At 46.7% G+C, this 115343-nt stretch carries 79 protein-coding genes, 2 pseudogenes and 1 other annotated feature (2 of these 82 running past the window's edge); of the genes and pseudogenes, 23 read left to right on the top strand and 58 right to left on the bottom strand.

The window, feature by feature from the left end:
* Nucleotides 1–756 carry the 5' portion of a TIGR00375 family protein gene (locus tag MHB72_RS13295; protein WP_216920141.1) on the bottom strand. The gene continues 408 nt to the left of window position 1, outside the view, so 756 of the gene's 1164 nt are visible here — the first part of the coding sequence; it begins with the start codon at nt 754–756; the stop codon falls past the left edge of the window.
* The gene (locus MHB72_RS13300) at nt 753–1310 is read right to left on the bottom strand and encodes an NUDIX hydrolase (protein WP_026579348.1); all 558 of its coding nucleotides are present in this window, start codon (nt 1308–1310) and stop codon (nt 753–755) included. Before MHB72_RS13300 ends, MHB72_RS13295 begins: the two co-directional genes overlap by 4 nt.
* A 76-nt stretch (nt 1311–1386) precedes the next feature.
* Here MHB72_RS13300 and mciZ point away from each other — a divergent pair.
* The 4 genes and pseudogenes from mciZ to MHB72_RS13320 all read left to right on the top strand — a co-directional run.
* Nucleotides 1387–1503: pseudogene (gene mciZ, locus MHB72_RS13305) on the top strand (Z-ring formation inhibitor MciZ); the annotation flags it as partial.
* A 100-nt stretch (nt 1504–1603) separates the two neighbouring features.
* Nucleotides 1604–2209, top strand: a complete 606-nt coding sequence (locus MHB72_RS13310) for a TetR/AcrR family transcriptional regulator (RefSeq protein WP_026579347.1) — start codon at nt 1604–1606, stop codon at nt 2207–2209.
* A 5-nt stretch (nt 2210–2214) separates the two neighbouring features.
* Entirely contained in the window at nt 2215–2562 is a 348-nt protein-coding gene (locus MHB72_RS13315) for a DoxX family protein (RefSeq protein ID WP_216920139.1), read from the top strand.
* 73 nt (nt 2563–2635) lie between these two features.
* Complete coding sequence (locus MHB72_RS13320; protein WP_095291539.1) at nt 2636–3556, top strand: aldo/keto reductase; 921 nt, start codon at nt 2636–2638, stop codon at nt 3554–3556.
* A 41-nt stretch (nt 3557–3597) separates the two neighbouring features.
* On the opposite strand, the gene MHB72_RS13325 is transcribed toward MHB72_RS13320, so the two are convergent.
* Complete coding sequence (locus MHB72_RS13325) at nt 3598–3831, bottom strand: YqkE family protein (RefSeq protein WP_023855942.1); 234 nt, start codon at nt 3829–3831, stop codon at nt 3598–3600.
* A 156-nt stretch (nt 3832–3987) separates the two neighbouring features.
* Between MHB72_RS13325 and MHB72_RS13330 the strand changes: the two genes are divergently transcribed.
* Nucleotides 3988–4917: an alpha/beta hydrolase gene (locus MHB72_RS13330; protein WP_023855943.1), complete on the top strand. Its 930-nt coding sequence runs from the start codon at nt 3988–3990 to the stop codon at nt 4915–4917.
* 22 nt (nt 4918–4939) lie between these two features.
* On the opposite strand, the gene MHB72_RS13335 is transcribed toward MHB72_RS13330, so the two are convergent.
* Together MHB72_RS13335 and MHB72_RS13340 are read right to left on the bottom strand one after the other, a co-directional pair.
* A complete protein-coding gene (locus MHB72_RS13335) occupies nt 4940–5179 on the bottom strand; it encodes a YqkC family protein (RefSeq protein ID WP_003183211.1) in 240 nt (79 codons plus the stop codon).
* Nucleotides 5180–5192: 13 nt separating this feature from the next.
* Complete coding sequence (locus MHB72_RS13340; RefSeq protein WP_020452052.1) at nt 5193–5516, bottom strand: iron-sulfur cluster biosynthesis family protein; 324 nt, start codon at nt 5514–5516, stop codon at nt 5193–5195.
* Nucleotides 5517–5625: 109 nt separating this feature from the next.
* Between MHB72_RS13340 and MHB72_RS13345 the strand changes: the two genes are divergently transcribed.
* A complete protein-coding gene (locus tag MHB72_RS13345) occupies nt 5626–5823 on the top strand; it encodes a CDGSH iron-sulfur domain-containing protein (RefSeq protein ID WP_043054379.1) in 198 nt (65 codons plus the stop codon).
* Nucleotides 5824–5837: 14 nt separating this feature from the next.
* Here MHB72_RS13345 and MHB72_RS13350 read toward each other — a convergent pair whose 3' ends face one another.
* Nucleotides 5838–6809 (bottom strand): bifunctional GNAT family N-acetyltransferase/GrpB family protein, encoded by a 972-nt coding sequence (locus MHB72_RS13350; RefSeq protein WP_216920137.1) that lies wholly within the window; start codon nt 6807–6809, stop codon nt 5838–5840.
* Nucleotides 6806–7180 (bottom strand): antibiotic biosynthesis monooxygenase family protein, encoded by a 375-nt coding sequence (locus MHB72_RS13355; protein ID WP_223254782.1) that lies wholly within the window; start codon nt 7178–7180, stop codon nt 6806–6808. The genes MHB72_RS13350 and MHB72_RS13355 overlap by 4 nt, the downstream gene beginning before the upstream one ends.
* A 556-nt stretch (nt 7181–7736) precedes the next feature.
* On the opposite strand from MHB72_RS13355, the gene MHB72_RS13360 reads away from it, so the two are divergent.
* Nucleotides 7737–8363 carry an esterase/lipase family protein gene (locus tag MHB72_RS13360; RefSeq protein WP_043054382.1) on the top strand — a complete coding sequence of 209 codons (627 nt, stop codon included), beginning with the start codon at nt 7737–7739 and terminating at the stop codon, nt 8361–8363.
* Nucleotides 8364–8512: 149 nt separating this feature from the next.
* Here MHB72_RS13360 and MHB72_RS13365 read toward each other — a convergent pair whose 3' ends face one another.
* Nucleotides 8513–8725 carry a hypothetical protein gene (locus tag MHB72_RS13365; RefSeq protein WP_216920135.1) on the bottom strand — a complete coding sequence of 71 codons (213 nt, stop codon included), beginning with the start codon at nt 8723–8725 and terminating at the stop codon, nt 8513–8515.
* Nucleotides 8726–8995: 270 nt separating this feature from the next.
* On the opposite strand from MHB72_RS13365, the gene nikA reads away from it, so the two are divergent.
* From nikA to MHB72_RS13395, 6 genes are read left to right on the top strand one after another with little or no spacing between them, the layout of a single operon-like run.
* Complete coding sequence (gene nikA / locus MHB72_RS13370) at nt 8996–10525, top strand: nickel ABC transporter substrate-binding protein (protein ID WP_026579342.1); 1530 nt, start codon at nt 8996–8998, stop codon at nt 10523–10525.
* Nucleotides 10522–11463: a nickel ABC transporter permease gene (gene nikB / locus MHB72_RS13375; RefSeq protein WP_020452058.1), complete on the top strand. Its 942-nt coding sequence runs from the start codon at nt 10522–10524 to the stop codon at nt 11461–11463. The genes nikA and nikB overlap by 4 nt, the downstream gene beginning before the upstream one ends.
* Nucleotides 11460–12290 carry a nickel transporter permease gene (gene nikC / locus MHB72_RS13380; RefSeq protein WP_020452059.1) on the top strand — a complete coding sequence of 277 codons (831 nt, stop codon included), beginning with the start codon at nt 11460–11462 and terminating at the stop codon, nt 12288–12290. Before nikB ends, nikC begins: the two co-directional genes overlap by 4 nt.
* Nucleotide 12291: 1 nt before the next feature.
* Nucleotides 12292–13131, top strand: a complete 840-nt coding sequence (locus tag MHB72_RS13385) for an ATP-binding cassette domain-containing protein (protein ID WP_075754062.1) — start codon at nt 12292–12294, stop codon at nt 13129–13131.
* Nucleotides 13131–13916 carry an ABC transporter ATP-binding protein gene (locus tag MHB72_RS13390; protein ID WP_020452061.1) on the top strand — a complete coding sequence of 262 codons (786 nt, stop codon included), beginning with the start codon at nt 13131–13133 and terminating at the stop codon, nt 13914–13916. Before MHB72_RS13385 ends, MHB72_RS13390 begins: the two co-directional genes overlap by 1 nt.
* A gap of 16 nt (nt 13917–13932) precedes the next feature.
* Nucleotides 13933–15261: an MATE family efflux transporter gene (locus MHB72_RS13395; RefSeq protein ID WP_075754060.1), complete on the top strand. Its 1329-nt coding sequence runs from the start codon at nt 13933–13935 to the stop codon at nt 15259–15261.
* 50 nt (nt 15262–15311) lie between these two features.
* On the opposite strand, the gene MHB72_RS13400 is transcribed toward MHB72_RS13395, so the two are convergent.
* The 3 genes from MHB72_RS13400 to MHB72_RS13410 form a co-directional block, all read right to left on the bottom strand.
* Nucleotides 15312–15953 carry a FusB/FusC family EF-G-binding protein gene (locus MHB72_RS13400; protein WP_020452063.1) on the bottom strand — a complete coding sequence of 214 codons (642 nt, stop codon included), beginning with the start codon at nt 15951–15953 and terminating at the stop codon, nt 15312–15314.
* 211 nt (nt 15954–16164) lie between these two features.
* Nucleotides 16165–16503 carry a YolD-like family protein gene (locus MHB72_RS13405; RefSeq protein ID WP_020452064.1) on the bottom strand — a complete coding sequence of 113 codons (339 nt, stop codon included), beginning with the start codon at nt 16501–16503 and terminating at the stop codon, nt 16165–16167.
* Nucleotides 16504–16518: 15 nt separating this feature from the next.
* Complete coding sequence (locus MHB72_RS13410; protein WP_195258087.1) at nt 16519–17781, bottom strand: Y-family DNA polymerase; 1263 nt, start codon at nt 17779–17781, stop codon at nt 16519–16521.
* Nucleotides 17782–18056: 275 nt separating this feature from the next.
* Here MHB72_RS13410 and MHB72_RS13415 point away from each other — a divergent pair, with 275 nt between their 5' ends.
* The gene (locus tag MHB72_RS13415) at nt 18057–18269 is read left to right on the top strand and encodes a YqzH family protein (protein WP_023855954.1); all 213 of its coding nucleotides are present in this window, start codon (nt 18057–18059) and stop codon (nt 18267–18269) included.
* An 84-nt stretch (nt 18270–18353) separates the two neighbouring features.
* Nucleotides 18354–19593 (top strand): annotated as a pseudogene (locus MHB72_RS13420) (MDR family MFS transporter).
* Nucleotides 19594–19644: 51 nt separating this feature from the next.
* On the opposite strand, the gene MHB72_RS13425 reads toward MHB72_RS13420, so the two are convergent.
* The 19 genes from MHB72_RS13425 to MHB72_RS13515 all read right to left on the bottom strand — a co-directional run bounded on the left by MHB72_RS13425 (nt 19645) and on the right by MHB72_RS13515 (nt 77468).
* Nucleotides 19645–20028, bottom strand: a complete 384-nt coding sequence (locus MHB72_RS13425; protein ID WP_095291531.1) for a VOC family protein — start codon at nt 20026–20028, stop codon at nt 19645–19647.
* 14 nt (nt 20029–20042) lie between these two features.
* Nucleotides 20043–21002 carry a type I pantothenate kinase gene (coaA, locus tag MHB72_RS13430; RefSeq protein WP_145625240.1) on the bottom strand — a complete coding sequence of 320 codons (960 nt, stop codon included), beginning with the start codon at nt 21000–21002 and terminating at the stop codon, nt 20043–20045.
* A 243-nt stretch (nt 21003–21245) separates the two neighbouring features.
* On the bottom strand, nt 21246–22211 hold the full coding sequence (locus MHB72_RS13435) for an ABC transporter permease (RefSeq protein ID WP_095291528.1): 966 nt from the start codon (nt 22209–22211) through the stop codon (nt 21246–21248).
* Nucleotides 22189–22851, bottom strand: a complete 663-nt coding sequence (locus tag MHB72_RS13440) for an ATP-binding cassette domain-containing protein (protein ID WP_023855958.1) — start codon at nt 22849–22851, stop codon at nt 22189–22191. The genes MHB72_RS13435 and MHB72_RS13440 overlap by 23 nt, the downstream gene beginning before the upstream one ends.
* 115 nt (nt 22852–22966) lie before the next feature.
* Nucleotides 22967–23455 (bottom strand): hypothetical protein, encoded by a 489-nt coding sequence (locus MHB72_RS13445; protein WP_023855959.1) that lies wholly within the window; start codon nt 23453–23455, stop codon nt 22967–22969.
* A gap of 491 nt (nt 23456–23946) precedes the next feature.
* Nucleotides 23947–24558: a bacitracin resistance undecaprenyl-diphosphatase BcrC gene (bcrC, locus tag MHB72_RS13450; protein ID WP_023855960.1), complete on the bottom strand. Its 612-nt coding sequence runs from the start codon at nt 24556–24558 to the stop codon at nt 23947–23949.
* A gap of 121 nt (nt 24559–24679) precedes the next feature.
* Complete coding sequence (locus MHB72_RS13455) at nt 24680–25414, bottom strand: ABC transporter permease (protein ID WP_216920130.1); 735 nt, start codon at nt 25412–25414, stop codon at nt 24680–24682.
* Nucleotides 25407–26327 carry a bacitracin resistance ABC transporter ATP-binding subunit BcrA gene (gene bcrA / locus MHB72_RS13460; RefSeq protein WP_216920128.1) on the bottom strand — a complete coding sequence of 307 codons (921 nt, stop codon included), beginning with the start codon at nt 26325–26327 and terminating at the stop codon, nt 25407–25409. The genes MHB72_RS13455 and bcrA overlap by 8 nt, the downstream gene beginning before the upstream one ends.
* A 79-nt stretch (nt 26328–26406) precedes the next feature.
* The gene (locus MHB72_RS13465) at nt 26407–27441 is read right to left on the bottom strand and encodes a sensor histidine kinase (protein ID WP_216920125.1); all 1035 of its coding nucleotides are present in this window, start codon (nt 27439–27441) and stop codon (nt 26407–26409) included.
* Entirely contained in the window at nt 27428–28144 is a 717-nt protein-coding gene (locus MHB72_RS13470) for a response regulator transcription factor (protein WP_020452076.1), read from the bottom strand. The genes MHB72_RS13465 and MHB72_RS13470 overlap by 14 nt, the downstream gene beginning before the upstream one ends.
* Before the next feature lie 158 nt (nt 28145–28302).
* Nucleotides 28303–47385 (bottom strand): bacitracin non-ribosomal peptide synthetase BacC, encoded by a 19083-nt coding sequence (gene bacC, locus MHB72_RS13475; RefSeq protein WP_216920123.1) that lies wholly within the window; start codon nt 47383–47385, stop codon nt 28303–28305.
* A 113-nt stretch (nt 47386–47498) separates the two neighbouring features.
* Entirely contained in the window at nt 47499–55316 is a 7818-nt protein-coding gene (gene bacB / locus MHB72_RS13480) for a bacitracin non-ribosomal peptide synthetase BacB (protein ID WP_216920121.1), read from the bottom strand.
* 117 nt (nt 55317–55433) lie between these two features.
* Nucleotides 55434–71198 carry a bacitracin non-ribosomal peptide synthetase BacA gene (gene bacA, locus MHB72_RS13485; protein WP_216920118.1) on the bottom strand — a complete coding sequence of 5255 codons (15765 nt, stop codon included), beginning with the start codon at nt 71196–71198 and terminating at the stop codon, nt 55434–55436.
* Nucleotides 71199–71533: 335 nt separating this feature from the next.
* Nucleotides 71534–72238, bottom strand: coding sequence for a thioesterase II family protein (locus tag MHB72_RS13490; protein ID WP_025811196.1), 705 nt, complete (start codon nt 72236–72238; stop codon nt 71534–71536).
* A gap of 46 nt (nt 72239–72284) precedes the next feature.
* Complete coding sequence (locus MHB72_RS13495; protein WP_095291177.1) at nt 72285–73550, bottom strand: MFS transporter; 1266 nt, start codon at nt 73548–73550, stop codon at nt 72285–72287.
* Between the two features lie 459 nt (nt 73551–74009).
* Complete coding sequence (locus MHB72_RS13500) at nt 74010–74519, bottom strand: DUF3189 family protein (protein WP_023855132.1); 510 nt, start codon at nt 74517–74519, stop codon at nt 74010–74012.
* A gap of 53 nt (nt 74520–74572) precedes the next feature.
* Nucleotides 74573–75295, bottom strand: a complete 723-nt coding sequence (locus MHB72_RS13505; RefSeq protein ID WP_195536635.1) for a poly-gamma-glutamate hydrolase family protein — start codon at nt 75293–75295, stop codon at nt 74573–74575.
* A gap of 427 nt (nt 75296–75722) precedes the next feature.
* On the bottom strand, nt 75723–76505 hold the full coding sequence (locus MHB72_RS13510) for an SDR family NAD(P)-dependent oxidoreductase (RefSeq protein WP_025811193.1): 783 nt from the start codon (nt 76503–76505) through the stop codon (nt 75723–75725).
* A 9-nt stretch (nt 76506–76514) separates the two neighbouring features.
* Nucleotides 76515–77468, bottom strand: a complete 954-nt coding sequence (locus MHB72_RS13515) for an MBL fold metallo-hydrolase (protein ID WP_023855135.1) — start codon at nt 77466–77468, stop codon at nt 76515–76517.
* Nucleotides 77469–77613: 145 nt separating this feature from the next.
* Nucleotides 77614–77815 (top strand) — a binding site (T-box leader).
* Nucleotides 77816–77859: 44 nt separating this feature from the next.
* Here MHB72_RS13515 and proC point away from each other — a divergent pair.
* On the top strand, nt 77860–78681 hold the full coding sequence (gene proC / locus MHB72_RS13520; RefSeq protein WP_023855136.1) for a pyrroline-5-carboxylate reductase: 822 nt from the start codon (nt 77860–77862) through the stop codon (nt 78679–78681).
* Between the two features lie 63 nt (nt 78682–78744).
* Here proC and MHB72_RS13525 read toward each other — a convergent pair whose 3' ends face one another.
* On the bottom strand, nt 78745–80349 hold the full coding sequence (locus MHB72_RS13525) for a M20/M25/M40 family metallo-hydrolase (RefSeq protein WP_216920116.1): 1605 nt from the start codon (nt 80347–80349) through the stop codon (nt 78745–78747).
* A gap of 136 nt (nt 80350–80485) precedes the next feature.
* Here MHB72_RS13525 and namA point away from each other — a divergent pair, with 136 nt between their 5' ends.
* Together namA and MHB72_RS13535 are read left to right on the top strand one after the other, a co-directional pair.
* On the top strand, nt 80486–81556 hold the full coding sequence (gene namA, locus MHB72_RS13530) for an NADPH dehydrogenase NamA (RefSeq protein WP_095323518.1): 1071 nt from the start codon (nt 80486–80488) through the stop codon (nt 81554–81556).
* Nucleotides 81557–81675: 119 nt separating this feature from the next.
* Nucleotides 81676–82437, top strand: a complete 762-nt coding sequence (locus tag MHB72_RS13535) for an alpha/beta fold hydrolase (RefSeq protein ID WP_216920114.1) — start codon at nt 81676–81678, stop codon at nt 82435–82437.
* A gap of 35 nt (nt 82438–82472) precedes the next feature.
* Here MHB72_RS13535 and rpmG read toward each other — a convergent pair whose 3' ends face one another.
* Together rpmG and rnz are read right to left on the bottom strand one after the other, a co-directional pair.
* Entirely contained in the window at nt 82473–82622 is a 150-nt protein-coding gene (gene rpmG / locus MHB72_RS13540; RefSeq protein WP_003183271.1) for a 50S ribosomal protein L33, read from the bottom strand.
* Nucleotides 82623–82738: 116 nt separating this feature from the next.
* A complete protein-coding gene (rnz, locus tag MHB72_RS13545) occupies nt 82739–83662 on the bottom strand; it encodes a ribonuclease Z (RefSeq protein WP_020452090.1) in 924 nt (307 codons plus the stop codon).
* A gap of 232 nt (nt 83663–83894) precedes the next feature.
* On the opposite strand from rnz, the gene zwf reads away from it, so the two are divergent.
* Nucleotides 83895–85358, top strand: coding sequence for a glucose-6-phosphate dehydrogenase (zwf, locus tag MHB72_RS13550; RefSeq protein WP_031304722.1), 1464 nt, complete (start codon nt 83895–83897; stop codon nt 85356–85358).
* 37 nt (nt 85359–85395) lie between these two features.
* Here the strand turns inward: zwf and MHB72_RS13555 are convergent, their stop codons facing one another.
* From MHB72_RS13555 to MHB72_RS13610, 12 genes are all read right to left on the bottom strand, one after another.
* Nucleotides 85396–87360 carry a TRAP transporter permease gene (locus tag MHB72_RS13555; RefSeq protein WP_023855141.1) on the bottom strand — a complete coding sequence of 655 codons (1965 nt, stop codon included), beginning with the start codon at nt 87358–87360 and terminating at the stop codon, nt 85396–85398.
* Nucleotides 87353–87871: a DUF1850 domain-containing protein gene (locus MHB72_RS13560; RefSeq protein ID WP_026579332.1), complete on the bottom strand. Its 519-nt coding sequence runs from the start codon at nt 87869–87871 to the stop codon at nt 87353–87355. The genes MHB72_RS13555 and MHB72_RS13560 overlap by 8 nt, the downstream gene beginning before the upstream one ends.
* Nucleotides 87872–87972: 101 nt before the next feature.
* The gene (locus MHB72_RS13565) at nt 87973–88962 is read right to left on the bottom strand and encodes a TAXI family TRAP transporter solute-binding subunit (protein WP_216920112.1); all 990 of its coding nucleotides are present in this window, start codon (nt 88960–88962) and stop codon (nt 87973–87975) included.
* A gap of 245 nt (nt 88963–89207) precedes the next feature.
* Complete coding sequence (locus MHB72_RS13570) at nt 89208–89921, bottom strand: GntR family transcriptional regulator (RefSeq protein WP_020452095.1); 714 nt, start codon at nt 89919–89921, stop codon at nt 89208–89210.
* Between the two features lie 119 nt (nt 89922–90040).
* Complete coding sequence (locus MHB72_RS13575) at nt 90041–91456, bottom strand: glycoside hydrolase family 1 protein (protein WP_216920110.1); 1416 nt, start codon at nt 91454–91456, stop codon at nt 90041–90043.
* Between the two features lie 15 nt (nt 91457–91471).
* On the bottom strand, nt 91472–92788 hold the full coding sequence (celB, locus tag MHB72_RS13580; RefSeq protein WP_216920108.1) for a PTS cellobiose transporter subunit IIC: 1317 nt from the start codon (nt 92786–92788) through the stop codon (nt 91472–91474).
* 39 nt (nt 92789–92827) lie between these two features.
* Nucleotides 92828–93160 (bottom strand): PTS lactose/cellobiose transporter subunit IIA, encoded by a 333-nt coding sequence (locus tag MHB72_RS13585; RefSeq protein WP_025811183.1) that lies wholly within the window; start codon nt 93158–93160, stop codon nt 92828–92830.
* A 5-nt stretch (nt 93161–93165) separates the two neighbouring features.
* Nucleotides 93166–93474: a PTS sugar transporter subunit IIB gene (locus MHB72_RS13590; protein ID WP_065643274.1), complete on the bottom strand. Its 309-nt coding sequence runs from the start codon at nt 93472–93474 to the stop codon at nt 93166–93168.
* Between the two features lie 147 nt (nt 93475–93621).
* A complete protein-coding gene (locus MHB72_RS13595) occupies nt 93622–95283 on the bottom strand; it encodes an alkaline phosphatase (RefSeq protein ID WP_216920106.1) in 1662 nt (553 codons plus the stop codon).
* Nucleotides 95284–95422: 139 nt separating this feature from the next.
* On the bottom strand, nt 95423–96208 hold the full coding sequence (locus tag MHB72_RS13600; RefSeq protein ID WP_216920104.1) for an SDR family oxidoreductase: 786 nt from the start codon (nt 96206–96208) through the stop codon (nt 95423–95425).
* A gap of 115 nt (nt 96209–96323) precedes the next feature.
* Nucleotides 96324–97733: an NADP-dependent phosphogluconate dehydrogenase gene (gene gndA / locus MHB72_RS13605; protein ID WP_216920102.1), complete on the bottom strand. Its 1410-nt coding sequence runs from the start codon at nt 97731–97733 to the stop codon at nt 96324–96326.
* A gap of 86 nt (nt 97734–97819) precedes the next feature.
* Nucleotides 97820–99076, bottom strand: a complete 1257-nt coding sequence (locus MHB72_RS13610) for a DNA polymerase IV (protein ID WP_020452103.1) — start codon at nt 99074–99076, stop codon at nt 97820–97822.
* 80 nt (nt 99077–99156) lie between these two features.
* On the opposite strand from MHB72_RS13610, the gene MHB72_RS13615 reads away from it, so the two are divergent.
* On the top strand, nt 99157–99444 hold the full coding sequence (locus MHB72_RS13615; RefSeq protein ID WP_020452104.1) for a hypothetical protein: 288 nt from the start codon (nt 99157–99159) through the stop codon (nt 99442–99444).
* Between the two features lie 90 nt (nt 99445–99534).
* Entirely contained in the window at nt 99535–100320 is a 786-nt protein-coding gene (locus tag MHB72_RS13620) for a membrane protein insertase YidC (RefSeq protein ID WP_229078641.1), read from the top strand.
* Between the two features lie 133 nt (nt 100321–100453).
* Here the strand turns inward: MHB72_RS13620 and MHB72_RS13625 are convergent, their stop codons facing one another.
* On the bottom strand, nt 100454–101572 hold the full coding sequence (locus tag MHB72_RS13625; protein WP_025811181.1) for a tripeptidase T: 1119 nt from the start codon (nt 101570–101572) through the stop codon (nt 100454–100456).
* A 19-nt stretch (nt 101573–101591) separates the two neighbouring features.
* A complete protein-coding gene (locus MHB72_RS13630; RefSeq protein WP_025811180.1) occupies nt 101592–103121 on the bottom strand; it encodes an acyl-CoA carboxylase subunit beta in 1530 nt (509 codons plus the stop codon).
* 90 nt (nt 103122–103211) lie between these two features.
* Here MHB72_RS13630 and prli42 point away from each other — a divergent pair, with 90 nt between their 5' ends.
* On the top strand, nt 103212–103313 hold the full coding sequence (gene prli42 / locus MHB72_RS13635) for a stressosome-associated protein Prli42 (RefSeq protein ID WP_230368212.1): 102 nt from the start codon (nt 103212–103214) through the stop codon (nt 103311–103313).
* A gap of 141 nt (nt 103314–103454) precedes the next feature.
* Here prli42 and MHB72_RS13640 read toward each other — a convergent pair whose 3' ends face one another.
* The 5 genes from MHB72_RS13640 to MHB72_RS13660 form a co-directional block, all read right to left on the bottom strand.
* Entirely contained in the window at nt 103455–104414 is a 960-nt protein-coding gene (locus MHB72_RS13640; protein WP_020452108.1) for an aromatic acid exporter family protein, read from the bottom strand.
* Between the two features lie 72 nt (nt 104415–104486).
* Nucleotides 104487–105209: an amino acid ABC transporter ATP-binding protein gene (locus MHB72_RS13645; protein WP_041817247.1), complete on the bottom strand. Its 723-nt coding sequence runs from the start codon at nt 105207–105209 to the stop codon at nt 104487–104489.
* Complete coding sequence (locus MHB72_RS13650; protein WP_020452110.1) at nt 105202–105864, bottom strand: amino acid ABC transporter permease; 663 nt, start codon at nt 105862–105864, stop codon at nt 105202–105204. Before MHB72_RS13650 ends, MHB72_RS13645 begins: the two co-directional genes overlap by 8 nt.
* A gap of 86 nt (nt 105865–105950) precedes the next feature.
* Nucleotides 105951–106718, bottom strand: a complete 768-nt coding sequence (locus MHB72_RS13655; RefSeq protein WP_216920100.1) for a transporter substrate-binding domain-containing protein — start codon at nt 106716–106718, stop codon at nt 105951–105953.
* Between the two features lie 228 nt (nt 106719–106946).
* Complete coding sequence (locus tag MHB72_RS13660) at nt 106947–107384, bottom strand: BrxA/BrxB family bacilliredoxin (protein WP_003183325.1); 438 nt, start codon at nt 107382–107384, stop codon at nt 106947–106949.
* A gap of 184 nt (nt 107385–107568) precedes the next feature.
* On the opposite strand from MHB72_RS13660, the gene MHB72_RS13665 reads away from it, so the two are divergent.
* On the top strand, nt 107569–108471 hold the full coding sequence (locus MHB72_RS13665; RefSeq protein WP_020452112.1) for a YegS/Rv2252/BmrU family lipid kinase: 903 nt from the start codon (nt 107569–107571) through the stop codon (nt 108469–108471).
* A gap of 25 nt (nt 108472–108496) precedes the next feature.
* On the opposite strand, the gene MHB72_RS13670 is transcribed toward MHB72_RS13665, so the two are convergent.
* The 6 genes in view from MHB72_RS13670 to bcd are tightly spaced (at most 38 nt apart) and all read right to left on the bottom strand, a layout consistent with a single transcriptional unit that may run on beyond the window.
* Complete coding sequence (locus tag MHB72_RS13670) at nt 108497–109777, bottom strand: dihydrolipoamide acetyltransferase family protein (protein WP_025811177.1); 1281 nt, start codon at nt 109775–109777, stop codon at nt 108497–108499.
* Between the two features lie 23 nt (nt 109778–109800).
* Nucleotides 109801–110784, bottom strand: coding sequence for an alpha-ketoacid dehydrogenase subunit beta (locus tag MHB72_RS13675; RefSeq protein ID WP_020452114.1), 984 nt, complete (start codon nt 110782–110784; stop codon nt 109801–109803).
* Nucleotides 110785–110796: 12 nt separating this feature from the next.
* Complete coding sequence (locus MHB72_RS13680; protein WP_216920097.1) at nt 110797–111789, bottom strand: thiamine pyrophosphate-dependent dehydrogenase E1 component subunit alpha; 993 nt, start codon at nt 111787–111789, stop codon at nt 110797–110799.
* A gap of 22 nt (nt 111790–111811) precedes the next feature.
* Nucleotides 111812–113233, bottom strand: a complete 1422-nt coding sequence (gene lpdA / locus MHB72_RS13685) for a dihydrolipoyl dehydrogenase (protein ID WP_145624024.1) — start codon at nt 113231–113233, stop codon at nt 111812–111814.
* On the bottom strand, nt 113223–114329 hold the full coding sequence (gene buk, locus MHB72_RS13690) for a butyrate kinase (RefSeq protein ID WP_216920094.1): 1107 nt from the start codon (nt 114327–114329) through the stop codon (nt 113223–113225). Before buk ends, lpdA begins: the two co-directional genes overlap by 11 nt.
* A gap of 38 nt (nt 114330–114367) precedes the next feature.
* Nucleotides 114368–115343: the 3' portion of a branched-chain amino acid dehydrogenase gene (gene bcd, locus MHB72_RS13695; RefSeq protein ID WP_020452118.1), read on the bottom strand. Its footprint extends 119 nt past the window's final position; only the last 976 of its 1095 coding nucleotides appear in the window; its start codon lies off the right edge, out of view; its stop codon occupies nt 114368–114370.

Genomic DNA, 115343 nt, shown 5'->3' on the forward strand with positions numbered 1-115343 from the left:
ATTGGCGGCAATGCAGCGCCCTTCTTGTCCTCTTAAAGCAAGTGAAAACTCTTGAAAGCTGGCATGTTTAATGTGTAGCTTATTATACTCCCTGCCGATTTTCCCAAGAGAATGGGCGTCCGAATTGGTCAAAAATGCATAGGGATTCAGTTCTGATACGTGTGAAGCCATATCTGTGTCGCTGCTCAGCCCAAGTTCAACCGCATCAATCATCTTCGGGTCAAGCACCTCTTGCAGCGAAAATTTGACTCCTTTGCCATACAGGCTCTTATGCGGCGTAAAAATGTGCGCGGGAATGAACAAGCCGCCGAGCTCTTTCACCTTCCGCTGAAGGCCGATGCCTGTCTCATAGATGCGCTGGGAGCTCAGATGGATATTCGTCACCCTTTCCGAGAGCCAGGCGGAAAACTGCTTCATTGCGGAGATCGACGGCATAAATGCCAGCACATGAATCGGGCCCCGGCATCTGTCATCATTGATTTCCAATTCAGACCCGCACAGAAGCACGGTATCTTTATATTTGATTCCGCCGTCTTCAAGCTCTGTATAACGGCCTGAAGACACCCCTTTTTCAATTTCCGCCAGCACCTCCGGTGAATGACAATCTATAATGCCGATCAGTTCCATTCCTTTATGCTCGCTTGCTTCAATCAAAATTTCGTCGAGCGTAAGCGTTCTGGCAGCCGTTATCTTAACGGGCCGGCCTGATTCCGTCCGCCCGATATGGATATGCATGTCTGCGAATATTTCTTTCATTTTTTTGCTTGCAGGGCCTTTCTCAGCTCCAGATACTGCACGGCATAAGCCGTTTTCGCATCATAGATGTCCTGAGTTTCCATCAGTTTCAGCGCACCTGTAAGCGGCACCTCCATTACTTCTACAAATTCGTCTTCATCAAGTTCGCGCTTTTCTTCAAGCGGTGTCAGCTCTTCGGCAAGATACAGGTGCACCAATTCGTCCGCAAAGCCCGGCGATGTGTAAAAAGCGGTGATTTTCTCCAGCTTTGCCGCCGTGTATCCCGTCTCTTCCTCAAGCTCCCGCAGCGCGGTATATTCAGGTTTCTCTCCTTTTTCAAGCTTGCCTGCCGGTATTTCAACGATCGTCCGTTCAAGCGCTTTTCTGTACTGCTTCACCAAAATGATGTTTCCTTTATCAGTCAAAGCAAGCACCGCAACAGCGCCCGGATGCTTCACGATTTCGCGCTTTCCCGTTTTACCATTCGGCAGTTCGACGTCTTCAAGATAAAGATCGATCACCTTGCCCGAAAAAAGTTTTTCTTTAGATATGGTTTTCTCCTCTAAATGCTTCAGTTTGATCATCTCCTAAGTTCTGCTCTGGCTTTTGATCCCATACATTTTATCATACACCATGGAAGGGGGACGCGCCATGAAGGTCTACCGGCTGAACAACCGCATCGTCATGTCGGGGAAAGCATGGGAAATCCGCGCCAAGCTGAAGGAATACGGACGAATGTATCACTATGTGAAAGACTGGCTTTCTGAAAAAGAAAATCGAATGATTTTGATTGACATCAAGAAGGATCGCATGAAATAATACTTTTTAGTAACGTTACTTGAAAGTATTATTTTGGAGGCGGATGAATGTGGGAAATGAAAAAGGACGCAAAGGCAAAGAAAGCCGGAAGCGGCTGCTCACAGTTGCTGCAAACGAATTTGCAAACCGGGGATTCCATGAGACGAAAGTAAGTACGATTGTCAAAAGAGCGGGGCTGACTCAGCCGTCTTTCTACTTATACTTTCCAAGCAAAGACGCCATCTATAACGAGCTGATCAATGGCTTTCACGCGAACTTAAAAAATCTGATCGAATCGTTTCGTTTAGAAGAAGGAATCGAGAAAAAACACGTATCAAAACGGGTAACGGCTGCTGTAGAGGCTGTATTTCGTTTTTTGGCAGAGGACCCGGATTTGACCCGCATCGGTTTTTTTCTCAGCCCGGAAGCATATGAAATGAAAAAAGATTTAACACTGGCCTTGAAAGAAAACTTGAAAGCAGAGCAGGAGCTTGGCTACTTCCGGTCCGGCCTGGAAATGGAGACCGTTGCCGAATGCCTGACAGGCATGATTGAGCACCTTGCCGATATCTATTTGCTTGACGGATCAAAAGCCCCCTCAAGTCTCGCAAAACAAATCACTGATCTTTTGATCCACGGGATGCTCGTTAATCCGCAACATCCAGAAACGGAGTGAACATGGTGGCATTTATTTTCGTAAAAGCAGGATTGGCGGCATTTATGCTGACCGGAGGCGTAATCAAGGCGATGCACGTTCCTTTTCAAGTGGAACATTGGCGCCATTATCAATACCCGCTGTGGTTTCTTTCAGTAACAGGATTTCTTGAAATCGCCGGAGCGCTCGGCATGATCGCCGGGATTTGGAATGTGCATCTGGCTTTCGGCTCGGGACTGTTGTTCTCCCTGCTTATGACAGGCGCCATTCATGCCCACCTATTCCGGGCGCGGCAGCCTTTTTTTACGGCCATCCCTGCCGCGGTTTGTTTGATTTGCGCCCTAAGCGTGATCATCTTCGAGCTGTACTTCTGATCCCGATGCCGATGGGTTGAAAACTTCGCTCCTTTGTATTACGTTCAAAGTAAGAAAAAAAGGAGTGAAGCTTATGAAAAAAAGGACGCTCGGACATTCCGATTTACAGGTGAGTGAAGTCGGCCTCGGCTGCATGTCTCTCGGAACAGACAAAAAGCACGCACTGTCAATTTTGGATGAAGCTTTGGCGCTTGGCATCAATTATTTGGATACTGCCGACTTGTACGATTTTGGACGCAACGAAGAGATTGTCGGTGAAGCAATCAAATCAAGGCGCCAAGACGTGATCCTTGCGACAAAAGCAGGAAACCGCTGGGAGGAAGGAAAACCGGGCTGGTTCTGGGATCCCCGGAAAGCGTACATAAAAGAAGCCGTCAAGCACAGCTTAAAGCGGCTGCAAACCGACTACATCGATCTTTATCAGCTGCACGGCGGCACAATTGAAGACAATATCGACGAAACGATCGAAGCTTTTGAAGAATTAAAACAGGAAGGCGTCATTCGCCATTACGGCATTTCTTCAATTCGGCCGAACGTCATTAAGGAATACATCAAAAAATCAAACATCGTCACGGTCATGATGCAATACAGCTTGTTGGACAGACGGCCTGAGGAATGGCTTTCTCTCCTTGAAGAACATGGAATCAGCGTGATTGCAAGAGGACCTTTGGCAAAAGGGATTCTGACAGAAAAACCTCTGTCAGATGCAAACGCCGCGATCAAGAAAAACGGCTATTTATCGTATTCCTACGATGAACTCGTTAAAACAAAAGCGGACATTGAAAAAACGGCGCCTGATTTATCCGCGACCGAAACCGCGATGAAGTATATTCTCGCCCAGCCGGCTGTCGGAGCGGTCATCCCCGGAGCGAGCAAAATCTCCCAGCTTCGGGAAAACGTTGAATCTGTCGGCGGACGCGGTCTGACAGAACAGGAAATCAAAGCACTCCGCTTTTATACAAAACGCGGCGTGTACACTGCACATCGCGAATAAAGCAATAAGAAAGCCCCGTCTCTTGATCAGACGGGGCTTTCTTACTTATACTTCTTCCAGTCGTCAATTCCGCTTTCGTTGAGGAGCTCTTCAAAGCTTTTATTTTTTTCCCTTTCTTGTCTTTCCTTGATGAGCCGCTCTTTCTCACGCTCTTTTCTTTTTTCGTCCTCCTCTTTCAATTCGCTCTTCATTTGCTGAAGTTTATCTTTCAAATCGTCGGCGAGCGCATCTTTCAGCAGCTGCCGGGCATTTGGGTCTTGTTTTTTCTTTCCCATATCCTGTCCTCCGTTCTCCCTGTTTGTGATGATAGTTTATCAGGAATCTAAAAGTTCAGGCAAGCCGTCACTCGGAGAGCCGTCTCTCTCGGCAAATGCCAATCGTTGTGTGGTATGATAAAGTGAGAAGCATTTAAGAAAGGAAGAATACATCAGATGTTGATTTGGCTGGCTGCTATCGGGGCGGTTTTGCTGTTTATTGCCGCGCTCGGAATCTATTTTACGAATCAAATCATGTACATTAAAAAACGGACAGACGAATACATTATCGAGCGGGAAACGGCTGACGGCCATTATGACGAAAAAGCTTTTGCCGCTCTCCCGAAAGAAGAAATCAACCTCCCTTCTTCTTACGGCTACAATATTAAAGGATACTACGTCCATCCGCACAAAACGAAAAACACCGTGATTATCTGCCACGGGGTGACGATGAATCTGTTGAATTCGATCAAATATATGAATCTGTTTCTTGATCTCGGCTGGAACGCCGTCATATATGACCACCGGAGGCACGGCACAAGCGGCGGAAAAACAACGAGCTACGGATATTATGAAAAAAACGATTTGAAAACGGTTGTCCATTGGCTTCGGGAAAAACATGGCGAACACGCGCTGATCGGCATTCACGGCGAATCGATGGGCGCTGTCACGACGCTTCTTTACGCGGGAATGGACGATGCCGACGCTGATTTTTACGTGGCCGACTGTCCGTTTGCCACATTTGAGGATCAGCTCGTTTACCGGCTGAAAGAAGATTTTCATCTTCCGGGAGCTTTCATTTTGCCGCTTGCCAGCCTCTTTTTGAGATGGCGGGACGGCTACCGCATCGGTGATGTCTCCCCTTTATCCGTCGTCGGGAAGATCAAAAAACCGGTGCTGTTCATTCACAGCAAACAAGACGACTATATCCCGCCTGAATCGAGCGAAATGCTTTACGAGAAGAAGCCGGGGGAGAAAAGGCTTTATATCGCTGAAAAAGGTGCGCACGCGATGAGCTATACCCAAAACAGAACCAGCTACAAAAACACGGTGCGGGACTTTCTTCAAGAGATCACAAATCGGCGTAAAGAAGGCGAACGAGCATAAGTCTCGTCCGCCTTCTTTTGTGCTACAAAATATCCGTAATGTCGCTCATATGATCGCCGATCCAAGAGATGGCCGTCTCAATTGTATCGAATTCCTTTGTTTCAAAAGTCATTTCATCCTGAAGAAGCCAGACATCCTTTTTGACGGACTCTGTCCCTCCGATTGACCAATGAAGGAGTGTATACGGATGATTTTGATGTAAAAAGGACGCCCATGTTTTATTTTGAGCGGTTTGTTTTAAAGATTTTACCTTTTGATTCAAATCGAACGCCACCCTATTTCACTAAAATACTCATTCTGGGAGAAAGCACCTGTGCCGGACTTTTCAGCATCAAGGCACCCGCTTTCTCATAATAGTCGATGGTCATCGCTTCATCAAAAAAGACTTTTTGCGATGACTGAATATAAATCGGAAGCCCGTTTGTCTCAAGGGGCTCGCAACTTCCCGATAATTCGTCCGTCAGCCACAGAACCGGCACGCCGCTGACCGCGCATCCGCAGCCCTCGGAATCATAGCGAAGCTGGATCTTTTTATCAGGATAAGGCTCTGTTGCCCGTTGAATGGCTTGTTTTGCCTGTGCAGTGATTTCAAGCTGCATGATATCATCCTTCTCTATTTCGTTTACGGACATTGTACCACAGGAGCGGGAAAAAGCGCATCGTTTCCGACTGTCAGGCATAAATATGAAGGGATTCGGAGGTGGAATGATGCCCAAAAAAGTGCAGATTAAAGTGATGGACAACGGCGGTTTCCGGGTCACGGGAGACGTCGAACTGATCGATATGGAAGGAAACCCGTTCCCTGAAAAACCCGCTTTTTCGCTCTGCAGATGCGGAAAATCGCTGAAAATGCCTTACTGTGACGGAAGCCACAAAGGAACGTTTGACTCTTGTGTCAGAGCCTGAAACAGGAGGGGGCTTTACCTGTCCTCCCCTGCCTTTTCCCATTGTTCAGCCAAGCGCTCAGTCTCTTTTATCCAGCCGTTTTTGCCGTCAACATAGCCCGCCATGTCAAGCGGAAACATCTCCGCCAGCTTCATCTTCAGAGCAGCATATTCTTCGGCCCGCTCCGGATGCGAGATTAAATAATCCCGAAACGCGAGATGCCGCCTGATATCGGGATGCCCGCTTTCATACAGATGGACATGGTGTGTACGCTTCCGTCCTCCTTTTTGAAAGAACCTTCTCCCCGGAATTCCGTTTTCCCCCTTCGATTCATAGCCGAGCATTTTCATCCCCTTTTCGAAGCGGGCTGCGGAGCCGAGATCGTTTACTTCGATCAGGATATCAATGACAGGCTTGGCGCTCATCCCCGGAATTGACGTGCTTCCAATGTGGTGAATATGCAAGACTTCATTCTGGAAAAGCGCTTCAAGCTGCTTTTTTTCTTTGAAAAATTCGCCCTTCCACTCCTCTTGATAGGAGACGACTTTAACCTTTCTCGGCGCATTCAGCGTCAGTCTTGAAAGAACAATTCCTTTTTCAGGTTCATACTGCTCAATCTCGGAAAATCCCAATTTCTGATATAGCGCTTTTGCCGGTTCATTCTCCGCTCCCGTCGTCACTTCAAACGCTTCGGCTTCCTTCTCCATCAACAGATAACGAAGCAATGCCATCGCAATCCCTTTTCGAAAATGGACGGGAAGAACGGCCAGCCTGCAGATCGTCAGCTTTTCGGCTGTATGTATAAAGGAAGCGATTCCGGCTAATTCTCCTCCCTCAAACCAGCCGATGAAAGTTTCACGGGAATCCATCACATCAAAAGCTGTTTCATTCAGCTGCGGAATGCCCTGAAATTGAATAATCTCCGCTTCTTTTTCATAAGCCGGCCTTTGAACATTTACAATGCAGCGGGCCGTGTGCGGGTCTTTATGATTTAACAATTGAATCATTGCATTTCCTCCCCGCCGGTGCCATCTGACGGGGGCCGGCCGGGCCGCTCCGAAATCCTTGCGGCTTCAACTTTTGCAACCCGCACGGCAAAGTCAGAATACCATTTTGTTCGGCCTTTTTCCTTCGCCTGCCGGTGTTCGCTGTGAAACTTCCATTTTTCAATCGCCTCAAGGCTTTCCCAATAGGAAACCGTTATTCCTTTTCCGTTCATGTCCCTTGCGCTTTCTGCTCCTAAAAAGCCTGGCTGTGCTGCGGCAAGCTTTAGCATGTTCGCAGCCGTCTCTTTGTAGCCATGATCCCCGTTCGTTCTGACCGATGTGAAAATCACTGCGTAATACGGCGGCTCCGGCGTTTTTGAAATCATGTTCATCCCCCTTTGGTAAACAGGACTTGATCCTGATCCGGTCTGTCATCATTCGAAACGTCTTTTTTTTACGAAAATCCCGTTTTCCGCTGATAAGCAATCAACACTTTGTTGATATGCAGCGGACCGCTTTGCAGTCGGAAAAAAACTGCACATGAGAGCACAGGCACATTGTTTTCAATGCCCATGTTTTCATCAAAATCTAACCTCTCCTTTCAACATTATACCTGACCATCGGCACAAATGTTCTGCAACTAAGCAATGGATATGCTTCCTTATTATACCGTTTCCCGCTCCCAATTTACCATTTTAATACGTCAGTAGATGAATGGGAGTAAATTCTTAGTTCTAATTCAACAGCACAAATCGATTTGCCATCTCCCTGAAAAGCTTCACTCACCTTGCCCCATAGGATACCGGCGCGCCCAGCGGCAAAAAACCGTTTCATATACTGCTCTTTTTCCGAGTGTAAAAAATAGATAATTTTACACTTCGTTTTCATATGTTCGTTTTATAGAATTGTCGTTGTTGTGAACTTATTACTTTTTTAGGAGGAGAAACAATGCGTCGCCATTCATTTTTATCTATTCTATTGATTTGCATGCTGTCTGTTGTGTCCGTATTTTCATGCCGGCCTTCAACAGCTTCCGCCGCTTCCCACAATCCGGTCGTCATGGTTCACGGCATCGGCGGAGCCAATTATAACTTCATCGGCATTAAATCGTATTTACAATCTCAAGGCTGGACAAGCAGTGAGCTTTACGCCATCAACTTTATCGATAAAACAGGAAATAATAAAATTAATGCGCCGACATTATCCGAATACATCAAGCATGTGCTGAATCAAACAGGAGCATCAAAAGTCGATATTGTCGCCCACAGCATGGGCGGAGCCAATACGCTCTATTATATTAAAAATCTGGACGGAGCAGATAAAGTCGGACATGTCGTTACCCTTGGGGGTGCTAACCGGCTGGTTACAAACACGGCGCCTCAGGGAATCGCTCCGAATGACAAAATCTCATACACTTCGATTTACAGCACAAGCGACTATATCGTCTTAAACAGCCTCTCCAAACTTGATGGTGCAAACAATGTGCAAATCTCAGGCGTAAGCCATGTCGGCCTTTTATTCAGCAGCAAAGTGAATGCCTTGATTAAAGACGGTTTGACCGTCAACGGGAAGTAAAAGTGAAGGAACCTTGAAGAGCTAAATCTATTCAAGGCTCCTCCTCATTTATCGGGACTGTCTTCCCGCCCGGCAAAAATAAAAAGGACTCTAAATAAACGCCATTTCCGATCGTTCATTCAGTGTCCGTCAACCCCGTCGATATATGATTATTCCACAATGATTTCAAAGACTCTTTGTTCGAGATTGTATTTAGCGTCTCGGAATGTAAATTTATAATCATCTGCGTCGGCATCAGGTGAAAGCCAAGCTCCGTATTTTCTGATCGTCTGGACGATGCTTTCGAGTTCAGCAGGAGTGAAGTCACCTATGTCTGTGCCTTCGGTTTCAGCGGTATGGCGTATTTTTACTGTAATCATCATCGCTTTATGGCTCCTTTCACTTGCTGTTTGAACATCTTATTAACAGCATATTTTTTTCCCCTGTAAATCGTTCCATTAACTCCCTTGTTTCAAATTATTCGGGCTTTCTTTTTTGCAGACCTATTTTATATGGAAAAGCTGGCCGGGCTCCGAAAAATTTGTCCCCGCACTTTAGTCAAACACGAACAAACATTCCTTTACAACAAAGGAAATATCCCCTATGATAATGAAGATAAATCGAAATCATTACTACTTGGGGGGTATTAACCGATGGCTTACATAGCAAAACGCATGATCATACCGATTGTTTTTCTCTTCATTCTCGCTTCCTGCTCCGCCGGAGGCGCTGACTCAGCGAAAGGTGATGAGAAGAAACTCACCTTTCTTTTCAATATTCCAAGTCAAACCCTTGACCCGAATCTCGATGTCAATTATACGGCTGTCCGCGCCGGCATCAGCGAAACGCTCGTCAAAATCAGCGCTGACCTTTCCATCGAACCTTGGCTTGCCAAGGATTGGGAAAGTAAAGACGGACAAACATGGGTCTTCACCCTTAAAGACAATCTGACGTTTCAAAATGGCAAAAAAGCGGATGCCAAAGCGGTAAAAGCGTCTTTAGAACGGACGATACGCGAGAGCAAAGCGATGAATAACGCCTTAAAAATTAAAGAAATCAAAGCTGCAGGACAAACATTGACGATTACAACAAAGGAGCCTTTTCCCGAATTCCCTTCAGAATTGGTTCATCCAAACACATCGATCATTGACGTCAGCGCAGCAAACATTTCTCAACAGCCCGTTGGGACGGGCCCTTTTCAAGTTTCCTCTTTTGAGGCCGGCCATAAAATAGAGTTAGAACGGTATGACGATTATTGGGACGGCAAACCGAAGCTGAAGCACGTCACATTTTCGTTTAATGAAGACGCAAACGCCCGCGTCATGGCTCTCCAATCAAAAGATGCCGACATTATTTACAGACCGAGCGTGGAGGATATTGACCAAATTCAAAAAGATTCATCGATTACCGTTGATTCGGTGCCGAGCTTGCGCGTTCACCAGATTCTCTACAATACAAAGAAGGATCATTTCGCTGACCGTCACCTGCGCCGCGCCTTCGACGCATTACTGGACCGCAAAGAAATCGCTGAAAGCATTTTGAACGGGCATGCTCAGCCGGCAGACGGACCTTTCTTAGCGGATTTCCCGTTTTCCGCCGGTACGGTTCAAAAGCCGAGCGGACTGGAAGCGGCAAAAGCTGAGCTGAAAAAAGCCGGCTACGAGCTTGAAAACGGCAAAGCCGTGAAGGACGGACAAGCCTTATCTTTTACACTGCTAACCTATCAGTCTCGTCCGGAATTGCCTTTAATCGCACAAATTCTTGAATCAAATGCGAAGGAACTGGGCATTTCGATTAAGATTCAACAAGTCGAAAATATCGATGAGTATTTGGCGAAGAACGATGATTGGGATTTGGCGACATACAGCTCGATGACCGCGCCCAGAGGCGATGCCGGCTATTTGCTGAACACCGCCTATATGCCGAATGGCGCTTTAAACTACAGCGGCATCGAAAATCAAACCTTGATCAAATGGATTGAGGAATTCAACCGCACAATCGACAAAGAGAAGCGAGACCGCCTTGCTAAAAAAGCAGCTGAATTGATCGAGAAGGAGACATTGAACTCTTTTATCGTCACTCCCGAAAACATCACGGCATACCGAGACGGTGTATTAAATTGGGAAACGAGCAAAAGTGAGTATTATATGCTGACGAAAGATTTGGATGTGAAAACGAAATGAAGCAGATCGCTAAGCGGCTGTTTGAACTGGTTCTATTCTTATTCCTGCTTTCGTTTATCAGCTTTGTATTTATGAAAGCGGCTCCCGGTGATCCGGTGAAACAGATGCTTCGCGTAGATGATGTAGCGGTAACAGACGAGCAGATCGAGGCATTCAAAGAGGAGCTCGGTTTGGACAAACCGGTTTATATTCAATATTGGAACTGGTTTAAACGCTTTTTCCAATTTGATTTGGGAAAATCCTATACAACACACGAACCCGTCATCGACGAGCTCAGCCGGAAATTCCCGGCGACATTGCTTCTGACCGGCGCATCGCTTCTCGTCATGCTGCTGATCGCCGTGCCGGTCGGAACGCTTTCCGCTTTATACCGGGATCGGTGGATCGATCATCTCGGCCGCTTGCTCGCTTTAGTGGGAGCCGCGCTCCCAAGCTTTTGGCTCGGATTGATACTGATCGATCTCTTCTCCGTCAGGCTGAATTGGCTGCCGTCGATGGGAGCCGGAACGTTTAAACATTTGATTCTCCCCTCTCTCACGCTCGGGATCGCGATGTCGGGCGTTTATGTCCGCCTTGTACGGTCAAGCTTGATCGAAAGCCTTGGTCAGGATTTCATCAGATCAGCCAGGGCGCGCGGTATCAGCGAGGCGAGAATTTTCTTCTTTCACGCGTTTCGCCACTGTCTTGTCCCTGTCATCACGATATTCGGGGTCAGCCTCGGCAGCCTGCTCGGCGGCACGGTGATTATTGAAGTCCTGTTTGCATATCCCGGCGTCGGCAAGCTTGTCGTTGACGCCATCGTTCAGCGTGATTATCCGATCATTCAGGGGTACATTCTTTTCATGGGGATCACGGTTGTCCTGATCAATCTTTTGGTCGACCTCTCCTATCGGTACCTCAATCCGGAAATTCGCTTAAAGGAGGCTGGACGCCGATGAGAAAAAACGTCAAACTTATATTCCGAACCAAAACAGGACTGTGGTTCGTGCTGCTGTTTTCCGCGGCGCTGTTCACCGTCCCCTTCTTTTTGCCGTTCGATCCGCTCCGCACAGATATGGCCAACCGTCTCCAGCCGATCAGCTTGCAGCACTGGCTCGGGACAGACCATTTGGGCAGAGATATATTTTCCCGAATGATCGCCGGTGCGAAAGCGACGGTCGGCACCGCCTTGGCCGCGATTCTGATCTCCGTTTTCATAGGCGTTCCCGTCGGGCTTGTCTCCGGCTTTTTCGGCGGACGGCTGGATCGGATGATCATGAGAATCGTTGACGCGGTCATGGCGTTTCCGGACTATATTGTCGCGATTGTTTTAAGCGGTTTGCTTGGCCCTGGTCTGATGAACTTAATATTAGCCGTTGTCGCTGTCAAATGGGTCGGCTATGCAAGGCTGGTCCGCAGCACGGTGTTTTCGGAAAAACAAAAAGATTACATCGCCTTGGCCGAGCTGACGGGCTTAGGCTCCGGGGCGATTTTAAAAAAGCACTTGCTGCCCCATGTTCTCGGCAACGTTTCCGTACTTGCGACACTTGATATCGGAAAAACGGTGTTAATGATTGCTGCCCTGTCCTATATCGGACTGGGTGCTCAGCCTCCATACCCGGAATGGGGCGCCATGCTGAATGACGGAAAACATTACTTTTTGCATGCGCCTCAGCTTATGGTGATTCCCGGTCTTGCGATCATGTTCATCGTTCTGTTGTCCAACCTGTACGGTGATCGTTTAAGGGACAGGTTTGACGTTAAACACAAGAAAGGAGTTTCTTAGCATGCCGATGTTATCCATTGAGGGCTTATCAATCAGCTCCCGACAGCACACCATTGTCAAAAATGCCTCCTTCTCGATCCATGAAGGGGAATGGTTCGCGCTGCTCGGGGAAAGCGGCAGCGGAAAAAGCCTGACCGCTTCGGCCATAGCCGGGCTGCTTCCGGACGGACTAACGGTGTCCGGCGGAGATGTGATATTTGAGGGCCGCCAGATGCTTCAAGCCGGCCGCAAAGCGCTCCGACGCATGCGCGGAAAGGATATCGCCTGTATTTTTCAGGACTGTCACGGAGCATTCACCCCTTTTATACGGATCGGCAAACAAATTGACGAAATGGTCAAAACGCATACCGATTGGTCTAAAAACAAGCGAAGAGAAGCGATTCTCCGCGCTTTTCGGGAGGTTTCTCTGCCGGAAAACAGAGTATATGAAAGCTACCCGTTTCAATTGAGCGGCGGGCAGCTCCAAAGGGCCGCGATCGCTCAAGCGATGGTGCTCCGCCCGAAGCTTCTCATCGCAGACGAACCGACAACGGCTTTAGACAGCATCACGGCCGCGGACGTCTTGCAACAGCTCACCGTGATGCGCGCCAAAACAAACTGCGCCATCCTTTTTATCACTCATGACCTCCGGCTTGTCAAAAGGTACGCCGATCAAACCGCTGTCATGCAAAACGGAGAAATCGTCGAAAGCGGCTTAACCGCTGATTTAATCAGACAACCGGTACATGAATGTACAAGACGTTTATTCGCAGCCGTCCCGCCGCTGAAAAATCCTCCGCCGAGGCTGACAGCCGCGCCTGAAACAAAGGAAGCGGCGCTGGCGGGAACAGGAGGTGCGTGATGACCCATTCAGCAGAAACCGTTCTTTTTGTCAGCAATCTGACAAAACATTACGCTTGCGGCCACAAAGCGGTTGACAATGTATCGTTCTCCATTCGAAAAGGCGAATGCCTCGGGCTCGCCGGCGAGAGCGGCAGCGGGAAAAGCACCCTCGCGCGCTGCCTTCTCCTGCTCGAAAAAATCGATCACGGAGAGATTCGGCTTCATCAACATCCGCTTCCCGGCATAAACAAAAAAGAGACCCGAAGACTGCGCCGAAAGCTGCAGGCTGTTTTTCAAAATCCGGCCGCATCATTGAATCCAAAGCTCAATATTATCGATTCAGTTATGGAGCCGCTTGATGTTTCCAAACAAGACATACCGCCATTTTTAAAGGACTTCCAAGGCAGCCGCCGTCTGACGGCTGAGCGTCTGTTCTCAATGGTCGGCCTTCCCTCGAGCCTCCTTGACCGCTATCCGCATGAATTAAGCGGCGGGCAGCTCCAAAGGGCCTTAATCGCCAGAGCCATCAGCACTCACCCGTCTTTAATCATCTTTGATGAGCCTACGGCAAGCCTGGATGTCACCAGTCAGGCGAAGATCCTCGACCTCCTCAAAGATTTGCAGGATGATATGGGGCTTTCCTATTTGTTTATTTCCCATGATCTGGCCGCTGTCCACTTTATGAGCCATCGCATCATGGTCATGAAAGACGGGCAGATTGCCGATCAATTTAAAAAAGAAGAGCTTTTTTCTGCCGAAAGGCACCCATATGCCAAAAAGCTGCTTCAGGTGTTTGAATCCTAAGGGGGGGTCATAAGAGATGAATCACAGACATTATCTAGCACTCGCCGTTCCGCTGATCATTTCAACGATCACCACTCCTTTGCTGGGGGCGGTCGATACGGCGGTAGCCGGGCAGCTTTCCTCCCCTGCTTACATCGGCGGTGTTGCAGTCGGAACGATGATTTTTAATACGATGTATTGGCTCCTCGGCTTTTTGCGGGTGAGCACATCGGGGTTCGCTGCTCAGTCGCTCGGCTCCCAAAACAGATCAGAGAGCGTTTTGGCTCTTGCCCGGCCTGTTTGCATCGCGTTTTTTGCCGGACTGATGTTCATTCTCTTGCAAAAACCGCTTGAATACGCAGCGCTGACGCTGATACAGCCTGACCGCCATACCGCTGAATTCGCCTCGCAGTATTTTTCGCTGAGGATTTGGGGCGCTCCATTTGCTTTAATCAGCTATTGCATTCTCGGCTGGCTGATGGGAATGTCCCTTATCAAAGTGACATTGCTTTTGCAGATTTCGATGAACGTCTTGAATATCGTGCTTGACATCGTTTTTGTCTACGTCTTTCACATGGAAGTATACGGCATCGCTCTAGCCACTTTGATTGCGGAAGTGACGGGCTGCCTGATCGGCTGCTGGCTTGTGAAAACGAATGCCGCCATGCGGTTTAAGCTGCCGTCCGTCAAGGTTTTGTTCGACCCGAAACCGTTTAAAAAAATGATGGTTGTCAACCGCGATCTATTGATTCGGACATTGTGCCTTTTAACGGTTTTTAATTTGTTTACGGCTAAAGGAGCCGGCTTCGGCGCTGAAGTTTTGGCCGCAAATGCGATCTTAATTCAAATTCATTATATGATGGCTTATGTGTTTGACGGATTTGCCAATGCATCGAGCATTTTTGCCGGGAAAGCCGTTGGAAGAATGGATCGGGAACTTTATTCCCGTACGCTTTCCCTTTCGATCCAGTGGTCGCTGATCTCGGCCGCGCTGCTTTCAGTCGGCTACTTTCTTTTGAAAGGTGTAATCCTTCCCTTGTTTACACCGCTTGAAAGCGTTTTGGAAGCAGCGAAAACCTACGATATTTGGATCGCTCTCTTTCCTTTGGCCGCAAGTTTCGGACTCGTTTTTTACGGGATTTTTACAGGAGCGACTGAAATAGGCCCGGTCAGAAATTCAATGTTCTTGGCTGTTCTCGTCTTCCTGGCCGCCTTTTTTACCGCTGTGCCCGCTTTCGGAAACCATGGGCTGTGGCTCGCTTTTCTTTTATTCAGCCTTGGACGTTCCGTATTCTTATGTATGGCTGTTCCCGGGCTGACCACCCGTCTCTTCGGAGAGCGAAGTGCTGCGAAAGAGGCAGGCTAAAAGCCAAATCATAAAACCCCCCGGCTAAAGCTTAGCCGGGGGGTTCTCGTTTATTCTTTCGTTAATTGTGCGACGAAATGGTTCAGATGATCCAGCGTCATCACATTTTGATTGCATGTTTCACTGTCACAGCAAATATAATTGCCTCTGTCTGTATAGGTTTCTTTCCCGCTTTTCACCCGGGCCATGAACAGTCCGATCTCTTCGGTCCTGTTGCATATCGCGCAGATTCCTTTTTTATTGCTGGATTTGATGGTGCCGTGTATTCCGGTCAGCTTTCCGCCGGCATCCACAATCATGTACTTTCTGCCTGATCCTGCATCATTCCATCCCAGGTAGGAATATCCGCTGAAATCCATCTGTTCAAAATCGGGCGTCTTTAACTTCTTCACTTTAGAAAATAGCTTTTTAGCGGTTTTTACTGTTATACGCTGAAATGGAATGACATGAGGCTTTAATTCGGCTAAAAAGCGCATCGCTTCACCGCTGTCTTCCACTTCTGCCATCTTCTGCAGCAAAGACTTTTGATCGCTGCTGAGATCAGGAAACAGGTTGAACACTTGATCGAGCGCATTGCATTTCAAAGCGTCAAGTACGTTTTCGTCATTGATGTTCGCATGTCCCTGAACAAGGCTGTCCGTTTGAAACTTAATAAAATTATATTGGTCATTTCTGATAAAAGGTGTCTTCATTTCTGCCAGCTCCTTATTTATGGATCTATATTTAAAAATAAGGTGCAAAGCCGGATGATCAGAAATGATACCTTGCTTTTTTTAGGCGATTTGTTTATAACCCCGCCTCATGCAAAGTATCGCCTTTCAAGATAACAGGCTTTGCATGAGACGCTACAGTCGGCAAATGAATGTCATTTACCATTTTATCCACCTCCGAATACTGATTCTATTATAAACGACAATCGTATTCAATCTCAATGATATCCTCCATCTTTAAAATGCATATTTCATCCGCCCGGCTTACGATCCGCAGCTCCCTTTTCAGGGCGTCGGCATAGTGAATCCGGCCGGCCAGTGTTTTCACTTCCCCCTGCCGATAATAGGCAAATTGCAACATTCTGTTTTCTGCCATCGCTTCACAAATGATTTCATTAAATTCTTCATATTTTTGTTCATCCAGGATCGGTTTTTTGAGTTTTTGAAGGCTTTCATGATATTCCCTGAGCAATTCCACGTGCTCAGGCAGCATCATGGAAACCCATTTGATACTGCCTCTGTCGCGAAGCATAAATGATTCTCCTTTCTATGCCTGATGGCCTCCGACCAATTTTGACCGCAGCCGGGCCGTCCCGGCGTTTGTATAGGAAACAGCCCGCAAAAGCGCTGTTGATCCGTGCCGTTCTCTGATGCCGTCCATCACGTACCCGAGCTGCCGCTTCTTTTCCTGATCGGGACGAAAAAGATCAAGCTGCATATTGGTGTCGTCTTGAATATTGGAAAAAGAGACGGAAATTTTCCGAACCGTTTTGCCGGCATAAAACCGCTCGAACAATGCCAGACATGTATGGTAGAGATCAAGGGTGACATTTGAAGGGCTTTCCATTGTTTTTGAACGGTAAAACCCGCCGCCAAGCTCATCGCGGCTGTATTCGACGCCAAGACTGACGGTCCGGCCGGCCTGGCGGTGGGCGCGCGCCCTTTTGGCTACTTCTTCACACATTTCAAGAATGACATGCTTGACTTCCTCCGGATTCGGATAATCGCGAAGCAAAATCTGGCTTTTTCCATAGCTGACCTGCCCCTCCAAGAGCGGCGCTCCGATCGCTGAAAGGTCGATGCCCCAAGCGTGATAATAGAGCTGGTTTCCCATCACCCCGAATGTTTTCTCAAGCCGCTTGAGATCATAGTGAGCCAGCTGACCGACTGTAAAAATCCCCATCCGGTTTAACGTCTTTTCCAGCCTGGAGCCGATTCCCCACATGCGGCGCAGCGGAGACAGCGGCCACAGCTTCGTTTTCACGTCTTCGTAGCCCCAAACGGCCACTCCGTCTGCTGATTTTTTCGCTTCAAGGTCAAGGCACAGCTTTGCCATCAGCAGATTCGGTCCGATTCCGACAGCACAGGGAAGGCCAAACTCCCTTTCCATATCATCTTGAATTTTCATCGCAATCGTTCGGGCGTCTCCCCACATGCTCTCAACACCGTCCACCTGAATAAAGCTTTCATCCACGCTGTACGTATGAATGGCATCAGGCGGCACATAGCGGCAGAACAGCCGGGTGAGCTCTGTAGAAACACGGACAAACAGCCCCATCTTTGGATTGACCAGCTTGATGCGCGGATCATCCGGCAGCTGATAAAGCCTTGTTCCCGTTTGCACGCCGAACTCTCTTTTCAGAGCCGGAGAAGCAGCGAGAACGATGCTCCCCTGCCGCTCCGTGTTTCCGACAACCGCCAGCAGGCAAGTCATCGGATCAAGTCCGAGCAGGACTGCGGCACAGCTTGCATAAAAGCTCCGCATATCAACGCACAAAACCGAACGCGACGGATATTGACCGTAATCCATCTCTCTCCCTCCAAAAAGAACTGATGTTCGCACAATTAGTGTATGAATACTATACTCCGAATATACGTTCGATTTCCAGGCGTAATTTTATCCAAAGAAAATCCTGGCTGAAAGCAACAAAAAACACCTTCTTTGGAAAGAAGGTGACATGGCGGATCATTCCAGTTCGGAATGCTGCCGCATCCGGTTTAATGGCTCAAATTGAAAGCTCCCTTGAGAACCTCGTTTTTTCCTAGTAAGATAAAAGAAAAAGCGCTCCTAAAGGAGAAAGACAAATGGATGAGAAACTGATTGAAAAAATGCTCGGACAGGCGCTGAAGCAGTACGGACGCAATGTTGCAACCGATCCGCTCAGCCCCGGCGAAAAAGAAATCCTGAAGCTGGCTTTGCAGGAAAGGCGGATCGAGGAACCGAATGAGGGGCTGCATGCCCATATCGAAGATGTCATCTATGATTATGTCACAAATCAAGGCTTGTTCTCCTTTTGATCACCCAGCATATAGAAATTCCTCTATTCACCGCCATTTGTTTCATGTATGATAAACAAATAAAAACGTAACGGAGAGTTTATCATGAAACAAAAATGGCAGAACATCCACCCGCTCAGCTGGACCATTATTGTCGGAACCATTTTCGGACGTATGGGCACAGCCATGAGCATCCCTTTTTTAGCAATTTATTTGACACAAGTGAAAGGCGCCTCTTCCGGCTTTGCCGGCGCCGTTATTGCAGCGAGCTCTCTGATCGGAATTGCGGCAAGCTTTTACGGCGGGTACTTATCAGACAGGTTCGGCCGGAAAACCATCATGCTCGTTTCGATTTTCGGCTGGACATTCGTGTTCGCCGGTTTCGCGCTCGCCGATCATGTCTGGACATTCTTTGTCATGAATGCCTTAAACGGATTATGCCGCGCTTTGTTTGAACCGACTTCAAGAGCGCTGCTTTCAGACGTATCCAAACCCGAAACGCGCCTTTTCGTCTTTAATCTCCGCTATACCGCGATCAACCTCGGCGTCGTCTTTGGTCCGCTTTTAGGCCTGTACCTCGGATCTTCGAAAACGACGCTGCCGTTTTTCATTGCGGCTTTCATTTATTTTATTTATGCGGCGGTGCTGGTCATTCAGTTTAAACACCACACCGTACCGGCAACTGAGCGGAATAAGCGTATAAAAGTGCGGGACGCGCTGGAGGTGACAAAAAAAGACCGGGTATTTACGATTACACTAATCGGTTCGATTCTTTGTTTATTCGGGTATTCCCACTTCACATCCACGCTCGCACAATACATGGCGGCCAGCCCGTTTCATCGAAGACGGGACGAAAGTGTTCGGTATGATGCTGACGCTGAATGCCTTGGCCGTGCTTGTCGTACAGTACCCGATCGTACATATCGCCAAACGGTTTTCACCGATTTTATCGCTGATTGCCGGAAATGTGCTGATTAGCGGAAGCCTGTTCAGCCTCTCGTTTTTCCACGATCTATGGTCCATCGTCTTGATCATTATCGTGTTTACGATCGGGGAAGTGCTTCTCTTTTCGATGATGGATTTACTGGTCGACCGGATTGCCCGGCCTGAGCTGAAAGGCACTTACTTCGGGGCTATAGGCTTCACCCAGCTGGGAAGCGTGATCGGCCCTTGGGCGGGGGGAATGCTGCTGGACGCCTTTGGAGCGGAAAAGCCGTTTTTCACTTTTGCAATCCTGTCTGCTGTCACTATTTGCGGCGTTCCTTTCCTGGTGGCAGCCTTCCGGAAGCTCAAAATAGATGAAGCAAAAGTCAAATTAAGTTCGAAAAAAACGATGCAGCATTAATTGAAAACAGGCCGGCTCGGTCAAAGGCCGGCCTTCCGGCGGACGCCCGCCTCAAGGCGCCGCAAGTTCGACTTTAATGCGGTCGGGATCTTCGGTATACAAGGCATAATGCCCGCTTCCGCCGGCAAACGGATGTCTGTCTTCGTATAAAATGCGGCATCCCCGCTCCCTCAGTTTCATTGTCATTTCGTCGACCTGTTCTTTGGATGCCGCGTAAAAAGCAAGATGGTTTAAGCCGATGCGGCACCTGTGATAACCCGCTTTGACAAACTGCTCTTTCGCCTGCACAAGCACGAGATAGGCGCCGTTTGCTTTCCAGCTGATCCCGTCTTCCCATTGTTGAAAAACTTCATAGTCAAGCTCTCCGAGAAACCAGCCCCAAAAGCGCTTCGACGCTTCCAAATCTGAAACATACAGTTCAATATGATGGATCATGCAAGCCTCCTCTTCTACACCCGTCTGACGAGAATCTCTTCCACCTTGTGGCCTTCGCCTTTTCTCAAGATTAAATCAGACCGGAATTTTGTAGGCAGAATGTTCTCATACAAATTCGGACGGTTGACGGTCTCCCATATTGACTTTGCCATATGGTCCGCTTCTTCGTCCGCAAGGTCTTTGAATTTATGGAAATAAGAACTCGGATCTTGAAATGCCGTCTCTCTGAGCATGCGAAAGCGTTCAAGATACCATTTGATAATGAGGTCTTCTTCGGCATCCACATAAATCGAGAAGTCAAAAAAATCGGAAACGAAAACCCGCGGTTTTGTCCGGTCGTCTTCGATCGTCGGTGTCTGCAGCACATTGACGCCTTCGATGATGACGATATCCGCTTGTTCAACCGTTTCGTAAACCCCTTCCAATCTGTCGTACGTTAAATGGGAATAAACGGGTGCGTGAACGATTTCCTTGCCGGATTTTAAATCGTTTAAAAACTCAAGCAATGCTTTGACATCATAGCTTTCCGGAAACCCCTTCCGCGACATCATCTGTTTTTCTGTCAGCACCGCATTGGGGTAAAGAAAACCGTCGGTTGTGATCAGACTGACTTTCAGCCGTTCCTGCAAACGCGAGAGCACCGTCTGAATGATGCGGGCCGTCGTGCTTTTTCCAACCGCGACGCTTCCGGCAATCCCGATGATGAACGGAATTTTGGCCGCGTGAGGATGGTTCAAAAAACCGTTCACCCGGGTGTTCCGTTCATATTGAGTTGTCCGGTGTAAATAAAGCAGCCTCGCCAGCGGAACATAAACGGTTTCGACTTCTTCCAAAGACAGATAGTCATTTAAACCTTCAAGCCTTTTTACTTCCTCTTCGGTCATTTCTACCGCCATATGCCCGCCAAGATTTGCCCAGGCATCGCGGGTATGACTCGTATATAACGTGTGCAAATTCAAATCCTGATTCGCCATTATACTCACCTGCCCTCTGTTCAAAAGCTGTTTACTAAAAAGTGCATGAATTCCTGAGACCGCTTTATTATTATATAGAATTTTTCGAATATTTACGAGGAACAAGGTTTCAATCAAAACAACCGCCTCATCCAGAGACGGCAGATTCTGTTGTTCCAACTATTTGACACTCGCCTGCCAAACCTGAGCCAACGGGCATCCGTCGCTTGCAAAAAAAAGAGCGCAAGTGCCTGCGCTCTTTTTTCAAACGACATATTTGCTTTGCCTGTGCGCCATATAATAAGTAACCGCAGACAGCAAGCCGATGGATGCGGCTAAAATGATGACGACCGGAATCATGTCCACCTTCACCGGTGTAAACAGTTTAAAGCCGCCGCTGAAACTGAAAACCGCATGCCCGAGATTAGACAGCAGGTTTTTCAAATCGAATCTCCCCAAAGCAGGGATAAGCAGGCTGTAAACGATATACAGCAAAGCAGGCGTAATAAAGCTTCTGAAGAGGACGCCCAAATAAAATCCGACCGTCGAAAAAATGAAGCTGACCGCCAGAACGACAACGAGCTGAAGCGGGATATTGCTTTTTGAAACAGCGGGTATTGTGAACTCGCCGACCGGTATGGCCCTTGAAGCCAGGGAATAAAAGACGAAGCTTGACACATATGCCGTACATACAACGGCGATCACGGCGGCAGCCATCACCATGTAAACCGAACACTGTTTGGCCAGCAGAACGGATTTCCAATCATGGCTGACAGCTTTCACTTTCACCGTCTTGAACCTGATGTCGTAAGAGGAGATATAGATGGCATACAGCGTAAAAGCCAAGGGAAAAATGATGAAGCCCATCAGCTCAAGCGTCATGATAACCGACTGCTTGGGCTCCAGATGATGGAGGGACAAGACGAAATTCTCATAGTCAAACCTTAAAATATTTTCGACGATCTCTCCGTCGCCATCCTCGCTTTTCAGCTCCCCTTCCTTCACCTTGACGGGCGACGCCAGCGCCTGTTTAATATCGATGCCGAGTTCTTTATATTCGTCTTCAGTCTTTTTAAACTGCTGATAGCTGTCAATTGTATTTTTATAATGTACATATATGTATCCGGATGAAATGAATAATAGAGGAAGCAATAACATGACGAGCATTTTAGAATATGATTGAAATGCAAGCTCTTTTTTGAAAATATTATAAATATTCTTTATAGACATCGCCCAATTCTGCTCCATTCGTTTTAAAATTGTCTATGTGGATAGCTGAACCGTCTTTCAACACGTATAATTGATCGACGATTGAAGAATAAAACTCAAACTGATGGCCGGCGGCAACAATCGTCATCCTGCTCGACCAGTCATTGATCAGCGCCTGAAGCTCCATCATGGACCGGTAGTCAAGCCCGTTTGATATCTCATCCAAAAACAAATATGACGGTTTGTTTAATGCAGCGATCATTAAGGCCAGCTTTTTCTTTTGTCCGTATGAATAGGTCTTAACCTTTTTTTTCAGCAGCGCCCGGCCGAGGAACTTTTGCGATAATTGTTCCAGCTCTTCTTTGCCGGCAGGTTTATTGATCAACAGTTTAATATTTTGATATCCGCTCAGATGATCGTAAAACGGGGAATCGTCATAGATAACGTGCACTTTGCTCCTGACGGCTTCAAGCGGCTCTCCGTCGTACAGAATGCCGCCTTCGAAATGTTCCAGCTTGAGCAGGCATTTCAAGAGCGTCGTTTTCCCGGCGCCGTTTTCCCCCATCAGGAAGGTGACTTTGTTTTTTTCGATATTCATGTTGAGACGGTTGAATACCTTTTTGCTTCCATAAGATTTCGTCAGGTCATCGATTTTGATCAATTTAAAAAATCCTTTCTTGCATCAGGATGGTGTTGCAACATTCTCCATTATACAACGCTGCCATTAATTTCAAAATAGTCTTTTAGCAGCGTTGTATGAAATGGCTTACGGCAAATTAATCGTTTCCGTATTTTCCTTTTTTATTGACCCACCTTCTGTCTGTAAAGGTTGAGCTGGCGAATTCAACATCTCCCCACGGTGTAACGGTCCCGAAGCTCAGCGTTTTTTTCGCTCTCCATTTGTGAAGCCCTGAAGACTTGTAATACCTTTTAATCCCTTTTGCTCTCACGACATTCGGAAAGACGTAGCCGACATCCTGCGATCCGCTGCTTTTCGATACTTTTTTGCCGTTGTAGTACCAGTCGATATAATCTTTCGACCAGGCGAGGAAGCTTCCTCTTTTAATTGTGAGCCTTTTTCCTGCATATGCCGTCACACCGCTTTGGACAGATGCCTGTTCAGGAAGTGACTGCACGTATTCTGTCTTGGCTTCAAGCAGTTCTTTTTGCTCACTTGTCAGCTGCCCGTCCCCAGCAGCCGCAGCGAATGAGGATGGAACCAGGAGCGCCGCAGACAAAGAAAACCCTAAAATCGCTTTTTTCATTTCGTTTCCCTCCGTATTTTTGATAATTCGTATGTACGTCTTCAGCTGCCATCCATAAGCTACTGCCGCATCCAAAACAATTTAAGGTCCGAGTTCTCTCATTTTAATGGATGAAAAAATAGATTTCTAGCAGAATGGACCATTTTATCATTACCTATTGGAAATTATCACCTCCTATGTATTTGATATTATACCATATTTTTACTTATATTCAATTCCTATTATTTGGAATTTTCGTCATGAATAGCCCGCATCTTTTATAATGGGGATGAAAAAAGGAGGAAGAAGAGGAACCTATATACCTGGAAAGCGATTCTACAGCTGTTATTCGTACAAAAAAACAAAGCACCCGACAGTCCGTCTACCTTCATGGAGACGGTCATATACTCTTGCTGTCGGGAACCGCCTTCGATTTGGAGGATGAAGAAGCCGATCGTTTATTTGTGAGTGCACATAGCAAAGGCTGCCTAAATCCAAGGCAGCCTCATCCTTTAAAAGTTCTTCGATTTATCGTTCGATTTGCTTTTGGAAGGAACAATCCGGTGTTCTACCTTTTCATAAAGGGACAGCATTTGATGAATAAATGACAGCTTCGGTGCTGTCCAGAATACAAACAGAGCTGACAACACGCCAAGAAGGGCTCCCGCCGCAACATCGAGCGGATAGTGAACGCCCGACCAAATGCGGGAAATGCCTACGGCAAACGCAAGCACAAGCCACAGCCAGCCCGTCTTTTTGTGAAACAGGAAGATTAAAAAGCCGATTGAAAAAAACAAAATCGTATGGTCGCTCGGAAACGAATTGTCAATTTCATGCTCTATCAGCTTGTTGACATTCGGAAGCGTGGCAAACGGTTGATAGTTGGAATGCAGAAAGCCCATGATTTTCCCAAGAATTTCGGCAATCACAAATGCGATGACTGCATAAATGACCATCAATCTGTTTTTTGTCGTCCGGGTCAGCCAATAAACGACAAGACCCAACGCGAGGAAGTACATCATATATTCGGCCAGAAAGTAAACGACCGGATTCAGCATCGAATACTCTTTTCCCAAATCATTAATGAAACGAAAAGCATCAATATTTAATTCTGAAAAAGACATGTTCCATTCTCCTTTTTTATACTTTTATCCTAAATATATCCATAAAAATTGTGCAATAAGCCTTTATCGGGATTAGGAATGTACAAACATGTGTTGCACATTCCCTTAGACTCCTCCTGCATCAATGAATATCGATTTTTTTAAAGTAAACGATTGTCGCGGCTAATCCAAGAATGGTTGTGGCGGCAACACTGATAAAAGAATATTCGGGCGGATATTCCGGAAAGAACGTACCCGAAGCGATCACCCATACCGCCGACCAGGGGAGTAAAGCGCTGTACTCCGTGCCGTATACCATAATGCTGACCATTGATATAATGATTGTAAAGATAATGGTGGGCACGTAGTTTTTAAACAGCAGTGTCACAAATATAATTGGACTGACCAGGAAGAAAAGAAGTGCCCCGCCTATCATAAATTGTTTAAACCCATCTATTAAAACCGCCGAACTGAGCCCTTCAAACTGGCCGATCAGCCCAAACAGCAGCGTCAGCACCCAGGCAATCAACGTCAGCATCATGATCCAAATGAGGAGCAGAACCAATTTGCTGACAATCAGGCTGATTCTTGAAACAGGAATCGTCAATAGATTCTTTAGCGTGCTTTCAGCGTATTCCCGATTGAATAAATATGATGTAATCACGCCATACAACGGGACTCCGATCAAAAGCACAATATACAGGTTGGTATCGGAAAAGGTCTCACTGAAGCGAATCGGTACATCAGGGTACTTGGCTTTTTTAGCCAAAGACGATATAAAACAGATAAAAGGGGCTGCCGCCGCTCCCAGGATACTGACAAGAAACATCTGTGACCGCTTAAGCTTCAGCAATTCGGTATATAGCAAATTAGCCAATCGTCCCGCCCCCAATCAACTTCACGAAATAGTCTTCAAGACTGTCTTCGCTCATCGCAATCTTCAATACGTCTATTCCGTTTTCGACAAACAATTTATTGAGCTTTCCCTGCTGGCCCAAATGGGAGTATACCCGGATGATCCCGTCCTGGTGAACTTCGTAGTCATGAATATCAAAATGCTGTTCCATCAGAACGACCGCTTTATTTTGATCGGATAATTGAAATTCCAGATATTTGCGGTTTCTTTTTTTGAGATGGTCAAACGGAATTTCTTCAAGCAGTTTTCCTTCATGAATGATCCCGACATGATCGACGAGCTGTTCGATTTCAGACAAAATGTGGCTTGATATAAAGATGGTGATGTTTCTTTCTTTGGCGAGAGAATGAATGAGTCTTCTCATTTCTTTGATCCCGATCGGGTCCAAGCCGTTTGTCGGCTCGTCCAGTATCAACAGCTCCGGATAGTGAAGCAAGGCTCTTGCAATTCCCAGCCTTTGTTTCATACCCAAGGAAAACTTGCCGACGAGCTTTTTCGTTTCATGCTGCAGGCCCACGATCTCCAATACTTCATCGATCGCATTTTTTTTATGGATACCTATGATTTTCGCATTGATCAGCAGGTTTTCCCTTGCCGTCAAGTTCGCGTAAAAGCCGGGCACTTCCACGATAGATCCGATTCTTCTTAAAATTTCTTTTTTATTCTTGAAAAAATTCTCTCCGAAAATTTCTATCTGCCCGCTGGTCGGTTTGATCAGACCCAGCAGCATTCTGATCGTCGTCGTTTTGCCGGCGCCGTTCCGTCCCAAAAAGCCGTATATATCTCCTTGTTTCACATTGATATTGAGATGGTCTACAGACTTTTGCGGCCCGTACATTTTCGTGAGATCGGTCGTTTTAATAATTGTGCTCAAAGTTGATCCACTCTCTTTCACTAGCCTTATAACTACATCATAAACAGAAGGATTTAACTTCTTCTTAACCAATTCTTAATTAATTCTTAAATGATTGGAGATGGTTTTGTTTAGGCAGCGAAAAACCAAACGTCGTTTTTTCCCACGGGACGCTCTGTGCCCATATGCGTCCGCGGTTTTTTTCGACGAGCGATTTGGCGATGGCAAGCCCCAGGCCGCTCCCGTCATCAAGGCTTCTCGACCGGTCTCTGCGGTACATTCTATCAAACACGTTTTCAATCTCGTTTTCCGGAATCCCCGGACCTTGATCCCAGATGAGAAGCTGATATTCATGCTCTGATTCCGTCAGTTCGATTCCAAGTACTTTTCCCGCTTTTCCATAGTGAATCCCGTTTCTCACGATGTTTTCGATCACGCGAATCAAGCTGAGCCGATCTGCGATAACAGAGCATTTCTTTTCCGGGATCTGCACATTCAAATCAATGTCATGTTTTTTCAGTTCCGGCAAAAAGTCGATCAGCGTTTCCCTAGCGACTTCGGCAAGGTCAAAAAACTCTGTTTTCAACTGGACTTCATTCGCGTCCAATTTCGCCATGTTGAATATTTCATCGATCAATTGCTTGAGGCTGTTGGATTTTTTAGAAAGGATATTGAGATATTCCTGTTTCTCTTCTTCCGAAGACGCGACCCTGTCTTTTAATGCATCAACATAGCCAATAATTGATGTGAGCGGCGTTCGGATATCGTGGGAAATATTAGACAGCAGCCGTTTTCTGGCCGCTTCCGATTTTGCGGCGTTGATTTGAACTTTTTCAAGCTGCTCTATCAATTCGTTAATGGAAAAAATGATTTCATTAAACGGCTGATCGCCTTTCGCCAGCAATCTTCTTCTTAAATTTCCATCCGCCACGCGCTTCAGCTCGGTTTCGATCAGCTTTAAGCGATCGATGAAGCGAAGCCTCATCGTAAACAGCAGTGCGGTAACGGCAAACAGAAAAATAAACAACATTGTGCTGAAAACCCCAAAGGAAGCCGTTTTCATATAGATGAACAAAAGTGCTGCAATCGCCGCACATTGTAAAATGAGAAGCAGCAGCTTTTTATCGGTCAGCATCTTTCTCACCTACAAACTTATAGCCAATTCCCCAAACAGTTTGAATAAATTGTGGATCGGAAGGGTCCGGCTCTATTTTTTTTCTCAGCCTTCTGATATGCACCATGACCGTATTGTCATCTTCTATGTATTGATCGCTCCATGCGTTTCGAAACAGCTGCGTTTTCGTAAATACCTGCCCCGGATTTGAGGCGAAAAACTTCAGCAGTTCAAACTCCTTCGCCGTCAGAGAGATCTCCTGTCCGCCTGCGGTGACCGTATATGTTTTCAAATCGATGGTCAATCCTTTAAATTGAATCAGCGATTGTTCATCGGAGCGGCTTTCGCTTCCGAGGACCAAAAAGCGCCTCAGCATGGCTTTGATCCGCGCAAGCACTTCGTTTACGCTGAAGGGCTTTGTTATATAATCGTCGGCGCCGATGGACAGTCCTAAAATTTTATCGCCTTCAAGGTCTTTGGCGGTCAGCATCAGGATCGGAACATTCGTATGATTCCTCATCCTTCTGCAGACCTCGATGCCGTCGATTTTCGGCATCATCACATCCAATATCACGAGGTGGTAATGGTTTTGTTCAAACAGCCTTAACGCATCTTCTCCGTCAACTGCCACGTCAACCTCATAACACTCTCTTTTTAAATAGGTTTTCAATAAATCTCTGATTTCTTTTTCATCATCCGCTATGAGCACTCGAATGGCTTCCACTTGGTTCACCCGCTTTTATTTTGTCTTGATAGATGTTCGCACCGCAGCACCCGCTGCTGCTTGTTTTTTGAAATATTTCCTCTCTTTTCTTTGCCTTTCATTATAACAGAGAGTTGATGAGGCAAACAAAAGGCACCCTGAAAAGGATGCCGTTTTGTTCATATTTTGACAGTCTTATTGATGATATCATGGATCAATCTTGCATTTCTTTCAAGAATGTCAGGATGGGACTTGGAGATCATTTGCATATGGGTTCCGGCTCCTTGAACGACTGTAAAGGTTTTGGTTGCCGCTTTTTCCCACATCATCATATTTTCATCCCGCTGATTGTCGCTTGACTTGATATAGCTGATATGTCCGTCAATTGCGCCGGTTGTGACTGTGTTTTGTATATATACATAAGACTTCATCACCAGGTCCACTAAATAGTCGCTCAATAATTTCTCTGCATCGCGGTATTTCTCAAGTTCAAATGTTTTGGATATCTCTTCTCTGTATTCCTCCTCTGTGAACTGATGGTTCTCGGCTTTTGTCCGATATTTTGAATCGATGATGATCAAATCCTCAACTTCATATCCTTGCCGGTTTAATTCTTTCGCCACATCAAATGCCAGGATTCCGCCGGATGAATAGCCAATTAATGTGTACGGCCCTTCACCTTGAATGTTTTTAATGATATCCGCGTATTTTCGAATCCTGTTTGCGGACGGAATGAAGTTGAAGCTGTACACCGAATGCTGCTTTAGATGCTTGGCCAAGCCCATGTAGGCAATGCCCATCGACGCGGCCGGCGGGAAGCAGAACAGGTTTTTGCCGCCTTCTTCCGCTCTGGTCAGCTGCATGCAATCATCTGTGTAGTCTTTCAGCAGGTCTTGTGCATGCTTCAGAAAATCAGACAGCTCTTTAATGGTCGGCTTGGAGAAAATATCCTTAAACGGAACTCTGAAGCCAAGCTCTGCATATAGCCTAGAGACAAATGACATGACGTTTAAAGAATTCGCCCCGATATCAAATAAGTTGGCGTTGATGCCGATCTGTTCGATATTCAGGATGTCTTCCCAAATGGCGGCCATTTTTTCTTCCAGCTCATGTCTTGGAGGCTCGTATTCCAGTAAAGCGCCCGCGCTTCGATCTGGCTCTGGAAGGGCCTTCAAATCGACTTTTCCGTTTGGTGTCAGCGGCAGCTCATCAAGCTTCAGCAAATAGGACGGCACCATATATTCCGGAAGCTCCTTCGCCAAAAACGCTTTGATGTCTTCCTGTGTGATGTCTCTTTCGGAAACGACATATGCGCAAAGAACTTGATTGTCGCTTTGATCTGTTTTGGCGGCAACCGCCGCTTCTTTTATATCACTGTGCCTTAACAATTGATGCTCGATTTCGCCAAGTTCGATGCGGTAGCCCCGTATCTTGACTTGATGATCGATCCGGCCCAGATACTCGATATCTCCATCCGGCCTCATCTTCGCAAGATCTCCTGTTCGATACATTCTTTCACCCGGTAAAAACGGATTTGGCAGGAATTTTTCAGACGTCAGCTCCGGTTTGTTCAAATAGCCTTTTGCGACTCCGTCTCCGCTGATATACAGCTCTCCGGCAATTCCGACCGGCTGCACTTCCTGACGTTCATCCAAAATATAGAGCTGGACATTGGAGGCCGGCTTGCCGATCGGGACAGAAACTTGCCGGTCCCGTCCGGCATCATATTGATAGATCATGCAGCCGACAACCGTTTCAGTCGGACCGTATTCATTGTAGATTTCAATGTTGTGATGAAATCTCTCCGTGATTTCTTTGGCCAATTCCGTTTTTAAATCTTCCCCGCCGACGATCAGACGTTTGATGCTTGATTGGCTTTGATCCATGTCTTTGACAAGGCTTAAATGAGACGGGGTTAATTTGACAATCCCGGCTTTTTTGTCTCTGAATACTTTTCGAATCAGCGGTTCCCCGTCTCCGCTATGCTGATAAACAATCACCCGATTGCCTGAGATTAATGGCGTAAATATCGATGTCACCGTTAAATCAAAGGCAATGGATGAGTAGAGGGCAAAATCGAGCTGTTCGCCTTGGACATATACACGGGCAGCCCAGGTAATATAGTTGACCAGCCCTCTTTGCCTGATCATGACCCCTTTCGGTTTGCCTGTAGAACCTGACGTGTAGATGATATATGCAAGGCTGTCGGCGTTACCCGCCTGTTCCAGATTGTCAGCCGGAAAACCGCTGAAATCTCCGGTTAATTCGACGGCTTCCTGATGAAGTGTGCCCAAGTCCTGCTTGTGATCCACAAGGATGATGGCCGCGCCGCTGTCTTCAAGCATATACTTGATCCTTTCTTCCGGATAATCGGGATCAATCGGCAAATAGGCTCCTCCGGCTTTCAAAATCCCCATGATTCCGACCACCATTTCCGGTGAGCGTTCTGCCATGATGGCGACAATCGTATCCTCTTTGACTCCTTTGTCCCTGAGGTATCTGGCAAGCTGATTTGATTTTTCATTGAGCTCACGGTACGTCTGTTTGTCATTTCCTGAGACAACCGCAGCAAGCTCAGGGGTTTTTTCGGCTTGTTCCTCAAACAGCCGGTGAATCGTCTGATTCGGATATTCCGCTTTCGTGTCATTCCATTCGTACAACAGCCTGTTTCTTTCAGCTTCCGAAAGGACTGTGATGTCGTTTAATGACTGATCTTCATTTTGGACGACCTGTTCCATCACTTGTTGAAGGTGTCCTTTGATACCGGCAATGATGTGGTCATGATAGATATTTCCGTCATAAGTCAATTTGATGACCAAACGTTCGCCCGGGACGGCCACAATATTAAATCCGTAATTTGTTTGTTCTTCGGCGTGAATTTCTTCAAAGATAAAACCAGCACCGCGTTTGCCGCTTGTCTCAAATGCACTCTGATCAACTGCGTAATTTTCGAAAATCAGGATATGATCCAGCAGCTCTCTTTTTAATTCACTGAGCGACTGTACTTCCGACAGATTCATGTCATGATATGTCCTGCCTTCCAAAGCCTGTTCCTGAACGCTTTTGATGAGTTCCTTAAAGCTTTGGCTTTTTTCCAGTCTAATTCTCGTCGGTACAGTGTTGATGAATAATCCGACCATTTTTTCGATTCCGGCTACTTGTGCATCCCTGCCGGAAATGACTGTACCGAATACGACATCATCCGTTTGATTGTACCTTGCCAAAAGCATTCCCCAAATGCATTGTAAAACAGTATGGAGGGTGACATTGTTACGGCTGGCAAGCTCTGTGATCCGGCCGGTTAATTGTTGCGGGAATTCTATGACGGCCTCTTTTCTCTTATATTTCGCATGTCCGGAAGAACTCGCCAAAACCGAAATCGGCGATTTTTCGGTAAAGCCTGATAAATAGTTTTTCCAGTACGCTTTTGGAGCTTCTTTATCCTGTTGCTTTAGCCACCCGATATAATCGCTGTACGGTCTTGCCTCTTCAAGCCGTTGTTTTTGCCCGGTTTCTTTCATATGATACATTTGGAACAGCTCTCCCATAATGATTCCCCGGGACCAGCCGTCAAGCAGAATATGGTGGTTTGTCCATATGAACGTATAACTGTCATCCTCGGTTCTCATCAGCGCTGCTCTGATCAATGGTTCGCTGTTTAAGCGAAAACCTTTCTCCCGATCTGCTTTGCGATACGCTTGAATCACTTGCTCCCGTTCCGCCGGACTCTGCTTTCGCAAGTCATGATAGTCAAGATTGATCTTTCTGTCCTTGATGATCACATTCCTTGGTTCATCCGTTATTTCATACTCAATAGAGGCCCTTAGAATCTCGTGTCTTTCCATGATGTCATTGAACGTTTCTGCAAATAGACGCTCATCGATCAAACCTTTCATATCGATGGCCATTTGTTCAAAGTACGCCTGTGATTCCTTGTCTTCGAGTGCGTGGAACAGCATGCCCCTTTGCATGTTGGCAAGCGGATAGATTTTTTCGATTTCCATCCCTTTATATTTCAGTTTGATTTCCTCAAGCTGATCTAAGCTGATGCCTTTGTCTCCGTAATCAGACGGCGTTTTTTCCGTCTCTTCTCGTTCCGCGCAGTGGCGAATGACCGCTTTCAAGGCTTCTTTATATTTTTGAGCAAAAGTTTTGACGACGTCTTCACTGTATGCTCTTGTGTTATAGGTCGTTTGAATGGCCAGTTTTCCTCTGAAGACCACCGCATTGATTTCGAGTGGATTTTCTCTAGTGATGCCCTTTCCGGCTGCTTCTCCCGGCGACAGATGTGATGAAGAAAATTCTCCGCTGTTGATGTCTTCGTCAAGCTGTCCCAGGTAATTGAACAAGATTGGTGATGTTGCGCCTTTTGCGATCTCACTGTCCCAGGTGAGATACTTTAAAATTCCGTAGCCGATGCCTTTGTTCGGCACGTTTCGCAAGTGCTCTTTCACCATTTTAATCGTTCTTGACATGTCTGTTTCTTGTCCCAAATCGATGAATACCGGGTATTTCGAGGTAAACCAGCCGACTGTTCTGCTGATATCGATGCCATCTGCCACCTGTTCTCTTCCATGCCCCTCCAGCGTGATTCTTAATTTATTTTGCCCGGTCATATCTCTTACCGCCACCAGAAGCGCTGCGATCAGAAGATCGTTGATTTCGGTACGGTAAGCTTGGTTTGTTTCTCTTAAAAGCCGCGTTGTCTCCTCTTTTTCGAGTTCCGTGCTGAATGTTTTGCTGTCCTCAACTTTGAAGACACCTGCATCTTCATTCATTTCCAGGAATTTGACGTCTTCACAAACGGCCTTCAGCCAATACTGTTTTTCACTAAGCAGTTTTTCAGTTTTTGAATATTCCGTGATGTGATGTGCATATTCCTGGTAGGAAGCTGTTTTTGGATAGAACTTGACTTTTTCCCCATTTGATAACTGACTGTACCCCAGCGCCAAATCTTCAAATAATATTCTCCAGGAGATACCGTCGACCACAAGGTGATGGATGATGATCAGCAGGTGATCCCCATTATTCGTTTTGAAGAGCGCCAGTTTAACCAGAGGGCCGGTTTTAATATCGATGCTTTGTTGAAGCTCCGTTGCCAATTGGTACACTTTCTGAGGCTGGTCGTTTTCGCTCGAGACGTCATAGACAAATAGGTCAAACAGCTTTTTGCCCGGTCCCCGGTTGTACTGAATGATCTTTCCGCCTTCTTCTCTAAACACCGTCCGGAGTGCATCGTGATGTTGGATGATTTCTCTGAATACACGTTTGACGATGCTCTCGTCGAATCCGTTTTTCCTATAAAGCATAACCGCATGGTTGTAATGGTTTCTGTCCGTTTTGTTCAACGAGAAATACTCTTGTTGAATCGGGGTCAAGAGAACCTCGCCCTCTACCGTTTCATATGATGCTGATTTGTTGGTTTCGGCCTTGACATATCGGCTCAAAGACTTGATTTGCGGATTTGCAAACAGATCTTTCATTTCTAGCGACAGGCCTTCTCTTGATAATCTTGAGATCATTTGCAGCGCTTTGATGGAATCGCCGCCTGCTGCAAAAAAGTGATGAGTGATCCCGATCTTGTCAATGCCAAGCACATCTTCCCATATTTGAACAAGCTTTTCTTCCGTCTCGTTCCGGGGCGGTTCGTATTCCGTCTCTTTTCCCGGCTGCGGTTCAGGCAATGCGGTTGTATCGATCTTTCCGTTGGCTGAAAGCGGCATCTTCTCAATTTGGACAAATGAAGACGGAATCATATATTCTGGAAGCTCACGCATCAGATACGTCCTGATGTCCTCGAACGGTAATTCGGCGTCTGCTGTGAAATAGGCGCACAGCTGTTTTGCACCTTTATGGTCTTCCCTTGCAGCAATAAAGGCTTCCTTGATATCATCATGAGCCAACAGCCTGTTTTTGATTTCTTCCGGTTCTATTCTGTAGCCCCTTACCTTTACTTGGCTGTCCATCCGGCCTGCAAGTTCGATATTTCCATCGCTCAACCTTCTGGCAAGATCTCCAGTTCTGTACATTTTTGTATGCGGTGCAAACGGATTTTCGACGAATTTTTCTTTCGTGATATCCGGTTTGTTTACATAGCCGCCTGTCACTCCGGCGCCTGCGATGCAGAGCTCGCCGTACACACCTTCCGGAAGCAGCTTCATGTTTTCATCAAGCACATATGCATTCGTATTATGAATCGGAGTGCCGATAACCGGATATTCTTTGAAAGAATGGAGGTGTTCCGGGTCGATCACTTTAAAGACTGAGCCGATTGTCGTTTCCGTCGGGCCATAATGATTCATGACTACATGATCGGGATATTGGTTGTAAAATGTCTCAACATCCCTTGTATTGATCATCTCCCCGCCCAAGACGACCAGCCTGAGAGTGGCGCAAGGTTTTTCGGCGGAAAAGCCCGGATCATTGACAAAAATGTTAAACAGAGACGGCGTCAGTTTGATATAGGTGATGCCGTTTTCTTTGATATACTTTAAAGCCCGGTGCGCATTTGTATAACATTCTTTTCGTGCGATATGCAGTTCGCTTCCGCTTAAAAGAGCCGAAAAGATGCTCGTATAGCCCAAATCGAACGCATATGAGGACACAAGCATGGCTTTGTCGTTTTCTGTAAGACCCGCTTCCTTCATAAACCATGTTGTATAGTTCACCACATTCCCGTGTCTGACAAATACGCCTTTCGGCTTTCCGGTGGAGCCTGATGTGTATATCATATATGCATTCTGATCGGCTGCACCCGATGCAGACAGGTTTGACGCAGCCTTCGCATCAATCAAACCGTCGGCAACATTGACGATTTCTCCAGCGAACGCGACGTTTTCTTTGACAGAGCCTTTGACAAGCAATATTGCAGCTCTGCTGTCACTTAAAATCTCATTCGTCCGTTTGGCCAATTGCTCCGGCTCGATCGGCACGTAAGCCGCTCCGGCTTTCAATACCGCCAGCATGGAAATGATCATCTCAAGCGATGGTTCAATCATGATCGCTACAGGTGCACCGGCGCTTGCTCCTTTGTCTCTCAAAAGCCTTGCCAATTGATTTGCTTTTTCGTTCAGTTCCCTGTACGTCAGCTTTTCATCCGCAAAGACCACCGCTGTTTGCTCCGGCGTTTTGCCAGCCTGATGCTCAAACAGCTGATGAACCGTTTGATTTTTAGGGTAATCTGTTTGTTGTCCTTGATTCTGATCCCGAAGCACTCTCATTTCTTCATCTGACAGCATGTTCACGTCGCTCAACGGCATTTGCGGATCGTTTGCCGCTTCCTTTAAAATATTGATCAAATGGCCCGCCATTCTTTCAATCGTGGACCGCTTAAACAATTTTGTACTGTAGTTGAAAACACATTGAATGCCTTCATTTGCCTCAGCGGCTGTCAGCGTCAAATCAAATTTTGAGATGTTCACCTCGGTTTGGAGTGGCTGGAATATCAAGCCGTCGATGTCCGCTTCATCGCCGTCGAAGTTTTGCAGAACAAGCATGGTATCAAACAGCGGGTGTCTGCTCATATCCCGTTTGACATCAAGTTTTTCAACCAGTTCATCAAATGGATAGTCTTGATTTTCATAAGCTTTCAGCGCCGTTTCTTTAACCTCTTTTAAATAGTCGGCAAATGGCATGTCTCCTTTTGGATAGTTCCTCATCGCCAGCGTGTTGATAAACAGTCCGATGACATGTTTCAAATCGCTGTGATGCCTTCCCGCGATCGGTGAGCCGACAACGATATCCTCCTGGCCTGTATACTTCGCCAAGAGCGTTGTGTATCCCGCCAAAAGCAACATATACATCGTCGCGCCGTTCTCTTTCGCCAGTTTGTTCAGCATGGCGGACGTTTCGCCGTCTATTTCAAACTGAACGATATCTCCTTCAATCGAACGCTTTTGCGGACGTTTTTCATCCGCCGGCAAATTCAGCACCGGCACTTCACCTTGAAAAACGTTGAGCCAGTAGTCTTCCTGGCGTTTAATCTCATCTTTTTGATAAAAAAGTTTTTGCCATTCTGAAAAGTCTTTGTACTGAATCGTTAACGGCTGCAATGTTTTCCCCTCATACAACTCGGCCAGTTCTCTTGTGAAAATGGCCATGGATACCCCGTCTGAAATGATATGGTGCATGTCGAACATCAGTACATGTTCATCGCCACTCGCTTTTAATACTTCCACTCTTAAAAGCGGCGCTTTTTCCAAAGCAAACGGCTTGATGAACGCTTTGATTTTTTCTTCCAGCCGGTCCTGTCCGAGTCGTCCGTACTTCACTTTAAAATCGACTTCTTTTTCGATTTTTTGTACAGGCTCGCCGTCAACCATCACAAAGGCCGTTCTCAAGGATTCATGCCTTTCTATCAACTGCCGAAAAGCGTCCTCGAACCGGTCGACATCAAAATCTCCTGCAATTTTCATGGCGAAAGGCATGTTGTAAGAGAGGCCGCCTGGTTCGATTTGATGAAGGATATACAGCCTTCTTTGTGCGGATGACAATGCGTAATACTCTTTCTCTTCCGCTTGTGTGATGGACGCATAAGGGCTTTCTTTCATGGATTCGATAAAATCACCGATGTCTTTGATTGTCGGTGTTTCGAATATTTGTCTTAAAGGGACTTCAATCTTCATTTCTTTATGCAATTTTGCAGTCAATGCCGCAGCTTTTAAGGAATGGCCGCCAAGTTCAAAGAAATTGTGGCTGATTCCGATGTTTTCGATCCCTAAAACGTTCTCCCAGATTGAGACAAGCTTTTCCTCTGTGCGGTTCCTCGGTGCTTCGTACGTCGCTTCACTGATTGTGCCGCTAGGTTCAGGGAGCGCTTTTCTGTCGATTTTGCCGTTTGCCGTAAGCGGCAATTGATCGAGCTTGACAAAGTATGACGGCACCATGTAATCCGGCAGTTCCTTTAACAAGCATTTTCTGACGTCTGCAACGCCGGCCGTTTTGTCCGCGACGATATATGCGCATAGGTATTTTCCGCCGGCTTGATCTTCCCGCGCCATAACTGCCGCCGCGTCAATGCCTTCTATTTTCAGCAATTGGTTTTCGATTTCGCTCAGTTCGATTCTGAATCCGCGGATTTTGACTTGGTGGTCGATTCTTCCTAAATATTCGATTTGGCCATCAGGTAAAAATCTTGCGAGATCCCCCGTCCTGTACATGTTTTCTCCTGGAACAAACGGGTTTGGAACAAATTTTCCAAGCGTGAGGTCAGGTCTGTTTAAGTATCCGCGGGCAAGGCCTTCCCCGCCCAGACAAAGTTCACCGGGTGTGCCCAACGGCAGCAGCTGCTGGTTGTGATTTAAAATATAAGCCTTGTGATTGCTGATCGGCCGGCCGATGACGACTTTTTCGTCATCTTTTTGCAGCTCGCCCCGCGTTGAGCAAACGCTGTTTTCCGTCGGTCCGTATTCATTAAACAATTTGACGTCCGGCAGCTTTTCAAAATGCTGCCGGATCAGACTTTCATTGAAGCCTTCCCCTGCGACCGTGATAAATCTTAAATCCTCTAAAGGCTGCTCAATCGTGTCGAGCAGGCTTAGATAAAAGCTCGGAACGGCCAGCAAGTTTGTCGCTTTATGCGTTCGCAACGCACCGATGATCTCACGCGGATTCATCCGCAAATCTCTAATTAAAACCAGCTTCGCCCCAGATATAAGCGTCGTGAAAATATCTTCAACAGAACTGTCAAATGAAAAGGACGGCACTTGAAGTGTGGCATCGTCTGTACTGTAGCCATACGATTGTTTCCTCCAATAAAGCGTATTAACAATTGATTGATGGTTGACCATGACACCCTTCGGCTTTCCGGTCGAACCTGAGGTATAGATGACATAAGCCATGTCAGAAGAACCGCTCGTGTGCTCTAAGTTCTCTGTGGCTTTGTCTTTTGTCAGCCCTTTTTCGTTCATATCGATACAGGTGAGATCAACGTCAATCTGTTTGTCCGCCTTTTTCAGCAGGATGCTGATGCCGCTGTCTTCGATCATGTATCTGATCCGGTCTTCCGGATATTCGGGATCGATCGGCAAGTATGCGCCTCCGGCCTTCAGCACCGCCAGCATTCCGACGATCATCTCCACAGAACGCTCCGCCATAACGCCGACGATCATGTCAGGTTTTACGCCTTTTTCCCTTAACAGTCCCGCCAGCTGATTTGACCTTTCATTCAGTGCTTTGTACGAGAGCTTCTCCTTTTCAAATACGACCGCAGTATGCCCAGGCGTCCGTTCCGCCTGTTCTTCAAATAATTGATGGATCGTTTTATTCCTTGGATAATCTGCGTTTGTCCGGTTGAACTCATATAGAAGCGTCTTTCTTTCTTCCTCCGCCAGCATGTCAATCTCTGCGATTTTCCGGTTCTCATTTGCCGTCACTTGCTCAGCGACCCTTTTGATATGACCTTCGATATTGTTGATGATATCCCTGTCATAGACATTGCCGTCATATGTCAAAACAAGGGTGAGCTCTTCGCCAGGAGTCACCGACATGCTAAAGCTGTAATTGCTTTGTTCCGCAGCGCTGATCTCATTCACCTTAAAGCCTGTCTTCATTTGACTCTCTTCAAAGTCCTGTTCATCAGTTTCATAGTTCTCAAATACGAGAATATGATCGATCAGATCTTTCTTTAAGCTGCTCAAAGCCTGGACTTCAGCGAGATTCATATAGTTGTAGCGGTTGCTTTGAATCGCATCTTCCTGAACCTTTTGCAAACATTCGTTAAAACGCGCCTGCTCATTGAATCTGATTCTTGTCGGGATGGTGTTGATAAACAGGCCGATCATGTCTTCGATTCCGTCTACGTTTGCTTCCCTGCCCGATACGACCGTTCCAAACACGACATCATCGATCTTATTATATTTCGTAAGCATCAAGCCCCAAATCGTTTGAATCACCGTATGAAGCGTAACGCTGTTTTTAGCAGCGAGCGCCTTCAATTGTTTTGTCAGCTGTTTTGACAAATGGATGACCTTCTCCCGGCGGTCATACAGGCTGCTTTTTTTGCGTTTTGTTAATGTAGGCAGCTGTGCCTGTTCCTCATACCCTTTCAAATATTCGCGCCAATATTGACGGCCCTCTTCCTGATCCTGTCTTTCAAGCCACTTAATATAATCGCTGTACGGCTTCGTCTCCTTTAATGGACTGGCTTTGCCGTTCATCCGGTTTTCGTAGATGACAAACAGCTCACGCATGATGATGCCAAGGCACCAGCCATCGAGTAAAATATGGTGATGGCTCCAGACAAGCCGGTACGAGCGCTCCGCCGTTTTCAGCAAGTAAGCCCTCATTAACACATCTCTGCTTAAATCAAAGCCTTTTTTTCGATCTTCATTGATCAATCTCTCAATGAACATTTCCTGTTGTTGTGCGGAACTTTTCGCGATATTGAAATAGGTGAAGTCGATGCTGCGGTTTTCGATGATGATCTGCCTCGGTTCTTCAACAATTTCATATTCATAAGAGGCCCTTAAGATTTCATGCCGTTTCATGATGTCATTAAAGCTTGCCTCAAGAATCGCCGGATCGACATATCCTTCAATATCCATGACCGTCTGCTGAAAATATGCATCTGAGGTATGATCCTCGATGGCATGAAACAGCATACCTTTTTGCATGTTAGCGAGCGGATAGATTTTTTCAATGGCTCTTTTGTATTTTCCTTTGATTTCTTCAAGTTCGGCTAAACTGATATTTGTATCTCCATAGTCGGACGGCGTTCTTTCGCTTTCCGTCTGTTGCGTGCAGTGCTTAATGATTTGTTCCAGGCGTTCTTTTAATTGATGATTCAGCCGGCTGATCGTATCTTTTTCGTATTCCATTTGATTAAAGGTGGTATGAATCACCAGCTCATGATTGATTACGATGGCGTTGATCTCGATAGAATGGCTTCTCGCAATTTTTCCGCCGATGCTTTCCCCTTCGGAGAAGCTGGAGCCGGAAAATTCGCCGCGGTTCATGTCGGCATCGATCTCGCCTAAATAGTTAAATGAAATCCGGGCTCTTTCTTCGTTGATGAAATCCGAGTCTTCGGCCATATACTTTAATATCCCGTAGCCGATTCCTTTATTCGGTATTTTTCTGACCGTTTCTTTGACGATTTTGATCTGTTGGGAGAGATCTTTTTCTTCTCCTGCATCAAGAAGCACCGGATACATCGTCGTAAACCAGCCGATTGTTCTCGTGATGTCAACGCCTTCTAAAATATCTTCCCTGCCGTGGCCTTCCATCATGACCTTCAGTTTGTTTTCCCCTGTGATGTCCCTTGCTCCGGTCAGTAATGCCGTTAACAAAATATCGTTGATTTCGGTGTTGTAGGCTCTGTTCGTGTTTCGCAAAAGGTCCGCTGTTGCCTCTTTGCCGAGCTTGATGCTCAAAGTCGTACTGTTTTCATATACATCTTCCTTTAATATGTTCTTAGGCGGAATAAATCGGACACGAGCCTTGGCAATGTTCCGCCAATACTCGGCTTCCTTCGATAATGTTCGGCTGTGGGCGTATGCTTTTAACCTGCGGGCGAATTCTTGATAGGAATCCGTTTTGTAGCCGATCTCGAGCGTTTGCCCCTTTAATGCCTGACTGTACAATGTTTCGAAGTCCTCAAACAGTATTCTCCACGATACACCGTCGACGACAAGGTGATGGATTACAATGAGCAGGTGGTCGCCCTCATCAGCCCGGAAGATGCTGAGATGAACAAGTTTTCCTTTTCTGATCGATGTTTGTTTTTGAATGCTTGTCGCCAGCTCATACACCTTTTCCGCTTGACGATCAAGCCCTCTTACATCATAAACATCCAGGTCGAACAGATCTTCCCGGAAGCTTCTGTTGTACTGAATGAAGTCCCCGCCTTTTTCTTCATAGATCATCCTTAACGCGTCGTGCTGCTCCATTATTTTATTGAAAGTCTTTTTGACACAGCTTTCGTCAAATCCGCCCTTTCTGAAAAGCACAAATGACTGGTTAAAGTGATCCAGCTCTTCTTTGTTATTAGCAAAATACCATTTTTGGATCGGAGTGAGTTCTGCATGTCCCGTGACGATTGTATTGGCATTTTGCCTCTGTGATTGTTTTTTAACATACTTGGAAAGATCCTTGATTCTCGGATTGGCGAACAGATCCTTCATTTCAAGCTTCAGACCAAGCCTTGACAGCCTTGAGACGATTTGCAACGCCTTGATCGAATCTCCTCCTGCTGCAAAGAAGTGGTGGCTGATACCGATGTCTCCGGCACCGAGAACATCCCTCCAGATGTCAACGAGCTTAGCTTCTGTGTCATTCCGCGGCGCTTCGTATTCCGCTCCTGTGGCGACGTGTCTGTCAGGTGCAGGAAGGGCTTTTCGATCGAATTTATCGTTTGATGTGAGCGGCAGCTTATCAAGTCTGACAAAATAAGCCGGAATCATATAGTGAGGCAGCTCTTTTTCGAGCCATTCGCTGATCTCGGTTGACGTCCAATCTTCATTGGAGACGATATAAGCGCACAAATAATGGCTGTTGTCGTTGTCATTCCTCGCTATAACCGCCGCTTCATCGATTTTGTCAAGCTTGAGCAATTGATTCTCGATTTCCCCCAGTTCAATCCGGTATCCACGAATTTTCACCTGATGATCGATTCTTCCTAAAAACTCGAGATGTCCATCAGGCAGCCATCTGGCCAGATCACCCGTCCGGTACAATCTTTCCCCTGATACAAACGGATGTGAAATAAACTTTTCGGCTGTCAGTTCCGGCCGGTTTAAATACCCGCGTGCAAGGCTGATACCGGCGACGCACAGCTCTCCAACAACGCCTGTCGGCACAGGCTTCTGGTTTTGATCCAATACATATACGTTTGTATTGGCAATCGGACTGCCGATATGAGGACGCCCGGATCCTCCGTAAACCCCCGCCGTTGCACAGACCGTCGTTTCCGTCGGTCCGTAGGCATTGATAAACAGCCGATTTCCGGACCATCTTTTTGCCAGTTCTTCGCTGCAAGCAGAGCCCGCGGAAACGATCACTTTGAGGTTTTCCAATCTGAATTCATCCAACACATTCAGAACGGTCGGCGGCAAAGTCGCATGAGTGATGTCATGATGCCTTAAAAAGCTTGTTAACGGCTGCCCCGGCATCATTTCCTCCTGCCGGCCCAAAACCAAAGCCGCCCCGGCTGCCAGCGCCGGAAAGATTTCAAATGCTGACGCATCAAATGATAGCGAAGCAAATTGAATCACTCTGCTGTCCGTATTTAAATGCATCCATTTGATAACCGCTGAAACGAGATTGCTCAGCCCTTTTTGTTCGATTAAGACGCCCTTCGGTTTTCCTGTGGACCCTGAAGTATAGATGATGTAAGCCAGATCCCCGCTGCGGCTGACAGGCTCCAATCGGCCCGCATCCTGTGCGGCAATTTGTTTGTCGTGAATATCAATGTTGATCATGCCGGCCTCTTTGATAAAGGCCCGTTTTTTGATGAGCGCCTCTTCCGACAGGAGAAACTTTGTTTGGCTGTCGCCGAGGATGTATTTGATCCTGTCTTCAGGATATGCCGGATCAAGCGGCAGGTACGCGCCTCCAGCCTTCAAAATTCCCAGAAGGCCGATGATCATCTCGGGAGAGCGGTCCACCATGATGCCGACCGCTGTGTCCGGTTTAACCCCTTTGTCTCTTAAAAACCGGGCCAGCTGATTTGACCTCTCATGCAATTGTCGATATGTCAGCTTTTGATCTTCAAACACGACCGCTGTTTGGTCAGGTGATGTCTCCGCCCGCTCCGCAAACAGTCGGCAAATGGTTTTGTCTGTTGGAGCATCAGTTTTCGTATCATTAAATCGATATAACAATGTGTTTTTTTCGTCTTCTGACATGACCTCTATTTGATCCAGCCGTTTGTCCGGCATATTGGAAATATCTTCTAAAACACGGACGAAATGCGCCGCCATCCTTTCGACTGTTTCTCTTTTAAACAGCTTCGTACAATATTCCAAATCAAATTCTACCTTCGAGTCTTTTTCGATTGCCGATAAAGTGAGGTCAAATTTTGCAATATGGACGTCGCTTTCAAACGGTTCAAATGTGAGCCCTTCTATTTCAGCATCCGCTTTTTCCAGGTTTTGCAGGACAAACATCGTATCAAACAGCGGATTTCTGCTCATGTCGCGTTCAAGGTTAAGCTGTTCGACAAGATCGTCAAATTGATAATCTTGGTTTTCATACGCCTTCAGTGCCGTCTCTTTTACATCTTGCAAAAATTCAGCGAATGTCTTGTCGCCTTTCGGATGATTTCTCATCGCCAGCGTATTGACAAACATCCCGATTACATGTTTCAGCTCGTGATGTTTTCTTCCATGAATCGGCGTTCCGATAATCAAATCTTCCTGTCCGCTATATGTTCGAAGCAAAACCGTATACGCCGCCAGAAGAAGCATATACATGGTGGCTCCGTTGTCTTTGGCGATCCCCTTGAGCTTCTTCGTCAATTCGCCGTCGATTGCAAAACCGATTCTATCGCCTTCAACACTGTGCATTTGCGGCCTTGGGTAATCCGTCGGCATGTTGAGGACCGGAATCTCGTCTTTGAAAATATTAAGCCAGTATTCTTTTTGCCTTTTCATCTCATCTTTTTGATAAAAATCCCTTTGCCATTCTGAATAGTCTTTATATTGGAGGCTGAGCGGCTTCAGTTCTTTTCCGCCGTACAAATCGCAAATTTCTTTTGTCAAAACTCCCATCGATGCGCCGTCTGAAATGATATGGTGCATATCAAACAGAATGATATGTTCCTCGTCATCAACCTTGACCACCTCTGTTCTAAAAAGCGGGGCCTTTTTTAAATCAAACGGTCTGACAAATTGTTTGATGATCTCCTGAATGGATAGAGACTCCTCTATTTCGCTGCATTTGATGCTGAAATCTACCTCTTTTTCAATCTTTTGAACAGGCTCTCCATCCGCCATCGAGAAGGACGTTCTAAGCGCTTCATGTCTTTGAATGATAATTCGCAATGCGTTCTCAAACCGGCGTATATCGAAGGAGCCCTTGACTTTCATGGTAAAAGGGATGTTGTAGGACAATCCGCTTCCTTCGATTTGACCTAGAATGTACAGTCTTTTTTGTGCGGATGAAAGACGATAGTATTCTTTCTCTTCCACTTTTTTAATAGATGAATAAACACTATCTTTTGTCGATCTGATATATTCTCCCAATCCTTTGATTGTCGGCGTTTTAAAGATTTGCCCAAGAGGGATTTCCGCTTTGAACTCCTTGCGGATTCTTGCCGCCATCGCAGCCGCTTTGAGAGAATGTCCTCCCATCTCGAAGAAATGATCGTTGATACCCGATTTTTCCACCTTTAAAATATCCCGCCAAATCGCCGCCAGCTTTTCTTCCGTTTCATTTCGCGGCGCTTCATACTCACTTTCCGCCCCCGCCGTTCTGTCCGGCTCAGGCAAGGCTTTTCTGTCCACTTTCCCGTTTTTGGTGAGCGGCAGCTTGTCCATGTTCACGAAATAGGCGGGAATCATGTATTCCGGGAGCTTTTCACCTAAAAACCCTTTCAGCTCATCAAGGGAAATCTCACGCTTTGTCGTGATATAAGCGCAAATGTACGGGCGGTTCTCTCCGTCTTCTCTGACGGTAACGATCGTCTCATTGATGTCTTCATGCAGCTCCAGCCGGCTTTCGATTTCGCCAAGCTCGATCCTGAAGCCGCGGATTTTCACCTGATGGTCGATCCGGCCGATGAATTCGATGTTGCCGTCTGGCAGCCATTTCGCCAAATCGCCCGTTTTATACAGCCTTTCTCCCGGCATAAACGGATGCGGGATGAATTTTTCCGCCGTCAGCTCCTCGCGGTTTAAATATCCTTTGCTTAACCCGTCGCCCGCGATGCACAGCTCTCCGGGAACCCCGATCGGCAGGAGCTTCCCGTCTTCATCCATGATCAGTGCCGTCGTATTCGCCAGCGGGCTGCCGATCGGGATTGTATCGGCTTTTTCATCTAGTACATTGATGAAGTAATACGTCGCATACACCGTGCTTTCCGTCGGGCCGTAAACATGAATCAATTTATCCCGGCCGACATGATTCAGTACTTTTCTCACATGCGGTATCGACGCTCTTTCCCCGCCAAAAAGGATTTTCCGCAGCTTGGCGAGGCAGCCGATGTTGATGTCGGCGAGCGTATTAAACAGCGCCGTCGTAATGAACATCACGCTGACTTGTTCTTTTTTGATCACTCCGGCCAGCTCATGTGTATTCAAAACCGTCTCTTTTTCGATCAGAACGAGTGACGCTCCGTTTAAGAGAGCGCCGAAGATGTCGAACACTGATCCGTCAAACGAATAGTTGGACAGCTGGAGAATGGCGTCATCTTCTGTGATGTCGATATAATTGGTTCCGCGAACGACCCGTACCGCGCTGTAGTGAGGAGTGACGACACCTTTTGGCGTTCCCGTGGAACCTGATGTGTAGATGATATAGGCGGTATCGCCGGAATTATTGATTGGGTTGAGCCGGACTTTACTGAATCCGTCCGCTGCTCCTTTATCCAGATGAATGATGTCAGCCTCACAATCGATTCCCTCTGCCGCTGTTCCTTGCGCAAGCAGCACCCCGGCTTTCGTGTCTTCGAGCATGAAGGCGATTCTGTCTTTAGGCGTTTCAGGGTCAATTGGCAGATATGCGCCGCCCGCTTTTAAAATCCCGATGATGCCGATGATCATCTCGAAGGAGCGGTCCGCGATGATCGCGGCAACCGAGCCTCTCCCGATCCCTTTTTCCCTGAGAAGTCTCGCGGTTTGGTTTGCTTTTTCACTCAGCTCTTTGTAGGTCATGCGCCGGGTGCCGAACACAAGCGCCGTATGGTCAGGCCTCTTCATGGCCTGTTCCTCAAAAAGCTCATGAAGCGTCTTGTCTTTCGGGTAAGTTGTTTTTGTATCGTTGAATGTCTGCAAAATCCTCATTTTTTCTTCTTCTGACACGAGGTTGATGTCTCGCAATGGTTTGCTTTCATCTTCCGCCACTTGTTCTGCGACGGTGATGATATGCTTTTCTAATGTTTCGATGATGGTGTCGTCATATACATTTTCATCATAGATGAAGAGCAGCTTTAATTGATCGTCAAGAGCCGCGGAAATGCTGAAATGATAATTGGTCTGTTCTTCCCCGCTGACATTCACCATTTCAAAACCTACATCATTTTTTTCTTCAAACGCTTTTTGGTCAACGGCATAGTTTTCAAAGACCATGACATGGTCGATCAAATCATTTTTCAACTCGCTTAGCGCTTGAACCTCCGCTAAATTCATGTAATTGTAGCGGCTGCTTTCCAAAGCGTCGGCTTGGGTTTGGCGAAGAACATCTTTAAAAAGCTTGTCTTTGCCCAGCCTGATTCTGGTCGGGATGGTGTTGATGAAGACGCCGACCATTGTTTCTATACCTTCCACTTCGGCATCTCTGCCGGAAACAACGGTTCCGAACACCACATCCTCGCTGTTGTTGTATTTCGCCAAAATCACGCCCCAAATGCTTTGCAGCACGGTATTGATCGTTACATGATTCTGGTTGGCCAATTTGATCAGGCGATTTGTCAATTCTTTGGAACATTCAATCGTTTTCTCTCTTCTTTTAAAACCCGTCTCAGAAGGTGTGCGAAGCTTTGGAAGCGAATTTTTTTGATCATAGCCGCTCAAATAGCGCTCCCAATAGCTCTGAGCTTCTTCTTTATCCTGATCCTCCAGCCATTTGATATAATCGCTGTACGGCCTCGGGTCTTCCAATTGATGATTTTGGCCTTTCCGCTTCATGTCATATATCGTCAACAGCTCATCCAGGATGATGCCAAGGCACCATCCGTCAAGCAAAATGTGATGATACGTCCAGACAAATTGATACGAATCGTCAGACGTTCTGATGAGACAAGCTCTCATCAACGTATCTTTGGCTAAGTCAAAACCCTTTTGTCTATCTTCTGCCAAATATCTCTCCAAAACGCCGTCTTGATCATGCCGGCCTCGTATATCAAGATAGTCAAACTTCATGTGCCGATCTTTAATAATGACGTGCAGCGGCTCATCCAATCTGTGATGAAATGATGCTCTTAGGATCTCATGCCTTTTCATGACTTCATTTAGGCTTTCTTCAAACATCCGCTCATCCACATCACCTTTTAATTCAATGATGAAGTGCTCAAAATATGCGTGTGACGCTTCGTCTTTCATGGCATGAAACAGCATTCCTTTTTGCATGTTTGATAACGGATATATTTTCTCAACTTTTGTTTTCATATCGTCATCTCATCTCCTAGAATTCCTTTTGTTTTCAGATCCACATGGGCCGCCCATTTTTAAGCAGCAGGTTAACCATTTCAAGGGGGCTTCTTTAGCTTTTTTCATGATATCTAGCTGTCGATAGATTCATATTCATTTAATAATTCTTCAAGATCTTCCAACGAGAGTTTGTCATAACCGTAGTCAGAGGACGTTTTTTCGGTTTCATTTTTGCCCGTACAATGGCTGATGACCATTTGCAAACTTTCTTTGAATGCTTGATTCAATTCGCTGATCGTATCTGGAGAATACTCGTATTCGTTAAATGTCGTACTGATCATCAATTGCCTGCCGACAACAACTGAATCGATTTCAACAGAAGCATCTCTTGCACTTTTTTCTCCGATGCTTTGACCTGTTGAAAGCTTTGACGATGAAAATTGTTCAGTCGTCAGATCATGATCGAGCTCACCAAGATAATTGAATAAGATCGGAGGCTTTTCATCCTTTATAAGCCCTTCGTCTTTTCTCAAATACTTGAGGATGCCGTATCCGATTCCGTTATTCGGTATTTTCCGCAAAGTTTCTTTCACGATCTTAATCATCACAGACAAGTCTGTTTCATCTTCTAAGTCGATGAATACCGGATACATTGCGGTGAACCAGCCGACCGTTCTCGTAATATCCACATCTTGCAAAATATCATCTCTTCCATGGCCTTCCATAAGAATTTTCAGCCTGTTTTCCCCCGTCAGCTGCCTTGAGGCGATCAACAAAGCCGTTAAAAGGAGATCATTAATCTGCGTATTGTATGCTTTATGCGCATCTTTCAGGAGCTGTTCCGTCTCCATTTGGCTGAGGGATATTCTGAGTGTTCTGCTATTTTCATAGTTATCATGTGCCGCTTGGCGATGTTTAGGGAGGAATGCCATCTTTCCTTTGGATATCTCCCGCCAATATTCTTGTTCTTTCAGGAGCTTTTTGCTGCTTGCGTACTCAGCCAGTTTTTCGGAAAACGTTTTGTACGAATCCGTTTTATAACCGAGCTCTATCGGTTTGCCTTGCAGGGCTTGACCGTATGCCGCTTCAAAATCCTCGAACAATATTCTCCAGGACACGCCGTCTACCAAAAGGTGATGGATCGCAATCAGCAGATGGTCTCCCTCAGTTGTTTTAAACACGCAGAGCTTGATCATTTTGCCCTCGCTGATGGATATGTCTTTTTGAATATTCGTCGCTATCTGATAAACAGTTTCCTCGAGATTTTTTTCCGTTTTCAAATCATAGACATTCAGATCGAAGACGCTGTCTTCCAAGCCGCGGTTATGCTGAATGATTTCACCGTTCTTCTCCCGATAGACCATCCGTAATGCATCATGGTGTTCTGTGAGTTTACGGATAACCTTTTCGACGATCCTTTCAGCAAACCCGTTTTCCCTGTAGAGCATAAACGCTTGATTATAATGGTTTTGCTCCCTTTGATTCGCTTCAAAAAACGACCTTTGCACAGGAGTCAGCGGCACTTGCCCTTGCACGATTTCGCTGGTGCGAGCTTTCGTTTCTTTTTTGACATATTTACTGAGGTGTCTGATGGACGGATTGGTAAACAGATCTTTAACCTGAAGCTTGAGATCGGCTCTTGATAATTTTGAAACGATTTGCAGAGCCTTAATTGAATCTCCCCCGATTTCAAAAAAATTATCGTTGATTCCGATTTTGTCCTTGTCCAGCACCTCCTGCCAAACAGCGGCCAGCTTTTCTTCCGTTTCATTGCGCGGCGCTTTATATCCGCTTGCCGCTATGGCGTCTCCGGCAGGTTCAGGAAGCGCTTTTCGATCGATCTTTCCGTTTGGCGTGAGGGGCATCTTGTTGATTTGAATAAAATAGGAAGGGAGCATATAATCCGGTAAATGATCGGACAAATATTCCCTCAGTTCATTTGCGTTTGTTTTCGCTCGAGCGACAATATAGGCGCACAGGTACTTATGTCCTTTCTTGTCTTCCCGGTCTATAACGACAGCTTCGCTGATGTTTTGATTTTCCAAAAGCTTCGTTTCAATTTCGCCTGTTTCTATTCTGAAACCGCGAATCTTGACTTGGTGATCGATTCTCCCGAGGAATTCGACATTTCCATCAGGCAGCCACCTTGCCAAGTCTCCCGTTTTATACATCTTCCCCCCGGCGGCAAAACGATTTGGAACAAACCTTTCCTTCGTGAGTTCCGGTTTGTTTAAGTATCCCCTCGCGACCCCTTCACCGCCGATGTACAACTCACCATAAACGCCGACCGGCTGCGGGTTTAATGAGGAATCCAATATATAAAATGCGGTATTGTCCAGCGGCTTTCCTATCGGCGTATTCGCAATCTCTGGAATCCGATCCAAAGCTTCTTCATAATAGCCGGAATCGACAGAAGCTTCTGTGACGCCATAGCTGTTGATGATTCTCATCCTTTGTCCGAACCGTTCAACGAGCCACTTATAATCTTTGATCGTGCACGTGTCAGAACCCATGATCAACAGCTTCATGCTTGAAAGGTCAAGCTTGTGATGATCGATATATTTCATCAAAGGAATGATCAGGCTTGGCGTCGATTCCAACATATGAATGCCGTATTTGTTGATCATGTCATACAGCAGATTCATTTCCAGTTTGACATCATCCGGGACCATATACATTGTTCCGCCGTTGAGAAGACTGCGGCATAAATCTCCCGCGAATACATCAAACGACATGCTGGCAAGCTGGAGCAGGTTAACTGAAAATGATGCCAATTCATAGTGCTTTCTCCAAGTATAGTGGGAATGAATGATATTGCGGTGCTCGACCATCACGCCTTTCGGGTTTCCCGTCGTACCCGAGGTATAGATGACGTATGCCAAATCACCGGGGGAATTAAGATGCTCCAGATTGCTTCCATCCGTGTCGTAAGCATCGGCCTGATCGATTTGGATGATTTCTCCGGCAAAGCTGATGCTGCCAATAAGCTGATGCTGGGTCAGCAATAGATCAGCTCCGCTATCCGTGATAAGATATTGAATGCGCTCTTTCGGAAGCCCCGGATCGATCGGCATGTACGCCCCGCCGGCCTTTAGAACCGCCAATATGCCTGTCACCATTTCCAACGAACGCTCCGCCATAATTCCGACTACTGACTCCCGCTGAACCCCTTTTTTCCGCAATGTTCTGGCCAATTGATTCGCTTTTTCATTTAATTCGCGGTATGTCAACATATGATCTTTGAAGACCGCCGCCGGATGATTCGGTGATTTTTCGGCCTGCTCTTCAAACAGCTCAGAAAAAATCCCTGCCGGGTGTTCGGCCTTCGTATCATTAAATTGATACAACACTGTGTTTCTTTGTTCTTCTGAAAGCATGCTGATTTCGTTTAATGTCTTCTGCGGGTGATCGGAAATATCTCTTAGGATATTCACGAAATGCTGCGCCAGCGTTTCGGCGGTTTCTTTTTTATACAGCCTTGTGCAGAATTCCAGGTGAAACGTAATGACGCCTGCGGACTCTGCTGCTGCCAGCGACAAATCGAATTTTGAAATCTGAAACTCCAAATCAACGGGTTCCACATGCAATCCCTCTATATCAGGCTCTGCATCATCCAGCGCCTGCATATCAAACATTGTGTCAAATAAGGCATTTCTGCTGATGTCCCGTTCCAAATCTAATTTGTCTACGAGTTCATCGAAAGGATAATCTTGATTTTCATAGGCGTTTAACGTATTTTCTTTTACATCTTGCAGATACTCAATGAATGTCCTGCCGCCTTTTGGATGGTTCCTCATCGCAAGGGTGCCTACGAACATCCCGACCGTCTGTTCCAACTCCTCCCGGGTTCGCCCCGCAATCGGCGAACCGACAATGATATCTTCCTGTCCGGTGTATTTCGAAAGCAGTATTGTATACCCGGACAACAGCAGCATATACATCGTGACTCCGTTTTCTTTCGCTGTTTTTTTCAGCTTATCCGTCAGCTCTCTTTCGATTGCAAATGCGATTCGATCTCCTTCATAGCTTTGCATTTGCGGCCTTGGAAAGTCTGTCGGCATGTTCAGAACAGGGATGTCGTCTTGAAAAACGGATAGCCAGTATTCTTCCTGTTTTTTCAACCGGTCTTTTTGACAGGACTCTCGCTGCCACTCGGAATAATCTTTATATTGGATCTTTAACGGTGCAAGTTCCTTTTCTTCATATAAAGCCGCCCATTCTTTCATCAAGATCCCGATTGACACGCCATCGGAAATAATATGGTGCATATCAAGCAGCAGAATATGTTCGGCTGCGTTCACCCTCACCAGCTCCGCTCTCAAAAGAGGGGCTTTTTCCAGGTCAAACGGTCTGATAAATTGATTCATCCGTTCCCGAAGGCTGCAATTGTCAAGCTCCCGGTATTTCATTTCAAATGTGACCTCTTCGTTTATATTCTGAACGGGTTCGCCATTGACGGTGGAAAAGGATGTTCTTAAACTCTCATGTCTTTTGATTAGCATTCTGAAGGCCTTCTCGGCCTTTTCCGTTTGGAGCTCACCTCTTATTTTCATCGCGAAAGGCATGTTGTAGGCGGTTTGGCCTTCTTCGATCTGATTGAGAATGTACAGCCTTTTTTGAGCGGAAGAAAGCGGGTAGTATTCTTTCTTTTCCGCTTTTTGTATGTCGGATTGAACTTGTTTTTGTTTTTGTTCGATATAAGCTGCGATGTCTTTAATCGTCAGATGACTGAAGATTTCCTTTAGCGTCACTTCGACTTTTAATGCCGATTGAATTTTCGCGCCCATTGAAAAAGCTTTTAATGAGTGTCCGCCGATGTCAAAGAAATGGTCGTTAATCCCGATCTGTTCCGCTGGCAAGATATCCTGCCAGATCGATAAAAGTAAGGCTTCCGTTTGATTGCGCGGGGCTTCGTAGCGGGCTTGGGCTAATGCTTTTCGATCCGGCTCCGGCAATGCCTTAAGATCAGCCTTTCCATTGATCGTGCGGGGAATTTGCTCAAGCTTGATAAAGCAGGACGGAATCATATACTCCGGAAGGTCCATCGCCAAACGTTCTTGAACCTGCTCAATATCTGCGTCTTTGTTTTTGAATGTGATGTAGGCGCATAAATATTTGCTGTTTTCCCGATCTTCCTTCGCCACCACGATGGCTTCATTGATATCGTCGTTCATCAACAACCGGTGTTCGATTTCTTCCAGTTCGATCCGATAACCGCGGATTTTGACTTGGCTGTCGATTCTGCCTAAAAACTCGATGTTTCCGTCAGGCAGCCATCTTGCCAAATCGCCTGTACGATATACTCTCTCGCCTGACTCATCCAGCACAAATGCCGCTTTTGTCAATGTTTCATGATTCAAGTATCCCCTTGCGACCCCTTCGCCGCCGATCAGCAGTTCACCCGGTACTCCAACCGGCTGCGGCCGGCCGTATTGATCTGCAATGTATACCTTATAATGGCTTAAAGGCTTGCCGATAGGAATGCTCGTTTTTTTGCGGTCTGCGCTGATTAGTTGATAATAGGTTGCACAAACTGTCGCTTCCGTGGGACCGTAAGAATTGTAAACGTCGGCGCCTTTGATGATGTTTTCGACGTACTCAAATTTTAATACGTCGCCTCCACTGACAAATTTCATCTGCGGATGAAGGGTTAAGTGCTGATTTTTATCGATTTCATTCAATAGAAGCGGGGAGCAGCTGACAAGTGTGACACGATGCTTCCCGATCGTTTTCACCAGTTCATCAATGTTCAGATCGCTTACTTTTCTGCTGATCACCAAGCGCCCTGAGCAAGCTAAAATAGGGTAGACTTCTTCAGAAAATGCATCAAATGAAAAGGATACGACTTGCAAAACTGTATCATCTTCGCTCAAAGGAATCCTTTTCGTAAAAGCATCAACATAATGAACGACATTGCGGTGAGTCGTCATGACGCCTTTCGGCCTGCCTGAAGAACCCGAAGTATAAATCACATATGCCAAATCAGAAGACTTGTTGACATTTGGGAGATTTTCTTTGCTGAAAGATCGGGTATCTTCGGTGGTGATCAGTTGACGTCCGTCTATTTTTGATTTAAAGGGGTCCTGGATAACGACCATATCAGCTCCGCTGTCTTCCAGCATATATTTGACTCTGTCCTCCGGATAATCAGGATCAATTGGCAGATAGGCTCCACCGGCTTTTAAAATTCCGATAATCCCAATGATCATCTCTAGTGAACGGTCTGTCATGATCGCGACAATTGTATCCGGCTTTACGCCCTTCTCTCTTAAAAGCCAGGCCAATTGGTTGGCTTTTTCGTTCAGCTCTCTATATGTCAATTGCTGATCTTCGAATATAACAGCGGTGTGATCGGGTGTTTTTTCAGCCCGCTCTTCAAACAGCCGGCTGAGTGTCTTGTTTTTCGGACCATCTGTCTTCTCATGATTGAATGTATGTAAGATGATGTCTTTCTCCTCTTCCGACATCATCCTAATCTCGCTTAACGCCAGTTCAGGGTGATGAGCAGCGTCTTTTAAAACATTCAAAAAATGTCCGGCCATTCTTTCAATCGTTTCTTTTTTATACAGATCCGTGCAATATTGGAAATCAAATTTCAGGTTGTCTCCATGCAAAAATGCCGTCAGGCTTACATCGAATTTCGCGACATGAAATGGAATATCATACGTGTCAAAATGCCCCCCGCCGGCTTCAGATGCGAAATCATCCGCATGCTGCAGATCAAACATCGTATCAAACAGCGGATTTCTGCTCATGTCCTGTGTCAAGCCCAGATGTTCGATTAATGCATCAAATTGATAATCTTGATTTTCATAGGCGTTCAACGTATTGTTTTTGACCGTTTGGATATATTCGCTAAATGTTATGTTCCCCTTTGGCCGGTTTCTCAGCGCAAGGGTGCCGACAAACATCCCGATTGTCCCGTTTAAATCGGCATGCGGTCTTCCGGCAATCGGCGAGCCGACAATGATATCCTCTTGTCCGGTGTATTTTGACAGCAGAATGGTGTAGCCTGCCAAAAGAAGCATGTACATCGTAACGCCGTTTTTTGCTGCTATCGTCTTCAGTTTTTTTGTGGTGTCCTGATCCAATTCCACAACCGTTCTGTTTCCTTGAAAGCTTCGGATTTTCGGTCTCGGAAAATCAAGCGGCATATTCAATACCGGAATGTCTTCCCGGAAGGTGTTAAGCCAATACGCTTCCTGCTTCTTCAACCGGCTCTGCTGCTCGATGTCTCTCTGCCACTCTGAATAATCTTTATACTGAACCGCCACCGGAGGTAATTCTTTGCCTTCACAGCAGTCGGCGAATTCCTTCATTAATATTCCGATAGAGACGCCGTCTGAAATGATATGATGCATATCAACGATCATCATATGCTCAGCTTCATCCACTTTTACGATTTCCGCTCTTAAAAGCGGGGCTTTTTCTAATTGAAAAGGTTTGATGAAACGGCTGATCTTCTCCTGAATGCTTTGATCCCCCAACTCGCTGTATTCAAGTCGGAACTCGGCTTCCTGTTCGATTTTCTGCACCGGTTCGCCATTGAGCATGACAAAAGAAGTTCTTAACGATTCATGCCTTTTGATGAGCGCTTTCCATGCCTGTTCAATTCGGCTGATTTGAACTTCACCCTTTACTTTTACCGCCAGCGGCATGTTATAGGCCGTTTTGCTGTCATCAAGTTGATTTAAAATGAACATCCTTTTTTGTTCCCTTGACAAAGGATAGGTTCCGCTTTTAGACGGTGCCGCTTTCGGAAAGCTTCGCTCAATGTCCGTTTCGCCCGCTTCCAGCGCGGCGATGATGTCTTCTTTATACCGCTTGATTTGCTGTTTTAAGTCAGCCGTCAATAATTCTTGAGGACCGATGATTTTGATTTTTCCCTTGTTATGGTATAAGGTGATATTTTTCTTTTTCAAATCATTTATGAAGTCCATTATGCTCATACTCATCTCACTCCATTCGTCAGACTTGCGGCCAATATCAGAATCGGTTTTTTTGCGGAAAATGGGGCAGCTGTACAATCTATCATTTCAAATGATAGATTGTACAGTGCAATTTCATCACACTTCCTCTTCCGCGTACTCCTCACTAACGGCCGATTCGGCTTCAGCGGTTAATACAAAACGCGCTAATGATTTTGCAGTCGGATGTTTAAAGAACGTGCTGATCCTCATATCAATGCCAAACGTTTTGTTAATGGAATGGACAGCTTGCATCGCTTTCAGCGAATTCCCCCCCTTGTCGAAGAAATGGCAGGAAATACCCATCCGCTCTGTTCCGAGTACGTCCTCCAAGATGGAAATGATGCGCTGTTCGACATAGTTTCTTGGCGCTTCGTACTCCGCTTCAGTTCCTGCGCTTCTGTCTGGCTCAGGCAAGGCTTTTCTGTCCACTTTCCCGTTTTTGGTGAGCGGCAGCTTGTCCATGTTCACGAAATAGGCGGGAATCATATAATCCGGGAGCTTTTCACCTAAAAACCCTTTCAGCTCATCAAGGGAAATCTCACGCTTTGCCGTGATATAAGCGCAAATGTACGGGCGGTTCTCTCCGTCTTCTCTGACGGTAACGATCGTCTCGTTGATGTCTTCATGCATCTCCAACCGGCTTTCGATTTCGCCGAGTTCGATCCTGAAACCGCGGATTTTCACCTGGTGGTCGATTCGGCCGATGAATTCGATGTTGCCGTCAGGCAGCCATTTCGCCAAATCGCCCGTTTTATACAGCCTTTCTCCCGGAATGAACGGATGCGGGATGAATTTTTCCGCCGTCAGCTCCTCGCGGTTTAAATATCCTTTGCTTAAACCATCGCCTGCGATGCACAGCTCTCCGGGAACCCCGATCGGCACGAGCTTGCCGGCTTCGTCCATGATCAAAACCGACGTATTCGCCAGCGGGCTGCCGATCGGGATTGTATCGGCTTTTTCATCTATTTCATTGATGAAGTAATACGTAGCATACACCGTGCTTTCCGTCGGGCCGTAAACATGAATCAATTTATCCCGGCCGACATGATCCAGCACTTTTCTCACATGCGGTATCGACGCTCTTTCCCCGCCGAAGAGGATTTTCCGCAGCTTGGCGAGACAGCCGATATTGATGTCGGCGAGCGTATTGAACAGCGCCGTCGTAATGAACATCACGCTGACTCGTTCTTTCTCAATCACTTCGGCCAGCTCATGTGTATTCAAGACCGTCTCTTTTTCGATCAGGACAAGTGAGGCTCCGTTTAAGAGAGCGCCGAAGATGTCGAACACCGATCCGTCAAACGAATAGTTCGACAGCTGAAGAATGGCGTCATCTTCTGTGATGTCGATATAATTGGTGTTTTTAACGACTCTTGCCGCACTGTAATGCGGGATGACCACTCCTTTTGGTGTTCCGGTTGAGCCGGACGTGTAGACGATGTACGCTGTATCGCTTGAGCGATTCACACGCGGAAGATTCTCTTCGCCTAGTAAGTGCAACTCGTCCGAACGCAAATCAACGGTTTTTATATCAAAAGGTTGAAGAAGCGAATCTGTTGTTACTAACAATGCCGCACCGCTATTTATCAACATATAATCGATTCTGTCCCTAGGCGTTTCAGGATCGATCGGCAAATACGCGCCTCCCGCTTTTAAAATACCGATGATGCCAATGATCATTTCAAAGGAGCGGTCCGCGATGATCGCGGCAATCGAGCCTCTGCCGATCCCTTTTTCCCTGAGAAGTCTCGCGGTTTGGTTTGCTTTCTCATTCAGCTCTCTGTAGGTCATGCGCCCGCCGCCGAACACAAGAGCCGTATGGTCAGGCGTCTTCATGGCCTGTTCCTCAAAGAGCTCATGAAGCGGCTTGTCTTTCGGGTAACCCGTTTTTGTGTCGTTGAATATGTGTAAAATCCTGTGTTTTTCTTCTTTTGACACAAGGTTGATGTCTCGTAATGTTTGTGTCTCATCTTCCGCCACTTGTTCTGCAACGGTGATGATATGCTTTTCTAGTGTTTCGATGATGGTGTTGTCATACACATTTTCATTAAATGTCAATTTGAGCTTCAGCTGCTCATTTTCTAAAACGCCGGTCAGATTAAAATCATAGTTGGTTTGTTCTTTTCCATGAACACCTTCCAGTTCAAAACCGGTTTCCCCGGATTGGCTTCTGAACAGCTCTTCATCAAACGCATAATTTTGAAAGGCCATGACATGGGTGATCAGCTCTCTTTTCATTTCACTCAGTTCCTGAATTTCCGATAAATTCATATAGCTGTATCGATTGCTTTCGATAGACTCGGCTTGTGTTTTCTTTAACACGTCTTTAAAGCTTCTTGCGCCTTCAAAGCTGACACGGGTCGGTATTGTATGAATAAACAAGCCGACCATCTCTTCGATGCCGTCAACAGGAGCCTCCCGCCCCGAGACGACGGTTCCGAATACGACTTCATCGGTATTGTTGTATTTGGCGAGAATCATGCCCCAAATTCCTTGAAGAACCGTATTGATGGTGACATGATGCTTCTTGGCGATCCGGGTGATTTTCGTTGTCAGTTCTTTTGAAAACGATATGACTTTTTCTTTGCCGCCATATTCTTCTGACGTTGCGCCGCGATTGAATGATGGAAGTTCAGCCCGCGTCTCATACCCTTTTAGATAATCCTTCCAGTATGCCGCCGCTTCTTCTTTATCCTGCTTTTCCAGCCATTTGATATAGTCTCCATACGGCTTCGGCTCTTTTAATCGGCGGGATTCACCTTTCATTATTTTTCCATATAGACTGAACAGCTCGCTCAAAACAATACCCAGACACCAGCCGTCCAGCAGGATGTGGTGATGACTCCAAATCAGCCGATACGATTCATCATTCATTCTGATCAAACAAACCCTCATGAGGGCTTCACTGCTCAGATCAAAGCCTTTTTCCTGATCTTCTTTTAAATATGTTTCTATGAACCTATGCTGGCGAGTCCGATTTTCGCCTGTCAGATCTATTGATGCGAAAGGCGTTTTCCGTTCTTTAGCTATAATCTGTCTCGGTTCGGCTGTGATTTCATATTCAAAAGACGCCCTTAAGATTTCATGCCTCTTCACGATCTCGTGAAAACTTTCTTCTAAAATGTCCGGATGGACACGTCCTTTTAATTCGATGACAATTTGCTGGAGGTATGCCCCTGATGTCTGATCCATAGCGTTATGAAATAGCATTCCTTTTTGCATGTTGGCCAGCGGATAGATCTTTTCGATTTGAAAAGCGCTGTACTTATCTTTAATACGCTCCAGCTCTTCAAGACCAAGTGAGACATCGCCATAATCGGAAGGCGTCATGTCCGATCCTTCTTTATCAACGCAATGATCGACGATCTTTTCCAGGTTTTCTTTGAATGATTGATTGAGTTGTTCGATTGCGCTTGTTTGGTATTGATCCTGGTTGAACGTCGTATAGATTGTCAATTCGCCGTTTAAAGAGATCGCATTCATTTCGACGGCGCAGTGCCTTACGATTTTTCCGCCGATGCTTTCTCCCGGCGAAAATGGCGACTGGGAAAATACTTTTCTATTCATATCATTGTTCATTTCTCCAAAATAGTTAAAAGAAAGCGGAGCCTGAGTTTGTATTTTCTGAAGCTCTTCTGTCATGTATTTTAAAACGCCGTAGCCGATTCCTTTATTCGGTATTTTTCTCAACGTTTCTTTGACCATTTTGATATTTTGCGATATTTCTTTTTCTTCTCCCAAATCGATCAAGACCGGATAAACCGTCGTAAACCAGCCGATCGTTCTCGTGATGTCAACACCGTCTAAGATGTCCTCCCTGCCGTGCCCTTCCATCATGACCTTCAATTTGTTTTCTCCGGTGATATCCCTGACTGCGGCGATTAATGCCGTCAGCAAAATATCGTTGATTTCCGTGTTGTAGGCTTTGTTTGCGTTTCGCAAAAGTTTTGCTGTCACGTCTGGGCTGATTCTGATGCACAAGGTCGCGCTGTGTTCAAACGTGTCTCGTTCAAGCTTTTCAGCAGGAATAAATGGAGCATCCGCTTCCAGGGCCTTTTGCCAATACTCCCTTTCCTTTAACAGCCTGCGGCTTTGGGCATACTTCTTCAATTGACGGGCGAACTCTTGGTATGAATCCGTTTTATATCCGATGTCGAGAGGTTCGCCTTTCAATGCCTGAAGGTACAATGTTTCAAAATCCTCGAACAAAATTCTCCACGATACGCCGTCAACGACAAGATGATGGATCGCAATGAGCAGGTGATCGCCCTCATCAGCCCGGAAGATGCCAAGATGAACGAGTTTTCCTTTTCTAATCGATGATTTTTTTTGAATGCCTGTCGCCAGCTCAAACACCTTTTCCGCTTGATTGTCAAGGCCTCTTACATCATAAACATCCAGGTCGAACAAGTTTTCACGATAGCCTCTGTTGTATTGAATGATGTCTCCGTCTTTTTCTTCATAGATCATCCTTAACGCGTCATGCTGCTCCAGTATTTTATTGAAGGCTGTTCTGACGATGTTTTCGTCATAGCCGTCTTTTCTAAAGAGCATAAATGACTGGTTGAAGTGGTCAAGCTCCTCTTTGTTGTTCGCAAAATATCTCTTTTGGATAGGAAGCAGTTCCGTCTCACCTGTAACGGGTTTGTTATGTTTGCGATGTCTCGTTTCTTCTGTGATCAATCGGCTGAGATCCTTTATTTTCGGATTGGCGAACAGCGCCTTCATCTCAAGTTTCAGGTTCATCTTTGCCAGCCTGGAAACGATCTGGAGCGCCTTGATCGAGTCTCCCCCTGCCGCAAAGAAATGGTGGCTGATCCCGATGTCCTCGGCACCGAGAATCTCTCTCCAGACTTGCACGAGTTTTCGTTCGATTTCATTTCGGGGCGGATCGTACCGAGTTCCTTCTATTAAATTTCCGTCCGCCTCAGGCAGTGCGCTTCTATCCACTTTACCGCTTGGGGTGCGCGGGAGCCTGTCAAGCTTAACAAAATAGGACGGAATCATATAATCAGGCATTTCCCTTTCAAGAAATTGTCGTACATTAGCTGCAGGCAATTCCTGATCAGACGCGAAATAGGCGCATAAATAGCTGTTGCCGTTTTGATCCTTTCCTGAGATCACCGCCGCTTCTTTAATCTTCTCATGTGACAAGAGCTGCTGTTCCACTTCGCCAAGCTCTATTCGATAGCCGCGGATTTTCACTTGATGATCGGCGCGTCCCAAAAACTCAATCTGTCCATCAGGAAGCCACATCGCCAAATCTCCGGTTTTGTACATTTTTTTGCCCGGCTCAAATGGATGGTCGACAAACTTTTCCGCCGTAAGCTCAGGTCTGTTTACATACCCTCTGGCAACCCCTTCGCCTGCTATGCATAGTTCTCCGGCAATCCCAACCGGCAGAGGGCGGAGGTCTTTGTCCACAATATAGATGCTTGTATTGAGAAGCGGTCTGCCGATCGGAATGGACGGTGTTTGCGGCACTTTTCCCGATTCGATTTGATGTGAAGCAGCATCAACACAGCACTCTGTCGGGCCGTATACATTCGTGATATTGCATGACAGATTCGGGAATTTATGAAATAGGCCGCCTATGACATCAGGTGTTAAAGCATCTCCGCCGACAATCAATTCCTTCAGATCGAATTCGAGTTCCGTTTTGTCTACATACGCCAGCATGTTTAAATGAGCAGGCGTCATGTCCGATACATTGATGTTGTTTTTCGAATAATACTCAATTAAACTCATCGCATCCCAAGCTGTCTCGCGCGGGACGATGCAAAGGGTATGCCCGAAGAGAAGCGCTGCGAATATTTGTTTGACAGAGGCATCAAATATATAAGGCGCAACCAGTGCTACATTTAAATGAGCATCGAGATGATGGTAAATTCTTTCATTTAATCCATGAACAAGATTGTTCACACTATGATGCTCGATCATGACGCCTTTCGGTTGTCCAGTGGATCCCGATGTATAGATGACATATGCCAAATGCTCCGGCTTGATGTCATGCTTAAGGTTTTCCACGTGGTCATTTTGTCCGGTTTGATCAATCCGGATGATGTCTCCGGCATAAGCTTCACCCAGATCCACATCGCCTGCCGCGCATAATACGCTGACATCGCTGTCTTTTAACATGTAGCTTATTCTTTCCTGCGGATACGCCGGATCGATTGGCAGATAGGCTCCGCCAGCTTTCAAAATACCCATAATACCGACGATCATTTCGATTGACCGTTCTGTGAGAATCCCTGCTATCACATCAGGGCCTACTCCTTTTTGACGCAAGGTGAAAGCCAGGCTGTTCGCCCTTTCATTCAGCTCCCTGTAAGAAATCGTTTCATCCCCGAAGGCAACCGCCGGATGATCAGGCGTTTTTTCCGCCTGCTTTTCAAACAGCTCCGGTATCGTCATCTCTTTGCAGAACACACCGTCTGTTCGGTTAAAATCATACAGAACCCGATGTCTTTCACCCTTTGTCAGGACATCTATCTGATTGATGGCAATGTCCGGATGATCCGCCGCTTGTTCCAACAAGCTGATCAGGTGTTCAGATAGTCTTTCCATTCTTTCCTTGTTGAATAGCGTCGTTGAATACTCAACTTCCAATCTTAATCCGTCTGCCGCTTCACTCGCAGTCACTGTGATGTCAAACTTGGAAATGCCGCGCTTGATCTCCACCAGCCTGCTTCTCAGCCCCTCTGCTTCAAACGGCTTTACGTCTGTGTTATGGTACACGAGCATCGTATCAAAGAGCGGGTTTCGGGCCATGTCCCGTTTGATGTTTACTTTTTCTACAAGCTCTTCAAACGGATAATCCTGGTTTTCATAAGCCTGAAGCGTGTTTTCTTTTACCTCTTGCAAATAATGTCTGAAAGTCTTTTTCCCTTCCGGATGGTTTCTGATCGCCAAGGTATTGACAAACATGCCGATGAGATGTTGAATATCCTCATGATTTCTCCCTGCAGCCGGAGTCCCGACGATGATATCTTCCTGACCTGTATATTTGGAAAGCAGTGCTGTATAACCGGCCAACAGAAGCATGTACATCGTAACGCCGTTTTCTTTCGCCATATGCTGAAGCTTGCGGAATGTTTCACTTTCGATTGCTGCAGTGACGGTGTCACCTTCAGAGCTTTTCGTCAGCGGCCTTTTATGATCTGTCGGGAGATCAAGGACCGGGATATCGCCTTTATACGTCTTCAGCCAGTATTCTTCCTGTCTTTTCAGCTCATCGCTGCGGGCATGGCTATTTTCCCATTCTGCGTAATCTATATATTGAATATCGAACGGTTCCAGTGATTTCCCTTCATACAGCGCTCCCAGCTCTTGAACGAAGATGTCGGTGGACACGCCATCGGAAATGATATGGTGCATATCGAACATCAGCAAGTGCTCACGTTCATTCACTTTGACGACCTCCGCCCTTAAAAGCGGTGCTTTTTCAAAATGAAACGGCCTGATGAAGCTTTTGATTTTTTCTTCGGCGCTTTCTTTGCCGATGTCACTGTATGCGACTTGAAAATCGATCTCTTTTTCAATCTGCTGCATCACCTCACCGTCGATCATGACAAATGAAGTTCGAAATGATTCATGTCTTTTGATCATGTTTTTTAATGTATTCTCAAATCGGCAGATATCAAAATCGCCTTCGAGCGTCATGGCAAAAGGCATGTTATATGCAACATGACTGCCTGCTTGAGAAAGGATATAGAGCCTTTTTTGCGCTGAAGACAATCGGTAATATGGTTTTTCTTCCGTTTTTCCTAACGATGTAAAAGTACTTTCCTTCGCCGCACCGATATATTCCCTCAGCCCTTTAATCGTCGGGGTATCGAATATTTGTCTTAAAGGCAGCTTGACATTCAGTTCTTTATGAATAGTTGATACCAAAGCGGCGGCTTTAAGCGAATGCCCGCCGGCTTCAAAGAAGCTGCTGTTGATTCCGATTTTATTGATTCCTAAAGCCTCTTCCCATATGGAAACAAGTTTTTCTTCCATCTGATCCCGCGGCGCTTCATAGCAGCGATCCATTGTGACGCTCTGTTCCGGAACCGGAAGGCTTTTCTTGTCCACTTTTCCATTCACGGTAAGCGGCAGCCCGTCAAGCTGGACAAAGTGCTGAGGAATCATATAATCCGGAAGGCTTTTCTTTAAAAACGCTCTGATCTTTTCCTGTTCGACTTCCTTTTTAGCCGTTACATATGCGCAAAGATACGGGTCATGATCTCCGTCTTCTCTTGCGATGACCGCCGCTTCTTCAATCTTTTCATATTTAAGCAGCTGGTTCTCGATCTCGCCGGGTTCGATCCGATAGCCGCGAATCTTAACCTGCAGATCAACCCGTCCCAGAAACTGAATGTTTCCATCTGGCAGCATTTTGGCAAGATCACCTGTGCGGTACATTCTTTCCCCGGGTACAAATGGATTTTCGATGAATTTTTCCCGAGTCAATTCCGGTCTATTTACATACCCGCGGGCCAGCCCTTCCCCCGCGATGCAGAGCTCGCCGCTGGCTCCGAGCGGACAAAGCTGCAGGTCTTTGTTCAATATATACACTTTGACGTTATCGATCGGTTTTCCGATCGGAATATTTTGATACGATTTGTCGATTGGAAAACTTGTAGCAACGACTGTATTCTCCGTCGGTCCGTAGTTGTTTACGATTTGATAGCTTTTTTCTTTAAAGACGTTTAATTTATCTCCGCCCGTTAACAGCGTTCTTAACGAATGATTGTCAAGCGCTGTAAATTGTTCGCAGACTGGTGTCGGCAAAAAGCTGATCGTAATATGATGGTTATGAAAATACCGGTTCAGCTTTTCAACATCCAGCCTTGTCTCCTGATTGAGGACATGAACGGTGGCTCCCGCTGTTATATAAGGGAACAGCTCCCAGACAAAAGCGTCGAAGCTGATGCTCGCATAAATCGAGCTGCTGTCGTTTTGTCCGACTTCAAAACAGGATTGATGCCAGCTGCACAAGTTGATCAATGATTGATGCTCGATCATCACGCCTTTTGGCTTTCCTGTTGAACCCGACGTATAGATGACATATGCAAGGTCGCCGCTTTGATTGACATTGTCAATGTTTGACCGATCCTGCCCGGCAATCCTCTCATCATCCATATGAATCAACTCGATCGATTCCGCCGTAAGCTCCTCGGCCAGCGGAACGTCATAGATGATGACTTTGACTTCACTGTCAAAAGCCATGTATCTCATCCGCTCCAGAGGATACTCAGGATCAATCGGTAAATAGGCGCCGCCTGCTTTCAGCACACCGAGAATCGCTGCAATCATATCGGACGACCGCTCCATCACGATCCCGACGAGCGTATCCGGCTTGACACCTTTTTCTCGCAACAGCCTTGCCACTTGATTTGCTTTTTCATTCAACTGTCGGTACGTCAGTTTTTGATCTTCAAAAACAACCGCAGTGTGATCTGGTATTTGATTCACCTGCTCCTCAAACAGCTGGTGGATTGCTTTTCCTTTTGGATATGCCGTCTTTGTATGGTTGAAGGACTCTAAAAGTGTCCGTTTTTCTTGACGGGATATCATATCGATTTGATGTAAAGTAACATCAAGGTTTTCTGAAACTTCCTCTAAAATCCTGAAATAATCTTCCGCTATCTTTTGAATCGTCTCTTCCTTGAAAAGGTTTGTCGAATATTCAATGTTCAATACGATCTTTTGTTCAAAATCCAACACATTAAAGATCATGTCAAATTTTGCATTGTCCAGTTCAAAGATGATCGGACTCAGCTTGACATCGCCTTTCTGTTTGGTAAACATCCTGGCATCTTCCAGAACAAACATCGTGTCGAACAAAGGATTGCGGTTAGACTCCCGTACACCATTGAGTTTGCGGATCAAATCATCAAACGGATACTCGGAATTGTCAAAGGCCGCTATCGTACGCTCTTTCGTCTGCTGCAAAAATTCTTTAAAGCTGTTGGAAGTATCAATCTCGTTCCGCAAAGCAAGTGTATTTACAAAAACGCCGAATACATTTTGTAGATCAGGATGCAGCCTTCCGGCAGCAGCGGTTCCGACAACGATATCTGTTTGATTTGTATATTTATTTAAAAGCACATAATATGCGCTCAGCATCACCGTATAAAGAGTTGTTCCGGTGTGTTTCGCCAGCTTCCTTATATGATCTGACAGCTCCCGCTCCATTTCCAAAAACACGCTGCTTCCTTCAAACGTGTCGATATGATGACGTTTATAGTCATAAGGAAAGTCCAGCTTTGACGGTATATCGCGATAAACGTCAAGCCAATAAGCTTCCTGCTTTTTCATCGCGGCTGATTGATTAAATGTATGATTCCATTCCACATAATCTTTATATTGCACATTTACTTCCGGCAATGGCACATTGCTGTAAAGTTCCAATATTTCATTCATCAGGATCCCTTGAGAAACCCCGTCACTGATGATGTGGTGAAAATTTATGACCAGTATATGCCTAATATCGTCGATTTTGATCAGCTTGGCCCTCATAAGAGGCGGCCGGCTCAAATCAAAAGGCTTAATGGATTCTTTACAGTACCTGCTTGTGATCTCCATTAAAGCATGCTGATCTGTAATTGAAGCGTCTAAGCACTCGTATTCGAGGCGGAATTCGACATTCTCATAAATTTTTTGGATGAGTTCATTGTTTTGAATTTCAAACCCGGTTCGCAAAACTTCATGTCTTTGCAAAAATGTCTTCAATGCGTTTTCAAGCTGTATGGCGTTTATCCGGCCTTCGACAAGAAGGGCCATCGGAATATGGTAAGCTCCCCTTTCATTTTCCAGCATCGACAGCATATACATTCTTTGTTGGGCAGGGGATGTCGGATAATACTCTTTTTCGTGAGCTGTTTGAATCGGATGTTCCATATCGCTTTCTTCTCTGTTTTTCAAATAGTGGTCCAAAGCGATGATTGAATCATTTTTAAAGATTTCGCTGATCGGCATCTCAACATTCATTCGTTTGTTGATTTCCGTGATGATGGATATCGCTTTGAGTGAGTCTCCGCCGATTTCATAATAGCTGACATGAAGATTGATGCTGTCTAGGCCAAATATATCTTTCCAAATCTCCAGAAGCATGGCTTGTGTTTCATTCTCCGGCAGCATCGACCCGCCTCGTTGACCTTCATCTGCGGTATGCTGTTCAGCCAAGTCATGGAGCGTGCGCTTATCGACTTTTCCGTTTACAGTTAACGGGATTTTGTCAATTTCCACGAATTTCGCAGGAATCATATAGTCAGGCAGCGTTTTTTGCAAAAATTCCTTTACATCTAATTGGCTGATCGCGTTCTCTGCTACAACAAAAGCGTATAAGTTTTTGATTCCATCCGGACTTGTGTAATCAATAACCGATGCCTTCGTAATCTCCTGATGGCTTACGAGAGTATTTTCAATTTCCCCCATTTCCACTCTGTAGCCTCTGATCTTCACCTGGCTGTCTTTTCTTCCGAGAAACTCTACATAACCGTCCTCTTTCAAGACGCCATAGTCACCCGTTTTATAGATGTAACCTAATTCCTGATGATGGATAAATGAATGATCCGTTTTTTCTTGATCATGAATATACCCGCTTGCTACCCCTGCTCCGCCTATGTACAGCTCTCCTTCGACACCGACGGGACATAATTGTTTATTCTGGTTCAATACGTATATTTTTTGATTGGCCAGCGGTTTTCCATAAGGAATGCTTTTCCAGTCTTCCTCTACTTTTTGAATCGGATAGTAGATCGACCAGATCGATCCCTCTGTTGCGCCTCCCAAACTAATCACTTCTGCGTTTTTAAACGTCTTCTTTATGGTTGCAGGCAGCTGAAGCGGTATCCAGTCTCCGCTTAGCAGGATGAGTCTGAGATGATGATTGAGCTCGTTGGCCGGGTATACATCGGCCGTCATTCCCATAATCGCCGGAACAGAATTCCAAATTGTAATCCGTTCTTTTTCGACTGTCTCTTTCAGACTGAATACATCCCTTTGGTCATCAATGATGACAAGTGACGCCCCGCTGCTTAAAGCGCCAAACACGTCATAAACAGATAAATCAAAGCACAATGAGGAAATGCCCATTATGTTATCTTGTTCTGTGACGTTGAATTTTTCATTGATATCGAGAATGGTATTCGCTGCGGCACCATGCGTAATCTGAACGCCTTTTGGCTTGCCTGTGCTTCCTGACGTAAAGATGACATATGCCATGTCATCCAAATCGACTTTTCGGTCAACCGGCGCTTTTGAGAAGCGCTCGATATGTTCTTTGTCATACACGTCATGGCTGATGAAGAATTTGCAGTTGCTTTTTGATTGGATATACGCCTTTCTTTCTTCTGGATAATCCGGATCGAGAGGGATATAAGCTGCTCCAGTCTTCAATACAGCCAATAAATTGACAATCGTCCCCAGGCTTCTTTTGCCGATGACACCGATATAGTCGCCCCTTTCAACCCCTTTTCCAATGAGAAATCTTGCGACCTGGTTGGATTTTTCGTCAAGCTCCTGATAGGTCATCACCTCATCATGATGCTTGAGTGCCACTCTGTCAGGTCCATGTTTAACCTGGCCGGTAAACAATTCGTGCAAGGGCTCGGTATCGAAAGATTGATCTGTGTCATTATAGGCGCTGATCATCTGGCGGCTTTTTTCATTTATTTGGATGGTTGAAACGTCCTCGCCGGATACGGCTTTCTGGATGACTGCGATATACTGGTCAAACATCGATTCAATTACTTCATGTTCAAAAATTTGCTCCACATAGTCCCATGTAATATAAAGGCCGCCGTTTATTTCATATACTTGGTTGTCAATGTATACTTGCGACGTTCTCGTGCTAAAGAAATGAATGTTGTCAAAATCGACAAGACTGTCAAATGAGTCGTCGGGATTTTCACTCAGCACGCTTGTGAATACGATCGGCATGACCGCTTTTTTATTCATGCCATTCTTTTTGGCGATGTTTCTGATCACATCAACTCCGTCATAATGTCTGTGTTCCAGTGCTTCTAAAAGCGTGTCCTGAACATTTAAAGCAAATCTCCAGAAAGAGCTCGTGTTTTCTTCGGCATGGATGTCCAGCAGCATTAAAGAGGTAAAATCTCCGATCATGTTTTTGACATCCGGATGAAACGGGATTCTGTTAAATACGGTTAAATTGATAGCAAAGTGGTTTTGCCGGCTCCAATAAGCTAAAATATAGGCATATGCAGCACAAAGGACGGAGGTTGGCGTGAGATGATAATGCCGGGCTTTCTTTTTTAATTCATTCCATGTATGTCTATCCAAAAACGTTGAAAACTTCTTGAACGAAGGTTTCGCTACATGGGCTGGATCTGATTTAAGAGGCAGCTCAGGCGCACTTGGAAAATGATCCAGTTTATCCAGCCAATATTTTTGGTCTTTTTGATATCTGCTTGTTTGCTTAAAATCGATCGAGGCCAAAACATAATCTCTGAAGCTGTATGCTAGTGAAGGCAGTTTGAGGCCGGGGTTTTCATATAGTTGTTTAAACTCCCTGATTAATCGTTTCATACTGCTGTCATCGCAAATGAGCGGGTCCACATTGAGGAAAAAATATTTTTTCTCTCCCGGCAGCATAAACGTTTTGAGTTCAAACAAAGGCCATACACTTGGATCAATGATCTTTGATGTCATCTTCTCCCGCTGTTCTAAAATTCTGGCGTTGATTTCTTCTTCTGTGAAACCTCTTAAATCCTGAGTTTCGATTGTATAACGTTGTGTTGCTTCGAGAATTTTTTGCGTTCCGTTTTCAAATACGATCGTGCGGAGAATCGGATGCCTGTCAATCAATTTTTGCAGTGTCAGCTGAAATCGATTCAAATCGACATCAGCTTCAAATTCAACAGTTAAATTCGTAGCGACTCCGCCGATTTCGAACGACTCATCTCTTCCAACTAAATAAGCCAGCTGAATGCCTGTAAGCGGGAATGTTTCATGGATATTTTCCGGATCGGCAGCCCTTGTCACGAAGCCGTCTCCCTTGTCTTCTTGTTGATTAGCTTCGATAAAAGCGCTCAATTCCTTTATGGTTGCAAGCTTAAATAGCTGATGCAGCGGAATTTCAACATTCATTTTTTCCTTTATTTTGGCGATGAGCTCCATCGCATGCAATGAATGTCCGCCCATTTGTGCAAAATGATCATGAATGCCCGCTTTTTCAACGTGCAAAACATCCTGCCAAACAGCTGCCAGCTTTTCTTCCGTTTCATTTCGCGGCGCTTCATATTCGTTTTCCGCCCCCGCCGTTCTGTCCGGCTCAGGCAGGGCTTTTCTGTCCACTTTTCCGTTTTTGGTGAGGGGCAGCTTGTCCAATTTGACAAAATATGCGGGGATCATGTAGTCTGGAAGCTTTTCACCTAAAAATCCTTTCAGCTCATCAAGGGAAATCTCATGATTTGCCGTGATATAGGCGCAAATGTACGGGCGGCTTTCTTCGTCTTCCCGGACGATGACGATCGTCTCATTGATGTCTTCATGCATCTCCAGCCGGCTTTCGATTTCGCCGAGTTCGATTCTGAAGCCGCGGATTTTAACCTGATGGTCGATTCGGCCGATGAATTCGATATTGCCGTCAGGCAGCCATTTCGCTAAATCGCCCGTCTTGTACAGCCTTTCTCCCGGAATGAACGGATGCGGGATGAATTTTTCCGCCGTCAGTTCCTCGCGGTTTAAATATCCTTTGCTTAAACCGTCGCCTGCGATGCACAGCTCTCCGGGAACCCCGATCGGCACGAGCTTGCCGGCTTCATCCATGATCAAGACTGACGTATTCGCCAGCGGGCTGCCGATCGGGATTGTATCGGCTTTTTCATCTATTTCATTGATGAAATAATATGTCGCATATACCGTGCTTTCCGTCGGGCCGTAAACATGAATCAATTTATCCCGGCCGACATGATTCAGCACTTTTCTCACATGCGGAATCGACGCTCTCTCCCCGCCGAAGAGGATTTTTCGTAAATTCGACAGACAGTTGACATGAATATCTGCAATTATGTTAAACAGTGCCGTCGTAATGAACATCACGCTGACCTTCTCCTCGTTGATAGCGCTTCCAAGTCTATTGATGTTCAATAACGCTTCCTTCTCAATCATGACCAGCGACGCTCCGTTTAATAAAGCGCCGAAGATGTCGAACACTGATCCGTCAAACGAATAATTGGACAGCTGGAGGATCACGTCGTCTTCTGTGATATCGATATAATTGGTATTTTGAACGACCCTTATGACACTGTAGTGCGGGGTGACGACGCCTTTTGGCGTTCCCGTGGAACCTGATGTGTAGATAATATAGGCGGTATCGCCGGAATCATTGACAGAACTGAGCGGTTCTTTACTGAATCCGTCTGAAGCCTCTTTGTCCAGCTGAACGATGTCAGCCTCACAATCGATTCCGTCTGCCGCTTTTCCTTGCGTTAGCAGCACCGCGGCTTTCGTGTCGCTGAGCATGAAGGCCATTCTGTCTTTCGGCGTTTCAGGGTCGATCGGCAGATACGCACCTCCCGCTTTTAAAATGCCAATGATGCCGATGATCATTTCAAAGGAGCGCTCCGCGATAATCGCGGCAATCGAGCCTCTGCCGATCCCTTTTTCCCTGAGAAGTCTCGCGGTTTGGTTTGCTTTTTCATTCAGCTCTCTGTAGGTCATGCGCTGAGCACCGAACACAAGAGCCGTATGGTCAGGCGTCTTCATGGCCTGTTCCTCAAAAAGCTCATGAAGCGTCTTGTTTTTTGGATAATCGGTCTTTGTGTTGTTAAAATGTAGGATCAGTTCTTTTTCATTCTCTGTCATTTTGTGAAATACCCCATTTTCTAATGAATGTTTAGCAACCATATAAAAATTCTCCTTTTTGATAAAATATTCACCATAATATTGGTCTGTAGTTGCTCTTTTACCGATTTTTTATTGAACCTCCGTCTTGTGAAAACAGATTATCAAAAATAATCATTATTTTCCATGGGAATATTGTTTAATAATGGTTAATTTTTTATGAATTGGATATTTTATATTTTACATTGTCGAAACACGTATTTATGATACAAGATAAACAGAAACCAGATCAAAAGACCTAAAAAACACTGTTCCGATTATAATAAAAGTAATTTTCGAAGCGGCGGAGGAAGGAAAAATAGATTAGGCCCGGGCTTGAATCTCGCCGAAATCGTAGGTTAAAACGTCCGGCTGGCTGTCAATGAATGATTGATGATGCCGGTGATCTTTTCAACGTGATGGTGCAAAAAGAAATGATTCCCCTCAAAGTAGTAGGCTGTAAAGTGTCCTGAAGTATGATGTTTCCAATCGGATACATCTTCCTTGCTCATAGCGTCTTCTTTTCCGTTGAGAACGGTAATGTCGCAATCTATTTTGCTGTTTCTTTCTTGATAGATATAGTTTTCTACCATTTTAAAGTCGCTTTTGAGAATGGGGATAAACAATTCAAATAGCTCTTCATGATTGATGAGCTCCTCAGGTGTTCCCCCGAGCTCGACAATTTTTTTCTTAAAAATAGGATTGGGCAAGGTATGCAGTTTTTCTTTCTTTCTGATCCTGTTTGGCGCTTTATAGCCCGAGAAAAAAATGTGAACCGGTTTTTCAGCTCCCGCCCCGCTCATTTGATAGTAAAGTTCATATGCCAAAAGGCTTCCCATGCTGTGCCCAAAAAGAGCGTAGTCGTCACCTTTTCGTTCAGCTTGAACCTGCTCAAAAATGTCTTGAACTGCTTCTTCAAGGCTTTCGTAACAAGGCTCGTTGAAACGCCGGCCCCTTCCCTTCAGCTGAATCGGACAAATCTCAATGTCGGGCTGCATATGGCCTTTCCAGGAATAAAATGCAGATTCGGATCCGCCGGCGTAAGGCAGGCAAAATAATTTCATTTCTATCATTCCCTTTCGTTGTAGATATTTTTTGGTGAATAAGCCGTTAATCGACAGATACGTCAGCCGTCCGATTCAGCGCTAAAAACTTCGGAAGGATAATCATGTAGAAAACGCCAACAGCAATCAGGCTTCCCCCGACTAGCCAATACAGGCTTTCAAGCGCGATCCATGCCGGGTAAAGCCACGCAATAAACAGAAGGGTCAGCGACTGTGAGAGCATCATAAGCGGATGAATCCACCCCTGCACCCTACCCATCATTTTCGGATTGACGATGTTTGGTATCCACCCTCCGATGGCAACGTTGATGCTTGGAAGCGAAACCGCGATAAAGCAGGAGCAGACCATATACAGCCACAAACTTTTAACCAGGGAGCCGGAAATCGTGGCACATCCGCAAACAATCAGCGCTAGGATCAAAAGTTGATAAAGCTTCAATTTTTGAGAAAGCAAGGATGCGGCGATGCTCCCCGCCAAAAACCCCGCACCGAAAACAATGCCGAGTACAATCGACATCTCTTCATAGTTTACAGGTGCAAGCTTGTATTTTAATATAAACACCTGCATGACCGAGAGCCCCCCATTGACAACTCCGAAAAGGACGAATCCGGACACGAGGGCAAGCAGCAATTTATGGTTGAGAATATAAGTAAAACCAAGTGTGAAATCTTTCCATATACCAGCGATATTCAGCTGTCTAATGGAATGTTTTCCATTTGGCATGCGGACGGCATCGGAAATCCGGCAGGCTTGAATTAAAAGCCCGCTCAGTGCGAAGCTGGCTGCATCAACCATAACGGCTCCTTCAACTCCAAGCGTCCAATAACAAAATACGCCAAGCCCGTTTCCGAACAGCATAAATAAACTGGCTACCATTTGATTCAATCCGACGGCCAGCGAATATTCGTTTTCAGATAATATTCCTTGAATAAGAGAAGTTTGGGCAGGGGTGAAAAAACTTTTAACGGCATTTCTTAAAAAAAGAACGGCAAATGTAAACGGCATCCATTCAAGATAGAGAGACAGCAGTAATACAATCGATAGTCCCATACAGATCCAATCGCAGTTTTTGGCGATTTTCTGCCGGTCAAACTTATCCGCGAAAACACCGACGAGGAAAAATACAGCCAATGTAGGCAATGACAGCATCAGCTCGGTCATTGTGGCATATGCAGGCTGATTGGAAAAACGGTCTAGCAGGTAAAACAAGAGGGCAGTGAGTCCGATGATCCCTCCCATTTGTGAGGTAAAGGATGCGAAGAACAGCAGCGCATAATTTTTATTTTGAAAAATAGAAAACATTTTTTTCATAGGCGCCTCCTAATTTGTATTGAGACAGACGGCTCCATTTGTTATTCTAAAAAAATAACATCATTCTAATTTTCCGTCTCTTATCACGCTGATTTTCATTTTCAAAACTACACTTCTATCATTTAAAGTGTCACAGATTGAATTTCCCAATATAAAATCGCTGCTTCTCATAACGATTGCAGCCGTCTTTTTAACCCCCCGTTTCTTCTTTCAGATAGTATTCTCTAGCAAAGTGGAAGGGAAATCCTTGATCTCTACCCTTCAAATTTACAAAGAAGTAAATTTATGAAAAGTAATTCTAAGGTTATAGATTCGTCCTATTTCAACAATATCCTCTATCTTATATTCAATTTTTTAGAAAATGTCCTTTTAAAAAAACAATTACTATATTTAAAAAATAAAAAAACGCTTCCAATATGGAAGCCGAAAGACTCATCATACTGGAAGCTGTTTAGATGTTCATTTTTTTATGAAATTGTTATCCAGCACTTCGATCACCGAAGAAGTCGTTTTTGAACGGTCTTTTGTTTGCTGCACCAGTTTGATGATGTCTTTGTATGCCTGCTGCGCTCCAAGCACCAGCAAAGGAACCCCGATCGGATCGATTTTCAGCCTTCTTGAAAATAAACCGCCGAATGTCATCGCAATGGGCACAGTCGGAGACGTGTTTGAAAAAACGACTTTTTCCTGCAGTTTTCCGTTTTTTTCAAACAGCTCAAAAACGCCCAGCATGGCTGGAATGACCGCTTTTGATGATCCTCTGCCGATCGTGTACACCTGGTGGCCTTCTTCATCAAGACCGTGAAAGATTAATTTCCCCATTTCCTTCGGACTTAATTGATTAAAACAGTCGGTACTTAAAATTTCGTTTTTCGACGGTTTTCTGCTGAATGGGAGCTTTTTCAGATGATAAGCGGCGGCAAGTGCAGAAGAATGAGTGCCGCCGTAACAGTTGTATATATAGATCAACATACTCACCCTCTTAAATGTCTTTAGTTTTAATGTGACCCAAATATACAATCTTATTTATACCGCGTTTCCAAAACTTCTTTAACAGCTGAGACATACGTTTGGAACGTCTCATTTTTAGAACTTGCCCGCGTCCACAGGCCGAACTCCGAAAAAAAAGCCTCTCGTTGAGGCGTGCTGATTTCCAATTGAATGCTTTGACCTGTTTTGCATTGATTATTGATATTTTCGGGATTTCCCCCTGCAAGCCGGTGGCTTGGGCTGACCAGCTCCGCTGAAAAACCTTGGTTGTGCAGCGCTCTGACAATCGCTTTCGCCCCTCCGGTATCCGTTCCTCCCACAAGCGTATGTTCAACGATGTCATGATATCCATGAAAAGCCAGCGTATAGTTGTGCTCTTTGACCGCTTTGACGGCCTGCGGTTCATCAAAATGATTGCTTGTGATGTGAAGATCCCAGTTTTGCGAGGGTTTGATTCCTTCGAATAAGTAAGTGGAATAATCGGCGCTGAAGGCGCGGACAAGTTCACTGACACCTCCTTCGATTCCTCCGCCGTGCGGCGAAAGAATCAGCAGTTCGGTGCCCATGTCTGTATATTCGATTTGATAATCTTCTCCTTCTGTTTCATGTTCGGCAAGCTCGTCAAAATTGGCGTATTTGTCTGCAGATGAAGCGACGCTCTGCAGCGGAAATTGAAAGATGACCGTTAAGCAAATCCCCGTGACTAACCAGATGATGCAACGATTTTTCATCAATGGGTTCCATTCTTCCTGCACCGTTAAGAAACTCCTTTTATCGTGTATTTTGTTGCGAGTATCACGTGATATCATGTTTCGGCCGGGATGAGAGAATTTCAATAAATGGTAAAATATTACTCCTTTTCGTCACCCAGTTGCCATTTTATATAAGAAGAACAGCATAACGAAAGCGACCTTTACCTTATTTTTCATCAGCGGCCGGCACGTGTTCCCGGAAGCACGGAATCTTTCGGCATACAGTATTTTTATATCGATTGCCTCAGACGGGACAGGTGCCTTCAGATCAAGCAAAGCCTATAGAAGGAAGCACAGGTTCGGTGCAGCGGTTTGAAGAGGGACAAAGTCTCCCTGTCTTTATATGATATTTTGAGCCTCTCTGACAGGAGATCATCTAAAAAAATGCAAATAAAAAAGAAACGGACGATTCCGTTCCTTTCAGAGACGATCATTTTTTATAGAAAGCGCTCCGGCCTGCTCGTTCAACCAGGGCTGGGAAGAGCTGATAGAGTTTGCTGACGCCGTTCATCCAGCCTGGAAGATTAATTTCTCGCTTGTTCGTCATCATTGCCGAGACGACTTTCTTAGCAACCTGATCCGGATCAAGCATCCATCTCTCGACGCTTTTGACATAATCCCCTCTTTTATCGGCCGTCTTAAAAAAGTCGGTTTGAATCGGTCCAGGATTGACCGTTGTCACGTTGACCCTCGTTTCGGCAAGCTCCATTCTCAAGCTGTTTGAATACCCGAGCACAGCATGCTTTGTTGCCGCATAAAGGCTTGACTTGGGCGTCGCTAATTTGCCCGCTTGCGAGGCGATGTTGATAATATGGCCTTTGTCTTGCCTGATCATATGCGGGAGTGCCATTTTCGTGCAGGCGATCAGACCGAATACGTTGACCTCAAACATCGCTTTCATATCTTCAAGAGAAGCGTCAAGCGCGTTTTCGAAAATACCGAATCCCGCGTTGTTCACAAGAATATCAACCGGACCGGCCTCTTGGAACGCCGCTTTTATGTCATCCGTCCGGCTGACGTCCAATGCGATTATGCGGCATTTTGCACCGGTTTCATCGGCGATGTTTTGCTTCAAAGCCATGAGGCGGTCTTTTCTGCGCGCAGCCAGAATGACCTCGGCTCCTTCCTTGGCGGCATGGTATGCGATCCGTTCCCCAAGTCCTCCTGAAGCCCCTGTAATCATCACGTTTTGCTCTTTCAACTTTTGCTGCATGTTCGTCACCTACTTTGCGTAATAGTACTCGATTCCATCGGCCGTTTCTGCTCCGATCCTCCCTTGGGATTCCAAATCGTCAAGCTGCCCAATCGTTTCTGACATCGTTAAGAACAGCTCTTTTTCATAGACTGCAGGGAACAGTTTTTGACATATCTGATAAGGTGAATGCGGTTTTTCAGTAAGGATGCGGTACACCTCTTCGGCTCTGTTTCGCTGCTTTTCCAGCCTTTTGGCGACAAGCTCATTCACTTTTGTGATGTCCTCCCCGTGGCCGGGATAAATAATGTTGAGCGGAAGCTCCCGCAGCCTGCCGAGCGATTTCAAATAGTCCAGCAGCGGAGTCGGGCGCCTTTCTCCTTTTTGCGGCACTTCAAGAAGCGGATTTGAAGAAGACGGCTTTAACAGCAAGTCTCCTCCGAGCATGCTTCCAAGCTCCTCATGATAAAGGACAATATGTGAAGCGGCGTGTCCGGGCGTCTCAAGAACCCTCCACCCTTCAAGCCCGTCAATTTGCGCGCCTTCTGAAACGGTCTCTGTCAAAGTCCGATTACAGGAAAACCGGTACGACGCTTTTACCGTAAGCCCCGGCGGCTTCATATCGCCGGGAACGCCGAATCGCTGATACAGGTATGTAAAAAAGGCCTTTTGTTTTTCAATAAAATCGGGATTTTGGCTGATATACGGTTCATTGAACGGATGGCCGATGATGTTGACCCCTGCGGGGAATTCGTCCAGCAGTCCGGCGTGATCAGCGTGATGATGGGTCAGAACGACCTGGTCAATATCGTTTAATGACAGTCCCTGGCCGGCCAGCTCTTTCTTCAAAACGGCGGCCGCCTCCTTTGTGTTGGGCCCGGCATCGACCAGAGTCAGCGCCTCGCCTCTGACCAAATAAATGTTGACGTCTCCGACTGCAAACGGAGTCGGCAGTGAAATAGGAATGATTCTTGCGTCTTTCATCGTTTGATTCTCCTCATCCTGCGAATTGATGTTGATCATATTTTACCTTTTTCTCCCGCGCATGTCATTTTTGCTTCAAATGCCTGTTGACATTTCATCATTCCTCATAGCATAATGAACAACAAATATATGCAGGTAAATGATTGAAGACGCAATGAAGAGGAATAGTAAACAAGCAATGGTGAAAGAGAGTGAAATCCACGGCTGAAAGATTTCACAGCCCGCTTGCATGTTGAACCTGCCCTCAGAGCGCTTAGGCAAACCTAAACGTATCCCGCGTTACGGGGCAAGAGCTGAGCATGTATATGCTAATGAAGGTGGTACCGCGAAACCTTTTCGTCCTTTGTGAAGACGGAAAGGTTTTTTTGTTTTTTAGAAGGAGGAATTCATAATGAAACGAATGGGATTTATCGGAGCCGGTTCGATGGCTGAAGCGATGATTAAGGGGCTTGTCAAAAGCGGTGCGATGGAGCCGGAAGCGATATTCGTTACGAATCAGTCGAATACGGCCAGACTTCGTGAGTTAAGCGAGACATACGGGGTGTGCGGAGAAGCCGATACGGCAAAAGTCGCCGCCCGTTCGGATACACTCGTTTTGGCGATGAAGCCGAAGGACGCGGCGGCCGGAATGGCCGCACTCCGCCCCTATTTGCGAAAAGATCAGCTGCTGATTTCAGTCCTTGCAGGCATTCCGATTCGCACGATCCAGCACTACGCCGGGCTTGATCTGCCAGTTGTAAGGGCCATGCCGAATACATCGGCCTCCATTCAAAAATCAGCCACAGCCTTTGCGGCAAGCCCGCTCGTGACGAAAGAGCAGATGCGGGAAGCAGCTGACCTCTTTGCGACAATCGGAAGCGTTGCAATCGTTGAGGAATCTGCCCTTGATGCGGTGACAGCAGTAGCCGGAAGCGGCCCCGCTTTTGTTTATCGATTTGTCGAAGCCCTGCTGGCGTCAGCTGCGGAATTGGGACTTCCTGAAGAAACGGCGAAACAGCTGATTATCGATATGATGTCAGGTGCGGCTCAAATGCTTGAAACCGGCAGGAACCCTTCTGTCATGAGAAAAGAGATTACAAGCGCCGGAGGGACAACAGAAGCAGGCCTTCGGGTGCTTGACGACCAACAATTTGAACAGATCGTCATATCCTGCGTCAAAGAAGCGGCGAATCGTTCTGCGGAAATCAGGGATATGTTTGCGGCCAAAATTTAAAAAAATCGGGAGACAGCGTTTCGCTTGTTCCCGATTTTTCCCCAAGCGGCCCCGTCCGTATACTTAGAGAAGCTTGTGTATCGCCAGCCGAAGGATATCGGGCAGCTTTCCGAATGAAAACGGCACATGGAGGCGTTCCGTCCATTTATGAGGGTCTTTGCCGGCCGGCCCGATATTGATGACCGGCACAAACAGTGCGTTTTCTCGTCCTTTAGGCAATGAATAGCCGTGTTGAAACAGCGGCATATTGGATGTGAACGCATCGACAGACTGCTTTTGCAGCTGAAGGTAGCTTAAATCGGACAGGCCGGGAAAATATTGGACTTCTGTAAATTCAATACCGTACCTGTCGGCCGCATACTGTTTCACATCTTTCATCACCTTTCGGATCAAAGGATCGTCCTTTGAAGAAACAGCCGGATAAAACGGCGGACTGTAAAACAGAACGATCATCGGAGCATCTTCTTTGCAGAGCGAAGCCAATTCAGACACGATTTTCGTTGAAAAATCGCGGTCTCCAAGCTTCCCCCTGTTGGCAAATGCAAAGTTGAGTATGCGCTCCGCCTCGGACTTCCCGGCCTTTTCCTTTGCTTTGTTCCACAGCTCCTCAAACGTCAGCACGGAAACGGTCGGATTCATTGGCGTGAATGCTTCAAATCGCTGATATTCGGCCGTTTCACGCTCAATATTTGTTTGAATATTGGCGGCCGCTTCCTTGGCTGTGTCAAGCAGCATGTGATGGAGCTCGGCGGCGGAACGCTCCATCATCAGCACATTAAAGAGCGACACCGCTGCGTGAGGAGTCTGAACCGAGTACGCTTCCTTCAAATCTTTTTGCATCAGATTGGCCGGGGGAGGCGTCACTTCTCCATCCGCTTCTTCGCAATAGTCAACGTTTAATTCGAGCAGCCTGTTGATTTCGGACACCATTAAATTCGCATTCACCCCTGCAAACGGCTCGCCGACATGCGTCTCAATCCCTTTGCAGAAAAATCCGGCAAGCGCTTTGCCGATGCTGCCTGAATAGACGTATTGCTTCTGATCTCCCGGATGTTTTTCAAACATCGGCTCACAATTTAAGCATGATGTATAATGAAGGCCAAATTCCTCTTCTAAAGCTTTCAGTGCGGGTACGGCTTCAAGCATCCCCTGTGAGTTGACTTCTTCGTCCGGAACCGTAATTAATAGAAGGTTTCCGTCAAATTCTCCGTTCATCGCCCGTTCCAACATCGAAAATTGAACAGCAAGACCCGCTTTCATGTCCATGCTTCCCCTTCCAAACAGCCACTCGCCGCTTTCCAAGTCTCTTCTGACCCGTTCAGGCAAAAGTTCTTTTTTATCATTTAATACATCCATGAGTTCTGGGACTTTGCATGCCGTATGTTTGAATTCGCCGTAGTCTGCCGTATCGACCACGTCAAAATGGCTCAAGAGGAGCACCGTATTTGATTTCTCTTCCTTTTTGACGAGGGCGGTTAGAAAATAACGCCCGTCTTCCATCGGGTGAAGCTTTAAATATTCAGGATTCTTTTGAAAGTACGAACGGTCTTTTAATAAATCATGCATATACTTCGCAAGCGCCACTTCTCCGGCCGTGTCTGAGATGCTTTCGTATTGAACTAGAGTAATGAGCAGCTGTTTCAGTTCTTCCACTGTCTGCCACTTCACAAAGCAAACCCCCTCTTTCGCTGTTTTCCGCAGGTGTATGCAAATATCGTATTTAGTAAAAAATAGAATGTGAACAACTTTATTGTACTGAACATTCTTACATATGGAAATGACTTGAGCAGTTTATATGACGTGAATGGGCAGAATTGGTATAATCGAGGCGAAAACTTACGGGAGGCGAAAAAATTTGAGTAATCGAAAACTGTTCACACCATGGAGTTTAAAAGGAGTTACACTAAAAAACCGGATTGTCATGTCGCCGATGTGCATGTATTCCTCCCATGAAAAGGATGGAAAAGTGCAGCCGTTCCACATGACCCACTACATCTCCCGCGCCGTCGGACAAGTCGGACTGATCATGGTAGAAGCTACCGCCGTCACCCCAGAGGGCAGAATCTCCGATCAGGATCTTGGTATATGGGATGACGCGCATATTGACGGACTTGCCGCATTAACGTCACAAATCAAGCCGTACGGCAGCAAAACGGCGATTCAGCTGGCACACGCCGGAAGAAAAGCCGAGGTCGAAGGTACAATCTACGGGCCTTCAGCTCTTCCTTTCGACGAAAATTCGCGAACACCTGTTGAAATGACAAAAGAAGACATAAAAGAAACCGTTCAGGCTTTTAAAAAAGGAGCTGAACGCGCGAAAGCCGCCGGCTTTGACATCATTGAGATTCATGGGGCCCACGGATATTTGATCAACGAATTTTTATCACCGCTTTCCAACAAACGCGAGGATGAATATGGCGGATCACCGGAAAACCGCTACAGGCTGCTTCGCGAAGTCATCGACGCTGTAAAAGAAGTCTGGGACGGACCATTGTTCGTACGCGTTTCAGCTTCAGACTACAAAACAAAAGGCCTTGATGTCGCCGATTATGTCGGTTTCGCCAAATGGATGAAAGAACAGGGCGTTGATTTGATCGATGTCAGCTCCGGTGCAGTCGTGCCTGCCGACATCAACGTCTTCCCGGGCTATCAAGTCGGCTTCGCCGATACAATTCGCGCCCAAGCCGAAATCCAGACAGGTGCAGTCGGGTTGATCACAAGCGGCCTTCAAGCTGAGGAAATCCTCCAAAATGGACGCGCAGATCTCATTTTCGTTGCGCGAGAGCTGCTGAGAGATCCATACTGGCCGAAAACCGCTGCCAAACAGCTGAACACAAAAATTGAAGGACCTGTTCAGTACGACAGAGCCTGGTAAGTTGTTGATATCCCGCCTCAAGGCGGGATATTTCTTTTTTTCAAACTCGTGAGAAACGAACATCCTTGTTCGTGCGTCTTTCCTAATAGAACACCATATACAGAGAGAGGATGACCTCTATGACCATAACGGAAAGAATATATACAGTTGAAGGATGCATGTTTTACACAAAGCAGAGAAAAGGAAAAAAGAACGCAACCATTATTTTTGAAGCGGGCTACGGTTCTTCTTCAAAGACTTGGCAGCCCATTTTACCCGATATAGACGAAGATCTCGGCTTGTTTGCATACGACCGTGCAGGCCTTGGCAACAGCGGGCCGAGCAGCAGCAAAAGAACAGCGGATCAGATGGTGAAGGAACTAAAAGCGCTGCTTGCAGCAGCAGGCGTCAAACCACCATACCTGTTTGTTGCCCATTCGTTCGGCGCCGTCATTGCAAGGTTGTTTGCAAGCCGGTACAGCGATGAAGTCATCGGCATGGTGCTGCTTGATCCCGCTTGTGAAGATCAGGAGGAAACAGTGCTGCCTCTTCTTCCGGAAACATTAAAAGAAGACTACAGCAAACAGTTTTCGATCGAAGGGTCCTATGAGGACTTTCAACAAAGCCTGGACATTCTGAAGCAGGAAAAGAAACACCTCGGTTCGGTTCCTTTGCTCGTCCTTTCGGCGGGAAAAAGAACGGAGGCGGCGAAACAGGCTCATCACGAGTGGCTGAAGCTTCACAGCAGACTGCTGTCTCTTTCGCATCAAAGCGGCTGGATTCAAGCGAAAAACAGCTCGCATTTGATCCATCATGATGAGCCCCACATCGTCCAGCTTGCGATCTATGATGTGTGGTATGCCGCACAGCAGCAAACATACGCTTATCAAGCCGCCAATTAAACAAAAAAACCAGCAGACATTCTGCTGGTTTTTTGTTATTTTGTTTCTCGGTGTATCGTGTGCCTTTTCAGACGCGGAGAATATTTTTTCAATTCCAGGCGATCCGGATTTGTACGTTTGTTTTTTGTCGTAATATAATTGCGGTCCCCTGTTTCAGTACACGCCAATGTAATTTTGACTCTCATGTTGTCCTCCTTATCAAAACGTAATGATTACGCTTTATTATACACCATTTTAAAACCGTGTCAACAAAAAAGCTTCCCGTCCCGCATTGCCGGAACAAAGAAGCTTCGAATGCCACTTAAGTTCTTTTGATCTCATGCTCATAAAAGTCAAAAGCTGCCACGGTATCAGGAAAGATCGCTTTCGCTTCATTGACCAGTTCAAGCACGTTTTCCCCCTGGTATCTTGCACTGATATGGGTTAAAATCAGTTCTTTTGCGCAGGCCTCCCGCGCTGTTTCCGCCGCTTGTTCTGAAGTGCTGTGATAATAGTCTCCGGCAAGCTCCCTGTCGCCTTTCGCAAATGTTGCTTCATGGATGAGGACATCGGCTTTTTCGGCAAGCTTCTTCACATTCTCGCATGGCCTCGTATCTCCGGAAAAAGCGACAATCCGCCCTTTTTTCGGCGGTCCGATAAAGTCTGCACCGCGAATCTTCCGGCCATCTTCCAATGTGACCGTCTCCCCGTTTTTCAGCTTTTGATAAACAGGGCCAGGCGAGACTCCGGTCTCTTTCAGCGCTTCGGCGTCAAGTGCGCCTGGAACATCTTTTTCCTGCACGCGGTATCCAAAAGCGGGGATGCCGTGAGATACGCTTCTCGCCGTCACGATAAACTGGTCATCTTCAAAGACTGTCCCTTCTTCAATCTCCTTAATCACAAGCGGATATGTGACATGCGTCCCCGATACGTCAAGCGCCGTTTCAAGAAACGTTTTGATTCCTTGCGGTCCGTACACGGTCAGCGGACCTTCTCCTCCCTGGAAAGAGCGGCTGCTGACAAGACCCGGAAGCCCGTATACATGATCGCCGTGAAGATGGGTAATAAAAATCTTTTCAATTTTTCTGGGCTTGATCGATGTATGTAAAATTTGATGCTGTGTGGCCTCCCCGCAGTCAAACAGCCAAACAGACCGCCTTTCTTCTAAAAGCTTCAATGCAACGGATGTGACATTCCTCGTTTTTGCGGGGATGCCTGCTCCCGTTCCTAAAAATAATAACTCCAATATCCTTTCCTCCTGCTAAAAACTTCATCTATCACAAGCATACAGGAAGTCTGAGAAAAAAGAAACGCCGGCTTCACGCCATGCTATGCAACTAAATACCCTGCCCGTTTTCAGTAAACTTTTCATACGATTCGATCTCAAATGTTTGCTTTAAGGGATTATTAGCTTTAAAATGAAGAAAATAAACTTAGCTTCGAATAAAGTGAGGTACGTTTAATTGAAAAAAGATCAAATGGAACCAAAAGCAGTTATCGTAATATTTGGCGCAACAGGGGATTTGGCAAAACGAAAACTATATCCTTCTATCCACAGGCTCTACGAAAACGGACAAATCGGGAATGAATTCGCGGTTGTCGGAGTCGGCAGACGCCCTTGGACAAATGAAGACTTTCGCAGTACTGTACAGCAATCGGTTTCGAAGTTTCCGTTAAACGAAAAGGATGTAGACGAGTTTACATCTCACTTCTACTATCATCCTTTTGATGTTACAAATTCCGGCTCATACCGGGAATTGAACGAACTTTTAGAGAAGCTGGAAAGTACATATGATATTCCGAATAACCGGATGTTTTACTTAGCGATGGCTCCTGAATTTTTCGGAACGATTGCAAAGTTCCTAAAATCAGAGGGTGTCACTTCAACAACAGGCTGGTCAAGGCTCGTGATCGAGAAGCCTTTCGGACATGATCTGCCGAGCGCAAAATCCTTGAATCAGGAAATTCGTGAAGCCTTTACAGAAGATCAAATCTATCGGATTGACCATTATCTAGGAAAGCAAATGGTGCAGAACATCGAAGTCATCCGCTTTGCCAACGCGATTTTTGAGCCGCTTTGGACAAACAGATACATCTCGAACATTCAAATCACGTCAAGTGAAGATTTGGGTGTGGAAGACAGAGCGAGATATTATGAAAAATCCGGTGCGCTTCGAGACATGGTTCAAAACCACATTCTTCAAATGGTGGCGCTGCTTGCGATGGAACCGCCGATCAAGCTGAACACGGAAGAGATCCGCAGCGAAAAAGTGAAGGTGCTCAGAGCCCTTCGTCCGATTCGAAAAGACGAAGTCGATCAGTTTTTTGTGCGCGGCCAGTATGACGCGGGTGTTGTTGACGAAAAACAGGTTCCGGCTTATCGCGATGAGCAAAATGTAGCAAAAGAGTCGAATACGGAAACGTTCGTTGCCGGCAAACTGCTGATCGACAACTTCAGATGGGCCGGTGTGCCGTTCTACATCCGGACAGGGAAACGGATGCAGAAAAAATCAACGCAGATTGTCGTCCAATTTAAAGACATTCCGATGAATCTTTATTACGGAAACGGCAACACGATGCATCCTAACCTGCTGGTGATCCATATTCAACCGGATGAAGGCATCACCCTTCATTTAAACGCAAGGAAGCTTGGAGGCGGCACTTTTGCCCAGCCGATCAAGCTCGACTACTGCCATAACTGCGGGGACGGCATCAACACGCCTGAAGCTTATGAAAAGCTGATTTTGGACTGTTTGCACGGAGACGCGACAAACTTTGCCCACTGGGATGAAGTTGCGCTTTCCTGGAGTTTTGTTGATGCGATTTCTCAAAACTGGGAGGAAAACAAAACCCTTTCCCCCAACTATGAGGCGGGCTCTATGGGACCGAAAGCTTCTGATGACCTGCTCGCAAAAGACGGCTTTCATTGGTGGCCGCTTTAATAAAAAACAGCCTTCACATTGAAGGCTGTTTTTTTATTTATGCTTTTAAGGCCTGCATTTCTTCTGGATGGCTTTTGTCCCGCTTCCACATCAGCTGAAGAACGAACAACAGAAGGAATATGCCGAGACCGATTATGTCGGAATAGCCCTCCGGATAAATCAGCAGAAGACCGCTGGCAGCCGCCATTATTCTTTCAAACCAGAACACTTTTCTCATCCAGAATCCAATCATGCCCGCACCGATGGCGATCATTCCGGACAATGCGGTAAAGATCACCCAGAGAATTTCATACCAATGTGCGTCAATCATGAGAAGCTCCGGAGACAGGACGAATACATACGGGATGATAAAAGCGGCAATCGCAAGCTTTGCTGAATTGATCCCCGTTCTGATCGGCTCTCCTCCCGCAACACCGGCGGCGGCAAATGCAGCCAAAGCAACGGGCGGTGTAATGTCAGCTACGATGCCGAAATAAAACACGAACAAGTGGGCCGACAGATCAGGAACATTCAGCAAAATCAAGGCTGGTGCGGCAATCGTTGACGTAATTACATAGTTTGCCGTCGTCGGCGATCCCATTCCGAGAACAAGAGCGGCGATCATTGTCAAAAAGAGCGAAGGCAGCAATGCGCCTCCTGCCAAATCGAGCAGGCCGTTTGCAAGTTTAAGACCGAGGCCCGTCTTTGTGACGACTCCGACGATGATGCCGGCGGCAGCCGTTGCCGCCGCAACGGAAAGTGCCATTCTCGCTCCTTCCGCGAGAGCCAGCACAATCCCTTTAAGGCCCATTCGCGTCTCCCTGTTGAACAAACCGACCAGGATCGCCAGAACGATCGAATACAAAGCGGCATGCATGACCGTAATGCCCGACATTAACAAAACGACGACCGAAACGATCGGAAGCAGCAAATAAATCTTTTTGAATACTTCCTTGCGGTTCGGCATTTCTTCTTTCGTTAAACCGCGCAAGCCGAGGCGCTTCGCTTCAAAGTGGGTCATAATCCAGATGCCCGTAAAGTACAAAACAGCCGGAATCATCGCGGCTTTCGCGATATCCCAGTACGTAATGCCTCCGCCGATGAACTCAACCATTAAAAAGGCGGCGGCTCCCATGATCGGAGGCATCAGCTGTCCGCCGGTAGATGCGGAAGCTTCGACTGCACCGGCAAATTCTTTTTTATAACCCAGTTTTTTCATCATCGGAATCGTAAACGATCCGGAAGTGACGACATTGGCGACAGAGCTTCCGCTGATCGTTCCCTGAAGCGCGCTTGAAAAAATCGCGACTTTTGCCGGTCCGCCAGTACTTCGTCCGGCGATCGCCACAGCAAGGTCATTAAAATACTGCCCCACACCGGTTCTGACAAGAAATGAACCGAACAGGATGAACAGGAAGATGAATGTCGAAGACACAGCGAGCGGCGTGCCCAAAATTCCTTCCGTCGTAAAATACATCGTCTGAACGAGCCTTTCCAGCGTCAGGCCGTTGTGAGACAAAAAGCCCGGCAGATACGAGCCGTAAAGGCCGTACAAAAGAAACAGGCCGGCGATGATCGTAATCGGCAGCCCGACAGCACGTCTTGTCGCTTCCAATACGAGCAGGACGGCCAACAGTCCGACATAAAAGTCCGTTTCCGTGATCAATCCGATCCCGCCTACAATCGTTTCATAATTGGCAACCCAATAAGCGCCGACGCCCGCTCCTAATACGGCTAAGATTGCGTCATACCAGGCGACTTTGAATTTGCCGGTCTTCCGTAAACCTTTTGTCGCCGGAAACAATAAAAAAATCAGACCGAGCGCAAATCCTAAATGAACCGACCTTTGAATTTGAGCCGGAAAAACGCCAAAAATGGCTGTGTATAATTGAAACAAAGAAAAAGCGAGCAGGCCGACAAATGCAATGACCCCCGTCAACCCTTTGAGCTTTCTCGTCCCCGCTTCAGGATCGTATTTCTCCAGCAGTTCCTGCTGATCTTTTTCCGAAAGCTGCTCAGTCATTGATCTTCACTCCCCTCAGTTGTTGCAAGACATTTAGTTTTCGGACACTCATCCTTGTCCATGTGCCGGGGCGGATGTACCGCTTTAACTCATGTTCAGCGCCTGAATACTTGATCCTGTGATTCGCCCTCACCCTTCCGATCCGCATGTCAATGAACGGAAAGGTCCTCTTCATATCCGAAATGGTATAGACACCGTTATTGATGACGAGCCTTTCACCTTGCTCCGCGTTTGCCGGCATCCCGACGGCCGGATCATGATAGGTCAGAGCGGTCTGCCGAATCATTCTTTTTTCCCACACATACGATTCGATCACTTCTGTCCGATGGATGGAATGCGTATAGATCACATCAAAGCTTTTCTTCTTTTGGAGGGGAAGAAAAGCGATGATCTCGCCGCTGTCCTCTTTCTCGAACACGACAGCGGTCTGATAAGGAATCAGGCATGCCGCTGCAAAAGCGGCAATGATCAGCGCCGGCACAAGCCGTTTTACAATTTTAAATTTCCCCATTTTTCCAAATCCCCTGCCGAATAGAAAAACGATAGACCGATGTTTCATTGCAACGGTCTATCGATTGTCCGGGCTTGTTCATCGCTTATCTGCCTGCGGCTTTACGATTTTTCTATCCCTTTTTCTTTGAAATATTTAGCCGCTCCAGGATGAATTTCAATATCGCCCAATCCTTCAAGCGCGGTTTCAGGCTTGATAAATTCGCCTTTGGCATGATTGATTTTATCGGCTTCAAACAGCGCTTTCGTCATTTTATAGACGGTGTCCTCATCCACCTTGTCGGATGCGACGAGCATCGCTTTGACAGCGACCGTGTTCATATCGCTCCCGATGCCGTAGGTGCCTTTTTTGATCGTATCCTCAGCATAGAACGGATACTTTTCCATCAGCTTTTCCTGCTTATCTTTTTCAATATTTAAAATTTTTATTTTATTTTGCGCAGAAAGCCCTTCGACAGCCCCGGTAGGCGTTCCAGCCGTGATGAAGGCGGCATCGATCGCGCCTGACTGAATGCCGTCTGTCGACTCTTCAAAAGACAGGTTTTGCGGTTTGATGTCGTCAAAAGACATCCCGTGAACCTCCAAAATCTGCTTGGCATTAATGTTGACCCCTGCACCCGCAGCACCCACGGAAACCGTTTTGCCTTTTAAATCTTCAATCGAATTGATTCCGCTTTTTTCCGTTGTTACAATCTGTACAGTTTCAGGATACAGGGCGGCAATCGCCTTGATTCCTTCAATTTTTTCTTTAAACATTTCTTTGCCTTCTATGGCATAAGTGGCAATGTCCGTCTGAGAAAAAGCGACCTCAGCTTCCCCTTTTTGCAGAGTTGCCATGTTTTCAGCAGAAGCACCTGTAGTCTGCGTCGTAAATTTGTCTCCTGTTGCATCCTCCCAAAGGTTTGCAAATTGACCGCCGAGCGGATAATATGTACCGCCGGTTCCCCCTGTCAGCAGACTGTAGCTTTCTGATCCTTTTGACGCAGATCCGCCGTCCTTATTTCCTGATGCATTGCCGCTTCCGCACGCTGCCAATCCCATGACAAGCGTCAGCAGCAATACAATCCATGATAAGCTTTTCCACTTTTTCATTCATTCTCCCCCTTTGCTTGTTGGACAAATAACAATCCTATCGTACCACGAAAAATGTATTAGTTGTCAATATATTGTTTTATTTCTAATTATTTAGTTAATTTTATGAGCAGCTGGTTCTGAATATGCGCACGGCCTCGGAAATTCCCGTCCGCTAAAGCGATGGTAGCCCACGATCCCCTCGGAGGACAAGCGTGCTGGAAGATTGCATGACAAAACAAAAAACCCGCGGTTATGCAGGTTTTTCATTTCCGAACATGGACGCTGGAAAACACAAACTTGTCGTAGCGATGCCTTGCAAAAGAATATTCAAACGGTTCTCCCGTATTTAAAAAAGCGACCTGTTCAACTTCAAGAACCGGATCGTCAGGGGCGCATTCCAAGTACTCTCGGTCGAGCGCATTCGACTTATCCGCCCTGATCTTCCGGTGCGAGCCGGCGATTGTCAGTTTCAGCGTCTCGGTGATGTGCCGGTAAACGGAGCCGTGAAGAACGTCTTCATTTAATTCAGAGATGACATTCGAAGGCATATACGTTTCTTCAATGACATACGGTTCGCCTTCAACCTTTCTGAGCCTGATGATATGATACACCGGAACGGTCTTTTCGATTGACAATTGCTTAGCCACTTCATCTGAAGGGAATTCGACATCAAATTGAATGATGCGGCTTTCGATTTGTTTATTGGCGAGAAGCTTGGTCAGCCCGAGGTTTTCGCGGTCTGTCACACTGACGGGAAGCTGCTGAATCGATGATTTTACTATGAAGGTGCCGTGTCCGCGCTTGCGGTACAGCATGCCTTCTGACACGAGAATATCGAGGGCTCTTTTCATCGTCATTCTGCTGCAGGAAAATTCTTTGGCGAGAGAAAGCTCATCAGGTATGGGCTGATCAATCGGATAGTATTCTTCCTGAATCCGCCTCCTCATTTCGTTTGAAATATATTCGTATTTTCTCATGTTTTAACCACCATTACTAAGGATTCTGTATGCTTGTAACACCTTCCTTATCATTATATCGGTTTTGAAGCGGAAATAAAAAGATGGCCCAACAGACCATCTTTTAGCCCGAGTCCTTTTTAAAAACCGTTGTTCTCGGCAAGTTTCTTAAACCAGTATCCGCTTTTTTTAATCGTTCGTTCGCCGTTTTTGTCAAGGTTGACAGATACAAATCCGTAGCGGTTTTTATAGGCGTTCGTCCATGACCAGTTGTCCATGAATGTCCAAAGGTGATAACCTTTGACATTCGCTCCTTCCTGAATCGCTCTGTGCACCCATTTTAAGTGTTCTTCAATAAACGCAATTCGGTAGTCATCGCGGATTATGCCGTCTCCGCCGCGGAAACGCTCTTCTCCTTCAACACCCATTCCGTTTTCAGAAATAAAGCATTCAATATTTCCATAGTTTTCTTTGACATTCATTAAAATATCATAGATTCCTTTTTCGTATATTTCCCAGCCGCGGTGGCGGTTCATTTTTCGTCCGGGCATTTCATAATGGTCAAAAAAACGCTCCGGCATAAAAGGCGCGTCCGGATGAGGCATGTGCTCCTTCGCTTTCACCCGTCTCGGCTGATAATAATTGATGCCGAGCAGATCGACAGTGTGATTTTTGATCAGCTCCAAGTCTCCTTCTTCCATGAAAGGCAAATAGCCTTTTTCTTTTAAAATATCTGTTAAAAGCTGCGGAAACTCACCCTTAACGGCAGGATCAAGAAACGACCGGTTAAAGAAAGCGTCAGCTATTTCAGAAGCTCTCACATCTGCCGGGTGCTGGCTTCGCGGATAGGATGGCGTTAAATTTAAAATGATGCCGATTTTGCCGTCGCCTCCGAGTCTGCGGTAGGCTTCGACCGCTTTGGCGTTTGAAAGAATTTCATGGTATGCGACCTGGACGGCCTTTTGAAAGTCGATGATGTTCGGATAATGAAAATCGTATAAATAGCCTCCTTCAGCAGGAACGATCGGTTCATTGTGGGTAAACCATTTTTTCACACGATCCCCGTACAGCCGGAAGCACGTTTCCGCGTATGAAACAAAGTGATCGACGACTTGCCTGTTTTCCCATCCGCCGATATGCTGGAGCGCAAGCGGCATATCAAAATGATAAAGGTTGACAAAAGGCTCGATCCCAGCCGCCAGCAGCTCATCGATGACTTGGTTATAAAAGGCAGCTCCTTCCTCGTTCAACCGCCCTTTTCCTTCAGGAAACAGACGGGCCCACGAAATGGAGAAACGAAAAGAGTTGTGGCCGAGCTCCTTCATCAGCTGAATATCTTCTCTGTAAGTCTCGTAAAAACGCGAAGTCTTCTCAGGGCCTACTCCGTCAAAAAATCGGTTCGGCTCTTTTTCGTACCAGTGATCCCAAATGTTCTTTCCTTTGCCTCCTTCAGCCGCCGCTCCTTCAGTCTGAGTCGCGGATGCCGCCGATCCCCACCAGAAACCTTTTGGAAAACGGTATTGAATTTGTTCTAGCTGCAGTTCTGTTTTTGACATGTCATCAATCTCCTTTTAAAGTCCTAGCGTTGTCTGATCTTGTTCCGCTGCATTGATTTCCTGCTCTTTTTTCATATTCATCCGGTCGATGAATTTCAAAAACGGGAACCAGATCATAAAGACAACGGCTAAATTCACAATCTGTAGAATGCCGCCGGCAAGCGAATTGGTCGCCATCATTCCGCTGATAAAAATCGGCACAGTCCAAGGAATCGTGACCCCAGTCGGCGGCGGCACAAGCCCGGACGCCATTGCGAAATACGTAATTAAAGTGACGATCATCGGCGAGATCACCCACGGAATAAAAATGAGCGGGTTCATGACGATCGGCAGGCCGAAAATGATCGGTTCATTTACGTTGAAAATCCCCGGCGCTGCTCCGAGTTTTGCGACCTGCTTCATCTGCTTGCTCTTCATAAACAGCAGGATGGCAATAATCACGGCCAGTGTCATCCCGGTTCCGCCCATTCCGACGGTGTACACTTCCATAAACTGCTTATTGATAATATGCGGAACTTCCCCTGTTGCGGTATAGCTATTCAAATTTTCGATCGAAAGCGTATTCCAGATCGGATCCATAACAGAGTTGATAATAATTTGCCCGTGGAGTCCGAAAAACCAGAGAAGCTGAGTAAAAAATATAGCAATCAAGGTCGGAATGATACCGCTTCCAAGGCCGACAAGCGGAGCCTGTACCAGATTGTAAATTAAATCGTGCATATTCGTATTGAACGCTTGGGTCACAAGGATATTGATGACCAAGTAGACGGACAAGGTCATCACCGCCGGAATCAGCGCGGCAAAAGATTTAGCTACAGCAGGCGGAACGCCGGCGGGCATTTTGATCGTATAGTTTTTCTGGACAAAAAATCTGAAAATCTCCGCGGATGTAAAGGCGGTAATCATTCCGAGGAACATCCCTTTCGCACCGAGCCTGTCAATCGGGATGACGTTCGGAACCACTTCCCCTCCTTCGCCGTTTAATACAAACGGAGTCAGCAGAAGGAACGATGCCAAAGCGACGACTCCTCCAAAAACCGCTTCGACTTCATAAGTTTTGGATAAATAATACCCGATCCCGAACACGACGAAAACGGACATAATGCTGATCGTTGCACTCGGCGCTATGCTTAAAGCCGACTGGAACGTTTCAAGCGCCGATTTGCTCATCATTTTATTGAGAAACGGCAAATTGGTTAAAACGACAATGATCGATCCGAAAATGGTGAGCGGAAAAGCCAGCATAAACGCATCCCTCAGCACGCCTAAATACCGGTTGTTATTCAGCTTCCCGGCAATCGGCACCAAGAGGTTGCTCAATTTTTCAAACATGGTCTCTTATCCCCCTTCGATTTTGCCATACAGTGCGAATCATAGATTTTTCTCTTTGAATAATTCCAATAATTCGGACACAAGTTCCTTCATCGTGAGCGTCGACATCAAATGGTCCTCCGCGTGCAAGAGCAGCAAAGAGAACTCACTTTTTTCCCCGCCCGCTTCTTTTTGAATCATTTGAAAGTGAATATCATGGGCCTGCTGCAAATCGGCTTCAGCCTGGTGCAGCAGCTCCTCTGCTTTCTGAACGCTGCCGGCGCGGTATGCCCTGATGGACTGAATGACTTTGCTGCGGGCGTTTCCGCTATGAAGAATGAGCTGAAAGCAAATTTGTTCGCCTGTTAATTCATCGAGTTTTAATTTTCCCATCATCATCAATCTCCGATCAAGCTGAGCGCCTGTTCATAAGCTTTCTTTCCGTCTGCCATTCCGTAAGCCATCATATCAATCACATCAACCTTAGTACCGTACTGTTCTGCTTCCTTCTGCAGCTCGCCTTTTAAAAAGCTCATTTGCGGGCCGATGAGAACGACGTTTGCCTCTGCCATCTCTTTTTTTGCCTTGTCCTGTCCGACCGCCCAAATTTTTGCCTCGTCACCGATTGAATGCGCGTATTCCTCCATCTTGGTGACAAGGAGACTTGTCGACATACCCGAACTGCATGCAAGTAAAATCTTTTTCATCGTCATATCCTCCTTTATTAAAAGCGCTTTCACACAACTATTATTATATCTTTTTATTTTTATATGTCTAGACATTTAAAAATAAATGTATGTATTTATTTTGAATAATAAAAACCCCCTCTTCTTTCAAGAGGGGGGCCAAACAAATTATCGGGCGTATTTTTTGAACAGCTGAACTGCTTCCTTCGGCACGTAGAAGGATCCATTGCTTTCAACAATCACGCTGTCTAATTCATATTCCTTTCCGTTGATTCTGATGAGGTTTTTGTTCACCGGCATTTCGGCTTTCCCTTTTTTGCGCGATGCGACAAGAACTGGATTAGCCGGATCTTTCTGATCGATCGTTACGCTGGCTCCGGCTTTTTTAAATGCCTGTTTTGCTTCGATAAATAATTCGTTTGTTAATTTGTCTAAGTTGAAGCCCATTGCTTTTGCCATCGTTTTAGCGATGCCGGTGTTATCGACGAGCCCCTGCGGCTTTTCGGGACCGTACGAATACAGGAAGACATCTTCACCTGTATGACCGCCTGTTGTGAATCCGATGTTGGCTCGGTTGCTGAGCAGCTTGGTGAATAATGAAGCCGCTTCTTTTTTGTTTTTCACGCTTTTCAGCTGTTCCTTCTCTGCCGGCGTTAAATCATCAAGTCCGTAAAGCTTTGCCGCTTCTTCGATATTCGATAAATCGTCTTTTAATTTGCCGGTTGCGCCTTCCACCGTCATTTTAGCCTTTTTCAGCGGATCGATATAGGCTGATACCGGCGTTGTGTCATAGCCTTTCGTCGTGTTGCTGTTGCCGATGGAGATGCCGCTGTTGCCGTGGTCTGAGACGGCAATAACCATTGTATGTTTGTCTTTTTTAGCGAATTCAAGCGCTTCTTTCACCGCGTTATCAAATGCCAATACATCGCTGATCATGCCGATCGGATCGTTTTGATGCGCTGCCCAGTCAGGCTTGCTTCCTTCCACGAATAAAAAGAAACCGTCCTTGTCTTTAGAAAGCGTCTGAATCGATTTTTTCGTCATCTCCGCAATCGTCGGCTGCTCTGGATGCGTTGCACGGCGGTCCATGTCATACACGAGATCGCGCTGTGAGAATGCGCCCCAAATTTTTTTCGATTTTGACTTGAGGAGCTGATCTTTCGTTTCAACAAAATCGTACTTTTTATCTTTGAGCACTTTGACAAGGTCTTCACCGTCTTTGCGGCTTTTATCCTTTGTCCCCGGCTGAAGCGATTCTTTTCCTCCGCCAAGGACAACGTCCATGTTTTGATAAACCTGCTGTTCACCGAGTACTTCAAAGTTATTGCGGTCCTTATGATGGCCGGAATAGCCGGCAGGCGTGGCATGCTGAATTTCAGAGGTTGCAATAATGCCAGTTGCTTTTCCCTTCTGTTTGGCGCCTTCGAGCACGTTTGCCACAGGCCGGTATTGATCTTTTTTACCGACCTTCTCGACACCTGGTGTATTCACCTTTGAAGGCAGCACTCCAATATAGGAAGAATTTGATTTTCGTCCCGTTGCCATCGCAGTTGCTGCAGGTGCAGAATCAGTGATCGCCGATTCTGCCGAATGCGTCCGGACACCGCCGCTGACAATCTGGTCCATCGCGAGCGGTTCGCCTTTATACCAGCGTGCCAATGTTGTTGCAGAAGAGCTTGTTCCATCCATGACCATCATGATCACGTTTTTGACCTTTGGTTGTTCCTTCTTTTTCGCTGTTTCCATTGCTGCACTGCCTGTTCCCGCTGATCCTAAAGCGACTGCGCCTGCCAGTGTAATGCCGACGATTCTGTTGCGTAAGAAACCCATTCTTATGTACTCCCTCCATAACCGCTTTTTGTTGACAAACCTACACTATCATTGCTATGTAAACAGCACTTTTGCTTTCTATTAATCTTATGTAAATTTTTTTGGGCTTATGATGAAAAGAAGGCACCCCGCCTTCTTTTCATCCTTTTCCAGCTTGGAATCCCGGGTATTTCGTCATTCCGCCGTCCACATACAGCGTCAGGCCCGTCACATAGCTCGCTTCTTCGGATGCAAGCCAGGCCGCGCAAGCCGCGACTTCCTCCGGCTTTCCGATATACCCGATCGGAATCAATTCAACAACGCCTTTTTTCAATTCGGGATCAGCGAATTTTTCGGCGTTAATCGGCGTATCGATCGCACCGGGTCCGATCGCATTTACCCGAATTCCTTTCGGGGCATATTCAAGGGCAAGGGTTTCCGTCAGCAGTTTTGCCCCGCCCTTGCTTGCCGCATAATGGACAAAATGCGGCCACGGGATTTGCTGATGGACGCTCGACATATTGATGACCGAGCCTTTAATATTATGGTCAAGCATATAGCCGATCGCTTCCCGGCATCCTAAAAACATTCCTGTCAAATTGGTTGATATGACGCGGTTCCAGTCTTCCAGAGACAAATCCTCAGAAGGTACTTCATTTTCCACCCCCGCGTTGTTCACCATCACATCAACGGAACCGAATGAATCAACGGCCTGTCTGATCAGCGCTTTTACATTGTCTTCTTTTGAGACATCTCCTTGAACGGCAATCGCGCGCGCTCCACTGTTTTCTATTTGCTTCACCGTCTCTTCGGGATTTTCTTCTTCCTTGAAGTAATTGATCACTACATTGGCTTTTTCAGCACCGAAACGCAGCGCCATCGCTTTTCCAAGACCTGTACCCGCCCCTGTGATAACGACCGTTTTTCCCTCTAAACTAGGATACATGGGTTGATTCCTCCTTATTGAAACTCTCTTTTGAGTAGGTTTCCACAGAAGCGCTTAAACATGCATCCTTCCGAAATCAAAAAACCGCAAGCTTTTCAGCTTGCGGTTTTACATCTTATTTCATCCACTCAGTGTGGAAAATGCCTTCTTTATCTGTACGCTCATACGTATGTGCGCCAAAGTAGTCGCGCTGCGCCTGAATCAGGTTGGCCGGCAATGTCGCAGTGCGATAGCTGTCAAAATAAGCGAGAGCGCTTGAGAAGCAAGGTACAGGAATTCCTTGTTCAACCGCAAGAGAAATCGTTTTGCGGAGAGCGCCCTGATAGCTTTCAACGATATTTTTGAAGTACGGGTCAAGAAGCAGGTTGTCAAGCTCTGGATCGCGGTCATACGCTTCTTTGATTTTTTGCAGGAACGCCGCGCGGATGATGCATCCTCCGCGGAAGATCATCGCGATATCGCCGTATTTCAAATCCCAGCCGTATTCTTCTGATGCGGCTTTCATTTGAGCGAAGCCCTGTGCGTAAGAACAGATTTTGCTCATGAAGAGTGCTTTTCTGACCGCTTCGATCAGCTCTTCTTTGTTCTCGGCGGCCGGTTTCGCTTCAGGACCTGTCAGAAGCTTGCTTGCTTTGACGCGCTCTTCTTTCATGGAAGAAATGAAGCGGGCGAAAACGGATTCCGTAATGATCGGAAGCGGCACGCCCAGGTCAAGAGCGCTTTGGCTCGTCCATTTTCCTGTGCCTTTTTGACCTGCTTTATCGAGGATGACGTCAACGAGCGGCTTGCCAGTTTCCTCGTCTTTTTTCGTGAAAATATCAGCCGTGATTTCGATCAGATAGCTGTCAAGCTCTCCTTTATTCCACTCGGAGAAGACTTCGTGAAGCTCATCTGAAGACAGACCGACAATGTGTTTCAAAATAAAGTATGATTCTGAGATCAGCTGCATGTCTCCGTATTCGATGCCGTTATGAACCATTTTTACATAATGGCCGGCGCCGTCTGGACCGATGTATGTCGTACACGGTTCGCCGTCTACTTTTGCAGAAATGGCTTCAAGAATCGGCTTGACAAGCTCATGGGCTTCTTTTTGTCCGCCTGGCATGATAGAAGGACCTTTCAGAGCGCCTTCCTCACCGCCGGAAACACCGGTGCCGATGAAGTGAATGCCGCTTTCGGCCAGCTCTCTGTTTCTTCTCTGCGTATCTTTATAATATGTATTTCCGCCGTCAATCAAAATGTCGCCTTTTTCAAGATGAGGCAGGAGCGATTGAATCGTTGCGTCTGTCGGTGTTCCGGCTTTGACCATCAACAGAATTTTGCGCGGTTTTTCAAGAGATTGAACGAACTCTTCAATGCTGTATGTACCGACAACGTTTTTGCCTTCGGCTTCTTTCAGAAACTCTTCCGTTTTCTCGCTTGATCTGTTGTAAACAGAAACCGTAAACCCGCGGCTTTCAATGTTTAGAGCCAAGTTTTTTCCCATTACTGCTAAACCAACTACACCTATTTGTTGTTTTGCCATGTCTAACGTCCCTTCTAAAGCGTTTAGCATTTTAGTTTAATTTTTATTTAAATTGAAATTACCACACTTTGACCTACATTTTCAAGCTATTGATCTTGTCTCTCGTCCTGGAAAAAATCTTTGTTAAAGCTTGTTCCGCTCGTCTTGCTTTCTTTTTTCACGATCCTGATCCCTTTTTTGATGAGGTCTGTTCCATATTTTTCATTCAATTCGGCCATCACTTTTTGGATCGGCTCATCTTTGGCATCCTCATGAAACGAAAATAAATCAAGCTGTTTGACGGCTTCCTTCCGATTGACGAGGTCTGTTCCCGTCACGCCTAAAAGTCTGACAGGGCTTCCGTGCCAATGCTGCCTGAAAAGGGCTTTCGCTTCCTTCGCAATATCTTCTCTTGAATCGGTCGGATTCAGAAGGGTCTTGCTTCTGGTTATGTTTGTCCAATCCGCAAAGCGGATCATGATGAAAACTTTTGCTGCCATGACCTCTTTTCGCTTCAGCCTGTCGCTTACTGAGACGGAAAGCTTGTCAATCAGGCCGCACAATTCCTTCTCATCTGTGCTGTCATACGGGAGAGTCGAGGAATTGCCGACGCTTTTGAATTCGTATATCCTGTCGGGATTCACCTCTCCGGTGTCGATGCCGTTTGCCCTCCTTTTTAAACGGGGGCCGTTGATACCTAGGAGGCGCTTTAAAGCATACTCATCTGCGGCAGCCAAATCGCCGATCTTGCCGATATCAAGCGTCTTGAGCTTTTCAGCGGTTTTCCGGCCGACTCCGTACATCTCGCTGATGTCCATGGGCCAAAGAATCCGGGGCACTTCGCGCTTTCTCAATATCGTAATGCCGAGCGGTTTTTTCATATCCGAAGCCATTTTGGCCAGGAATTTATTCGGAGCGATCCCGATGCTTGACGGAAGAAGCAGTTCTTCTTGAAGGCGCTCTTGAATTTCCTTCGCCGTTTCATATGCCCGATTTCTGTATGGCGTGTCCGTTAAATCCATGTACCCTTCATCAATGGAAACAGGCTCGACAAGGTCCGTATACTCCCTGAGCACTTGAAACATTTCTCTTGAAGAGCTTCTGTAGCGGTCGAAATTCGGCGGCTTGACGATCAGCTCGGGGCAGAGCCGCTTCGCTTCCCAAAGCGGCATAGGCGGTTTTACGCCGCGTGCTCTCGCCTCGTAGCTGCACGTGACGACGATGCCTTTCCGCTCCTTTGCATTTCCCGCGATGGCGAGCGGCCTGCCTTTCAGCGAAGGGTCATACGCCATTTCAACAGACGCGTAAAAGCTGTTCATATCGATATGAAAGATGACTCTTCCCTTTTGTTTATCAGCAGACAAAACGGCTCCCTCCTGGTACTCAGATTAGACATCCCGGCATTCATATAGTAAGATGTTAAATGAAACGGAAGTGATAATAGATGATTCTTGAATCTTTCAACGATGCTTTTTTACTGTTTGAGTTTTTCACAATCGTCCTTCCCGCACTGACGGCGATCGGTATCGCCCTCATCCTAAAGGACTGCAGTACGGGCGACAGCTGGAAAACGAAACGGTTTGAAGAATATCATGCAATACAGTTTGTTTCTGCAATCGATTTTCTTATCATCCTATATCATCGCATTACGGTATGGATAAGTAAAGTCATTCGCATGAAAGCTTCATCGAACGACGATGAAGACCACCGTTCCCTTCTTCTTTCAATTTAAACGGGAAAAGGTGTCCGGCAGACGGGCCCTTTTATTCAGAAGGAGGAGAACGTGTTGAACACGAAATTAAAACAATTGTTTGCGACTGCAATGTTTTTGATCATGACCATGTTTATAGGTGAACAAGCTTCGGCAGCCACCGGCAGTACCGGAGGAAGCGACAACTTCTTCCAACACTATGTCGTGGGGCCTTTTTCAGAGCTGATTAAAGGAATCGCCGGATTTTTCCACGGAAACTACGGACTGTCGATTATTTTTGTGACCATCATCGTCCGGGTTCTCGTCTTTCCGCTGTTTGCCAACCAGTATAAAAAACAGCGGGCCATGCAGGAAAAAATGGCGCTTGTCAAACCTGAGCTGGATGCGATTCAAAGCAAGCTAAAAAAGACGAAAGATCCTGTGAAGCAGAGGGAAATTCAGCAGGAGATGATGCAGCTTTACCAAAAGCATAACATCAACCCGCTGGCGATGGGCTGCCTGCCGATGCTGATTCAGTTTCCGATCCTGATCGGTTTTTATTATGCGATCCGCTCGACGCCCGAAATTGCTTCACACTCTTTTCTCTGGTTTAACCTCGGGCATTCGGATATTATCGTATCTTTATGCGCCGGGTTCATGTATTTTATCCAGTTCTATGTGTCTCAAAAGCTGAACGCACAGAACGCCCAAACAAATCCGGCGGCTCAGCAGTCCGCCAAAATCATGGGCTTCTTTTTCCCTGTGATGATGACGATCTTTTCGATCAACGTCCCTGCAGCCCTGCCGCTGTACTGGCTGACAAGCGGACTGCTTCTGACGATTCAATCCGTCGTTCTTCATCAAGTTTACCAAAAAAACAAAAAAGCCATTCAGCCTGCTGAATCGGCTACAAAATAAAAAGCTTGCGCCTTTAAAGGCGCAAGCTTTTTTGCGTTTCCCTTCCATCTTCTCGATCGCGACTTCAGGTAGTGTGACCGTTTCCGCTGAAACCATCGGCTCGAGCTGAAACGGTCCCTGTAAAAACCCGCCTTTATGACGGGTTTGCTACTTCCTCAATAATGGCAACAACCATTTCTGCAGTTTTGACAAGTTCCTCAATCGGCATTTTTTCGTTTTTCGTATGGATTTGTTCATATCCGACTGCAAGGTTGACAGTCGGAATGCCGTGTCCTGCGATGACGTTCGCATCGCTTCCTCCGCCGCTCGTCAATAGCTCGTACGGACGGCCGATTTTCTCGGCGGCTTTTTTGGCGATTTCAACGACGAGATCCCCGTCTTTGTATTTAAAGCCCGGGTACATGACTTCGATTTCCACCTCGGCTCTGCCACCCATTTCAGCGGCGGCTGCTTCAAACGCCTGCTTCATTTTTTCGGTCTGCTTTTCCATTTTTTCCGGAACAAGCGAACGGGCTTCAGCGAGAATGTCGACCTGATCGCAGACGATATTGGTTTGCGTTCCGCCCTCAAAGCGGCCGATATTAGCCGTCGTCTCCTCGTCGATGCGGCCAAGCGGCATTTTGGCAATCGCTTTTGAAGCGATCGTGATGGCGGAGACTCCTTTTTCCGGCTCTACTCCGGCATGAGCCGTTTTTCCGTAGACAGTTGCTCTAATTTTCGCCTGTGTCGGCGCTGCTACGATAATATTGCCGACCTTCCCGTCGGAATCAAGCGCATATCCGTAATCGGCTTTGATCAGCGATCGGTCTAAAGCTTTCGCTCCGACAAGCCCCGATTCTTCGCCGACCGTAATGATAAACTGGATCGTTCCGTGCGGAATGTTCTTTTCTTTCAGCACTTTTACGGCTTCGAGCATCGCTGCAAGGCCTGTTTTGTCGTCAGCTCCCAAAATCGTTGTGCCGTCTGTTTTGACATATCCGTCTTCAATGACCGGCTTCACGCCTTTTCCGGGCACGACGGTATCCATGTGGGATGTAAAGTAAATCGTGTCCGCCTCTTTCGTTCCAGGAAGCGTGCACACGAGGTTTCCCGCTCCGTGCCCCGTTTTTGGCGCGGTGTCATCCTCCACGACATCCATTCCCAGAGCAGCAAATTTTTCTTTCAGCACCTTGCAAATATCAGCTTCGTGTTTTGTCTCGGAATCAATTTGCACAAGTTCTAAAAACTCTTCTAACAGGCGTTTTTCATTCATGCTAGTTTCCCCTCCATTTTTAAAGCGGTATATTTCCATGCTTTTTGTCCGGCCGGATTTCTCTTTTGCTCTTCAGCATGTCAAACGTTTGGATCAGCTTCTTCCGCGTCTCTTTCGGATCGATGATATCGTCTACAATGCCGTATCTTGCAGCGGCAAAAGGGCTTGAAGCGTGCATGCATTTCCGGATTTTTTCCTCGCGGGCGGCCCGCGGGTCTTCCGACCGTTCGATTTCCTTCGCGAACAGCACATCCGCAGCTTCCGAGGCGCCCATCACTGCAATTTCTGCATTCGGCCAAGCAAACACGGCATCAGCTCCAAGCGCCTTGCTGTTTAAAGCGACATATGCTCCGCCGTATGCTTTTCTTAAAATGACCGTCACCTTGCAGACGGCGGCTTCCGCATACGCGTAAAGGATTTTAGCGCCGTGTCTGATCACCCCGCCGTGCTCTTCGCGTATTCCCGGAAGAAAGCCGGGACAATCCACCAAAGTCAAAATCGGGATCTGAAAGGAATCGCAAAAACGGATAAACCGGGCGATTTTGTCAGCCGCATCCATGCTGAGGCTTCCGGCTAAATACTTCGGCTGGTTGGCCACGATCGCCGCCGTTTCCCCCGCTATCCTTGCAAAACCGATCACCGCGTTTTTGGCAAAGTGGCGCTGCACTTCAAAAAATGTTCCGCTGTCTGCGATTTCCGCGATGATCTGTTTGATGTCATACGGCCGCTGACCGTCTTCAGGCAGAATCGTCATTAAATCAGGCCTTACCTCATCGTCTTTCGCCTTTCTCGCCTTAGCCGGGGGCTTTTCTTCGTGATTCTGGGGGATGTAGGACAAGAGCTTGCGCACCTCACTGAGGACGGCCTCATCGGAATCCCCGGAAAAATGGGCATTCCCGCTGATTGAATTATGTATATAGGCGCCCCCCAATTCTCCGGAGCTGACAGCTTCGCCTGTCGCCGTTTTGATGACTTTCGGACCGGTAATGAACATCTGTCCGGTTTTTTCGTTCATGAAAACGAAGTCGGTCAAAGCTGGAGAATAAACCGCGCCGCCCGCACAAGGGCCGAGAATGACAGAGATTTGCGGAATGATGCCTGAGCAAAGGACATTTCGGTAAAAAATATGACCGTATCCATCTAATGATAGCACACCCTCTTGAATTCTCGCACCACCTGAGTCGTTCAGACCGATGAAAGGGGCCTTATTTTTGAGGGCAAGATCCATGACGGCCGCTATTTTTTTGGCGTGCATTTCTCCGAGCGCTCCGCCGGTGACGGTAAAATCCTGGGAAAACAGATAAACGGGCCGCCCATCGATTTTTCCGAATCCCGTGACAACCCCGTCGCCTAACGGGCCGCCGGACTGCCGGCTTCTGGCAAAAGCATTCAGCTCAGTGAACGTTCCCTCATCAAGCAGAAGATCGATTCTCTCTCTGGCGGTGAGCTTGCCTTTTTGCTTCTGCCTGTCGATCCGTTCCTGCCCGCCCCCTAGCAAAGCTTGTTGACGGCTGTTGTTTAAATCGTCGACTCTTTCAAACATATTCATCGTGTTCTGCCCCTTCTCTATTTGATTCTTACACGAAACTTGTCCGATGAAAAAAAGCAGTATAAAATAATGGGAGATTAAAAAACAGAGGTGAAAAGCTTGTCTCGAAAATTCATCAAATTCATGGTTATTTTAATGATCGGCGTCATGGTGCTGACGACTCTGCTTACCGGACTCAGCATGATTTTTTAATACAAATCATGAAAGCAGGCGGCTCTTTTTGCGGAGAAACGCCTGCTTTTCTTCAAGCCCGGACTTCCGCAGGAATAGAAAAAACCGCACGGGTTTCCCCCTGTTCCATTAGATTGACCAATGAAGGAGAAACTCATGCGGTTATGCAGGAGATTTAATTCCTTTAAAGTAGCTCTTAATCACAAGATACTGTTCCATTTCGCCGAGAAAATTGAAAAGAGCAGCGCGCGCTTCAAATTCTTCGCGTGTCGTCGGCAGCTCCATCTCATCAATTTCCTCTCTCATTTTCACGAGCCGCTTCAAAAACTTATGAGCCGTATTGCCGGGATGGATGGCTCCTCTTAAATCATGAAGAAACGCTGCGATCATATGCCCCTGTTCAACCGTCATCGAAATCGACGTAATTTTCGGCAGGACCCTTTCGATAATTTCAAACTGCTTTTCTCTCATTTTAAAGTAGTGATAATAGAGATTTTCGTGCCTGAGAAAGTGATTTTCCACATCACGGTATGCCAGGGTCTTCGCTTCATTGATCAAACGGTGCGTCTCAGGAATCTCTTTTCCCGTCCAGTCCTGTTCCCCGGTCAGCAAATAGCGTTCGATTTCTTCAAAAATCTTGGCAAAGTTATCTTCGATTTTCTGCTGATACTGTTTGAGCTCTTTATCGAGGCTCGGCATGTACAAATTCATCAGCAGGGCAACGCCGATTCCCGTAATGATGATGAGGCATTCATTCCAAATGAGAGAAAGGGTGATCCCTTCTGACATATAAAGATGAAGAATGATGACCGAACTTGTGACGATTCCTTCTTTTATTTTCAGAAGAACGGTTGTCGGAATAAAGAACAGCAGCATCAGACCGATGACAGCCGGATGATAGCCGATCAGTTCAAAAAACGCGTATGAAAAAACGATCGCAAGAATGCATGCCGCAAACCGGGCCCATGATGCCTGAAGGGACCGCTTTTTCGTCACTTGAATACAGAGGATCGTGATGATCCCTGTCGACACAAAATTATGAAGGCCGAGCAGCTGTGCGATATAGATGGCCAATGCTGTGCCAAGCGCTGTTTTTAATGTGCGATAACCTATTTTAAACATCGTTAACCCCAATCTTTTCTGCTAGTCTTAGTGAATAAAAAAGAAGAAGATCAGTATCTTCTTCAGCTTATTTTATAGTATTTTCTCTAAAAAGTCTTGAGCTCTTTTCGATTTTGGAGAAGAAAAAAACGCTTTAGGATCATCGTCTTCGACAATGGTTCCTTCATCCATGAAAAGCACCCTGTCGGCGACTTCTTTGGCAAAGCCCATTTCGTGCGTCACGATCACCATCGTCATCCCGGTTTTCGCCAAATCCTGCATCACCTGAAGCACTTCTTTGACCATCTCAGGATCAAGGGCCGATGTCGGCTCGTCAAACAGCATGATGTCCGGATTCATCGCCAGCGCCCTCGCAATCGCAACGCGCTGCTTTTGCCCCCCTGATAAACGGTTCGGATAATCATCTTTTTTATCGATAAGCCCCACTTTCTCAAGCAGTTCTTCCGCTTTTTTCGCTGCTGCCTGTTTGCTTTCTTTTTTGACATGGACAGGTGCATACGTAATATTTTCAAGAACCGTTTTATGCGGAAACAAATGAAAATGCTGAAAGACCATGCCGATGTTCTCTCTGATTTTCAGCACATTTGTTTTCGGTCTTGTAATCTCTTGATCCTGAATGAAAATGCTGCCCTCCGTCGGCTTTTCGAGCATGTTTAAGCAACGCAGAAACGTGGACTTGCCTGAGCCTGACGGACCGATGACAGCGGCTACTTCGCCTTTTTCAAAGGAAACGGAAATATGTTTAAGCACCTCGTGCTTTCCGAAAGATTTTGAGAGATTGCGAACATTAATCATTGACATTCAGCTTCCTTTCAATCGCTTTGCCGACAAACGTCAGGATCAAAACGAGCACATAGTAGATGAGACCCGCAAACAGCATCGGCTCAAGCGGGCTGTAGATCGCCGCTCCCGCCTGATAGCTTCGTCTCATAATATCGCCGAGTCCGATGACGGTGACAACAGCCGATTCCTTTGTCAGTGTAATCGATTCGTTGATCAGCGCTGGCATGATATTTTTAAAGGCCTGCGGCAGCAAGAGATCCTTCATCATCTTTGCATACGGGACGCCCAGCGCCATCGCCGCTTCTTTTTGCCCTTTGTCGATCGCATTGATTCCGGCTCTGATGATTTCTGACACATAAGCGGCGGAATTTAAGCCGAATGCGATGACGGCCGCCCAGTAAGCATCAATATCGAAGCCCAGCACCTGAGGCAGCCCGTAATAGACGATCATCAGCTGCAGAACAAGCGGTGTCCCCCGGAATATGGAAGTGTAAAAATCGGCAATCCATGCGAGGGGCTTGATCGAACTGATTTTTAAAAGCGTAATCAAAACCCCCAGCAAAAATCCAAGCACGGCCGCAGCCGCGACCACTTTTAAGGTGACGCCCAAGCCTTCCAAAATGAAAGGCATCTCGGGTATTGTACTAGAAAAATCAAGAAAATTCATGTGACTCTCCCTCTCCCGCCTCATCATCAAAGAGGCGCACATCGCTTTAGAAAAAAAAGTTCAACAAAAAGTTGAACTTTTCACGCTTACTTTTTCGTTTCTCCGCCGAACCATTTTTCTTTCAGCTTTTCAAGTTCTCCGCTTTTCTCCATTTCTTCAAGCGCTTTGTTGAACTTCTCGGTCAAATCGCTTCCCTTTTTGAAGGCGATCGCGGAGCCGGCTTTTTCATCCGGTTCTTTCGGCAGATTGTAGCCAACCAGTTCTTCATTTTTATTAATATATTTTTCGGCAACGATATCCTCTATGATTGCTGCGTCAAAGCGGCCCGCTTTGATTTCTTCGGTTAAATCCGAAATGCGGTTGCGGTTTTCAACTTTTAAATTATAATCCGGCGTAAGCTCCTTCGCTTTTTCTTCCTGAATGGAGCCAAGCTGCACGCCGACCGTTTTTCCTTTCAAATCGTCAAGCGATTTGATGCCGCTTGATTTTTTTGTAACGATCATGTTGTGAGCCGTATAATAGACGTTTGAAAAATCGACCTGCTTTTTGCGTTTAGGCGTCGGCGTCATTCCTGAAAGCACGATGTCGACTTTGTTTGTTTTAAGAGCGGTCACCAGGCCGTTGAAGTCCATGTCTTTCACTTCGATTTCATGGCCCGTTTTTTTAGCCAGTGCATTGGCCAGATCAACATCAAAACCGACAATCTTATCTCCGTCTTTCGATTCAAAAGGCGGGTAATCGGCTGAAGTTCCCATCACCAATGTTTTTTTATCAGCAGAACTGCTGCTCGTCCCGCATGCAGTCAATGCAAATGTGACACATGCTGCCACTACCATTAACATCCATTTTTTCATGTTGTGTATCCCCCTGAACCTTTTTTGAATATTTATTCGTTGATATGTATTTTAAACATTTTCTAGGCCAGATGCAATACCATTTTGAAAAATAACTGAAAAACCTTCAAACAAGCCTTTAAATACCAATTGAAAGCCTATGTTTTTATCTTTCTGATTGCATATAAAAAGAATTTTTATACATAAAAAAAGCCTGCCACTGTTTTGGCAGGCGGTATTTCCTTTACCTTATACTTCTTCACAGTATTCTTCAAACAATCCTTGTAGCTTAGTGATGACAGCCATCGGCTCATAGCCTTCAATTTCATGGCGTTCGACCATTTTTAAAATCTTGCCGTCTTTTAAAAGAGCGAATGACGGAGAAGAGGGCGGATATCCTTCAAAATATTCCCTTGCTCGAGCCGTCGCTTCTTTGTCTTGTCCGGCAAAAACGGTGACGAGATGATCCGGGCGCTTATCGTAATGAACCGCATGATGTGCGGCTGGCCTTGCAATTCCCCCTGCACAGCCGCAGACGGAGTTGACCATCACAAGCGTAGTCCCTTTTTTCGTGAGCGCTTCATCGACCTCTTCAGGCGTTTTCAATTCGGTGTAGCCGGCAGCCGTTATTTCCTGTCTGGCTTGGCGCACGACATCATTCATAAACAGATTAAAATCCATGTTCACTTTAAGATCTCTCCTTTTTAGCCGCCTTTAGCATGATGCTAAAGGCGCTGTTTGCTCATCTGTTCTAATGATACTTTGAAACCGTCCGAACCGCAAATCAGGCGATTCGTGTTCCTTCAGGTTTATGGCACGGGCAGCCCGGGGAAAAATAAGTAAAGACTCTATCAAATAAAGGAGCACCTTTATGAACCGAAAGAAAGCAATGCTGATTTACAACGGAAATGCAGGACAAAAAAATGTTGAAAAAACACTGGGTGCTGCCGTACCTGTTCTTTCACAGGCTATAGACGAACTCATCGTAAAACCGACGAGAAAGAAACGTGATGCATTCGAATTTTGCCGAAAGATCGGGGAGGATATCGGGCAATTGTTTATATTAGGCGGTGACGGAACGGTGCACGAATGTATTAACGGCATCAGCCAGCTTCAAACGAAGCCAGATATCGGCATTCTCCCGGGCGGCACATGCAACGACTTTTCGAGGGCGCTCCGCATTCCCCAGAACATTGAAAAAGCGGCGGAAGCGCTCGTCAATGGAAAACCTGTCCCGGTCGATGTGTTAAAAGCAAATGATCATTATTGTCTCAACTTCTGGGGCATCGGATTGATTACGGAAGCTTCCACCCATATCAATCAAACGGAAAAAGCGCTGCTCGGGAGAATCAGTTATTTTACAAGCGCACTGCGGACCATCTCCAATCTTGAGCCTTTCTCTTTCCGCCTGTCGATCGACGGAGAAGAGTTTACTGACGAAGCGGTCATGGTGGTCGTGCTGAACGGACCATTTATCGGAACAAACAAGATCCCCCTTCCGCAGCTGAGCATTAACGACGGAAAAGCGGACATCCTCGTCTGCCGGAATACGAATCTGGCTGCATTGAAAGAACTTTTTGCAATGGATGATCCCGAATGGGATTCCTTTGCAGGCGAGCTCTCCTATTATCAGGGGCAAACCGTTGAAGTTGAAACCGCCCTCCCAATGGAAGCCGATACAGACGGCGAAATCTGCACAAAAACGCCGGCTTCAATCGAGGTGCTAAACGGACATCTCCGCATGCTCGCCCCCTTAGAAAAAGAAAAGAGCTGACCCTTAACGGGCCAGCTCTTCTTTTTTAATAAATGGAAGTATGATCATCGATTTGTTCCAAAATCTCTTTCACACGGGCAAGGAATCTGCCGCAAACGAGGCCGTCAAGCACTCTGTGGTCGAGGGATAAGCACAGGTTCACCATATCTCTGACCGCGATCATGCCATGCTCCATGACGACGGGACGCTTGACGATCGATTCAACCTGCAGGATGGCCGCCTGCGGATGGTTGATGATCCCCATTGACTGAACCGACCCGAACGAACCGGTATTGTTGACCGTGAACGTACCTCCGCTCATATCCCCGCTCGTCAGCTTGCCGCTTCTGACCTTATGAGCCAGTTCGGAGATTTCTCTCGCGATGCCTTTAATCGTTTTTTCATCGGCATGCTTGATGACAGGAACGTACAGCGCATCGTCAGTCGCTACTGCAATTGAGATGTTGATGTCTTTTTTCTGAATGATTTTATCTCCGGCCCACATGCTGTTCATTTGCGGGAATTCCTTCAGCGCCTGTGCGACCGCTTTGACAAAGAACGCGAAAAAGGTCAGGCTGAAGCCCTCTTTCTTCTTAAATTCGTCCTTTATTTTGTTGCGGTAGCTCACAAGACTTGTAACATCCACTTCCATCATCGTCCAGGCATGAGGGATTTCATGCTTGCTTCTGACCATATTGGTCGCAATCGCATGACGGATTCCGGTCACAGGAATCTCGACGTCTCCAGCCGCACTTTGAGGCGGTGCAGCTTGAGGGGCGGCTTGCGCCGGCTTTTGGACGGGCTCACTCGCTCCCGCGGCATTTGTATCCGGCTGTTTTTCCGGCGCCGCATCAGCTTGAGGAGCAGCTCCGGAAGCAATGATGCGCTGGATGTCTTTTCTGGTGATCCGTCCGCCGGCACCGGTACCTTCCACCTGCTCCAAATCAATGTTGTGCTCACCGGCAAGTCTCAGCACCGCCGGGGAATAACGTTTTTTCTGAGATGTATCTTTTTCCTCCGGTTTGGCCGGCTCCGCTTCCGCTTGATCCAGATTGGAAACAGCCTCAGCCTCCGGTTTCGCTTCTTCGTTTGTTTCGACTTTGCAGATGACGTCTCCGACTTGCAGAGTTTCGCCTTCTTTCCCGACAAGCTCGGTAATCGTTCCCGTGAACGATGAAGGGACTTCAGCATTGACCTTATCCGTCATCACTTCAGCAATCGGATCGTATTTGTTGACGTGATCTCCGACGCTGACAAGCCATTTGCTGATGGTTCCCTCCGTCACGCTCTCCCCGAGCTGCGGCATTGTCATTTGTTCCACTGCCATACGATATGTCCTCCTTCGCTATATTAAAACTCGGCCAATTCTCTCATTGCTGCTTCTGCTTTATCCGGATTGACCATAAAGAATTTTTCCATTGTAGGAGCATACGGCATTGCCGGGACGTCAGGGCCCGCCAACCGCTTAATCGGCGCATCCAAATCGAACAGGCAATGCTCTGAAATGATCGCGGCTACTTCACTCATAATGCTGCCTTCCTTCGTATCCTCGGTCATCAGAAGCACTTTGCCCGTTTTGGAAGCCGCTTCAATAATCGCTTCCTGATCGAGCGGATATACTGTTCTTAAATCAAGGATATGTGCGGAAATCCCGTCTTTGGCAAGCCGCTCGGCAGCCTGAAGGGCGAAATGGACGCACAATCCGTATGTGATGACGGTAATGTCTTCGCCTTCCCGCTTCACATCCGCCTTTCCGATCGGCAGCACATAGTCGTCACTCGGCACTTCGCCCTTGATCAGCCGGTACGCACGTTTATGCTCGAAGAACAGGACAGGGTCGTCATCGCGGATGGCCGCTTTCAAAAGCCCTTTGACATCATAAGGTGTCGAAGGCATGACGATTTTCAGCCCGGGCTGGTTGGCAAATACGGATTCAACTGACTGAGAATGGTACAGCGCGCCGTGCACGCCTCCGCCGTAAGGTGCGCGGATGACGATCGGACAATTCCAGTCATTGTTGGAGCGGTAGCGGATTTTTGCCGCTTCTGAAATAATCTGGTTGACAGCCGGCATGATAAAATCTGCAAACTGCATTTCGGCGACCGGTCTCATCCCGTACATGGCAGCCCCGATTCCGACGCCGGCAATTGCGGATTCCGCCAAAGGCGTGTCCATCACCCGCTCTTCGCCGAACTGGTCGTAAAGACCGGCTGTTGCCTTGAACACACCGCCTTTTTTGCCGACATCCTCCCCTAAAACAAAGACGCGGGAATCCTTTTCCATTTCTTCTTTCAAAGCCAAAGTGACAGCATCTATATATGACATAACTGGCATTGTTCTTCCCCCTTACTCCGCATAAACATGCCGCAGCGCATCTTCCGGATCTGCATAAGGTGCATGTTCAGCATAATCTGTTGCTTCATTGACGATGGTTGTGATCTCATCCGACATTTGCTTCTCAGACTGGTCGTCCAGAAGCCCTGTTTCTTTTAAGTAATGCGCGAATTTGTTAAGCGGATCATTTTTCTTCGCCTCCGCCACCTCTTCGCGCTCTCTGTAGCTTCGATCATCATCATCGCTGGAGTGCGGGGTCAGCCGGTATGATATCGTTTCGATTAATGTCGGACCTCCGCCTCTTCCGGCACGTTCCCTTGCTTCTTTAACCGCTTTGTAGACTTCAAGCGGATCATTTCCGTCAACGGTCACGCCGGGCATGCCGTAACCGACGGCGCGGTCGGAAATGTTTTCACAAGCCACCTGCTTTTCGTAAGGAACCGAAATGGCGTATTTATTGTTTTCACACATGAAAATGACGGGAAGCTTATGAACGGCGGCAAAGTTCGCCCCTTCATGGAAGTCCCCCTGGTTTGAAGAGCCTTCGCCGAACGTCACAAAAGTCGCGATGTCTTTCTTTTCAAGCCTTCCGGCAAGCGCTACACCCACCGCGTGCGGAACTTGCGTTGTCACTGGCGAAGAGCCCGTGACGATCCGGTTTTTCTTTTGACCGAAGTGGCTCGGCATCTGCTTTCCTCCCGAATTCGGATCCTCGGCTTTTGCAAACGCCGACAGCATTAAATCTTTTGCCGTCATGCCAAAAGCAAGGACAACGCCCATATCTCTGTAATATGGAAGCACATAATCGTTCTCACGGTCTAATGCAAATGCCGCTCCGACCTGGGCGGCTTCCTGTCCTTGACAAGAGATGACAAAAGGAATTTTGCCTGAACGGTTTAAGAGCCACATCCGCTCATCTAGTTTTCTGGCTAAAAGCATGGTTTTGTACATGTCGATTGCTTGTTCATCTGTTAATCCAACTGCTTCATGACGGTTATTGCCCATTTTTTTCACTCCTTCATGCTTTCTAAAAATGAATCGCCTTTCCATCTACGGCAAGGGCGGCTTCTCCGATCGCCTCCGACAGCGTCGGATGCGGATGGATCGTTTGTCCGACTTCCCACGGGGTGGCGTCAAGCACCTTTGCCAGACCGGCTTCAGATATCATGTCTGTCACATGCGGGCCGATCATGTGAACGCCCAAAATATCATCTGATTCGCGATCGGCGACGATTTTGACAAAGCCGTCCGTCTCACCGTACACGAGCGCTTTGCCAATCGCCTGAAACGGAAATTTGCCTACTTTGACGCTTTTGCCCTGTGCCTTCGCCTCATCCTCTGTCAAGCCGACCGATGCGGCTTCAGGACTTGAATAGATGCATTTTGAGACAAGCGAATAGTCGATGGCGTGCGGATTCTCGCCAGCAATATGCTCAACAGCCGTAATCCCTTCATGGGAAGCAGCATGTGCAAGCTGAAGGCCGCCGATCACATCTCCGATCGCATAGATGTGGGATTCTTTTGTCTGGTACATGCTGTTTGTCGCGATAAAGCCGTTTTCGACTTGGATATCTGTGTTTTCCAGACCGATCCCTTCAACATTTGCCTGCCTTCCGACAGATACGAGCATTTTCTCAGCGGAATAGGTCTGTTTTTCTCCGTCTTTTTCCGCTTGAATGCTGACCGTATCGCCTTTCGCCAATGTGTCGGGCAGCACTTTCGCTCCCGTGATGATGGTGATGCCTTTTTTCGCCAGCTGCGTCTGCATTTCTTTAGAAATATCGGCATCTTCAGTCGGCAAAATCCGGTCTGCATACTCAATGACGGTCACGTCAACACCGAAATCGCACAGCATGGAAGCCCACTCGATTCCGATGACACCTCCTCCGACAATCAGCATGGAAGCCGGAAGCTGCTCAAGTTCAAGCGCTTCGTCGGATGACAGCACGTTTTCCCCGTCAAGCTCAAGCCCTGGCAGCGACCTGGGCCTTGAGCCTGTGGCGATGATGACGTTTTTCGGTATGAGCATCTCATTCTCATCCCCGTTTGCCATCTCAACGGAAACCGTCCCCGGCATCGGGGAAAAAATCGACGGCCCGAGAATCCGTCCGATTCCTTCGTAAACATCAATCTTTCCTTTTTTCATCAAGTGTTTGACACCGTTGTGCAGCTGGTCAATTATTTTTTGTTTTCTGCTTTGAACTTGAGAAAACCGCAGGCCGACTTCAGAAATGACCACTCCGAATTCGTCCGCCTTTTTTGCTGTCCTGTAAACTTCCGCGCTTCTTAGGAGCGCTTTCGACGGGATGCAGCCTTTATGAAGGCACGTGCCGCCGAGTTTCCGCTTTTCAACGACGGCTGTTTTCAGCCCCAGCTGCGAAGCTCTGATGGCAGCCACATAGCCGCCTGTGCCCCCTCCAAGAATCACGAGATCGTATTCAGTTGCCATGACTTTCCCTCCTCTGGTTCGGATACTGTTTCGCCTCTTCTTCGCCGTTCAATACGCGAAATGCACCTTCAGCCAATGCTTGAAGCTCATTTTCTCCCGGAAAGACGACGACATCCGAAATCCAGTCTATGTATTGTCTGATCGAGGTAACAAACGATTTTCCGTACGCCAGTCCGCCTGTCAAAATAATGACATCGACTTCGCCTTTTAAGACGGCGCTGGCCGCCCCGATTTCTTTGGCGATTTGATAAGCCATCGCTTCATAGATGAGCGCAGCCTTATGATCGCCTTCCTTGATCATTTTCTCAACTTTAACCGCATCCGTCGTGCCGAGATAGCCGGCGAGGCCTCCGCCGCCGACTAGCATTTTCATCAGCTCGCCTTTCGTATACTTGCCGGAGAAGGCCATTTCGATCAGATCACCCGCAGGAATGGTTCCGGCCCGCTCCGGACTGAGCGGACCTTCTCCGTGGAGGCCGTTGTTGACATCGATCACCCGACCGTGGCAATGAACGCCGGTCGTAATGCCGCCTCCCATGTGGGTGATGATCATTTTCATATCTTCATACCGCTTTCCAAACTGCCAGGCCGCTTTCCTCGCGACAGCTTTTTGGTTGAGCGCGTGAAAAATACTGCGCCTTTCAATGGCCGGCGTGCCGGAAATTTTTGCGATAGGGGCCATTTCATCCACAACAACGGGGTCGACGATAAAAGCGGGAATATTTAATCCGTCGGCAATCTCCCTGGCGATGATACCCCCGAGATTTGATGCATGCTGCCCCGCATATCCGTTCTTCAAATCGGTGATCATCGCATCGTTGACTTCGTAAGTGCCGCCTTCAATCGGTCTGAGCAGCCCTCCCCGGGCGCAAACGGCATCCAATTTAGAAATATTGATTCCCTGTTCATGCAGGGTTTCGAGTATCGCCTGTTTTCTGAACGAATATTGATCAATAATGGTTTGGTATTGCTGTAACTCAGCCTCGTCATGACGGATTGATTTTTCGAAAATCGAACGGTCATCATGAAAAACGCCGATCTTTGTAGATGTTGATCCCGGATTGATGACGAGAATACGTTTTTCCTGTACCTGCATTGATATAAAACCTCCAATAGCGAATAGGGGTTATGATCTTAACGCCTGCTTAAAATGTGATGGCCGTTTTGCAAAAATTGACTTCTCGATTGGCGCATGCGCTCAATACGCTCTTCAGCCAGGCGGTCTGCGGCCAAGTATGTCGGAATGCGGTCGCGTTTTGAAATTTCAAGGACGCGTTCAATATTTCCGTAGATGCCTTCGACTTTTTTCAGCGCGCGCTCTGAATTATAGCCGTAAAGCTCGTCAGCGACATTGATGACGCCGCCGGCATTGATGACATAGTCAGGGGCATAAACGATACCCATGTCGTGGATTTGATCCCCGTGGCGCGTTTCTTTCAGCTGATTGTTGGCTGCCCCGGCAATCACTTTGGCTTTCAGCTGCGGAATCGTATCATCGTTGATTGTCGCTCCCAGAGCACACGGTGCATATATATCGCACTCCTGTGAATAAATATCATCCGGATCGACGGCACGGGCGCCGAATTCGGCGACTGCGCGTTCGACCGCTTCTTTATTGATGTCGGTCACGATCAGTTTCGCGCCTTCTTCGTGGAGATGACGGCACAGATTGTATGCCACGTTTCCGACCCCTTGGACAGCAACGGTTTTTCCTTCAAGCGAATCTGTCCCGAAGGCCTCTTTTGCCGCAGCCTTCATCCCTTTATATACCCCGTAAGCCGTTACCGGGGAAGGATTGCCAGATGAACCGAAAGCAGGCGAAATGCCTGTAACAAAATCAGTTTCGTCATGAATGATGTCCATATCTTCAACGGTTGTACCGACGTCTTCCGCGGTGATGTATCTGCCGTTCAGCCCTTGAATGTAACGGCCGAAAGCGCGGAACATTTCTTCGTTTTTATCTTTGCGCGGATCGCCGATAATAACGGTTTTGCCTCCTCCGAGGTTCAGTCCGGCCGCCGCGTTTTTATAGGTCATTCCCCGCGCAAGGCGCAGCGCATCTTCAATTGCGGCTTCTTCACTTTCATATGTCCACATTCTCGTGCCGCCG

Origin of the sequence: Bacillus sp. FSL K6-1284 (genome assembly GCF_038002625.1) — a bacterium.
In the GTDB taxonomy this organism is placed as follows: domain Bacteria; phylum Bacillota; class Bacilli; order Bacillales; family Bacillaceae; genus Bacillus; species Bacillus paralicheniformis.

What these genes read in the sequence shown, in the direction of transcription:
- MHB72_RS13600 (WP_216920104.1), bottom strand. Translation starts at nt 96,208, where the DNA reads ATGTATCCTAGTTTAGAGGGAAAAACGGTCGTTATCACAGGGGCGGGT.
- MHB72_RS13680 (WP_216920097.1), bottom strand. Translation starts at nt 111,789, where the DNA reads ATGGGCAATAACCGTCATGAAGCAGTTGGATTAACAGATGAACAAGCA.
- MHB72_RS13675 (WP_020452114.1), bottom strand. Translation starts at nt 110,784, where the DNA reads ATGCCAGTTATGTCATATATAGATGCTGTCACTTTGGCTTTGAAAGAA.
- nikA (WP_026579342.1), top strand. Translation starts at nt 8,996, where the DNA reads ATGGCTTACATAGCAAAACGCATGATCATACCGATTGTTTTTCTCTTC.
- nikC (WP_020452059.1), top strand. Translation starts at nt 11,460, where the DNA reads ATGAGAAAAAACGTCAAACTTATATTCCGAACCAAAACAGGACTGTGG.
- MHB72_RS13495 (WP_095291177.1), bottom strand. Translation starts at nt 73,550, where the DNA reads ATGAAAAAAATGTTTTCTATTTTTCAAAATAAAAATTATGCGCTGCTG.
- MHB72_RS13410 (WP_195258087.1), bottom strand. Translation starts at nt 17,781, where the DNA reads ATGGATTACGGTCAATATCCGTCGCGTTCGGTTTTGTGCGTTGATATG.
- MHB72_RS13325 (WP_023855942.1), bottom strand. Translation starts at nt 3,831, where the DNA reads ATGGGAAAGAAAAAACAAGACCCAAATGCCCGGCAGCTGCTGAAAGAT.
- coaA (WP_145625240.1), bottom strand. Translation starts at nt 21,002, where the DNA reads ATGGCGAATCAGGATTTGAATTTGCACACGTTATATACGAGTCATACC.
- MHB72_RS13350 (WP_216920137.1), bottom strand. Translation starts at nt 6,809, where the DNA reads ATGATTCAATTGTTAAATCATAAAGACCCGCACACGGCCCGCTGCATT.
- bacA (WP_216920118.1), bottom strand. Translation starts at nt 71,198, where the DNA reads ATGGTTGCTAAACATTCATTAGAAAATGGGGTATTTCACAAAATGACA.
- MHB72_RS13595 (WP_216920106.1), bottom strand. Translation starts at nt 95,283, where the DNA reads ATGGGTTTCTTACGCAACAGAATCGTCGGCATTACACTGGCAGGCGCA.
- MHB72_RS13330 (WP_023855943.1), top strand. Translation starts at nt 3,988, where the DNA reads ATGTTGATTTGGCTGGCTGCTATCGGGGCGGTTTTGCTGTTTATTGCC.
- MHB72_RS13445 (WP_023855959.1), bottom strand. Translation starts at nt 23,455, where the DNA reads ATGAAAAAAGCGATTTTAGGGTTTTCTTTGTCTGCGGCGCTCCTGGTT.
- MHB72_RS13665 (WP_020452112.1), top strand. Translation starts at nt 107,569, where the DNA reads ATGAACCGAAAGAAAGCAATGCTGATTTACAACGGAAATGCAGGACAA.
- proC (WP_023855136.1), top strand. Translation starts at nt 77,860, where the DNA reads ATGAAACGAATGGGATTTATCGGAGCCGGTTCGATGGCTGAAGCGATG.
- MHB72_RS13360 (WP_043054382.1), top strand. Translation starts at nt 7,737, where the DNA reads ATGCGTCGCCATTCATTTTTATCTATTCTATTGATTTGCATGCTGTCT.
- MHB72_RS13345 (WP_043054379.1), top strand. Translation starts at nt 5,626, where the DNA reads ATGCCCAAAAAAGTGCAGATTAAAGTGATGGACAACGGCGGTTTCCGG.
- bacB (WP_216920121.1), bottom strand. Translation starts at nt 55,316, where the DNA reads ATGAGCATAATGGACTTCATAAATGATTTGAAAAAGAAAAATATCACC.
- MHB72_RS13465 (WP_216920125.1), bottom strand. Translation starts at nt 27,441, where the DNA reads ATGCTGACCGATAAAAAGCTGCTGCTTCTCATTTTACAATGTGCGGCG.
- MHB72_RS13645 (WP_041817247.1), bottom strand. Translation starts at nt 105,209, where the DNA reads ATGATTAATGTTCGCAATCTCTCAAAATCTTTCGGAAAGCACGAGGTG.
- MHB72_RS13620 (WP_229078641.1), top strand. Translation starts at nt 99,535, where the DNA reads ATGTTTTTGATCATGACCATGTTTATAGGTGAACAAGCTTCGGCAGCC.
- MHB72_RS13395 (WP_075754060.1), top strand. Translation starts at nt 13,933, where the DNA reads ATGAATCACAGACATTATCTAGCACTCGCCGTTCCGCTGATCATTTCA.
- MHB72_RS13425 (WP_095291531.1), bottom strand. Translation starts at nt 20,028, where the DNA reads ATGATCCATCATATTGAACTGTATGTTTCAGATTTGGAAGCGTCGAAG.
- MHB72_RS13340 (WP_020452052.1), bottom strand. Translation starts at nt 5,516, where the DNA reads ATGCAGCTTGAAATCACTGCACAGGCAAAACAAGCCATTCAACGGGCA.
- MHB72_RS13565 (WP_216920112.1), bottom strand. Translation starts at nt 88,962, where the DNA reads ATGAAAAAGTGGAAAAGCTTATCATGGATTGTATTGCTGCTGACGCTT.
- MHB72_RS13385 (WP_075754062.1), top strand. Translation starts at nt 12,292, where the DNA reads ATGCCGATGTTATCCATTGAGGGCTTATCAATCAGCTCCCGACAGCAC.
- MHB72_RS13575 (WP_216920110.1), bottom strand. Translation starts at nt 91,456, where the DNA reads ATGTCAAAAACAGAACTGCAGCTAGAACAAATTCAATACCGTTTTCCA.
- MHB72_RS13355 (WP_223254782.1), bottom strand. Translation starts at nt 7,180, where the DNA reads ATGAACATGATTTCAAAAACGCCGGAGCCGCCGTATTACGCAGTGATT.
- zwf (WP_031304722.1), top strand. Translation starts at nt 83,895, where the DNA reads ATGGAACCAAAAGCAGTTATCGTAATATTTGGCGCAACAGGGGATTTG.
- MHB72_RS13555 (WP_023855141.1), bottom strand. Translation starts at nt 87,360, where the DNA reads ATGACTGAGCAGCTTTCGGAAAAAGATCAGCAGGAACTGCTGGAGAAA.
- MHB72_RS13535 (WP_216920114.1), top strand. Translation starts at nt 81,676, where the DNA reads ATGACCATAACGGAAAGAATATATACAGTTGAAGGATGCATGTTTTAC.
- MHB72_RS13390 (WP_020452061.1), top strand. Translation starts at nt 13,131, where the DNA reads ATGACCCATTCAGCAGAAACCGTTCTTTTTGTCAGCAATCTGACAAAA.
- MHB72_RS13365 (WP_216920135.1), bottom strand. Translation starts at nt 8,725, where the DNA reads ATGATGATTACAGTAAAAATACGCCATACCGCTGAAACCGAAGGCACA.
- MHB72_RS13400 (WP_020452063.1), bottom strand. Translation starts at nt 15,953, where the DNA reads ATGAAGACACCTTTTATCAGAAATGACCAATATAATTTTATTAAGTTT.
- nikB (WP_020452058.1), top strand. Translation starts at nt 10,522, where the DNA reads ATGAAGCAGATCGCTAAGCGGCTGTTTGAACTGGTTCTATTCTTATTC.
- gndA (WP_216920102.1), bottom strand. Translation starts at nt 97,733, where the DNA reads ATGGCAAAACAACAAATAGGTGTAGTTGGTTTAGCAGTAATGGGAAAA.
- MHB72_RS13655 (WP_216920100.1), bottom strand. Translation starts at nt 106,718, where the DNA reads ATGAAAAAATGGATGTTAATGGTAGTGGCAGCATGTGTCACATTTGCA.
- namA (WP_095323518.1), top strand. Translation starts at nt 80,486, where the DNA reads ATGGGCAGAATTGGTATAATCGAGGCGAAAACTTACGGGAGGCGAAAA.
- bcrC (WP_023855960.1), bottom strand. Translation starts at nt 24,558, where the DNA reads ATGTCTTTTTCAGAATTAAATATTGATGCTTTTCGTTTCATTAATGAT.
- MHB72_RS13405 (WP_020452064.1), bottom strand. Translation starts at nt 16,503, where the DNA reads ATGCTTCGCGACAGAGGCAGTATCAAATGGGTTTCCATGATGCTGCCT.
- MHB72_RS13630 (WP_025811180.1), bottom strand. Translation starts at nt 103,121, where the DNA reads ATGAATATGTTTGAAAGAGTCGACGATTTAAACAACAGCCGTCAACAA.
- MHB72_RS13625 (WP_025811181.1), bottom strand. Translation starts at nt 101,572, where the DNA reads ATGAATGAAAAACGCCTGTTAGAAGAGTTTTTAGAACTTGTGCAAATT.
- MHB72_RS13515 (WP_023855135.1), bottom strand. Translation starts at nt 77,468, where the DNA reads ATGAAAGACGCAAGAATCATTCCTATTTCACTGCCGACTCCGTTTGCA.
- MHB72_RS13415 (WP_023855954.1), top strand. Translation starts at nt 18,057, where the DNA reads ATGGATGAGAAACTGATTGAAAAAATGCTCGGACAGGCGCTGAAGCAG.
- lpdA (WP_145624024.1), bottom strand. Translation starts at nt 113,233, where the DNA reads ATGGCAACTGAATACGATCTCGTGATTCTTGGAGGGGGCACAGGCGGC.
- buk (WP_216920094.1), bottom strand. Translation starts at nt 114,329, where the DNA reads ATGCAGGTACAGGAAAAACGTATTCTCGTCATCAATCCGGGATCAACA.
- MHB72_RS13490 (WP_025811196.1), bottom strand. Translation starts at nt 72,238, where the DNA reads ATGAAATTATTTTGCCTGCCTTACGCCGGCGGATCCGAATCTGCATTT.
- MHB72_RS13585 (WP_025811183.1), bottom strand. Translation starts at nt 93,160, where the DNA reads ATGGGAAAATTAAAACTCGATGAATTAACAGGCGAACAAATTTGCTTT.
- MHB72_RS13640 (WP_020452108.1), bottom strand. Translation starts at nt 104,414, where the DNA reads ATGTTTAAAATAGGTTATCGCACATTAAAAACAGCGCTTGGCACAGCA.
- MHB72_RS13320 (WP_095291539.1), top strand. Translation starts at nt 2,636, where the DNA reads ATGAAAAAAAGGACGCTCGGACATTCCGATTTACAGGTGAGTGAAGTC.
- MHB72_RS13650 (WP_020452110.1), bottom strand. Translation starts at nt 105,864, where the DNA reads ATGAATTTTCTTGATTTTTCTAGTACAATACCCGAGATGCCTTTCATT.
- MHB72_RS13570 (WP_020452095.1), bottom strand. Translation starts at nt 89,921, where the DNA reads ATGAGAAAATACGAATATATTTCAAACGAAATGAGGAGGCGGATTCAG.
- celB (WP_216920108.1), bottom strand. Translation starts at nt 92,788, where the DNA reads ATGTTTGAAAAATTGAGCAACCTCTTGGTGCCGATTGCCGGGAAGCTG.
- MHB72_RS13615 (WP_020452104.1), top strand. Translation starts at nt 99,157, where the DNA reads ATGATTCTTGAATCTTTCAACGATGCTTTTTTACTGTTTGAGTTTTTC.
- MHB72_RS13510 (WP_025811193.1), bottom strand. Translation starts at nt 76,505, where the DNA reads ATGCAGCAAAAGTTGAAAGAGCAAAACGTGATGATTACAGGGGCTTCA.
- MHB72_RS13560 (WP_026579332.1), bottom strand. Translation starts at nt 87,871, where the DNA reads ATGGGGAAATTTAAAATTGTAAAACGGCTTGTGCCGGCGCTGATCATT.
- MHB72_RS13435 (WP_095291528.1), bottom strand. Translation starts at nt 22,211, where the DNA reads ATGTCTATAAAGAATATTTATAATATTTTCAAAAAAGAGCTTGCATTT.
- MHB72_RS13590 (WP_065643274.1), bottom strand. Translation starts at nt 93,474, where the DNA reads ATGAAAAAGATTTTACTTGCATGCAGTTCGGGTATGTCGACAAGTCTC.
- bacC (WP_216920123.1), bottom strand. Translation starts at nt 47,385, where the DNA reads ATGAAAACAAAAGTTGAGAAAATATATCCGTTATCAAACATGCAAAAA.
- MHB72_RS13670 (WP_025811177.1), bottom strand. Translation starts at nt 109,777, where the DNA reads ATGGCAGTGGAACAAATGACAATGCCGCAGCTCGGGGAGAGCGTGACG.
- rpmG (WP_003183271.1), bottom strand. Translation starts at nt 82,622, where the DNA reads ATGAGAGTCAAAATTACATTGGCGTGTACTGAAACAGGGGACCGCAAT.